The organism is Candidatus Kaistella beijingensis, assembly GCF_020084865.1.
In the GTDB taxonomy this organism is placed as follows: domain Bacteria; phylum Bacteroidota; class Bacteroidia; order Flavobacteriales; family Weeksellaceae; genus Kaistella; species Kaistella beijingensis.
In genome coordinates this window covers 2,133,843-2,249,185 of record NZ_CP071953.1, presented here as the reverse complement: position 1 = coordinate 2,249,185, position 115,343 = coordinate 2,133,843, and the positions used below count along the sequence as shown (strand labels likewise).

At 36.1% G+C, this 115,343-nt stretch carries 96 protein-coding genes, 1 other RNA gene and 2 pseudogenes (2 of these 99 cut by a window edge); 46 read left to right on the top strand and 53 right to left on the bottom strand.

The genetic code is table 11. The features are described from left to right. From tilS to J4771_RS10455, 4 genes are all read left to right on the top strand, one after another. Positions 1-860: the 3' portion of a tRNA lysidine(34) synthetase TilS gene (tilS, locus tag J4771_RS10470; protein WP_224134953.1), read on the top strand. It extends 73 nt beyond the left edge of the window; the window shows 860 of its 933 coding nt (coding positions 74-933); the start codon falls outside the window, past its left edge; its stop codon occupies positions 858-860. Between the two features lie 69 nt (positions 861-929). After that, on the top strand, positions 930-1,334 hold the full coding sequence (locus J4771_RS10465; RefSeq protein WP_224134952.1) for a GxxExxY protein: 405 nt from the start codon (positions 930-932) through the stop codon (positions 1,332-1,334). Positions 1,335-1,955: 621 nt separating this feature from the next. Continuing rightward, complete coding sequence (locus tag J4771_RS10460; protein ID WP_224134951.1) at positions 1,956-4,025, top strand: protein-disulfide reductase DsbD family protein; 2,070 nt, start codon at positions 1,956-1,958, stop codon at positions 4,023-4,025. 193 nt (positions 4,026-4,218) lie between these two features. Further along, entirely contained in the window at positions 4,219-4,743 is a 525-nt protein-coding gene (locus J4771_RS10455) for a biopolymer transporter ExbD (protein ID WP_224134950.1), read from the top strand. Positions 4,744-4,819: 76 nt separating this feature from the next. Here the strand turns inward: J4771_RS10455 and J4771_RS10450 are convergent, their stop codons facing one another. The 6 genes from J4771_RS10450 to J4771_RS10425 all read right to left on the bottom strand — a co-directional run bounded on the left by J4771_RS10450 (position 4,820) and on the right by J4771_RS10425 (position 8,878). Continuing rightward, positions 4,820-5,329, bottom strand: coding sequence for a hypothetical protein (locus J4771_RS10450; protein ID WP_224134949.1), 510 nt, complete (start codon positions 5,327-5,329; stop codon positions 4,820-4,822). 105 nt (positions 5,330-5,434) lie between these two features. Continuing rightward, positions 5,435-5,965 (bottom strand): hypothetical protein, encoded by a 531-nt coding sequence (locus J4771_RS10445; RefSeq protein ID WP_224134948.1) that lies wholly within the window; start codon positions 5,963-5,965, stop codon positions 5,435-5,437. Between the two features lies 1 nt (position 5,966). Then, positions 5,967-7,325, bottom strand: a complete 1,359-nt coding sequence (locus J4771_RS10440) for a DUF4153 domain-containing protein (RefSeq protein WP_224137827.1) — start codon at positions 7,323-7,325, stop codon at positions 5,967-5,969. A gap of 82 nt (positions 7,326-7,407) precedes the next feature. Continuing rightward, positions 7,408-7,698, bottom strand: a complete 291-nt coding sequence (locus J4771_RS10435) for a hypothetical protein (protein WP_224134947.1) — start codon at positions 7,696-7,698, stop codon at positions 7,408-7,410. A gap of 213 nt (positions 7,699-7,911) precedes the next feature. Beyond that, positions 7,912-8,196, bottom strand: a complete 285-nt coding sequence (locus tag J4771_RS10430; RefSeq protein WP_224134946.1) for a winged helix-turn-helix domain-containing protein — start codon at positions 8,194-8,196, stop codon at positions 7,912-7,914. 64 nt (positions 8,197-8,260) lie between these two features. After that, complete coding sequence (locus tag J4771_RS10425) at positions 8,261-8,878, bottom strand: hypothetical protein (protein WP_224134945.1); 618 nt, start codon at positions 8,876-8,878, stop codon at positions 8,261-8,263. 127 nt (positions 8,879-9,005) lie between these two features. On the opposite strand from J4771_RS10425, the gene J4771_RS10420 reads away from it, so the two are divergent. The 4 genes from J4771_RS10420 to J4771_RS10405 all read left to right on the top strand — a co-directional run bounded on the left by J4771_RS10420 (position 9,006) and on the right by J4771_RS10405 (position 14,144). Further along, positions 9,006-10,610, top strand: a complete 1,605-nt coding sequence (locus J4771_RS10420) for a class I SAM-dependent methyltransferase (protein ID WP_224137826.1) — start codon at positions 9,006-9,008, stop codon at positions 10,608-10,610. Positions 10,611-10,809: 199 nt separating this feature from the next. Further along, positions 10,810-13,083 (top strand): GH92 family glycosyl hydrolase, encoded by a 2,274-nt coding sequence (locus tag J4771_RS10415; RefSeq protein ID WP_224134944.1) that lies wholly within the window; start codon positions 10,810-10,812, stop codon positions 13,081-13,083. A 256-nt stretch (positions 13,084-13,339) separates the two neighbouring features. After that, the gene (locus J4771_RS10410; RefSeq protein ID WP_224134943.1) at positions 13,340-13,561 is read left to right on the top strand and encodes a PspC family transcriptional regulator; all 222 of its coding nucleotides are present in this window, start codon (positions 13,340-13,342) and stop codon (positions 13,559-13,561) included. A 70-nt stretch (positions 13,562-13,631) separates the two neighbouring features. Next, entirely contained in the window at positions 13,632-14,144 is a 513-nt protein-coding gene (locus tag J4771_RS10405) for a GNAT family N-acetyltransferase (protein ID WP_224134942.1), read from the top strand. A 44-nt stretch (positions 14,145-14,188) separates the two neighbouring features. On the opposite strand, the gene J4771_RS10400 is transcribed toward J4771_RS10405, so the two are convergent. The 3 genes from J4771_RS10400 to J4771_RS10390 all read right to left on the bottom strand — a co-directional run bounded on the left by J4771_RS10400 (position 14,189) and on the right by J4771_RS10390 (position 16,606). Beyond that, complete coding sequence (locus J4771_RS10400) at positions 14,189-14,920, bottom strand: SIMPL domain-containing protein (RefSeq protein WP_224134941.1); 732 nt, start codon at positions 14,918-14,920, stop codon at positions 14,189-14,191. 100 nt (positions 14,921-15,020) lie between these two features. After that, positions 15,021-15,797 (bottom strand): carboxypeptidase-like regulatory domain-containing protein, encoded by a 777-nt coding sequence (locus J4771_RS10395; RefSeq protein ID WP_224134940.1) that lies wholly within the window; start codon positions 15,795-15,797, stop codon positions 15,021-15,023. Further along, complete coding sequence (locus J4771_RS10390; protein WP_224134939.1) at positions 15,797-16,606, bottom strand: peptidase associated/transthyretin-like domain-containing protein; 810 nt, start codon at positions 16,604-16,606, stop codon at positions 15,797-15,799. Before J4771_RS10390 ends, J4771_RS10395 begins: the two co-directional genes overlap by 1 nt. Before the next feature lie 309 nt (positions 16,607-16,915). On the opposite strand from J4771_RS10390, the gene ssrA reads away from it, so the two are divergent. After that, positions 16,916-17,315, top strand: a transfer-messenger RNA (tmRNA) gene (gene ssrA / locus J4771_RS10385). A 129-nt stretch (positions 17,316-17,444) separates the two neighbouring features. On the opposite strand, the gene J4771_RS10380 is transcribed toward ssrA, so the two are convergent. The 14 genes from J4771_RS10380 to J4771_RS10315 all read right to left on the bottom strand — a co-directional run bounded on the left by J4771_RS10380 (position 17,445) and on the right by J4771_RS10315 (position 33,163). Beyond that, positions 17,445-17,867 carry an EamA family transporter gene (locus J4771_RS10380; RefSeq protein WP_213190489.1) on the bottom strand — a complete coding sequence of 141 codons (423 nt, stop codon included), beginning with the start codon at positions 17,865-17,867 and terminating at the stop codon, positions 17,445-17,447. A gap of 18 nt (positions 17,868-17,885) precedes the next feature. Next, complete coding sequence (locus J4771_RS10375) at positions 17,886-18,674, bottom strand: phosphatase PAP2 family protein (RefSeq protein ID WP_213190490.1); 789 nt, start codon at positions 18,672-18,674, stop codon at positions 17,886-17,888. Between the two features lie 50 nt (positions 18,675-18,724). Next, complete coding sequence (locus tag J4771_RS10370) at positions 18,725-19,558, bottom strand: hypothetical protein (RefSeq protein WP_213190491.1); 834 nt, start codon at positions 19,556-19,558, stop codon at positions 18,725-18,727. Continuing rightward, a complete protein-coding gene (locus J4771_RS10365; RefSeq protein ID WP_224134938.1) occupies positions 19,527-22,589 on the bottom strand; it encodes an efflux RND transporter permease subunit in 3,063 nt (1,020 codons plus the stop codon). The genes J4771_RS10370 and J4771_RS10365 overlap by 32 nt, the downstream gene beginning before the upstream one ends. A gap of 7 nt (positions 22,590-22,596) precedes the next feature. Further along, positions 22,597-23,523 (bottom strand): efflux RND transporter periplasmic adaptor subunit, encoded by a 927-nt coding sequence (locus J4771_RS10360; RefSeq protein ID WP_224134937.1) that lies wholly within the window; start codon positions 23,521-23,523, stop codon positions 22,597-22,599. Beyond that, on the bottom strand, positions 23,520-24,752 hold the full coding sequence (locus J4771_RS10355) for a TolC family protein (protein WP_224134936.1): 1,233 nt from the start codon (positions 24,750-24,752) through the stop codon (positions 23,520-23,522). The genes J4771_RS10360 and J4771_RS10355 overlap by 4 nt, the downstream gene beginning before the upstream one ends. An 83-nt stretch (positions 24,753-24,835) precedes the next feature. Then, positions 24,836-26,122 carry a sensor histidine kinase gene (locus tag J4771_RS10350; protein ID WP_224134935.1) on the bottom strand — a complete coding sequence of 429 codons (1,287 nt, stop codon included), beginning with the start codon at positions 26,120-26,122 and terminating at the stop codon, positions 24,836-24,838. Positions 26,123-26,132: 10 nt separating this feature from the next. Further along, complete coding sequence (locus J4771_RS10345; protein ID WP_213190495.1) at positions 26,133-26,810, bottom strand: response regulator transcription factor; 678 nt, start codon at positions 26,808-26,810, stop codon at positions 26,133-26,135. 223 nt (positions 26,811-27,033) lie between these two features. Further along, positions 27,034-28,203, bottom strand: coding sequence for a hypothetical protein (locus J4771_RS10340; protein ID WP_213190496.1), 1,170 nt, complete (start codon positions 28,201-28,203; stop codon positions 27,034-27,036). Between the two features lie 192 nt (positions 28,204-28,395). Continuing rightward, a complete protein-coding gene (locus J4771_RS10335) occupies positions 28,396-29,340 on the bottom strand; it encodes a toprim domain-containing protein (RefSeq protein WP_213190497.1) in 945 nt (314 codons plus the stop codon). A 222-nt stretch (positions 29,341-29,562) separates the two neighbouring features. Continuing rightward, positions 29,563-30,801, bottom strand: coding sequence for a primase-helicase family protein (locus J4771_RS10330; protein ID WP_213190498.1), 1,239 nt, complete (start codon positions 30,799-30,801; stop codon positions 29,563-29,565). Positions 30,802-30,831: 30 nt separating this feature from the next. Next, entirely contained in the window at positions 30,832-31,110 is a 279-nt protein-coding gene (locus J4771_RS10325; RefSeq protein ID WP_213190499.1) for a helix-turn-helix domain-containing protein, read from the bottom strand. A gap of 80 nt (positions 31,111-31,190) precedes the next feature. Next, on the bottom strand, positions 31,191-31,919 hold the full coding sequence (locus J4771_RS10320) for a hypothetical protein (RefSeq protein ID WP_213190500.1): 729 nt from the start codon (positions 31,917-31,919) through the stop codon (positions 31,191-31,193). Between the two features lie 2 nt (positions 31,920-31,921). After that, on the bottom strand, positions 31,922-33,163 hold the full coding sequence (locus tag J4771_RS10315; protein ID WP_213190501.1) for a tyrosine-type recombinase/integrase: 1,242 nt from the start codon (positions 33,161-33,163) through the stop codon (positions 31,922-31,924). A 367-nt stretch (positions 33,164-33,530) separates the two neighbouring features. Here J4771_RS10315 and J4771_RS10310 point away from each other — a divergent pair, with 367 nt between their 5' ends. Further along, entirely contained in the window at positions 33,531-35,075 is a 1,545-nt protein-coding gene (locus tag J4771_RS10310) for an IS1182 family transposase (RefSeq protein WP_224134934.1), read from the top strand. Between the two features lie 122 nt (positions 35,076-35,197). On the opposite strand, the gene pckA is transcribed toward J4771_RS10310, so the two are convergent. The 12 genes and pseudogenes from pckA to rimP all read right to left on the bottom strand — a co-directional run bounded on the left by pckA (position 35,198) and on the right by rimP (position 54,734). Beyond that, positions 35,198-36,799, bottom strand: a complete 1,602-nt coding sequence (gene pckA / locus J4771_RS10305; protein WP_224134933.1) for a phosphoenolpyruvate carboxykinase (ATP) — start codon at positions 36,797-36,799, stop codon at positions 35,198-35,200. Positions 36,800-36,925: 126 nt separating this feature from the next. Beyond that, on the bottom strand, positions 36,926-37,846 hold the full coding sequence (locus J4771_RS10300) for a GYDIA family GHMP kinase (RefSeq protein WP_224134932.1): 921 nt from the start codon (positions 37,844-37,846) through the stop codon (positions 36,926-36,928). Positions 37,847-37,982: 136 nt separating this feature from the next. Beyond that, the gene (gene fabD / locus J4771_RS10295; RefSeq protein ID WP_224134931.1) at positions 37,983-38,858 is read right to left on the bottom strand and encodes an ACP S-malonyltransferase; all 876 of its coding nucleotides are present in this window, start codon (positions 38,856-38,858) and stop codon (positions 37,983-37,985) included. Between the two features lie 137 nt (positions 38,859-38,995). Beyond that, positions 38,996-40,963 carry a LysM peptidoglycan-binding domain-containing protein gene (locus tag J4771_RS10290; RefSeq protein ID WP_224134930.1) on the bottom strand — a complete coding sequence of 656 codons (1,968 nt, stop codon included), beginning with the start codon at positions 40,961-40,963 and terminating at the stop codon, positions 38,996-38,998. A gap of 37 nt (positions 40,964-41,000) precedes the next feature. Further along, positions 41,001-42,587, bottom strand: coding sequence for a bacillithiol biosynthesis cysteine-adding enzyme BshC (gene bshC, locus J4771_RS10285; protein ID WP_224134929.1), 1,587 nt, complete (start codon positions 42,585-42,587; stop codon positions 41,001-41,003). Between the two features lie 33 nt (positions 42,588-42,620). Next, positions 42,621-42,842 (bottom strand): annotated as a pseudogene (locus tag J4771_RS13325) (endonuclease domain-containing protein). A 130-nt stretch (positions 42,843-42,972) separates the two neighbouring features. Continuing rightward, positions 42,973-44,772, bottom strand: coding sequence for a putative porin (locus J4771_RS10275; RefSeq protein WP_317196337.1), 1,800 nt, complete (start codon positions 44,770-44,772; stop codon positions 42,973-42,975). 227 nt (positions 44,773-44,999) lie between these two features. Continuing rightward, positions 45,000-46,532, bottom strand: coding sequence for a RagB/SusD family nutrient uptake outer membrane protein (locus tag J4771_RS10270; RefSeq protein WP_224134927.1), 1,533 nt, complete (start codon positions 46,530-46,532; stop codon positions 45,000-45,002). 18 nt (positions 46,533-46,550) lie between these two features. Beyond that, entirely contained in the window at positions 46,551-49,490 is a 2,940-nt protein-coding gene (locus J4771_RS10265) for a SusC/RagA family TonB-linked outer membrane protein (protein WP_224134926.1), read from the bottom strand. A gap of 269 nt (positions 49,491-49,759) precedes the next feature. Beyond that, entirely contained in the window at positions 49,760-52,570 is a 2,811-nt protein-coding gene (infB, locus tag J4771_RS10260) for a translation initiation factor IF-2 (RefSeq protein WP_224134925.1), read from the bottom strand. Positions 52,571-52,811: 241 nt separating this feature from the next. After that, a complete protein-coding gene (gene nusA / locus J4771_RS10255; RefSeq protein ID WP_224134924.1) occupies positions 52,812-54,059 on the bottom strand; it encodes a transcription termination factor NusA in 1,248 nt (415 codons plus the stop codon). 207 nt (positions 54,060-54,266) lie between these two features. Next, entirely contained in the window at positions 54,267-54,734 is a 468-nt protein-coding gene (gene rimP, locus J4771_RS10250) for a ribosome assembly cofactor RimP (RefSeq protein WP_224134923.1), read from the bottom strand. Between the two features lie 366 nt (positions 54,735-55,100). Here rimP and J4771_RS10245 point away from each other — a divergent pair, with 366 nt between their 5' ends. The 18 genes from J4771_RS10245 to trpS all read left to right on the top strand — a co-directional run bounded on the left by J4771_RS10245 (position 55,101) and on the right by trpS (position 73,692). Continuing rightward, a complete protein-coding gene (locus tag J4771_RS10245; protein WP_224134922.1) occupies positions 55,101-56,411 on the top strand; it encodes a UDP-glucose dehydrogenase family protein in 1,311 nt (436 codons plus the stop codon). Positions 56,412-56,431: 20 nt separating this feature from the next. Continuing rightward, entirely contained in the window at positions 56,432-57,400 is a 969-nt protein-coding gene (locus J4771_RS10240; RefSeq protein WP_224134921.1) for a hypothetical protein, read from the top strand. A gap of 44 nt (positions 57,401-57,444) precedes the next feature. Next, entirely contained in the window at positions 57,445-58,293 is an 849-nt protein-coding gene (locus J4771_RS10235) for an ABC transporter permease (RefSeq protein WP_224134920.1), read from the top strand. A gap of 73 nt (positions 58,294-58,366) precedes the next feature. Further along, positions 58,367-59,155, top strand: a complete 789-nt coding sequence (locus J4771_RS10230) for an FkbM family methyltransferase (RefSeq protein ID WP_224134919.1) — start codon at positions 58,367-58,369, stop codon at positions 59,153-59,155. Beyond that, entirely contained in the window at positions 59,155-60,384 is a 1,230-nt protein-coding gene (locus tag J4771_RS10225; protein WP_224134918.1) for a class I SAM-dependent methyltransferase, read from the top strand. Before J4771_RS10230 ends, J4771_RS10225 begins: the two co-directional genes overlap by 1 nt. A gap of 3 nt (positions 60,385-60,387) precedes the next feature. Then, a complete protein-coding gene (locus J4771_RS10220; RefSeq protein WP_224134917.1) occupies positions 60,388-61,119 on the top strand; it encodes an FkbM family methyltransferase in 732 nt (243 codons plus the stop codon). Next, the gene (locus J4771_RS10215) at positions 61,119-61,997 is read left to right on the top strand and encodes a GDP-mannose 4,6-dehydratase (RefSeq protein WP_224134916.1); all 879 of its coding nucleotides are present in this window, start codon (positions 61,119-61,121) and stop codon (positions 61,995-61,997) included. The genes J4771_RS10220 and J4771_RS10215 overlap by 1 nt, the downstream gene beginning before the upstream one ends. A gap of 3 nt (positions 61,998-62,000) precedes the next feature. Beyond that, positions 62,001-62,447 carry a hypothetical protein gene (locus J4771_RS10210; RefSeq protein ID WP_224134915.1) on the top strand — a complete coding sequence of 149 codons (447 nt, stop codon included), beginning with the start codon at positions 62,001-62,003 and terminating at the stop codon, positions 62,445-62,447. Next, positions 62,440-63,567: a glycosyltransferase family 9 protein gene (locus J4771_RS10205; RefSeq protein WP_224134914.1), complete on the top strand. Its 1,128-nt coding sequence runs from the start codon at positions 62,440-62,442 to the stop codon at positions 63,565-63,567. The genes J4771_RS10210 and J4771_RS10205 overlap by 8 nt, the downstream gene beginning before the upstream one ends. Beyond that, positions 63,557-64,633, top strand: a complete 1,077-nt coding sequence (gene gmd / locus J4771_RS10200; RefSeq protein ID WP_224137824.1) for a GDP-mannose 4,6-dehydratase — start codon at positions 63,557-63,559, stop codon at positions 64,631-64,633. The genes J4771_RS10205 and gmd overlap by 11 nt, the downstream gene beginning before the upstream one ends. A gap of 18 nt (positions 64,634-64,651) precedes the next feature. After that, a complete protein-coding gene (locus J4771_RS10195; protein WP_224134913.1) occupies positions 64,652-65,734 on the top strand; it encodes a glycosyltransferase WbsX family protein in 1,083 nt (360 codons plus the stop codon). A 68-nt stretch (positions 65,735-65,802) separates the two neighbouring features. Continuing rightward, a complete protein-coding gene (locus J4771_RS10190) occupies positions 65,803-67,017 on the top strand; it encodes an ABC transporter ATP-binding protein (RefSeq protein WP_224134912.1) in 1,215 nt (404 codons plus the stop codon). 54 nt (positions 67,018-67,071) lie between these two features. Continuing rightward, on the top strand, positions 67,072-67,656 hold the full coding sequence (locus tag J4771_RS10185; RefSeq protein WP_224134911.1) for an acyltransferase: 585 nt from the start codon (positions 67,072-67,074) through the stop codon (positions 67,654-67,656). A gap of 10 nt (positions 67,657-67,666) precedes the next feature. Beyond that, on the top strand, positions 67,667-68,587 hold the full coding sequence (locus J4771_RS10180; RefSeq protein WP_224134910.1) for a glycosyltransferase family 2 protein: 921 nt from the start codon (positions 67,667-67,669) through the stop codon (positions 68,585-68,587). Positions 68,588-68,785: 198 nt separating this feature from the next. Continuing rightward, entirely contained in the window at positions 68,786-70,573 is a 1,788-nt protein-coding gene (gene asnB / locus J4771_RS10175; RefSeq protein WP_224134909.1) for an asparagine synthase (glutamine-hydrolyzing), read from the top strand. Continuing rightward, positions 70,573-71,541 carry a glycosyltransferase family 2 protein gene (locus J4771_RS10170; RefSeq protein WP_224134908.1) on the top strand — a complete coding sequence of 323 codons (969 nt, stop codon included), beginning with the start codon at positions 70,573-70,575 and terminating at the stop codon, positions 71,539-71,541. Before asnB ends, J4771_RS10170 begins: the two co-directional genes overlap by 1 nt. Before the next feature lie 2 nt (positions 71,542-71,543). Further along, positions 71,544-72,548: an acyltransferase family protein gene (locus J4771_RS10165; protein WP_224134907.1), complete on the top strand. Its 1,005-nt coding sequence runs from the start codon at positions 71,544-71,546 to the stop codon at positions 72,546-72,548. A 175-nt stretch (positions 72,549-72,723) separates the two neighbouring features. Next, a complete protein-coding gene (trpS, locus tag J4771_RS10160) occupies positions 72,724-73,692 on the top strand; it encodes a tryptophan--tRNA ligase (protein ID WP_224134906.1) in 969 nt (322 codons plus the stop codon). A 96-nt stretch (positions 73,693-73,788) separates the two neighbouring features. Here the strand turns inward: trpS and J4771_RS10155 are convergent, their stop codons facing one another. The 5 genes from J4771_RS10155 to J4771_RS10135 all read right to left on the bottom strand — a co-directional run bounded on the left by J4771_RS10155 (position 73,789) and on the right by J4771_RS10135 (position 78,450). Beyond that, positions 73,789-74,487, bottom strand: coding sequence for a YjjG family noncanonical pyrimidine nucleotidase (locus J4771_RS10155; RefSeq protein WP_224134905.1), 699 nt, complete (start codon positions 74,485-74,487; stop codon positions 73,789-73,791). Between the two features lie 207 nt (positions 74,488-74,694). After that, the gene (locus J4771_RS10150) at positions 74,695-75,285 is read right to left on the bottom strand and encodes an RNA polymerase sigma factor (RefSeq protein WP_224134904.1); all 591 of its coding nucleotides are present in this window, start codon (positions 75,283-75,285) and stop codon (positions 74,695-74,697) included. Between the two features lie 176 nt (positions 75,286-75,461). Continuing rightward, positions 75,462-75,950 carry a hypothetical protein gene (locus tag J4771_RS10145; RefSeq protein ID WP_224134903.1) on the bottom strand — a complete coding sequence of 163 codons (489 nt, stop codon included), beginning with the start codon at positions 75,948-75,950 and terminating at the stop codon, positions 75,462-75,464. Between the two features lie 83 nt (positions 75,951-76,033). Further along, entirely contained in the window at positions 76,034-77,314 is a 1,281-nt protein-coding gene (gene metK, locus J4771_RS10140; protein WP_224134902.1) for a methionine adenosyltransferase, read from the bottom strand. Between the two features lie 185 nt (positions 77,315-77,499). Beyond that, complete coding sequence (locus J4771_RS10135; RefSeq protein ID WP_224134901.1) at positions 77,500-78,450, bottom strand: hydrogen peroxide-inducible genes activator; 951 nt, start codon at positions 78,448-78,450, stop codon at positions 77,500-77,502. A gap of 90 nt (positions 78,451-78,540) precedes the next feature. Here J4771_RS10135 and J4771_RS10130 point away from each other — a divergent pair, with 90 nt between their 5' ends. From J4771_RS10130 to J4771_RS10105, 6 genes are all read left to right on the top strand, one after another. Then, entirely contained in the window at positions 78,541-80,031 is a 1,491-nt protein-coding gene (locus tag J4771_RS10130) for a catalase (protein ID WP_224134900.1), read from the top strand. A gap of 114 nt (positions 80,032-80,145) precedes the next feature. Beyond that, entirely contained in the window at positions 80,146-80,913 is a 768-nt protein-coding gene (locus J4771_RS10125; RefSeq protein ID WP_224134899.1) for an enoyl-CoA hydratase-related protein, read from the top strand. Positions 80,914-81,008: 95 nt separating this feature from the next. Further along, positions 81,009-81,398 (top strand): deoxycytidylate deaminase, encoded by a 390-nt coding sequence (locus J4771_RS10120; protein WP_262900198.1) that lies wholly within the window; start codon positions 81,009-81,011, stop codon positions 81,396-81,398. 22 nt (positions 81,399-81,420) lie between these two features. After that, entirely contained in the window at positions 81,421-82,326 is a 906-nt protein-coding gene (gene xerD / locus J4771_RS10115; RefSeq protein ID WP_224134897.1) for a site-specific tyrosine recombinase XerD, read from the top strand. Then, positions 82,327-82,833: an NUDIX hydrolase gene (locus J4771_RS10110; RefSeq protein WP_224134896.1), complete on the top strand. Its 507-nt coding sequence runs from the start codon at positions 82,327-82,329 to the stop codon at positions 82,831-82,833. It abuts the gene before it with no gap. Between the two features lie 198 nt (positions 82,834-83,031). After that, entirely contained in the window at positions 83,032-83,727 is a 696-nt protein-coding gene (locus tag J4771_RS10105) for an RluA family pseudouridine synthase (RefSeq protein WP_224134895.1), read from the top strand. Positions 83,728-83,776: 49 nt separating this feature from the next. Here the strand turns inward: J4771_RS10105 and thrC are convergent, their stop codons facing one another. The 6 genes from thrC to J4771_RS10075 all read right to left on the bottom strand — a co-directional run bounded on the left by thrC (position 83,777) and on the right by J4771_RS10075 (position 94,639). Continuing rightward, complete coding sequence (thrC, locus tag J4771_RS10100; RefSeq protein ID WP_224134894.1) at positions 83,777-85,072, bottom strand: threonine synthase; 1,296 nt, start codon at positions 85,070-85,072, stop codon at positions 83,777-83,779. 77 nt (positions 85,073-85,149) lie between these two features. Further along, the gene (locus J4771_RS10095; protein ID WP_224134893.1) at positions 85,150-86,076 is read right to left on the bottom strand and encodes a homoserine kinase; all 927 of its coding nucleotides are present in this window, start codon (positions 86,074-86,076) and stop codon (positions 85,150-85,152) included. Positions 86,077-86,158: 82 nt separating this feature from the next. Then, positions 86,159-88,603: a bifunctional aspartate kinase/homoserine dehydrogenase I gene (gene thrA / locus J4771_RS10090; RefSeq protein ID WP_224134892.1), complete on the bottom strand. Its 2,445-nt coding sequence runs from the start codon at positions 88,601-88,603 to the stop codon at positions 86,159-86,161. A 129-nt stretch (positions 88,604-88,732) separates the two neighbouring features. Then, positions 88,733-89,964, bottom strand: a protein-coding gene (locus J4771_RS10085; protein WP_224134891.1) for an IS3 family transposase whose coding sequence is annotated in 2 segments (ribosomal slippage) — positions 88,733-89,616 and positions 89,616-89,964 — 1,233 coding nt in all. Because the reading frame shifts where the segments join, the coding sequence is not laid out codon by codon here. A gap of 111 nt (positions 89,965-90,075) precedes the next feature. After that, positions 90,076-92,238, bottom strand: a complete 2,163-nt coding sequence (locus J4771_RS10080; protein ID WP_224134890.1) for an outer membrane beta-barrel protein — start codon at positions 92,236-92,238, stop codon at positions 90,076-90,078. Between the two features lie 130 nt (positions 92,239-92,368). After that, a complete protein-coding gene (locus tag J4771_RS10075; RefSeq protein WP_224134889.1) occupies positions 92,369-94,639 on the bottom strand; it encodes an aconitate hydratase in 2,271 nt (756 codons plus the stop codon). Positions 94,640-94,741: 102 nt separating this feature from the next. Between J4771_RS10075 and J4771_RS13320 the strand changes: the two are divergent. Continuing rightward, positions 94,742-94,999 (top strand): annotated as a pseudogene (locus tag J4771_RS13320) (DUF2752 domain-containing protein); the annotation flags it as partial. Positions 95,000-95,043: 44 nt separating this feature from the next. Here the strand turns inward: J4771_RS13320 and J4771_RS13205 are convergent. Next, a complete protein-coding gene (locus J4771_RS13205) occupies positions 95,044-95,169 on the bottom strand; it encodes a hypothetical protein (protein ID WP_262900164.1) in 126 nt (41 codons plus the stop codon). A 55-nt stretch (positions 95,170-95,224) separates the two neighbouring features. On the opposite strand from J4771_RS13205, the gene J4771_RS10065 reads away from it, so the two are divergent. From J4771_RS10065 to J4771_RS10030, 8 genes are all read left to right on the top strand, one after another. After that, the gene (locus J4771_RS10065; RefSeq protein ID WP_224134888.1) at positions 95,225-95,968 is read left to right on the top strand and encodes a WG repeat-containing protein; all 744 of its coding nucleotides are present in this window, start codon (positions 95,225-95,227) and stop codon (positions 95,966-95,968) included. A gap of 206 nt (positions 95,969-96,174) precedes the next feature. Next, complete coding sequence (locus J4771_RS10060) at positions 96,175-98,274, top strand: TonB-dependent receptor (RefSeq protein ID WP_224134887.1); 2,100 nt, start codon at positions 96,175-96,177, stop codon at positions 98,272-98,274. Positions 98,275-98,643: 369 nt separating this feature from the next. Then, entirely contained in the window at positions 98,644-99,417 is a 774-nt protein-coding gene (locus J4771_RS10055; RefSeq protein ID WP_224134886.1) for an HU domain-containing protein, read from the top strand. Continuing rightward, positions 99,384-99,899, top strand: a complete 516-nt coding sequence (locus J4771_RS10050; protein ID WP_224134885.1) for an acyl-CoA thioesterase — start codon at positions 99,384-99,386, stop codon at positions 99,897-99,899. Before J4771_RS10055 ends, J4771_RS10050 begins: the two co-directional genes overlap by 34 nt. Before the next feature lie 71 nt (positions 99,900-99,970). After that, a complete protein-coding gene (locus tag J4771_RS10045) occupies positions 99,971-100,927 on the top strand; it encodes a 2-hydroxyacid dehydrogenase (RefSeq protein ID WP_224134884.1) in 957 nt (318 codons plus the stop codon). Between the two features lie 80 nt (positions 100,928-101,007). Then, entirely contained in the window at positions 101,008-102,279 is a 1,272-nt protein-coding gene (locus J4771_RS10040) for a serine hydrolase domain-containing protein (RefSeq protein ID WP_224134883.1), read from the top strand. Between the two features lie 27 nt (positions 102,280-102,306). Beyond that, entirely contained in the window at positions 102,307-103,992 is a 1,686-nt protein-coding gene (locus tag J4771_RS10035) for an Ig-like domain-containing domain (RefSeq protein WP_224134882.1), read from the top strand. Next, positions 103,989-104,447: a heme-binding domain-containing protein gene (locus J4771_RS10030; RefSeq protein ID WP_224134881.1), complete on the top strand. Its 459-nt coding sequence runs from the start codon at positions 103,989-103,991 to the stop codon at positions 104,445-104,447. The genes J4771_RS10035 and J4771_RS10030 overlap by 4 nt, the downstream gene beginning before the upstream one ends. Before the next feature lie 7 nt (positions 104,448-104,454). Here J4771_RS10030 and mutS read toward each other — a convergent pair whose 3' ends face one another. Both mutS and J4771_RS10020 read right to left on the bottom strand, forming a co-directional pair. After that, entirely contained in the window at positions 104,455-107,034 is a 2,580-nt protein-coding gene (gene mutS / locus J4771_RS10025) for a DNA mismatch repair protein MutS (RefSeq protein WP_224134880.1), read from the bottom strand. 85 nt (positions 107,035-107,119) lie between these two features. After that, the gene (locus tag J4771_RS10020; RefSeq protein ID WP_224134879.1) at positions 107,120-107,269 is read right to left on the bottom strand and encodes a hypothetical protein; all 150 of its coding nucleotides are present in this window, start codon (positions 107,267-107,269) and stop codon (positions 107,120-107,122) included. Positions 107,270-107,348: 79 nt separating this feature from the next. On the opposite strand from J4771_RS10020, the gene J4771_RS10015 reads away from it, so the two are divergent. Beyond that, a complete protein-coding gene (locus J4771_RS10015) occupies positions 107,349-107,891 on the top strand; it encodes an RNA methyltransferase (protein WP_224134878.1) in 543 nt (180 codons plus the stop codon). A 131-nt stretch (positions 107,892-108,022) separates the two neighbouring features. On the opposite strand, the gene J4771_RS10010 is transcribed toward J4771_RS10015, so the two are convergent. The 4 genes from J4771_RS10010 to J4771_RS09995 form a co-directional block, all read right to left on the bottom strand. Continuing rightward, positions 108,023-109,426, bottom strand: coding sequence for an efflux transporter outer membrane subunit (locus tag J4771_RS10010; RefSeq protein WP_224134877.1), 1,404 nt, complete (start codon positions 109,424-109,426; stop codon positions 108,023-108,025). A gap of 80 nt (positions 109,427-109,506) precedes the next feature. Continuing rightward, complete coding sequence (locus J4771_RS10005; protein ID WP_224134876.1) at positions 109,507-112,656, bottom strand: efflux RND transporter permease subunit; 3,150 nt, start codon at positions 112,654-112,656, stop codon at positions 109,507-109,509. After that, entirely contained in the window at positions 112,656-113,885 is a 1,230-nt protein-coding gene (locus J4771_RS10000; RefSeq protein ID WP_224134875.1) for an efflux RND transporter periplasmic adaptor subunit, read from the bottom strand. The genes J4771_RS10005 and J4771_RS10000 overlap by 1 nt, the downstream gene beginning before the upstream one ends. Next, positions 113,882-114,331 (bottom strand): GbsR/MarR family transcriptional regulator, encoded by a 450-nt coding sequence (locus tag J4771_RS09995; RefSeq protein ID WP_224134874.1) that lies wholly within the window; start codon positions 114,329-114,331, stop codon positions 113,882-113,884. Before J4771_RS09995 ends, J4771_RS10000 begins: the two co-directional genes overlap by 4 nt. 149 nt (positions 114,332-114,480) lie before the next feature. Between J4771_RS09995 and J4771_RS09990 the strand changes: the two genes are divergently transcribed. Next, positions 114,481-114,804 carry a translation initiation factor gene (locus J4771_RS09990; RefSeq protein ID WP_224134873.1) on the top strand — a complete coding sequence of 108 codons (324 nt, stop codon included), beginning with the start codon at positions 114,481-114,483 and terminating at the stop codon, positions 114,802-114,804. A 126-nt stretch (positions 114,805-114,930) separates the two neighbouring features. Further along, on the top strand, positions 114,931-115,343 hold the beginning of the coding sequence (locus J4771_RS09985) for a nucleoside phosphorylase (protein WP_224134872.1). Its footprint extends 442 nt past the window's final position; the window shows 413 of its 855 coding nt (coding positions 1-413); its start codon is at positions 114,931-114,933; its stop codon lies beyond the right edge, outside the window.

Below are 115,343 nucleotides of genomic sequence, written 5' to 3'. Positions count from 1 at the left end.
TGGCAGCAAGTGGCGGAGTTGATTCGATGGTACTTGCATCGCTATTTGAGATTTGTAATTTGAAATTTGAAATAGCCCACATTAACTATAAACTTCGTGGTGAAGATTCAGATTCAGACCAAAAATTGGTTGAAGATTTTTGCTTTAAAAACAATATTAAATTCCATTTATACCCAGTTTCGGAAAAGGATAAAAAGCCTGAAAACTCCATCCAACTTTGGGCGAGAAATTTGCGGTATGATTTCTTTTTTAAGATTTTAAAGGAAGAAAATTTAGATTATATCGTCACTGCACATCATTTGAATGACGAGTTGGAAACTTTTCTCATCAATCTTTCACGGGGTTCAGGAATTAAGGGTTTGAGCGGAATTCCATCCAACGATAATAAAATCATTCGACCGCTTCTGAATTTTTCCAAAGAGGAAATTTATGCTTTTGCAAAGGAAAACAAGATTGAATTTCAGGAGGATTTATCGAATCAAAAAAATGATTACTTGAGAAATGAAATTAGGAACAAAATCATTCCCGAAATCACTGCAGTTTCTACAAATTTTTTAAATGGATTTAAAGATTCTCTTTCCTATTTAAATGATGCTAACAATTTTATTCAAAGTTCCATTGAAAATGCTTTTAGCGACATTATACTTAAAGAAGATAAAGTCGAAACACTTTTAAATCGAAAGAAATTATTGTCAAAAGAACCGTTCATCATCACCGAAATCATCAGAAAATTTGGATTTTCGGGTGATGAAATTGGCAAGGTAATTTCTGCTGAAAACGGAAAGTTTTTCAGAAGCAAAACCCACGAAATCAAAATCACACGCGACGAAATTTTATGCTCGAAAAGAAAGGAAAAGTAAATGAGAATCCTTATTTTAGCGATTCTAAAAATAAAAGTAAAATAGAAATACTTTGCTGACTTAAACATTATGACTCAAAAATATATCACAGATCTTACCTATAAAATAATTGGTTGCTGTATTGAAGTTCATAGAATTTTGGGACCGGGATTATTAGAGAAAATTTATATAAAAGCACTGCAAGAAGAATTTAAAATTCAAGAGATTAATTACGAATCTGAATTCAATATTCATGTTGATTATAAAGGTAAAGACTTGGATTGCGATTTAAGATGTGATTTTTTGATAGAAGGATGCATTGTTCTGGAAGTGAAGTCGGTTGCTGATTTACATGATATTCACACCGCACAAACCTTGAATTATATGAATCTGTTGAAGACACCAAAAGCAATTCTTGTCAATTTTAATGTAACTAATATTTTCAAGGAAGGTCAAAAAACATTTTTAAGCAAATATTATCAGCAATTGTTGTGAAAAAATTTAAAAATAATTAAATATTTTGTTTGATTAGAATGAAGATTTAAAGCCACATAGTCACATAGAATTGCTCATAAAACTATGTTTTCTATGTGCCTATGTGGCAAAAAATATAAAATACAAATCTTAATCAAACTAAAATATTAAGCCACATAGTCACATAGAATTGCTCATAAAACTATCTTTTCTATGTTTATATTGCAAAAATAAATGTATAAATCTTAATCAAACTAAAATATTAAGCCACATAGGCACGTAGAATTGCGCATAAAACTATGTTTCCTATGTGCCTATGTGGCAAAAAATAAAAAATAAAAATCTTAATCAAACTGAAATATTAAAGACATATAAGCACATAAAACTGCGCATAACACTTTCTTTTCTATGTTTCTATATGGCAAAAATAAATGTATAAATCTTAATCAAACTAAAATATTAAGCCACATAGGCACGTAGAATTGCGCATAAAACTATGTTTCATATGTGCCTATGTGGCAAAAAATAAAAAATACAAATCTTAATCAAACTGAAATATTAAGCCACATAGGCACATAGAATTGCGCATAAAACTATGTTTCCTATGTGCCTATGTGGCAGAAAAAATAAATAAAGTAAAAAATGAAATTCAAAAGTTTTCTAATTCTTATTCTGCTGTTTCTTTTTCAAGGAATTTCGGCGCAGATCAAGGACCCCGTAAAATTCAAATACAACATCAATTCGCTTCCTAATAACGAATACGAAGCAGTTCTCACGGCAACCATCGATAAAAATTGGCATATTTACTCGAAAGATTTGCCGCCTGATTCGGGAATTCCTACCGAAATGAAATTAAAATCAAAAGATGGAATCGACCTCATCGGAAAAGTGGTGGAAGTCGGAAAAAAACATGACGAATTTTCTGAAGCTTTCGGTGCACAAATCGTGTATTATTCTGATTTGGTTTTATTTAAACAAAAATTCAAACTTAAAAACAATTCCAAACCTGCAAATGTTGTTGCAGAAATCACCTATCAAACTTGTGACGACCGAGTTTGTCTAGCTCCCAATACTTTAGAATTTGAGCAAAAAGTGGTTCCAACTTCTGCAGGAACTGCTGTTGTGACAAAAGATGATACTCCTACACAAACCATTGCAACAAATGATTCTGTCATAACAAATCCAACTGAAACCATTGCGGCAACAGCTACTCCGACGATTCAAGCAAAACAAGAAGGATTAAAAATTTCTTCCATCGACCATGAAAATCCGTTGACGGATTGCGGTGTCGCCAAACAAAAAAACAATGAAAATTTTTGGACGTATCTACTTCTCGGATTTTTCGGCGGATTAATCGCATTGCTTACTCCATGCGTTTTCCCGATGATTCCTTTGACGGTTTCGTTCTTTACAAAAGGATCGAAAGACAAAGCAAAAGGAAAACGTGACGCCATTATTTATGGATTTTTCATCCTGATTATTTTCGTTTTGCTTTCCGTTCCGTTTCATATTATTGATGGAATTGCGGGAAATATTTTCAACCAAATCTCCACTTCAGTTTGGCTAAATATTTTCTTCTTTGTGATATTTCTATTTTTTGCGGGAAGTTTCTTCGGATATTACGACATCACTTTACCGAGTTCCATTGCCAACAAATCTTCAAAAGCCGAAGAAGCAGGCGGAATAATCGGAATATTTTTCATGGCGTTGACTTTGGTCATCGTTTCATTTTCCTGTACAGGACCAATTTTGGGAAGTTTGTTGGGAAGCGCCGTTACGGGTTCTGCAAACGTTCCGATGTTGCTCACTTTTGCTTTGGCAGGATTTGGCTTGAGTTGGGCGATTGTTTTCGGACTTTTAGCGTTATTTCCACAAGCTTTACAAAGTTTGCCAAAATCTGGAGGCTGGATGAACACCGTGAAAGTGGTTTTAGGTTTCATCGAATTGGGACTGGCTTTGAAATTCTTATCAAAAGCTGACTTGGTTTCCAAAACATTTTTCTTGAAAAGAGAATTATTCATCGTTTTGTGGATTTTAATTACGATTGGTTTAGTCCTTTATTTATTCGGGAAAATCAGATTTCCGCATGATGACAAAAACCCGAAAATTTCGCTGACAAGAAAACTTTTCGGAGTACTAGGAATTGGATTTATCATTTATTTAATTCAAGGATTATTTCCCGCAGAAAGACCAAAACTTCAGCATTTAAGCGGAATTTTGCCACCGATCAACGTGAGTTATCTCCACAACGAAAAAGACGGAATTCTCGGAATGCATCCTTCTCACGATTATTTTGAAGCGATAGAAATTGCCAAAAAGGAAAACAAACCTTTACTCATCGATTTCACAGGTTATGGTTGTGAAAACTGCCGTAAAATGGAAGAATTCGTATGGAGCGAACCCGATATTTTGCCCATGCTTCAAAACGACGTGGTTCTCGCCTCACTTTATGTTGATGATAAGGAGGAACTGCCTGAAAACGAGCAGACTTCTGTGGATATGGGAAATGGACAGAAGAAAAAAATCAAAACTATTGGCGACAAATGGTCCTTGTTTCAACAAGTCAACTTTAATAATAACTCTCAACCGCATTACGTTTTGGTAACGCCTGATGGAAAAGTGATTAATCATCCTGTTTCTGGTTATATGCCGAAAGAGGAATTTAAAAATTTCTTGAAATGCGGAATTGACTTTTTTAAGAATAAGCAATGAGCAATCAGTAATGAATAATACAAATCCCGATGGTTGAAAGACTTTCGGGATTTTTTTGTGTGCAGCATTTAAAAAAATTATCAAATCCATAATAATTTTAAAAACAAGGTATAAATATTGATGATAAAATTTTAATTGTTTAATAAGTTTTAAATAATTTTTCAATTTTGTTCAATTCCCTAAAATTTTAATTATGGAAAATCTTGCTCTAAAAGATTCGAAAGGCGAAAAGAAATCGCTTTCAAAGAAAAGTCAAATCCGAGTAGATATGACACCGATGGTTGATTTGGGATTTTTGTTGATTACCTTTTTTATGTTCACCACAAATTTTACCAAACCGAATGTGATGGATTTAAGTTATCCACCAAAACCTCCCATTATCAATGAAAATGTAGTGGATTTTAGAAATCAGATTACGTTGATCATGGGTAAAGAAAACCGAGTTTTCTATTATCAAGCCGAAGCAAAAGATTTAAATAAAGACGTCTTAAGAGAAACCACTTTCAAAGGTTCTGAAATTGCAAAACTTATTTCAGAAGCGAAAAAGAAAGCTCCAAAACCTGAAATTTTCACCGTTATCATCAAACCAGCCGAAGATTCAAATTATAAAAATTTCGTCGATATGCTTGATAACATGACGATTACAAAAAGTGAACTTTATGGAATCGGAGAAATAAAACCCTTGGAAAAAGAAGTTTATGAAGAAAAAGTTCAGTAAAAAATAAACGAAAAAAAAATTAAAAAAAATCGCCAAAACTAATTTGACGATTTTTTTTCTATTCTAAACTCCTCCACTATGGATTCGTATTTGGCACACTGCTAAAATTCAATGAAGTTCTCACAGAAATATCAGAAGTTGGAGATTGTTTCAACACATACACCAATCTTTGCTGAACCGCACCCGATTTCATAATATTATCCAAAGTTGATGAAGTGTTCAAATCCAAGGCAAGTGAAGTTCCCACGTTATCAGGAATATTTTCTCGTGAAGCCACTAAAACTTCGTTGCTTCCGTTGTTTGACAAATACACTTTCACAGATTTGAAAATCCCGACGCTGCTTCCTGAACCAACGGAAATCGTTGCATTAGAAACTCGTATGTCGCGAACATTTGCTCCCGCTCCTGTTAACTGATTGATGCTTTGCGCCGCCGAAACATTCGACAATGTGGTGTTTGCAGGTGAGCCCGATGTTACCAAAATGTTTGCGTTATACGGAAAAGTATTCTGTAAAATCGATGAAACTGTAGAACAGCTCGCCAAAGTTGCCGTGGCAACTACTGCAGATAAAAATAAATTTTTCATAGTAAATATTTTAATTGCAATCGTTTATTCAGAAATTGTACCAACTCTTCAATTAAGAATGAAAAATTAATAACCAATAATTCTGGGAGCGAGCCAAATCACGCTCTATTTCAACGATACGGTGAATTTACCCGTTGCTTTTTCGGACGCCATATTGCTTTTAGAAATCAAGAGCCAAATTTTACCTGATTTTTTGATGACGTAGGAAATATCTCTTCCGAAAGGTCCATCGAATGCGCCGTCGGCAAGTTTTATTTGGTTGAAACGGATGTTCATCATCTCATTTTGGGGCACTATATTTCCTGTAATTTTTGAACCTTTAAAATTTTCGACTTTAATGATGAGTTGTTGGTCATCATTTGTGAATTCCTCATTAATTGAAATTGGAATTTTTGATGCATCGATTGTTTGAATGATTTTGTTACCTTCCAAAACTCTAGATTCAGAATTAGCTTTTGCAGCTTCAACTTTAGGTTTTTCTAAAGAATTGGAATCGTTTAGAGCTAAAGTATCTTTTTTGTTTACCACTGTATTTTGGTCAGTGGAAATCAAGGAATCGGAGTTTAAAATTTCAACGGCTGCTTCTTTTTTGCATGAAAATAGAAGCAATGGAATGAGGAACAATAACTTTTTCATTTTATTTAAGCGTTTGATAATAAATGATTTTGGAGAGGAATGGCTTATCTTGTTCTCTTCTTAAATTTTCAAAATCCGTCGTCATGTTCATTTCATTTGGAAATTTCTGATAAAGAAGTTCATCATTAAAGTTTAAAGAACGCAAATACTCAAAGTTTCCTTTGCTGTTTTTGATATTATAACTGGTCGCCAAACTTCCCCAATTAATAAAACTGCAAACCAAGATTGTTCCATAAAAATACCAAACCATGTGATTGAAAAGAAAGGCATTGGTCTTTTCTTTTTGAATTTTTAGGAAGGTTAAAATGAGTCCAATTATTGACAAAATCAAGAAAGCGTAAACTCCCAGTCGTTTGTAAGTCAGACCATAACTGATAATGTATTCAGAGTTTTTTGCAAAGGCGGAAATCACCAAAACTGCATTTAAAACCATCCAGGTTTTTGCTAAAAATTTCAGCGATTTTGCATTTTTATCAAAGTTGAAACTTCCTTTAAAATAGAACATGATGACTCCAATCGCCATTACAATAGATATAATCACCGCATTTACTCGGTCATGAGTTTCGGTGGAAAGCTGGTTCGGCGTTTTCGGAATTTCGATGAACTGTTCATAATTAAACGTAACAATGAAAATCAGCAGCAAAATATTTAATGCCAACAATGAAACCACTCCACTCTTTCGCTCTGAATCCAAATCCAAAAAAGAATAGGTCGGTTTCTGAATTTTATCTTCGTTCAGGAAATCGTTTTTCAAATCATGATTCCAACCGAAAACAAAATGGTCAATTTTGAAATTCCAATAATTAAAGGCGATAAAAAATCCTAAACAACCCAACACAAAAAATTCCCAAAAATTAAACTCAAAATGGAAATCGATAAAAAGCTTGGAAAAATGTTCGCTCCCCGCAGAATAAACCGCGAAGAAAATGATGATAAAAAATGCGGGAATTAAGATCACAGAAATCAGTTTTTGTAAAGTTCCTGATGTGTTTCTTTTCGGCAACCACTCATCAAATTTGAAAAAGCGATAAGGAAAAGTGATGAAGTTCACCACAAAAACGGGTATGACAAAAATTGATTTCAAATCGCGATTTTTCGATTTAAACGCCAATAAAAACGCAGAAGTAAAAACCGCTAGAAACGACACAAAATCGCCGTACCAACCAAAAGCAATGCTCGACAAAACGGTGGTTACAAAAAGAATAAGAAAGGTTCTAGTTCTATTTCCTTCAGGAGTTTTGAAAAGCGTAATTAAAGCATACGCAATTCCTAAAATTCCGAAATTGAGTCCCATCGTTTCGCCATAAAAAAGCGTGATGAAAAGGACAGTTGTGAGGAGGATGAGTTGATGATTTTTCATGATTTTATCTGAGTTTGATATGATTTGAATTTGTTTCATTTTGCTTGATGATTAATACCTTGTCAAGGTTGCTCATAAAAAACTAATTCCCCGAAAAAACTGTCCCGAAAATTCCAACCGCAAGTTCCGCCCAAATCAGAAACAAAACGATGAGAATCAACGCCGCATACATGATTCGGAATTTTATTCTTTTCTCCATTCTTAATACGAGCTCAACCGCAAATGCTGCAGAAAAAAGCAAAAATCCCATGATGAGAAAATCAAAAAGTGACCAATTTACTTCGTCTGTAAACCTCATTGCCACAAATGGAATGGAGAGTAACACCAATGGAACTGAGAAAATCGCGATTGTTCTTTGTGTTTGTGTAATCATTGTATTTAAATTTAATTATTATAAAGTTCTTTGAGTTTCAAAGTTAATTTTCAAAAAATTAAAGGAGTGCACCTTTTCTAAGTTTTGGCTAAAGCCAGTTTGTTTAATCTGGTTTTTTGAACGGGTTAAAACCCGCTCCTGATAATTCTTCTTTCATTTTTATTAAGACATTCCGAGGAAACAACTAATTCCACTTGGCTCTTGGCTCTTTTTTTATTTTCCAATCAATTTTTCCAAAGCCGACAAATGTTCTTCAAAAGCTTTTCTTCCAATCTGAGTTACACGATAAGAAGTTTTCGGTTTTTTTCCAACAAATTCTTTTTTCACTTCAATGAAATTCGATTTTTCCAAAGCCGAACTGTGACTCGCCAAATTGCCGTCGGTGATTTCCAACAGGTTTTTCATCTCCGTGAAATCAACCCAATCATTTACCATCAGAACAGACATGATGCCCAATCTTACACGGCTTTCGAATTCTTTGTTGAGTTGAGATATCATAATTTTTTGTTTCAGGTTTCAGGTTTCAAGTTTAGAATTCCTGCTTCCAGCATCCAGCTTCCAGCTATTTATACTTTCTATGCATCACTAATCCATACACCACGTGCAAAACTCCAAATCCAACCGCCCAGAAAATCAATCCCCATCCAAGAAAAAAGAAGGAGAGCAATCCTAAAACAATTTCACAATAGCCCAAATATTTTACATCGGTTAAAGTATATTTTTCCGCATTCACCAAAGCCAACCCGTAAAAAATTAAAGTTGATGGTGCAATCATGACGAAAAGTTGATGGTAAAGCAAACCGAGACAAAATAATCCACCTGTAACTAAAGGAATTGAGAAGTTGAAAAGTAATCTTTTTGTGGTTTTATCCCAAACTTTCAGGTTTTTCTCTTTGCTCTTTTTTGCGGTGAAAAAATATCCAGAAAGTATGGCGAGAATCAATATTACCGTTCCAATCAAGATGAGTTCTTTCACCAAATCTTGGTTAAAAACATTTCGGTCGCCATCAAAATAATTTATACCCTCTCTTTGAAACACATAATAAACATAGATTGCTCCAACTAAAGCAACCAATCCTGCAAATACTCCTGAAAGTCCGCTCAAAGAAATAAATCGGGAACTTTTTTCCATCATTTGCCGAATGTGCGACAAGTCTTCGTGATAATTTTTTGATTCCATAAAAGTACTTTGAACTGCAAAGTTATGATTTATTTTTTAACAGCAAATTATTTTCAAGAAAATTTACATGGAAAAACGCTTTTCCAAAATTTACTATATTTATCAAGACAACCAACCTAAAATTTTCATGGATAAAAAAGAACTTCGAAGTTCAATTTTCCGCCACCTCGACGGAATTGTAACGGCACCTGTTGCAGCATCTTTACACCATAAAGGAATCACGCAGCTTATTTTTGAGTCGGAAGAAATTACCTTAAACCAAATTTCAGAGAAGGTAGAAAGCAATCAAGGTTACCTCAACGTTGCACTTCGAATGCTCGCCTCACAAGGTTTTTTAGAATATGAAATTAATGATGACATCGACGAGGTTTCTTTAAAATCAAATTCTAAAACAGAATTTTTACTGAAATACATTTCGCTTTACGACAAAGTAATTCCTTATTTAAAGGAATCCACGAATCCCATTTTTCAGAAGTTTGAACACGGTTCATTCGAAAATTTCCTTCATTTGTTCGATGATTTTAAAAATAATTTTGGTTTTGAAATTCCTTCCGATGATACTGAAAAGGAAGTTTTTCTTCAAATTTTAAAACATATTGAAGGTTGTTTGGTTTCGCCCGTCATCGTTCAGTTGGGAATGCGCGGAATGTTCCACAAATATTTCATGGAGACTTCTTTCCAGGCAGCGGAATTCCATAAAAATCCTGAAAATTTTGAAAAGATTTTAGACTTTCTCACCGACTTAGGTTGGTTCAGCAAAAACGGGAAAAACTTCAAATTTACGGAAAACGGACTGTATTTCGCGAGACGAGCCGCTTCGTACGGAGTTACCGTTTCTTATCTTCCCATGTTTAATAGAATGGACGATTTACTTTTCGGAAATCCGACAAAACTTCGACAAATCAGCGAAAGTGAAGACGAAATTCATGTGGACAGAAAAATGAACGTTTGGGGAAGTGGCGGTGCACATTCTACTTATTTTAAAGTGGTTACTGATTTTATTATTTCAATTTTCAATCAGCCGATTCATCTTCAGCCAAAAGGAATTCTAGACATGGGTTGTGGAAACGGCGCATTTATTCAGCATATTTTTGAAACTGTTGAGCGACACACTTTAAGAGGAAAAATGCTTGAAGATTATCCGCTGTTTTTAGTTGGTGCAGATTTTAACCAAGCCGCGCTGAACGTTACTCGAGCAAACCTCATCAACAACGATATTTGGGCGAAAGTAATTTGGGGCGACATCGGAAATCCTGAACTTCTTGCGAAAGACTTAAAGGAAAATTACGACATTAATTTAGGAGATTTGGTAAACATCAGAACTTTCCTCGACCACAACCGAATCTGGAAAAACCCTGAAAACATGAATCCTGAGAGAGTTTCGTCTTCAACAGGAGCTTTCGCTTTTCGTGGAGAAAGAATTCCCAACAAACTGGTGGAAGAAAACTTGAAAGAACATCTTCAACTTTGGCTTCCTTACATCAAAAAGAACGGACTTTTAGTCATCGAACTTCACACTTTAAAACCCGAAATCACCGCGAAACATTTGGGCGAAACTCCCGCAACTGCTTATGATGCAACGCACGGATTTTCAGACCAATACATTGTTGAAGTAGAGGTATTCCATAAAATATGCAATGAAGTGGGACTAGAAGTGGATAAAGAACTGTTCAAAAAATACCCGAACTCTGAATTGGCAACGGTTTCTATTAATTTGTTGAAGGCGAAATAAAAACTTTTACCGCAAAAGTCACAAAAGAATAAAAACGTGTCAGATTTACAAAGTCTGCAAAACTTTGAAATGGAAGAAGTCATTTTGCGAATTTAATTTGAGCATAATTATTCATCTCTAAAGATAAAACTTTTGAGACTTTTACGGTAAAACAAAAAATTTAACAATCTGTTTTCCTAATTTTGATTAAATTTTCACCATGAAAAATTTCTTTTCACTTCTCTCCTTGTTCCTTTTTCTAATGTCTAATTCACAAAAACTTACTTCCTACGTGAATCCTTTCGTGGGAACAAAAAACATGGGGCACACTTTTCCTGGAGCTACTGCACCCTTTGGAATGGTGCAACTTTCACCCGAAACCAACCAGGTTCCATATGCAATTGACGGAAAATACAATCCTGAAACCTACCGATATTGTTCTGGTTATCAATATGATGACAAAACAATTTTTGGATTTTCTCACACGCATTTCAGCGGAGTTGGTCATTCGGATTTGGGAGATTTTTTGATGATGCCGACCAACGGAAAACTAAATTTAGAACCTGGAAAAGCAGAAGTTCCAAAAAGCGGATATCACTCTCAATTTTCAAAAAATACAGAAAAAGCAAGTCCGGGATTTTATGAGGTGATGCTTGATGATTATGGAATTAAAGCCGAACTCACTGCTTCAGACAGGGTTGGTTTTCATCGTTATACCTTTCCAAAATCTTCAGAATCGCACATCATTTTGGATTTAATGTCGAATATTTACAATTATGATTCTAAAAATGTGTGGACTTTTGTTCGAGTTGAGGATAACCAAACCGTGACTGGATATCGAGAAACCACAGGTTGGGCGAGAACGAAGAAAGTATTTTTCGCGATGAAATTTTCCAAACCTTTTAAAAATTATGGCAGAAAACGTTACGAAAAAGTAGAATACAACGGGTTTTACAGAAAATTCAACGAAAATGAAAATTTTCCTGAATTCGCGGGAAGACAAATCCGCGCTTATTTTGATTTTGACACGAATGAGAATGAACAGATTTTGGTGAAGTTCGCTTTATCAAATACTTCGACAAATGGTGCTTTAAAAAATTTAGAAGCAGAAATTCCGCATTGGGATTTCGACAAAACCAAAAGAGAAAGCGAAGCAAAATGGGAAAAAGAACTTTCCAAAATCGAGGTGGAAACTTTAACTGAAAATGACAAAAGAACTTTCTACACTTCGCTTTACCACACGATGATGTCGCCGATTCTTTACCAAGATGTGGATGGAAAATACCTCGACATCGACCAAAACATCCACAACGCAAAAGATTATACCAACTACACGATTTTTTCACTTTGGGACACTTATCGAGCGTTGCACCCTTTGTACAACATCATTCAGCCAAAGAGAAATAATGATTTCATCAAATCAATGCTTTCTCATGCGCGACACAGCGTACATAAAGCTTTGCCAATTTGGTCGCATTACGCCAATGAAAATTGGTGTATGATTGGTTATCACTCGGTTTCCGTTCTTGCAGATGCCGTCGCAAAAAATAGTACAGACGCTGATTTAAAAACCATGCTGAATGCAAGCATTACTTCATCCAACCTGAAATATTACGACGGAATCGGTGATTATTTAAAATATGGTTACGTTCCTGAAGATAAAAGCGGTTCTTCCGTTTCAAAAACTTTGGAATATGCTTATGACGACTGGTGTATCGCGCAAATTGCAAAAAAATCTGGCGATAAAAATGTGGAAAATGAGTATTTGAAACGAAGCGAGAATTATAAAAATGTCTATAATTCCAGATCAGGATTTATGCATCCGAAACTTTCTGATGGAACTTTCAAAACTGAATTTGATCCGATGGATACGCACGGACAAGGATTTATTGAGGGAAATGCTTTTAATTACGGGCTTTACGTTCCACAAAATGTTCCCGAAATGATCAAAATGATGGGCGGAAAAAACAAGTTTTCAAAACATCTCGATGAAATTTTCACCACAGAAATAGCCGATAAATACATTGAAAAAAACGAAGATATCACGCGAGACGGAATCATCGGAAATTATGTTCACGGAAACGAACCTGGACATCACATTCCGTATCTGTACAATTGGACGAATGATGCCTGGAAAACTCAAGAAAGAGTTCGAATGATTATGCGGAAAATGTATTCCGACGGTGAAGACGGACTTTGCGGAAATGACGATGCAGGACAAATGTCGGCTTGGTATATTTTTTCAGCAATGGGATTTTATCCTGTTTTGCCCGGTTCAGATGAATATCAATTCGGTTCGCCGATCGTGAAATCAGCAAAAATCAATTTGGAAAACGGAAAAGTTTTAAACATTAAAACTGAAAATCAGTCGGAGAAAAATGTGTATGTATCCAAAATTTTGGTAAATGGGAAAGAAGTTAAGAATCATGTTTTGAAACATTCTGATATTGCGAATGGCGGTGAAGTTGTGTTTTATATGTCAGCAAAACGGTAGGGACAAATCGTGATTTGTCCTGAACTCGAAGAATTTTAATTATTTAAGATTCCTCGCTTCGCTCGGAATGACATCCTTCCCCTTTTTTTGGGACGTTTAGGAATTGGCGCGGCTTCGCCGCGCCAATTCCCAAACGTTTTTGTAGAAAAGCCTGTGTTTTCGAGCCATCGAAGATGGCGAGAAATCGATCTTCGACTTCAAACTTTAAAATTATACAATTTCCTTATCTTTGAACTTCCAAAAAAAAAACAAAAAAATGCTCAACAATTTACGGCACAAAATGGAAAGACAATGGTTCGGCGTTCTCACAAGAATGGGCGCAAAACTTGGAATTCCCGTGTCGAAACTTCGCGTATTTTTCATCTACTCTACTTTTGCGACGGTAGGAGTTTTCTTTCTGATTTATCTCGGACTCGCTTTTACGCTTTGGATTAAGGATATGTTTATCACGAGAAGACCAAGTGTTTTCGACCTGTAAAATGTTACGGCGTAATAATTGATTGAGCAAGAAAAATTACTTATTGCTCATTACTTATTACTCATGAATTATGGAATATTTACAGGTTACTTCTTACGACGATTTTCGTGCAAAGGAAATTTTCGATTCTTATTGTCAAACTTTCCCTGAAGATGAAAGACGAAGCGAAAATCAGTTTCGTCAACTTTTTTCAAACCCAAAAGTGAAGGTATTTTCAATCCTGCATGAGTTGAAAAACATTGGTTACATCATTTCTTGGGAACTCACTAACTTTGTATTCGTCGAACATTTCGAGGTTTTTTCTGAGTTCAGAAGTTTAAAGTTCGGTTCGGAAATTATTACACATCTATTCAAAAATTATTCTCATATCGTTTTAGAAGCTGAACCTGAAAATTTGGATGAAAATGCCAAAAGAAGAATTGCTTTCTACCAAAAAAATGGTTTCGCCATTATTGACGAAACCTATGTGCAGCCTTGTTATGAAGAAGGTAAAAATTCCTTAAATCTATGGCTTCTTGCCAATTGGAATCCCGAAAAAACGGACTGGATTAAGGAAGAAATTTATGATGTGGTGTATTGTTAATGAGTAATCAGCAATATAATATTATTGATTGCCAATTGCTTATGTTAATCCACTTGATATTCCAACTTAATCGTAATACTCGCTTCTTTGTCTTTGGAAGAAGTATTGAAAGTTCCGCCGTAAGAATATTCTTCCGTTGAATTCGGCGCGGTGATTTGGGTGATTCCCATTGTTGCTTTTTTCAATTTCCCGAGTGAACTTCCTGCATTTTCGGCAATTTTTTCTGCTCTTTGTTTGGCATCTTTCGTCGCATCTGCAATCATTTGGTGTTTCACATCCGCCAATTTGGAGTAAAAATAACTTGGTGGCGAAGAAGTGAATTCAATACCCAAATTAATGATTTCGGTGATATTTCTTGATAAATTCTCAATCTTTGCGACATCTTTACTGTCGATGGAAATGGTTTGTGAAAGTTGATAACCCGAGAAAGTTTGGATGCTTCTTCCGTTTGCATCACTTCCATAATTGAATTGCTTCTGAATATCTACGGCGGAAAACACGATTTCATTTTTTGGAATTCCTTTGGAAGTCAAGTAATTTTCAATGATTTTTTTGTCGTTTGCAAGTTGGTCATAAGCAGATTTTAGTTCGAAACTGTTTCGGGAGAAAGTTCCGCTCCAATTGATTAAATCTGAAGTAAATTTTTTCGTTCCCAATCCTGTTACCGAAATGGTGTTTTCGGATTTGTTACGGTTTTTGATGGAGTTTCCTAAGAAAGCTAAACCGATGATAAAACCAAGGGCAGCAATCGCAATCGCGATAATGTTTTTGTTCATAAGAAGATGAGTGTGTTTTAATTAATAACTTTTTGTTACCGAAATTATTGTATCAAATCCTGTTCCAAATTTTATGATTTTATTAACGTTTTGTTATGATTTATTTAACTTTTAGTCTTTCCAAATAAATTGGCATCTTTTCTTCCATCAAGAACATTGCTTTAGTTAAGTTTTTAGCTTTTATCGCGGTCACAATTTGTGGGTTTTCATGAAAAGAGAAAGCTATAAATTCCGAAATTTTCTTTTCTGGAATTCCAGCATCGGTGAAATAATCATCGTCTAAACGCTTTCTAATCCAAAGAATATTGTTTTGCAAATCTTCGTAACGGTATTGAGTTCGCATTCTTCGGGCGTCTCCAGAAATATTTTTATACAAATTATTAAAATTCATCACATTGCTTAAAGCATATCGCAAAACGCCAACTTCTTTAACCGTTGGTGGTGGAGTTTCACGAGGTTTTTCGGGAGGTTTCGGAACTCCGATTTCGGCATTTAGAATTTCAGCTTTGTCGATTTTTGTTAAATTTCTTGAATCGGTTTCTAAATTTCCAGTTAATTTCACTTGCTCAATTTTCACTTCCTCAATGGCAACAGCAAATCGATAAAGTGTAATGGAAACATAGCGCTGATTTTCATTATTGAACAAAAGCGAAACTCTTTCGTAGCCTTTTCTCACAAATCTTATTTCGTCTCCAAAATTTCCATTGATGGAAAAATTTCCTTCCAAATCAGAATAGGCTTGAAAACCAGTTTTCATGTTCATCACCAAAGTTGCAGGAATTGGATGTTGTTCTTCGTCGGTGATTTTCCCATAAACCGTTTGCTGTGCGGAAATTGAGATTCCAACAAAGGCAACAATAAAAAGCAACCGAATCATTAAGATCTCACTTTTCTGGTTTTGATGTATTCTTTATAAGCCAATTTCATATCCAAACTTATAGCGGAAATGTTGAAATTGTTTCGGTACTTCTTCGCCAAAGAATAAGTTTGGTCTGCATAAATCAGGAACCGGTCGATTTCTTCCTCGTCCCAACCTTGCGAAGTGTAGAAACTTAGATCCACCGTGCTTTTTATTCTACGATAAAATTCTTGCGTTTCGGCGTAATTGGCGGTTGTTAATTGTTCTCTATTCTTTCCAAATAATTTTGAAACTGTTGAAACAATACTTTCCGTATTTATTCCAATCAAAGTCATTTGTCCGCTTCTTAAATCTCTTGGCGCAAATGCAGATGGTGTGGAAAGTTTTGGGGCAACTTCCGTTAAAGGAGTCATCATATATGAGTTTAATGATGAATTCAGCGCAACTACTTTTTTTGGTTGATCCAATGCTCTCGAATCCTTTTTTAAATTTCCTGTAGGATGAAATGCAATTTCCACTTCGGGAATAATGAAAGGAGATTTGCTTAATGAAACATTTAATGGTGATGAATAATTTTGGATGGTGATTTTAACATCGGTTCGTTCGTAGCCACCTTTTACAAAGCGAAGCTGATCGGTTGGTTTTGCATAAATCATGTAATTCCCATCTTTGTCGGTAAGGACTTTTTCATCAGTTCTTGTATTGATGACAACGGTTTCGAAGAGTTCGTTACCAAATTCTGATTTTACCTTTCCGAAAATATATTCTTGGGAAAATACTGAAAAAGAGCACACCAAAAGAGCTATAAAAAGTAATTTTCTTTTCACGGGCAATATTTTTTGTTAAAAGTAGAGTTCTTTTGGATTGGTTTTCAAAGTTTAACCGGAGTTAACGTGTTTTAAGAGATTTTTAGAAATTGCTTTTTTGAGTTTGTTAATTTTTTTGGGAAGGATTTGTTCTTTTGCGAGTTCGAGGGTTTGTGTGAAAGGGTTGTGCTTATAATTCTTTCCACGAAATATTCTGCAACAAATTTTTACCAATGTACCAATTGCAGCCATCTGTAACAATTGCACCTCTGCAGCAATCTGCATCAGATTGGAATAAATTTTTCATATCTTTGCACCCTTACAAAATCCGGGGCAGACTGGTTTCGACAGCAAGACCAATGGGTAAGTAAGCATGCAGAGAACCGTGGCGCGATCTCTTTAATCCCTTGCTACACAATTTTAACTGGCGACCAAGAGTTTGCTCTTGCAGCTTAATCTGAATTATAGTAGGATTCAGCGTTTTCCCGAAGTATAGTAAGGAAGCAAGATATCCCGCAGAAGTTCTGTTTCGCGACGTCTGATTCCGGGGTATAGCAATGCGGAAATAAGGGTTTGGAAACTTCGGCCAAATCACGAAAATTTTAGAAGTTAAGCGCAAAGTTGGCTGTCTGTTGTCTGCTTTGCGACGAAAACCAAGAACAGAATAAGCATGTAGAAATCTTATGTGTTGCTTGTTTGGACGAGGGTTCGAATCCCTCCTGCTCCACAAAAAATCCTGTAAATTATTGATTTGCAGGGTTTTGTATTTATAGGCGCTAATTTAGGTGCTAATTTAAATTATTCACATTAGGTTATAAAAATTTATTTAGAAATTATTTTTGATTATTTTTTTTGCTTCTTATTTCAAGGTTAGCACCAACAAGCCCCCAATAATTAAGCAAGAACCCAATGCCATCTTCCAAGTAAACTGCTCGTTTAAGAAGATAACGGATAAAATAATTGTCATTAGAATACTTGCTTTATCAATCAGTGCTACTTCTGAAACATTGCCAACTTTTATGGCTTTGTAATAGAATATCCAAGAAAGCGAAGTAGTTAGAGCGGAAATACCCAACAACAAAACATCTTTTTTAGTTAAGTTTGAAAAGTCTTTCATATTGTTGGACAAAAAAATATTGAGCCACACAAAGACAAACACAAAAATTGTTCTAACTGCAAGACCTGTATCGCTACTCACATTTTTTAAACCCGCTTTTGCAATAACAGAGGTTAGTCCTGCAAATACCATCGATATAATGGCAAATATTTGATATTGTTTCATTGAAGCACAAAAGAGTTTTTAAAAATTCAACACCAAACCAACACCTGCTTGTTTTCCGTTGTAAAATGGCATTGCCATTCCGCTGTACTTTTCGCTTTTATCTTTAAAGATTTTTTCTTTCATCCAAGGATAAATCCAATAGGCAACTTTTGTACTCAAAATGCCGAAACCTGCACCTGCAACTACATCTGAAAACCAATGTCGATTATTGTACATCCTGAATAAACCCGTTCCTGTCGCTACTACATATCCTGCAATGCCATACCAAGGCGAAACATCTTTGTACTCTTGATACAAAAATTCAGCTCCCATAAAAGCATTTGCGGTATGTCCTGAAGGAAAGGAATTATTGGAAGAACCATCAGGTCTTTCCACTTTTGTCCATTTTTTCAAACCGAAAACAGTTCCGCTCATAATCACATAAGCTGTTCCTAAAATTATGGTTCGGTCTTTAAAGTTATGTTTCCCTTTTACACCCAAAGCATTCAAGGCATATACTGAAATAACCGGTGTATATTGCGAAATATCATCAATGGTAAACTTTTCATCAATATGCTCGTTGACTTCTTCTCTAATCTCGAGATTAAGCGATTTTAGGTCATCACTTTCTAATGCAATTAGACCATAGCCAATCAACGCAGAAGGAATGATTAATTGCTTGTAAGAAAATTTCAACTCTTTTGATACATCGAATGAACCCTTCTTAATGCTATCGTTAGTGTACTGATTAATACTGTCTGCAACTTGCTGAGCGAAAGCGAAACGAGAAATAAAAACTAAAAAAATAACGACAAATAAATTCTTCATAATCTACAAAACGGGAAATTAATAATTTTAGGATACGGTGGATTCAACTTTTATTTGCTAACACAAACTACTTTTCCTTGATCGTCAAAAATGACTTCTTTCGAAGTTTTACCTTTTGTAACATCCACTAAAAAATGGGTGCTTTTATCTGCCATTGTTAGTTTTTCGATTTGTTTGGATGCGGTGTAATCTGCGAAATCCTTTTTCAAAACATCATTGATTATTGCAGGTGCTACTGAGAAATCTACATCTTCTTCTAATTGAATAAATTTCCAATCGGGCGAAAAAATCAGGGCGTAGTCAGTTGCATTTGCTTTTTTTATCACAACTTCTATCGCATCTTCTCCTGTACACATTGGGTCGTGGTCTGCGGAACCAATCGTATATCCGCCAAAATTAGTATTGACATAATCTCGCACGCTTTGAGGCAATGACGCAACATCAACATTTTTACTATTTTCAGTTTCGTTCTCGTTGTCTTCGTTCGATGTTTCCGCCTTTTCGTGACGTTCGTCCTTTTGTTCTGTTTTTTCGTCTTGGTCTTCGTTGTGTTTTTTGTTTTCTACACAAGAAGTAATTGTCAATAATCCTGCTACCATCATTAATGATAGACATTTTGTGGCTGTGATTTTTAAATTCATTTTGTTGGTATTTAAAATTAATAATATCAAAGTTGCAATCTGATTTTGTAGAAAATTAGAATTTTCGGAATGCTGATGACGCTGATTGTGCAGATTGGACTCTCCCGCAGAACTCGCTGATTTTCGCAGAAGTTTATTTGCATTTTCTGCATATCTCTGCGTACTCTGCGGGATATTTTCCTCCGCTGAACTCGCCGATTTTCGCAGAATTTTAAATATCTTTTTCTGCGAGTTTCTGCGCATTCAGCGGGATATTTTCATCAAAATTGATTTGATTGAGTAAGGTCGGTAAAACAATCAACAAGAGCGGAATTGCGACTATAAAACCACCGATAACTGCAATGGCTAAAGGTTGGTGCATTTGTGCTCCCGTTCCAATTCCTAAAGCTAATGGCATTAACGCTATTATTGCTCCAATTGCGGTCATTAATTTAGGACGTAATCTTGTACTGATGGCATAAATAATGGCGTTTTGTTTTCCTTTTTCTTTGATGCTTTCGTGAAATTGCAAGTAGGTAAAAATGGCGTTCTCACCGATAATTCCGACCATCATAATCAGTCCTGTATAACTGCCCACATTTAAAGGAGTATTGGTTAAGAATAGTAATAAATAACTACCCGAAATTCCCAAAATAGAAACCAACAGAATAACCAACGCTACTTTTATATTTCGGAACAAAAACAGCATTACACTAAATACCAATAATGAGGAAATGCAGAGTATCATCAATAATTCTTTAAAGGATTGTTGTTGCTCTGCATACGCACCGCCATAGACAATACTGTAACCTTGCGGTAATTTTATTTGAGCTTCAATTTTCTTTTGAATTTCTTGAATTGTTCCACCTAAATTACCATTATCCAAACGTGCGGTTACAATGCCCAAAGTCTGTAAATCTTCCCGATTTATCTCTGCACTACCGCCTGCAACTTGTACTGTCGCAAATTCCTTCAAAGGCTTTCGCATACCGCTTGGCAAAGCAATCATCGAATTTTCGATTTCATTTAACGAAGCATTGGAATTGTTGCTGTACAAAATTCGGATGGGTGTGTATTGGACATTATCGAAAATATTCCCCACCACATTTCCTTCCAATAAAGTTTGCACCTGATATTGAAAATCGGTTGGCGTAATATTGTATTGCCCCAAAGTAGAAAGATTAGGTGTAATTTGTATGGATGGTCCTGCAATAACAATCCCGTCAAACACATCGGCAGTACCATTCACTTTACTTACCACGTCTGCCACTTTTTTGGAATAATCCTCAATGGTTTTTTGGTCAGTACCGAATATTTTTATTTCAATCGGTTGTACACTACTCATTAAATCGCCCAACATATCGCCAATGACCTGACCAAAATCGACCGTTAAAGGCAATCCTGTTTTTTCAATTTTAGCTCTGATGTCATCGGTCACTTCATCAGTAGTTTTATTTCTACTTTTCTTTAACTGAATTAAATAATCGCCACGATTGGGTTCGGTAATAAAAAATCCCATTTGTGTACCTGTTCTTCGGCTATACGTTTCCACTTCAGGAACTGTTTTCAATATTTTTTCAACTTCCCGAAGCTCACGGTCGGTTTCCTCCAAAGAAGTTCCGGGTGGCGAATTGTAATCTAAAACAATACTGCCTTCATCCATTTCGGGTAAAAAACCGGTGCTGATTTTCGGAATAATTAAGGCAGAAGCCACAATCAAAACAAGAATAAAAACATAAGACAAAATCGGTTTTCGGATAAAGAAGCCCACCCATTTTCTTTCTTTCACATCGTGATGAGAAAACTTATTTTGCTTTATGATTTTCGTAAGAGCGAGATAAACAACAGGCAACAAAATCCAAGTAGCGAAGAAAGAACAGATTAAAGTAATAATCATTGTGTCAGTCATCACTTTAAAATAAGCACCTGCAACACCTGTCATCAACATAAAGGGAAGAAAAATAACAATAGTGCTGAGTGAAGAACCGACTATTGCTTTCAACAAATAATTGATTGCCTTTTGCACCAATTCCTTACTCGAAACTTCGGGATGTTCTTCGTGTGTTCTGTGGATTTGTTCAACGATAACAATAGCATCATCAATAATCAATCCGATGGCTGCTGCAATCGCTCCCAAAGTCATAATATTGAAGGTTTGACCTGTAGCATACAACACCAATAGCGTTAAACTCAATGTAATCGGAATGGTGAGTAAAATAGTGACACTCGCAATCCAAGAACGTAAGAAAATAATGGCAACAATAATCGCTAACAAAAGCCCAATCCAAAGGGCATCGGTTACACTTTTTACGGAATCGTTTACAAAATCTGCCTGATTATAGTAAGGCTTGATTTCAACATCTTTGGGTAAAGATTTTTTTAAATCATCTATCTTCAACAACATTGCTTGAGAAAGGTCAACTACGTTGGCATCGGGTTGTTCCACCACTGCAATCAAAATACTTTCTTGACCATTGGCGTTGACTTTTATGTATTGTTTGGCTTCGTGAATATTAATATCGGCAATGTCCCTAAAATAAATAATACGGTTGCCATCGTTCTGAATGACTAAATTTTGAAGTTGGTCGAGATTTTTTAGTTGGGTATTCGTTAGGGTTAAATACAAGTAGCGATAGTCGGAAGAATAGCCGTTGGATTTGATGAAATTAGTGCCGTTCAATGCTTGCGAAACTTTATCAGGTGACAAGCCTAAACTCGACATCATATCGGGCTTTAACACCGCCCAAAACTCTTTGTCTTTACCGCCAATCACACGAATATCACTAACGCCTTTTACTTGCGAAAGAAAAGGTTTTATTGTGTATAAAGCCATTTGCTTTAGTTCAATATCAGAAATGGAAGACGAAGTGAGCGTAAATCCCATCACAGGCAATATAGAAGGATTCATTTTTTCAACCGTGATATTAATATCAGCAGGAAGTTGATTCTTGATTTGATTGATTTTGCCTTCAATTTGTTGCTGACTAATATCAATATTCGACTTCCAATTCATAAATGCAGAAATCTCACAACTGCCACGGCTTGTCGTGCTTTTAATCACTTCCAGATCGGGAACTTGTTTAATGACATTTTCCAAAGGGCGTGTAACCATAACCGTCATTTGGTCAACAGGTTGCTGACCTGCATCGGCTATAACTTTTATTTTAGGAAAAGTAATTTGCGGAAATAATGCAGATTTGATTTTTGTGTACGAAAAAACGCCGCCCATAATAGTTAGTAAAACCAATACCAATAACGGATTTTTGTATTTTAGATAAAAGGGGTTCTTATCCATTGCAGAGTTATTTTTCAATTTTAACATAAGCGGTATCTGACAAACCAAAATTTCCTGAAGTCAACAATCTGTCTTTCAGACTGATATTGTTTGATTTTAATTCTACCCATTTATCATTCTCCAAACCTTTTTCAATGACGGTTTTTATGGCAGTAGTATCGTTAATTAATTTCATCACCCAAAATTCCGATTGAACATCATCCGTCAAAACAGATGATTTGGGAACAGCAATACCGCTCTTTCGGTCTTTGGTCAAAGCTATTTTTGCGATAAGATTTTCTGGAATCTTACCACCATTATTTACTTTCACTAATACTTTTTCGGTTTGAGAAACTGGGTCAACATTGGGCATTATCTTCGCCACATATCCTGATAAAATTCTGTTATCAGGAAGCAAAACATCCAAACGATTACCAAGATTGACTAACTGATTATATTCGTAAGGAACGTTCATTACAAAACCGAAGCTGCTTTGGTCGGTAACACTTGCCAAGACTTCGCCATCCTGCACGTAATCGCCAATCTGGTGATTCAGCATATCAACATAGCCACTACTCGGACTTTGTACGCTGCTTGTACCCGAAAACCGAAAACTTTTGTCCAACTTATTGATGGTATTTCCCAAAGCTCGGGCTTCTTTTGTCTGTAACATAAACAAGGTTTGACCACGCCCAACTTGGTCGGCTAATTTGATGTTGACTTGCGTGATATAGCCCGTTGTATTGGCTTTGACATCGGATTTTAAAAGATAAGCTGCCGTTGCATTCAGCGTAATACTTTGGTCTAAAGAAACGGTATCTGTGGCATAACCAATTTTTACAGGTGTTTTTGAAGCAACTTCAGGTTCTTGAACAGTTTCCGTTGCTGCTTTATCGTTTTTACACGAAATAAAACCAATAAAAAACAGAATGGAAATTATAGGGACTATTTTCATAGAATTAAGTTTTGAAGATTGTTGAGTAAAATATTTCTTTGTAATTCGTTTTGGATAATACCTGTTTTTAAAATCAAATAATTATTGATAGAAAGAATGAAATCCGTTACTTTTACATCGCCTGTTGGCACTTGTTTCAAGTTGGCTTCAATTAATGTTTTTGAATATGAGAGCTGTTCTTTTGCCATTGTAATCATCTTGTCATAATTGGCAATTTGCTTTTCTATCATTGCTTTTTTCTGTTGGTATTGCGTTTTGTTAAACTTATAAAATTGCTTTTGGTTGTCCAATTGAATTTCGTTTTGTTGCAGTAACATTTTTTTCTTCTTGCCATCATAAATAGGCACTTTCAAACTCAAACCTACACTATACCCAAAGTTTTTGTAAGGTGTAACCATAAGTGAAGATGAATAACCACCGTCAGCATAAGCCGAAAGTTTGGGTTTGTAATCTAACTCGATAATTTTTTTGTCGTTGACTAATTTCAGACTGTCAGTTTTGTAAGTGTCTGCGTAAATACTATTATCATAATCAGGCGGGAAAAGCGTTGTGAAATCGGGTGCTTCCAAATTTTTTGTCTGAACATCCTGAATACCTGCCAAATAATTCAGCTGACTGTAATTGCCGTTCCATTCATTTAACTTTTGTTGTAAAGCCAACTTGTTTTGCTGATAATTCACTTTGAAATTCAGATAGTCCGTTTGTTTAAAAACAGATGCTTGCGTTAGCTTTTTCAGAATAATATCTTCCTGCTCAAAAAGATGAATAATTTCCTTCAGGACTTCATATTCCTTTTGATTGCTGTATGCAAATAAATACTGTTCTGTTATTAATCTTTTCAGCGTTAAGGCATCCAATTTTCTTTGATTTTTCAATTGCTCAATTGCGATGGAATAAATCTGAGTACGGGTTTTAAGATTGTCTTTTCCGATAATATCTTTTGTAACCTGCACAATCCCCGAAAGACTTTGCCCATTTCTAATTGCATTATCATAACCCCATCCTTTAATAACAGGTGTGTACGAAGCATCGCCCAAAACATTAACATTGAAACCATAATTTGCTTTCAGCATCAAACTGTCTAAAGCTGCAATTTTGATATTGTTTTGGGAAGTTTTGAGAAGCGGACTGTTTTGCTCCGCAATTTGCTGATAATCTTGAAGCGTGTTTTGGCTGAAAACACTACTATTTATAAGCATTAGCCAAAGTATGAATACGATTCTTTGCATAATCCTTTGTTTAAATGAAATGCAAAATTTTTTTACATTTCACGGACAAAAGTGCAACTGAACTTTGAAAACTTTTTGAATTTTTAGAATGCTATAGAAAAAATATGGCGATTATTTTCAAATTGATATGAAATATTCCAGTGATGGAATTGAGTAATTTTTTCAACGATTGACAAACCTAAACCACTTCCGCTTTTCTCCTGTGAAAGCTGGATAAAACGTTTGAAAACCAAATCAGAGTTTAAAGATTTATGACCTGAATTGGATATTTGTAATGAATTTTTGGAAAGCTCGATATTAATATTTCCTTTTGATTCAGTATAACGAATGGCGTTTAAAAGTAAATTATTAATCAAAACTTCTACTAAACCATTATTGCCTTTTATTGTAATATTTTGGTCAATTTGAGTGTCAATTTTCATTTCTTTTTTCTCAAAATATTCTTCAAATATCAAGATACTTTGATTCATTAATTCTGTTAGATTAATAATTTCGGTATCATCAAATTGATGGCTTTCAATTTTTGTTAAAAGTAAAAGATTTTTATTAATTCTGGAACTTCTGTTGAGGGCAGTATGCATTTCTTCTGCAATATGATATTGCTTTTCCGTTAATCCTTCGCTTTGCAATAGAATATCCAATTTGTTTTTTAGAATCGCTAAAGGTGTTTGCAATTCGTGTGAGGCATTTTCTGTAAACTCTTTTTGAGATTTGAATACATTAACGTTTTGAGCAATCAGTTTTTGAAGTGAATCATTTAGTTCTGTAAACTCTAAAGTATCGGTTGGTTCAAATATTAATTCAGTCTGCTTTGTGAGGTTAAATTTCTTTAATTGAGCTAAAGTATTTTGAAATGGTTTCCAAATAGAGTTGGATAATTTTTTGGTCAATAACAACAATCCAACAACGATTAAAATAAAGAAAAAAACCGTCATAATGATAATAACACCAATGGTTTCACCCGATTCTTCGATATTGGTTTGTGTGGTAAGACGGTACGGCTTTTTGTTAATGTAAACAACTGTTGAAAGGATGCGGAAACGGTCAGGTTCTTGGGATTGGATAAAAATATTTTTATTGGTTTCGGTATATATTCTATTTTTCAAATCATCGTCTGAACCAACTTTTTGCAATTTTGAGTTGGGTTGAACTTGATTCCATAGTTCAATGTTCTTTTCAAGCTCAACATCAGATAATTTTAAGCGGTTAAAATTATATTGTACGGCAAAGGCAGCCATTTTATTATGTTCGTCTAATTCACTTTTCCAAATATTATCAATCACAAAATAATAAACCGGAACACTTACCATAAAAATGATAAGTACATAAATAAGAAACGGCTTTATGGTTTTATTTAGTAAAGGCTTCATAAAACATATTTTAAACAACCTCCCATTTATAGCCTGTTCCGTAAACTGTTTTCAAGTAAGTTTCGCACCCTGCTTCGGACAGTTTCTTTTTTAGATTTTTTACGTGGGCATATACAAAATCGTGGTTATCCAACATATCCGCAAAATCCCCTGAAAGATGTTCTGCTAAAGTACTTTTTGAAAGCACACGATTTTTATTTCCAATAAAATAAAGCAATAAATCAAATTCCTTTTTTGTGAGAATAATAGGCTTATTGTTTGCTGAAGCTGTTTTTGCTAATAGGTCAATCGTTAGTTCATTTTGCTGAATGATATTGGTATTGTCAAATTGCTTTCTTCTGATGATAGAGTACACTCGGGCTGCCAATTCTGATAAATGGAAGGGTTTTGTGAGGTAATCATCCGCACCAATTTGCAAACCTTTTATTTTATCTTCTAAAGAATTTTTGGCAGAAATGATAATAACACCATCCTGTTTTTGTTGTTTTTTGAGTTCTTCTAAAATTTTAAGACCATTACCGTCTGGCAAAGTAATGTCCAACAAAATGCAATCGTAATTAAAAATTTCGATTTTATACATCGCTTCGTGAAATGTCGCAGCCTTTTCGCACAAATAATTTTCTGTAGAAAGATATTCGGCAATGCTTTTAGCCAATTCTTTTTCGTCTTCAATAATGAGAATCTTCATAGTACAAATTTATTAATCAATTTTGAAGGAAATTAGAAGCTGAATATCAATAGCAATATAGATTGATTAATTCAATATTAACAGCTTTTACCGCATTGTTTTGGGATTGTTGTATGAGATGAAGAATGTCTAAAAATTTTGAATCCATGCTTAATTCTATGTTTTACAAATTTAGAAATAATTTTGCTGAAGTTTTATTTCAATTGATTGTACAATATTTATTCTATCTCCTACTTCCAAAGTTCTGTTTCTCTTGGTTTTTCTTTTCATTTTCAAGTTTTTGAGTTTGCTTTTCGATGATGTTTTTACTCAGTAGAGAATATAGTATTTTGTTGCGTTGAGCATCCTTAAAAACCTCTTCCAAAGCCGAATCTGGGATTTGATTTTCTTTCGCACATTTCTCCACAATTTCTATCAACTTGTCTTGTATTTCGTCTTTAGAAAACGTGTGAATATTCGGAATTTTTATACTTTCTTGCAAAATGTTTTTTTTAAGCGTATTCTCAATCGATTCCAAATATTTTTTCTTTTCAACAGCAAAAACAGTTTCACTGGTTAAGAGCGCAGAGTTTTTGCTTTTGAAAAAGGAAACTTCTTTTTTTAGACTTTCAATTTTGGTATTGAGTTCTGCAATTTGTTTCTCTTTGAATTCCAGTTCTGTTTTATTTTTGAGAAGTTGAATGTTATTTGTTTTGATTGCCTTTTTGTAGTTTTCAATGGTTTTGTCTGTTTTTATTTTCTGAAAACCGAGAAAATCGGATTCTTTTACAATTAAATCTTCAGATTTTTTAGATTCCATCTCTTGATGCATTTGGCTGTATCGTTCTTCCAAAATTTTCAAATCTTCTTCTTTTTTTCTGATTTTAAATTCAACTGCTTCTAATCTTGCTAACGAACCTGAAATACCTCTTTCCATTTCCAAACATTCCGCCGCTAAATCCTGCATTTTGGAATAATGAAAAGATTGATGTTTCAGCGTTTTGCCTGTATCCAAATCCTGCCAATCTGCCACCAAATGAGCGTGGTAATTAGATTTCCATTCTTTGGTGTCTTTATCATAATGTCCTTCATCTTTGTGAATGGCAATCTGAAAAATTCGGATTTTAAGTTCTTCTTCCAATCTTTTTGAAAGGTTGTGCAAATCCTGCATTGTGTTATTTTCTTTAATCACAACCACAGCTTCCCGAATTGGCATTGCATTTTTTTGTAATTTTCTGCCTGATTTTTCTTTACAGTAGGCTTCTATTTTTAACAGTCGGTCTGCAATTTTTTGTTCCATCCAATATTCATTTTTAGGAGTTAAATCTTTGCGGATATAATCAAATGATTTTTTTCTAAAATTATGAATTTCGGAATCAGATTTTGACGCTTTGAAATTGATTGATGTCTTCATTTTTATTAAATTTGATAATGATGTAACCTGTGTCTTTTTTACTCATGTTACCTAATAACCTGTATCTATTTTATACAGGTTAAAGCCTCGCAGAGCGAAGAAGAAACTTTGTTGGGAGAGAATCGACCTTCAAAGTTGCGAATGAGCTCCTAACTTTTGCCGATAGTTGGTGAAAAATAACCGCACGCAGTATCAGCGTTTTCTTTTGTAAGTTTGATATATTTCACTTTCTTCTTGTTCTTGTTTTGATTTCAAGTCTATCTGCTGTTTTTTTTCGATTTCAGTGTTGTTTTTGAATTGTAAATAGTCGTTCAAATCTTTATGAAGAGCATAAATTTCAGAATGATTTTTGGCTTCGGGAAATGATTTCAGAATTTCATTTTTACAAGTTTCGCCTGCTTTATCATTGTCTAAAAACAAATGGATTTCGGAATAAATTTTTAAATGTTCTTTGGTTCTATTCAACAATGAAATAGAATTCATTACCAACAAATCGCCAATGAAGAATGGTTTCATCTCCACAAAAGACAAAGCATCCATAAATCCTTCAAAAACGACAATTCTTTTCCCTGTTTCATTTTGATTTTCATTATTGAGATTTACAATTGAAATATCTTTCTTCTGTAATGAACCTTTGTAAAATGAATTTCTAAGTTCCCAACCTCCAGAAAAATTTTCAAAACCTATAGCGTAGAGTTTCTTTTCTCCAATGGTAAAATGAATTTCTTTAACTAACGGATATACTACTTTTGAAAGTCCTCTTTGATGAAGATAGCTTTTAAGATGTTCGTTTTGGAGTTTTTTGATTTCGGTGATTTGATAATTTGGTTTTGAATTTATTGAATGAATAACATTCTGCTGTTGAAAAGAAGAAAAATTTTGCTTTTCTGCCCATTCTAAAACTTCTTTTACTGATTCGTTTAGATATTTTTTCATAAAATCGACATTGTTTCCGCCAATTCCTTCGGAGTGTAAATACCAATAATTCAGATTTTTATTAATTTTAAAAGAGGCTTGTGTTTCTGTGTAAAAAGGATTGAGAAACCAAGCTTCTTTTTCATTTTGTTTTGTTGGATGGTGTCCGAGTGAAACAAGGATTTCTTCCAACTTTACAGAGTTGAATTGTTTGCAGTTCATAGATGAAAAATGTTAGGGTTTAATTTTCGCAAATATTTTGATGAATTGATGAGACAGCCGTATATGTTGCTGTATTTTAAAAGATTACATTCTCATCAAAGACTCATCATCTCATCAAACTTCAAATTTTTTGCTCATCAGTTTCTCATCAAAAATCAAGTTTTTATATTTTGATGAGAGTTTTGATGAGATATAAACCATTGATTTTGTTTTCATTATCAATTAATTCATCATTTCATCAAATTTTTGAAGAATGAAATCTTTTTTAATAGTGAAATAGCGTCCAGTTTTATTATTTTGATAAAAACTTCCTGAATAATCAATGTCGTATTTGATGTATGCCAAAGAATTATTTTGTGGTTCAAGTTTCCATGTTTCTTTTAGAAGCTTTCGGATGTCGTTTACAGTCCAATAATGGTTTCTGAACATTCTTCCGAGCATATTGAAAATATCCTGCGGAATGACTTGGATTTCATTTTCTTCGGTACTCTCAAAAAACTCATACAAGAGCTCAATAATTTTTGATTCAAGTTTGTTATTGTTTTTCCAAACCAATTTTTGTAACGCCTTTGTTCTTATCTCAGAATCAGTAAACCACATTCGGGTTTGTTTCTGGCTACAGAACGATCTTTGAATCAGATAGCGAAGGAAATAGGGAATTTCTTTAATTAGGTTTTGAAGGAATTCAGTATTCTCTGTTTTTATAGATTTAACTTTGATAATCCAGAACCGAATTTCTTCTTCATCAATCTGAATAAAATTGTCTTCATTGTTGGAACAAAGAATGAATTTTCCAAAAAATTCAACTTCCTCACGATCTTTTCCTTTCGCTTCTTTCTTATCTTTATCTGTTGTGGAAAGGTACTTAAGGCGCTCAGTAATCTCTTTTTTGTCGAAAAATACCTCATCAATAGCTACAATGAGCATTGAGGCCCAATCTGAATTAAATTGACTGTTAAAGGAATCTCCTTTAATGTAAGTCATATTCAACCCGAAAATGGATTTGAGCCATTTGATAAAAGTGGATTTTCCCGTAGAACGCTCTTTGCTTACCAAACATAATATTGGAAGCATTTGGGTAGGTTTTTCAAGCAAGATTTTGATGTAATCCAAACCCAGCTCAAACTGTTCTCCAAAAATATGTTCCATAAAGTTCAGCGAAAACTGAATTTTTTCTTTGAGAGCATAAGAATTCAAACTTTCTTCAATCGGTTGATAAGGAATTTTATTGTACATGTTGTAAAATCCTTCGATTATTTTTTCATAATTCAAATGACTGGGGATACAGCAAAAACCGTCATATTTCGGAATTTGTGAAAGATAGGTTTTTCCGTAGTCGCTGATAATGGTTTCTCGATTCCAGCGAACCAAGATGGAAATTTTATCGCCTGAAATCAAAGGTTTTTCTATGGTTTTATAGTAGGTAGTGCCTACTCTTAGGTAAGGAATTTCTGAGGTCATTTTTTTTTGTTTTAGTTAAAACTTATTCGCCTATCTTTTATATTTAAGCGATTTGACCTCGTTTAAAGCATTCATCAAATCCAAATGGTTGACTCTGTAAAATCTTCCTATTTGTTCTGCTTTGATATTGCCTTTTAAAATGTGTGAGCGTACCGTCTGGTAATCGAGTTTTAAAATATCAGAACATTCTTTTATGGAATAGAATTTCTTTTTTAACTCGATTTCAGGTTCTTTCTTTAGGGAATAGAGTAAGTCTTTTACTTCTCCTAATTCATCCAAAATGGTTTGGAATGGATTGGTTGTTTGCATAGAATTGATTTTTAAAATTTCTATGCAAATATGAACGGATTGTGTTTTTAATCTATGAATTATAGTAAATTCAATGAAATTTAATATTTTACCATAAGTTCTTTTGATAAATCATCAAATAATTTTTTCTCTTCGTCTTTAGTAGGATATGGCATTCCGCTTGAAAAGGAAGATGGGGAAATTTCAAAATCAAAATCGTCTTTTAATAATTTTATAATGTTAATATTTTTTACATTTTTTATTACCCCCTTTTTTTTGAGAAACGTCAGTACTCCAGAAAAGAAAATAACGGATATGTCAAATTTGTTATTTTCGTCTAAATAAGAATTATTTTTCATTACGAAAATGAATTTGTTATAATTTTCCTCACTTGAAAATATCGACACAAAAGAATTGTTGGGTTTTCTTTCCCTGTATAAAAGGAAATAAAGGAATAGCGTTTTCTCTGCTCCTGCCAAAAAGTTGCCCTGCAATTTCATTAGATTTGAGGAAGTCAATTTTTGTGATGATTCCTTCCTGTATTGTTTCAAACAATAGTTAATCTTATCCTGAAAATTATGACTGTTGAATTTATCAATTTCCTTGAAATGGTAGCTGAAAAAATTATCCAGTTTTTCATATTCGATAAGAAACTCGTTTTTATTCTTTTCTGTCAGTGTCATTTGCTCGGCTTTCCGTCTTGCTTTTTCTATTCTTTCAGAAAGCATCTTTTGAATTTTATCTCCTTTGATCCAATAATAAAGCATCATTGGATAACTAACAAGTTCTTCCCATATATACCAGTGTCCGTATAATTTCTTTTTATCCATAGTTATTTGAAAACTTCATTCATATAATTCACTTTATCTTCTTCGCTAGGACGATAATAATTATTGAAAACTTCTAAGCTTCTATGCCCTGTATAACTCATAATCACTTTGTCTGGAACTCTTTTGTTTTTCATTATTGTAATAAAACTTCTTCTGGCGGTATGGCTGGATATTCTTTCCCAAAACTCAGATTTTTTATCTATCAATTCATCGCCATATCTCATTGTCTTTTTTATTTCATCCGTAAACGCCATTTCCTGAAAAACTTCCTTTATAAATTTGTTCATTTTTTGATTGGAAATACTTGGAAGTGCATAATCATACTTTTCTAAAATCGCTCGTGAGATACTGTTCAATGGAATTGAGAGATTTTTAGTTTTGCTTTTCAAATCGACTACACGAATAAAATCTCCTTGAATATCTTCTTTTGAAATACTACTGTAATTTCCAAAACGCATCCCTGTAACACAACCCAAAACAAATAAATCTCTTACTCTTTCTAATCGTTTATTTTTGTTGAAATCGTAATTGTAAATCTCTTCCACTTGCTGATAGTTTAATGCAATTTCATCTGTCCTGAATTTTGATGGCTTTTTGAAATTGAGAAAACTATTATTGTATGTATATTTCTTTTCAAAAGACCATCCTAAAAAGGTTTTTAACAGTCCAACATTACGATGAACAGTATTTGCCGAATGCTTCTTTTCTTCAATACAGTATTTAAGAAATTTGTTATAAAGTTTTTCATCAAAATTTCCGAGTGTAATTTTAACTTTATAATCTTTTTGGAAATCTTCAAGCAAAGTCTTGTTACATTTATACCTTTTTAGTGTCGAAATAGAGATTGCATTTCCTGTATAATCGTTTTCTTTTTCATTTAAAAAATCCTGATAAACTCTAAAAAAATCACTTTTGACAGTTACCTTCTTAAAATGTTCATCAAATCTTTGTTTAATTACGTCCGTGGTCAGTTCTTCATTAATATTCTTATAACGATTAACTATCTCAGTGAAAAAACCACTATATCTATCTAATTGCTTTTTAATACTTCTGTGATTTTCTGCTTTTTGAGTTCTTCCATTCAAATCATTTGGCTGTCTATTTTCAAAATCCCATTCAGATGGTTTTATTTTTTCTCCAGTAGAGTAGATGAAATTCTTATTTTCATTCCCAAAATAAGAGCGGAAATAAATAAGGGTTTGCTTTTCGCTGTTAGGTTCTTTGAGTTTAAACGTTGAATTCATTAGGTGCTAAAATAGGTGCTAATATTTATATAATTAAGCATAAAAACAATATATTTTTATTTATACAAATATATATAAAATATTGGTAAATAGCATATTTACATAAAATTAGATATAATGAATTTAATAAGGTTCATTTTCCTCCTGCTCCACAACAATTTAAATAATCTTCCGTAAATCAGGAGATTATTTTTTTTGCGCAAAATTTCGCTCCTTTTCCGTGAGATTCATTTACGGCAGTGCAAATTGAATTCTTAGGATTCTCCCAAACTCACAAAAAAGAATCCGTCTCACAACTGAGGCGGATTTTTTTTGGTTATTATTTAGGATTTTTGTATATTTATCATTGATAATCAGATAGTTGTTTATGAATTTCAAGCATTATAACCAAAATCAGCTGGTGCTGTTTCCTTATAGTTTTGAGGAATTGATTCCCGAAAATCACCCTGTTCGGATTGTCAATGATATTTTGGAGAGAATTAATATAGATCCGCTTCTAAAAGCCTACAGCAGAGAAGGAAATCCCAGTTATCATCCCGGGATGATGCTCAAAGTGATGGTTTTTGCGTACATGAATAATATTTATTCCTCCCGGAAGATAGAAAAAGCGCTTCGGGAAAATATCAATTTTATGTGGCTTTCCAACATGAGCATTGTGGATCACAATACCGTGAACCGCTTCCGGAGCAATAAGCTGGAAGCGGCTTTCAAGGATATTTTCTCGCAAGTAGTTTTGCTTTTGGCAGATGAAGGCTTGGTGAGTTTGAAACAGGTTTTTGTGGATGGAACGAAAATCGAAGCACAGGCAAACCGCTACACTTTTGTTTGGGCAAATGCCATTAAAACCAATAAAGAAAAAATGCTCCGCCAATTGGAAGATCTTTGGAAATACGCTCAAAACGTGGCAAGAGAGGAAGACAAAGACCCTGAACCGCCTGAGTTTAAAGAAATCAGCAAAGAAAAGATCCAGCAAACCGTAGAAAATATCAATGCCAAATTGAAAGGCAGCGACCGCAAGACCGATTCCGACAAAAAAGCTAAAGCCAAGCTGAATTACATTAAAAATAATTTTGAGAAAAACCTCGATAAATACGAAGCTCAGGAAGCGATTTTAAAAGAAAGGAACTCTTACAGCAAGACGGATGAAGACGCCACTTTTATGAGAATGAAGGATGATCACATGCAGAACGGACAGCTTAAACCCGCCTACAATGCACAAATTTCTACGGAGAATCAAATCATCGTCAATTATACCATTCACCAGCAGACCAATGACTTCAATACCCTAGAGCATCATCTTAAAAATTTTGAGAAACTCTATGGGGAAAAAAGATTGGCGGAATTAGAAGAACTCACTGCCGATGCAGGTTATGGGAGCGAGCAGAACTATGAATTGCTGGAACAGAACAATATTACACCTTATGTAAAATACAACACCTTCGACAAAGAGCAGGATGCCCATTATCAGGCGAAACACAAAACATTCAGCAAAGAAAATCTGCACTACAATCAGGAAAAAGATTATTACGTCTGTGCGATGGGTCAAAAGATGGAAAAAACACACGAAAGCACTCGGAAAACCAAGACCGGTTACCCTCAAAAACTCTCGCATTATCAGGCTAAAAACTGTGATGGATGCCCAATCAGAGGCGTTTGTCACAGTTCCAAAGAAAATCGCAGTGTAGAGCGAAACCATCATCTGGAACAGTACAAAGAGAAAATCAGGGAACTATTAAACAGCCAAGAAGGCATTAAAAAACGCAGACAACGCTCGGTTGAAGTAGAACCTGTGTTTGCACATCTGAAACATTGCAACAATTTTAAGCGGTTTACCCTGAAAGGTCTGAAAAAAGTAGAATTGGAGTTCGGATTGCACGCATTAGCACACAATTTAAGAAAGAAAGTTGCCTAAAGAAGACAACTTTTTCTTTTTCCAAAACATTGAAGATTGGAACTGCAATAAAAAATCCGCCTCAATTTTTATTGTGAGACAGATTCTTATAGTATAACAAATTTCGTAATTCGTATTTCGTCTTACAATTGAGGTCCTGCTGCAACCAATCTCTTACCTTCTTCTGTATCGCAATATTGCTTAAAGTTTTCTACATATCTTGCTCCCAAATCTCTTGCTTTTGTCTCCCATTCTGAAGCGTCTTTGTAAGTTTGACGTGGGTCAAGAATTCCTTCGGAAACATTTGGCAATACAGTTGGAACTTCCAAATTCAAGATTGGGATGGTTGTTCTTTCAGCGGTATCGATTGAACCATCAATAATAGCATCGATGATTGCACGAGTATCTTTCAAAGAGATTCTTTTTCCAGTTCCATTCCATCCAGTGTTTACCAAATAAGCTTTTGCACCGTGTTCTTTCATTTTTCCAATCAAAGTTTTAGAGTACATGGTTGGATGCAGAGTTAAGAACGCTTCACCAAAAGCCGGTGAGAATGATGGTTGTGGTTCTGTAATTCCTCTTTCAGTTCCTGCTAATTTTGAAGTATATCCGCAAAGGAAGTGATATTGTGCTTGATCTTCATTTAAGATTGAAACCGGTGGCAAAACTCCGAATGCATCTGCGGAAAGATAAACGATTTTTTTCGCGTGTCCTGCTTTTGAAGGCAACACAATTTTGCTGATATGATAAATAGGATAAGAAACTCTAGTGTTCTCTGTGATGGAATTGTCTTTGTAATCAGCTTCTCCGTATTCGTTTACAACAACATTTTCAAGAAGTGAATCTCTACGGATTGCTCTGTAAATATCCGGTTCTTTTTCTTCCGTCAAGTCGATTACTTTTGCGTAACATCCACCTTCATAATTGAAAACTCCGTGTTCGTCCCATCCGTGTTCGTCGTCGCCGATTAAGTATCTTTTTGGATCGGCTGAAAGTGTTGTCTTGCCCGTTCCTGAAAGTCCGAAAAATAACGCAACGTCACCGTCTTCACCTACGTTTGCAGAACAGTGCATCGAAGCCATTCCTTTCAACGGAAGATAATAATTCATCATGGCAAACATTCCTTTCTTCATTTCTCCACCGTACCAAGTTCCGCCAATAATCTGCATTTTTTCGGTAAGGTTGAACATCACAAAGTTTTCAGAATTGAGACCTTGCTCCTTCCAATCAGGATTTGTGGTTTTTGAACCGTTCATCACGATGAAATCAGGCTCTCCAAAATGCTCTAATTCATAAATTGATGGACGAATGAACATGTTCGTTACAAAATGTGCTTGCCACGCAACTTCCATCACGAATCTCACTTTCAATCTTGTATCCGGATTGGTTCCACAAAACGCATCAACAACATATAACTTTTTTGATGAAGAAAGTTGTTTCAAAACCAATTTTTTACAGCTTTCAAAAATTTCAGGAGTTGTCGGCAAGTTCACGCTTCCCCAATCGATAGTATCTTTGGTGATGTCATCTTTTACAATGAATCTGTCTTTTGGCGAACGACCTGTAAAAATCCCTGTTTTTACGGCAACTGCACCCGATTCGGTAACAGCACCTTTTTCGAAACCTTGATTTTTGGTGGACATTTCCGCTTTGTAAAGTTCTTCGTAAGTAGGATTGTAAACCACTTCCTGATAACCGGTTATTCCTAAATCATGTAACTGCTGAATGATTTTGATGTTCTTCATAACGACTATTTTATTTCTGATTTTTAAAAAACAAATTTAAGCAATAATGGTCATTAAAGCAGTCTTAAAATTACTGATATTGGTCAGAATTTGCAAGAAAAAAGAAAAGTTGTTAATGATTGAAAATCAATCAATTAAATCACTCCATTCAAAAACCGTGGAGAAACCTTTCCCCAAAAAATACTCTTGAAAACCGGCAAATTTACGGCTCATCACAAAATCTCCGCCCCACGCTCCAAGACTTTTGATGAAAACAGGACATTCTTCAAAACATTTTTCTTTGGAAGTTTGAATTCCAAGAAAATGGGAAAGTTTTTGTTCGTGAATTTGGATTAATTCTGAAAATTTTTCTAATTCATTACATTGAATAACTTCTTTTGTCAGTTCAGAGAAATCACTAATTAATTCAGGTGATTTTGTTTTGGAGCGATAAAGGTTTATTCCTTCACGGCTGTCTTGTTTTTGGTTCAAATGAATGAAAATCAGTTCGTTTTTGAAAACAGGATTAAAGTAAATTTTCTCAATCTTTCTTTTGGAGTTTGAATTTTGGTAAAGAATTGCCGCCTTTTCTTTAGCAACCGCAATGTCATAACCACTTCCGCCGAGACAAAGTTCGTTGAGTTGAAAAGCGTCAATTTCTGCCCATTCTGCAAGATTCGTCATTAAAGTGGAGCTGCTTCCCAAACCAAAATTGGACGGAAACTGAAGATTTGTTCTTAAATAATAAGAATGATTTTCCTTAAACTTTATTGAAGACAATTGCTGAATTTGCTTAAAAACTTTGAGAATAAATTCCGCCGCATCGGGAATGTTGGCATCTAAAATTCGCCAATTTTGATAATCAATTTCAGCATTCAACCAAGGTTTTTCCTGATGAAATGCGTACCAGGAAATTAATGATTTTTCATCCTCAATTTCCTCGAAAAAAAATTCCTGCCCCAATTTTGTTGGTACAGCGAAAGCTAAAGCTCCATCAAGAACAACATATTCTGACGTGAGCAATAATTTTCCTGGCGAAAAGATTTTATTTGAAGATTCGAAATCCATGGCAACAAGGTTTGAATGGAATATATTTATTTCAAAAGTATTAAAATAAATTTTGGCTAAAACCAAATGAATGGTTGATTCAAAAAAAACGGACTAAAGTCCGTTCCTATTGATATTATAAATTTCAAGCAAAAATTTAAACCGCAGAAGAAACCGCCACTTCCGCATCGATTTTCTTAATCAATCCCTGCAAAGTTTTTCCGGGACCAACTTCCACGAAGGTTGTCGCCCCTTTTTTAATCATGTTTTGAACGGATTGAGTCCATTTTACAGGACCTGTCAATTGCGCAATCAGATTCTTTTTGATTTCTTCGGGATCAGAAACCGCAACAGTGGTAATGTTTTGATAAACATCCATAGTTGGTTTATAGAATTTGGTTTTGTTGATGGCTTCCGCTAATTTTTCTTGCGCAGGCTGCATTAAAGGCGAGTGAAAAGCACCATTTACGGGAAGAATCAGTGCACGTTTTGCTCCCGCTTCCTTCATTTTCTCACAAGCCGTTTGAACAGCTTCAGTTTCACCTGAAATCACCAATTGACCGGGACAATTGTAATTTGCAGGAACTACAATTCCGGGAGTTTCTGCACAAATTTGCTCAACCACTTCATCGGGAAGATTCAAAATTGCCGCCATGGAACTTGGATTGGCGTCACAAGCTTCCTGCATTGCTTTTGCGCGCGCGGAAACCAGTTTTAAACCATCCTCGAAAGTAAGAACTCCGTTTGCAACCAAAGCTGAAAATTCTCCGAGAGAATGTCCTGCAACCATTCCTGCTCCGAATCCGTTCACTGCCTTCAAAGCCGCTACAGAATGGATGAAGATGGCAGGTTGAGTCACCTCTGTTTTTTTTAGGTCTTCATCAGTTCCTTTGAACATGATGGAAAGGATGTCGAAACCTAAAATTTCATTGGCAGATTCCATTAAATCTTTGATATCTTTCCGGGAATCAAACAATTCTTTTCCCATCCCGACAAATTGGGAACCCTGCCCAGGAAATACAAGTGCTTTCATATTTATGTTTGATGATTGATAATTGATAAACGACAGTTAAAGCGACTTTTCCAAATTCACTTCCTCCTCAGATCGATACTTGATAATTGACAAGTTTCGGCTAATCAATCATCATTGATCACTCCTCATTTATGTTTTTAGTTTGGTACCAAACGTACAACGCGGTAACCTTTGTTGACGTATGCGCCGGTTTTGGTTTTTTCAAATTCAAATTTCGTGGCGAGTTGCGTCTGAACTTTGTTCATTTGCTTGAACAGCTCACCTTTTTTATTCTCACGGCTCAACATATCGTTTACCACATCGAAACCAATTACCGAATATTTTGATGGCGTTTTACAATATTTTTGTCGGTAATCTGATAGAATTTCTTTCTCGAAATCACCATCGGTATTGATTTTTCTATCCATTAGATAAACCAAATTCGCTTGGCTTAACTCATCCACTTTTTTCTCAAAAACAGGTGAATAATACAAACTAAACGATTTGATTCCGGAAACTTCCTTACTTAAGGCAATCATTCTTGTTGCGAAAGAATCACCAACAGCATCAGAATTATTGGCCAAAATTCCAATAACAGGTGCTGATTGACCAGTCATCATATTTTTATCCTCCTGAATATCCAATGGTGAATTTACAATAATTACATTGGCATTTTTCAACTCTTTTTCAAGATTGGTCTTCAAATAGTTTGCTTTCGATTTGTCGGCATCTGCAACGATGTAGATTTTTTGGTCGGAGTAAGCGTCTTTTACTTCCTTCACAATTCGGTCTGCATAAACCATATCATTCGTCTCGACAATCACCAAATTGCTATAACCCAACAAATCTTCAGAATTTGCAAATGGCGAAACAACCGGAATTTTTTGGTCTTTCACAAAATTCAAAACTTCCAAAACGTTTGATTTGAAGAAGGGGCCAATGATTAAATCCGTATTGTCTTTATTAATTTGAGTTAAAGAGTTTCTGAAACTCTCTTCGTTTCCTGCATCAACAACTTTTACATCTAATTTCTGTCCGCTTTTTGCACTTCTTTCAATTGCCAATTTTGCTCCGGAAAGAAAATCTAAAGCAAGGGTTCTGTATTTGGAATCATTACTGTCAAAACCAAAAGGAAGCATCAAAACCACATTCAGCGCATCTCCTGATTTTTTTACATAAGCTGAATCCAATTTTTTGATTTTCAAAACCATTCCGGTTTTTAATCCGTTGGAAAGATTTGGATTTAAACTTAATAATTCATCCAACGTAATTCCGAATTTATTTAAAAGACCAAAAACAGTGTCACCATCTTGAACTGTGTAAGTAACGTAATCATCGGATGTTGAAGCAGATGAATATGTATTTGTGGATGTGTTTTGGGAAGAAGTTTGAGAAACAGGTGTCGGTTTCGGTTCTTCATTTTTTACAATAACTGAACCGTCATTTTTCACCTTAATTACATCACCCGGTTGCAAACCTTTCGCTTCCAATCCCGGATTCATCGCGAAAAGCTCTTTTTGGGTAAGGTTGAATTTTCTCGTGAGTTTGTAGTAATTATCCTTTGCTTCAACTACATACGAATTTTCATCTGCTGATTTACTAGAAACAACCGCAGTTTCGGTTTTGGTTTCTGCTTTTATTTCGTTAACCGTTTCTTTTACAACGACTTGAGTTCCTCCAAATTTTTTGATATTTTCTAAAGGCAAAACGATTTCTTCACCAATTTTCATGTGTGAATCCAAATCAGGATTAAGCCTCCTTAATTCGGTTTCAGAAATTTGATATTGTTTGGTAATGCCATAAATCGTTTGCTTTGGCTGCAAAACTATTTTACCTAAAGTTCCCGTTGCAGTAACAACAGGTTTTGTAGAAACTTCTTTTGGTTTTTGAGTAGCTGCAGTTTTTATTGCCGACGTTTTTACAGATTTGTTAACCGTAAGAACATCGCCAATCGCCAATTTTCCGTCTTTGAATTTGGGGTTAAGTTTAAACAACTCGTCCAAACTCATCCCGTATTTTTTGGAAATATTGTATGGATTGTCGCCTTTTACAACCGTATGGGTTTTCTGTGCAAAAACTGCAGAGAACGTGATTAAACTTGATAAAATGAAGATTTTCCTAATCATCTTTTGTATAATAATTTACAAAAATAGTGCTTTAAAATTAAATCGAAAGAATTATTAATTCCGATCTTTCCACATCCATTTCCTCGTAACAATATTGAAGCCATTCTCGTCCTAATTCCGAATAAAACACCGCGAAATTAAAGACTCTTTCCTGCCAATTTTTTCCGGGATGAATTTTTAGAAATAAATTTTCCAGACGCTCCAGTTTTTCTTTCTGTTTGATTCTTTCTGCACGAAGAAGTCGCTTTTTCATTCGTTCAAACGATTTCAACTGTCGAGTTTTTTCAGCATTCACAAGGTTTCCGAAAGTTTTATCGGTGAGTTCTGCTTTCGCTGAAATTTCATCAAAGTGAGTTTTCAATGTTTTTTCTTTCGCCTCTAAAAGAGGAAGAATTTCATTGTTTTCCATTAAAACTTCTTTGGTCACTGAAGCGAAGTTTCTGAAAAAGTCCGTTAATTTTAAACTTAAATTTTTAGTTTTATCGAGTGTTTTTTCTGAAATGAATAACATCGAATTTCTAGGAATTAAAATCGGAAAGGGAAGATTTATTGATTCGAAATAATTTTTCAATTCCAACCAATACATGATTTCCGCATTTCCACCAATGTAGGCAAGATTGGGCAAAACCGTTTCCTGATATACGGGACGCATCAACGCGTTTGGACTAAACTTTTCAGGGTGATTTTCAAGTTCTTTTAAAATTTCGTCTTTAGAAAAGGAAATAACGGTGTCTATAACGTGGAATTTATCGTTTTTAAATTCAATTCGATTTCGGGTCTCGGTTAAATAAAACAAGTTGATTTCACGTGGATTGACCTGGACTTTTCCGTATTTTTCGGTTAGAAAATCTACCGTCTCTTTCGTGGTTTCGAATAATTCATGGTGGAGAAGTTCGTTTTTGAAAACTTTTTTCATTTCACTTTTTAAATAAACGTCATCACCATCAATCACGATTAAACCGTAATCGGCAAAAAGTTCTTGAACCAGAATTCTTGTCGCTTCTGATAAAGAATTTCCTTTTTTGTAGGCTTTCCTCATCAACAAAATCAATTCGGTACCGAAAACAGAATCTTTAAATTCATTCTCAAATTCGGAAATGAAAAAATCATCTTCCACCAAAATTTTTCCTACCACTCCACCTGATTTCGCCTTGGTTTCGTAGTAATGATTTTCGGTTTTAAAGTGGTTGATTTCGGCAAAATCGTGGTCTTCTGAAGCCATCCAAAAAATAGGAACTACATTCTTTTCGGGAAACTTTTGGTTTAGATAAGCTGAAAATTTTATGGTCTGTAAGATTTTGTAAACGAAAAAAACGGGACCTGTGAAGAGGTTTAATTGATGCCCGGTCGTTACGGTAAAGGTGTTTTCGTTTTCTAAAAACTTCAAATTTTCCTGTTGTTTCACAGATAATTGAAAACCGGAATATTGTTGAACTAAAACTTTAGTTAAAATTTTTCTTTCTTCCTGGCTGAATGAATTTCTCTTTAATTGAAATTGTTTTTCAATATTTTCTTCATTAAAAACATTGTTCTCAAAACCAATAATTCTTTTTTCTAAAAAATCTTTGATTAAAAGCGGAATGCTTTCAATTTCTGTAAATGGTATGTTGAGGAGTTTTTTCAATTTAAAATATATTTTTTTTAAACCTATTTCGTCTCAAAAATTTCTTTCTTCATTTTTAAATCTAATTATTTCAAGTGCATTTGAGTTCAGAATTTCTGTTCTTTCCTCATCTTTGATAATTTGTTTTTTTGTAAAATGATAGCCGCCGTCAATTTCGATAATAAGTTTTAATTTATGGCAATAAAAATCTGCAATTTAAAGGCTTATTGGATCTTGTCTTCTAAATTTCAAACCTAAAATTCTGTTTCCCCGCACATTTTCCCACTTTAATTTTTCTGCTACTGTTTCCCTGTTTCACAAGTCCCACGCTTTTCCGAAAGAATTTCGGGAGCTCCTTTCCAGATTCCGTCATCATAATTCGGCTTGAATTTTTTCATGTAAAATTCTAACTGAAAAGATACCAAACAATGCCCAAATTCAACCTAAAATCGGATATCGGATAATTGGGAGCGGTGAAAGATTTGTTTTTCATGAAGGTTTGGTTCAGGTGTTGTCCTTCAATGAAGAAGAACATTCTTTTCACCTTCAAGTTAAAATAAACGTCGCCAATTGGTTGTCCGCCGATGGAATAGGAACTCGGGTTTGATGAGATAAACTCGTTCAAAATCGGGAAATATTCGTTGGATGGATATTTTGTGAAATAATAAACTTTGATTCCTGCCTGAATTTCTGCTGCATCTTTAAAGGCTTTCGATTGCCAAAAAAAGTTGACTCGTCCTACAAAATTCGGCATCGGATATAAATCTTTGTTGCTTAAAGCACTTTGAAAAAGCACTCTGGGATTCAGATGAAATTTGCCGTAAGAAAATGTGGCTTCACCGCCGATTTGAGAAATATTTAATGACGAACTGCTTTGTTGTGGAAGGGCATTTGAATCTAAATAAGTATAATTATCGATTCTAAAATAGTTTGCAAAAACAGAACTTTTAAACCATTTTAGATTGACATCCCCGCCAATTTCGGTAATGGTTTCGTTCTTTGGATTTTCCAAATAATAATTGAATTTCTTGTAAACGGAAGGATTAATTAACAAATTAAAAGTGGGTGAAGCGGTTTGGAAATTCACCTTCGCATTGACGAAATAGTCTTTAATAGGCTCAAACTTTAGTAAGTTTTGAGAACGTAGAAAACTTCCAAATTCATTCCCGTTTGAAAATTCGAGGTTGGAATTGACTTCTACTTTGTCCCAAAGTTTTACTAAAAGATTTCCAACTGCGCCAATTCTGTTTTCAGACAATTCTTGTGGAATGTTGAACGATGTTGGAAGTGCGGTTCCAATTCCAAACTTAATTAATTGATGGCGAACTCCTGCATCGAGTTTGAAGTTCTCCTTATCGAAAAGTACACTTACCGTGTTGCTTAAATTTTCTGAATATTTCTTCGAGGAAAGCGGATAATCAATTAAATCAGATTGTTGCGTTAAATAATACGGCTCCAATTGTGATTGGTTGTAGTAATATTTATTTCCCTGATGAAAAATCGTGTGGCGAATTTTGAACGGAAATTTTTCGGAAGCAAAAGGACGGAACTCGTGACTGAAATAATACCTCCTGTAAGAAAAACGGGAATCTGAATGAGAAAGATTTACGGGAAGGTTGAGTCGGTTATTGAAATTGGTGTTATCGCTAAGAAATAAGCTGATGTCTGCAACACCGCCATTTTCCTGATTGTTTACGTTTTGGTGAAGGTAATGAGCAAACACTTCGTACTTGTTATTTTTTGAAGTAAAATGTCCCGAAAAAATGATATTGTTGTTGGAAGCCAAATCGTACTGATATTTTCCAAGCGAGCGAAGCCCCATATACTCAACCGCAAAGTTGAAATTTTTCCCAATGTTTTGGGTGTAAGTGGATTGCAAAGCTGCACCACTGCTCACAGAATTATGATAAATGAAGGCGGTTGTGGGAGTTTTCACATCATAATATTTGATGTCATTAATCCCGAGGATAAAGAACGATTTCCTTTTAGGAAGAAGTGATAAATTTTTTTCTGTATTTACGCTATAAACCAACGGATTAAATCCTGAACCAATATTCTCAAACTGAATATTCCCGAAATTGTCCCGATTGTTATATTGCGTAAAAATGAAGGTTTTGTCTTGAGTGAAGACTGTGTCGAAAATTTTCTTTCCTGAAAATCTTGTTTGATATTTATAGTCGTAAATAGTCGGCTTAAAGATTTTCAATGAATCTTTACGTCCGGAATCAATGACCAGTGTATCTTGAGGTTTGACTCGGTTTGAGTCGGTTTTGTTGACCACTTGCGACCTTGCGCAAAAGCTGAAAAACATAAAACAGAGCAGCAAATACTTCATTATTTTTCTTTGGTGTACAAATGTAAGAAATCTGAATAAATAAAAAAGAGCCGGATTTTTTATAAATCCCGCTCTTAAAATTTCCAAGAAAATAAGTATTAATTGTAACCTGGATATTGAGTCAAGTTAGCATTTGCATTTAATACAGTTTGGTCGATCGGCAATACGAACAGTTTGTCATTTGCCGGAATGTTACAGTTCACTGTACAGTTGGATGTTTTAACAACAGGCAAATTGTAACGTTTTAAATCTAAAAATCTTTGTCCTTCACCATAAAATTCTTTTGCCTTTTCAGTGAGGATATCGTTCAGGAGATTTGTTCCCGTATACGTGGAACCACCTCTGGATGCGGCAAACGCATTTAATTCGGTTAAAGCAAGTGCGTTTTGACCTGTTAAGTGAAGCGCTTCAATTCTGTTTAGCTGAGCCTCAGCAAATCTTAATACCTTAATATTTCTGAAATAGTTTCCTTCTTGCGTGAATCTTGGATACTTGTTGGTCCAATAACCACGTGGGTTATCCTGTACCGGAACTCCCAAGCTCGTCAACAAGCCAGTTGTGGAACTTCCTCTTCTAACATCCGTTGCTGGAAAACTTTGATAAAAAGCTTGGTTAAACAACAAACATTTTCTAGAATCTGTTCTGTTATAATAACATGGGAGCGAAATATTAGATCCGATTCCAGTTACTAAATTGGTATTATTATTTAGATCAAGCTCCCAAATCGTTTCAGGCTGTCCTTCAGCGAATTCCTCTTTTGCACCTGAAAAATAGCTTACATATTTTGGAGTGAGATCAAAAGGAGCATCAGGATTATTAAGATCCTTTGGAATAGTTGGGGCAAGTGCGTCAATCTTAGCAAATGATGCATTGGAATTGTTTACAATTTCTGTTGCATACTGCAAAGCTAACTCAGCGTCTCCGGGAGCTCTTCTTGTCAAATAAACCCTTGAAAGTAGAAGTTTTGCAGCAGTTTGCGTAAAACGAACTTTACTACTGGCATTAGTTGCAGGATTGAGCGCCGAAGCATCGGCCTGCACTGCACCATCTTTCAAATCTTTAATAATTTGGTCGTAAACCTGTGCAACTGTTGCTCTTGCAGGCTGAATATTTACTTCATAATCATCCAAAACCAAAGGAACTCCGTACTCCTGGTTGATTCCAGAAGTTGGCGTTGGTGAGTAATAGTTTACCAAAGTAAAGTACGCAAAAGCTCTAAGAATTTTTGCCTCTCCTTTAATTCTTGTCAAGTTTGAACTAGCAGGAACTTTTGTGCTGTTAATAACGATGTTACATTTCATGATGGCATCGTACAAACTTCCGTAAAAGCCGAAATCGTTCTGGCCTCCATTATAGTTGAAGTTATACGTATTCAAATAAGAGGAGTTGGAGTTGGAAACGAAAAGCTTATCACCCATAAGGTCACCAAATAGCATAACCTCTGTGCCAAATACGTTAGATGAGGCCATAGTTAAATAAGAACCGTTAAGAAGTTGTTGAAGCTTTGCTTCTGTGTTTACTGCATCGATCTCATCTTTATCCGGCGGAAATAAGTCCAAATCTCTTTCGCTGCAGGAATTATGCACAAAAAGAAAGAGCAGTGTTGATAATATTAAAAAATATTTTTTCATTTTAAATTAAATTTTTTGTTAGAAACCGAGTTGAATACCCATTGATATCGTTCTGATTACCGGTGATGCGTACCAATATCTACCTTTGCCCAACCAAGACCATGAATTGGATGTTGACTCTGGGTCGTAATTCAGATCTTTATCAAACACATAAGTCAAAAGGTTTGTACCTCTTGCGTAAATTGTTAAATTATTAATACCTGTAGAGTTTTTAAACATTTCACCGAAGGAATAGGAAACTTTCATTTCTTTTAATCTGATATGATCTCCTTTGTTCAAAAATCTGCTGGATTCAAGTCTAGAGTTAGATGGGTTACCAACAATTGCTTTTGGATTAGTAGTACTGTAGTTTTCAGCACCAGGAGCATCTGTCCAACTGTCATACAATGCATCTACGATCTGATTTCTTGATGGGAATCTACCATCATGGATGGTGTATGAATGCACTCCGTTTTGAACAAGAAAATCGAACTGACCCGAAAGCATGAAACTTAACGAGAAGTTTTTATACTTAAATTCATTGGTGAGCCCTACGTTATAGGTCGGGAATGCGTTTTTACCTATCCATGCTTCTTTAGCATCTGTTTTTTTGTTTGTCACATCCGTTTGAGTTCCATCGGTGTACCAAAGCGCGTCACCAGCTTTAATTCCTTTAGACGGATCGTCCTGTTGTGCAACACCTGCCCATAACCAAGTGTAATATTCGCCTAAAAGATGTCCTGGAGCCAAGGCAACAAGTTCGTTGCTACCGTCGGAAGTATCTCCTTTAAACTGCTTTAAATCAACGTTTAAATCAGTTACAATTGATTTACCATATGATCCGTTTGCATTAATATTCCAGCTAAAGTTTTCATTTCTTACTGGAGATGCGTCAATCACCATTTCAAAACCTCTGTTACGGATGGTTCCAACATTTGCATAAAATGAGTCGGGACCACCTGCTTCAAGTGCCGGATTTGCGAAGAAAATTGCTTTATCTGTAATTTTATTGTAGTAATCTAGATTAAATTTCAAACGGTCGTTAAAGAATCCGATATCTGCACCAACATCAAAATGTCCTGATTCTTCCCAAACCAAATTTTTATTACCTGGTGTTGAAATACCTCCGTAACCACCATAACCACCCCAACCAATGGTTGAGTTATAACCTAATGTTGCAAATTGGTTGTATTGGCTTCCCCATTGATCTGCATAAGGAATGTTCCCCAAAATACCGTAACTTGCCCTTAAAGTAAGAGAAGAAAATAAATCCGGCAGAAAAGGCTCGTTATGAACCGCCCATGAACCACCTACAGACCAGAAGTTACCAAATTTCTTGTCTCCCAAAGTTGAATTACCGTCTCTTCGGAACTGTCCGGAAAGGGTGTATTTATTATTAAGGGTATAATTTAAACGGCTAAAATAAGAAATCTGTCTCCATCTTAAATCAGTGTTATCTCCCAATACTTCATCTGAAAAAATGAAATAAGGACGCGGATCATTCATGGAAAAAGTTTGCAAACTTAGGTTGTTATAGGTATGATCCTGATATTCTGTTCCTACATAAACCTGAAGATTATGTTTTCCAGCAAAAATGTTACGATAGCTGAAAGTATTCACCCAGTTCCAATCAAGCATAGTGCTTCGGAAATCACCTAAGAAACCCTGAGTTGTAGACATGATTGTGTATACAGGGTGACCAGCAAGAACCACTTGCATCTCTTTCATAAACTGCGCCTGCGCACCAAAGAGAGAATTAAAATAGAAATTTTTAGCAAACTGATAATCAGCATTTGCCGATGCAATGATGGTATTAATGGTGGAATTCTGACTGGTCTCATTAAGGATTGACACTGGGTTAAAACCTGGCGTTGGTGAGCCCTCTCCCAAATTTTGGTTATAGCTTCCATCTTCATTATAAACTGTTCTTAAAGGAGAAATCATAATAGAGGAAGTTACAGGGTTTGCTGAAGCTCTTCCTCCGAAATAGGTACTCCTCTTAATATTTGAATAATTCAAATTCAAACCAAATTTTAACTTATCCGAAGCTTTATGATCAATAGCTGCATTAACACTTAGTCTATCAAATTCTGAAGTTTTAATTAGTGGTAGGTTTTCATAATAAGATCCCCCAATTCTAAATGATGTATTTTCACCACCTCCCGAAACTCCAAAGTTGTAAGTGTTAACAACGGATGAAGTTCTGTTCACGGCTTTTACCCAATCTGTTGTACCCTGATTTTTGTATCCAGGCTCATAACTGTTAAGGAAATAATTGGTGGCCTGCTCAAGATTGCTGAAAGTAGTTCCTAACTGAGTCTGGCTGTTCCACATCAAGATTCCTCCGTACTTGATATATTCATCGGCGGTCATAAGCTGCATCTTATCGAAAGCTCTATCCTGAACACCGGTTTCTGTAGAAAACTCGAATCGGGTCTTTTGGTTATATTTACCTTTCTTCGTAGTAATCAAGATTACGCCGTTTGCTCCTCTGGATCCGTACAATGCGGTAGCGGATGCATCCTTCAAAACGTCAACTTTTTCGATTGCATTTGGATCGATCGATGACAATGGATTCCATGATTCCATCAATGAAGCGTTATCTGAACCTTTTCCTACCACTACACCGTCAATAACATACAGGGGGTTTGGTGTACCAAGCAACGAACTTACACCACGTACGGTCACCATACTTGAAGATCCCGGATCACCGCTGGCTGCGGAGAAATTCAATCCTGCAACTCTACCATTTAATACTTCATCAACGGTAGAAAACGGCGTAGATTCAAAATTCGCTTTTGAAACGGTATTATATGCCCCCACCTTTTGAGCGGGATCAAGTTTGATACCCCCAATCAAAACAACTTCTGCGATGTCTTTTGTTTTAGTTGTGGTATCAGCTTTTGCTTTTTGAGCAACAAGTGAATGCCCTGCAAAGAACAAAACACCGATACTTAAAACTCGTAATTTTACATTCATATTAACACTATTTAATATTTTAGAGGACAAATATGTTAAAAAAATTTAACATATACAAATTAATATTTTGAATTAATTTCAAATTTCATAAAATAGTTGCGACTTCGTCACAAATATTAGATATTGCTTAATGAATCAAAATTCACAAAAGTTAATGAATCAAAAAACCAGAATAGATAGCTATTCTGGTTTGAAAAAATTATTGATTAAGAAGTTATAAAATAGAAAACCTGCTTTAAAAGCAGGTTTAGCATAATAATTTTGAGATATTATTTCAACTTCTTCTTCACCGCAACCTCTTCATAAACCTCAAGAATATCACCAACTTCAATGTCGTTGTATCCTTTGATGTTCAAACCACATTCATAACCTTTGGTTACTTCTTTCACATCGTCTTTGAAACGTTTTAAACTTTCAAGTTCACCATCGAATTTTACGATTCCGTCTCGAAGTAATCTGATTTTAGAGTTTCTCGTCACTTTTCCGGTAAGAACCATACATCCTGCAATGGAACCAACTTTAGAAATTTTAAACACTTCACGGATTTCAACATTACCGATTACCTGCTCTTTAATTTCCGGTGAAAGCATTCCTTCCATCGCCTCTTTTACCTCATCAATTGCTGCATAAATTACAGAATATGTTCTGATGTCGATTTCTTCTTTATCTGCTAAATCTCTTGCCATTACTCCTGCACGAACATTAAATCCAATAATGATCGCGTCTGAAGCTGCAGCCAATAAAACGTCGGATTCTGTAATTTGTCCAACTCCTTGGTGAATAATATTTACGCTGATTTCTTCCGTTGACAAACCTTGCAACTGATCGGAAAGCGCTTCCACAGAACCATCCACGTCTCCTTTAAGGATAATATTGAGTTCTTTGAAATCTCCAAGTGCGATACGTCTTCCAAGTTCGTCCAAAGTAAGGTGTTTCTTCGTTCTGATGGATTGTTCACGCTGCAATTGCTCTCTTTTTGTCGCAATAGTTTTCGCTTCTCTTTCGTCATCAAAAACTCTGAATTTGTCACCCGCAGTTGGCGCTCCATCTAAACCTAAAATCGTTACCGGAATTGAAGGACCCGCTTTTTGCATCGGTTTTCCTCTTTCATCGAGCATCGCTTTCACTTTACCGTGATTTTTCCCTGCAAGAAGGTAATCTCCAACTTTCAAAGTTCCGGTTTGTACAAGAAGTGTGGTTACATAACCTCTACCTTTATCTAAAGATGCCTCGATGACAACCCCGTTTGCATTTTTATCTGGATTCGCCTTCAGCTCAAGCATTTCTGCCTGAAGAAGAACTTTTTCTAAAAGCTGATCCATATTGTTACCAAACTTTGCAGAAACTTCCTGTGACTGAACATTTCCGCCCCATTCTTCCACCAAAATATTCATGGATGAAAGTTGCTGACGAATATTATCAGGATTGGAATTCGGCTTATCCACTTTATTTAAAGCAATAATCATCGGAACTCCCGCTGCTTGTGCGTGAGAAATCGCCTCCTTCGTTTGTGGCATCACATCATCATCCGCTGCAATTACGATAATTGCGATGTCGGTGATTTGCGCACCTCTCGCTCTCATCGCCGTAAACGCTTCGTGACCAGGAGTATCAAGGAAAGTAATTCTTTGACCATTCTCCAATTTCACGTTATATGCACCGATGTGCTGCGTAATTCCTCCGGATTCACCGGCGATTACGTTGGTTTTTCTAATATAGTCGAGCAAAGAAGTTTTACCGTGGTCAACGTGTCCCATTACGGTAACAATCGGTGCTCTTGGTAATAGATCCTCTTCGGTATCGGTATCCTCTTCAAGTACAGATTCTTCCAAATCGGCATCAGAAAATTCAATTTTATACCCGAACTCATCTGCTACAAGTAACAGTGTATCAGCTTCTAAACGTTGATTCATCGTCACCATCACACCCAATGAGAAACATGCAGAAATTACTTCGGTTGGACTCACGTTCATCAAACTTGCCAATTCACCTACGGTAATAAATTCGGTTACTTTTAAAGTTCTGTCCGCTGCATCGAGTTCCTGTTGAAGTTCGTCTTGCTCTCTTCGGAAAATCCTCTTTTCCTTTCTATGTTTTGCACCCTTGTTTCTTCCGCCTTTGCTTGTTAGTTTTTCAAGGGTTTCTTTAATTTGGTTTTTAACCTGTTCGTCGGTCAATTCTACAGGCATTGTTGGAGCTCCTCTTCTGCTTCCACCGCGTTTGTTGGCGTTGTTATTTCCACCACCTTGGAAAGGAGGTCGGTTTCCGCCTTGATGTGGAGGTCGGTTTCCGCCTTGTCCTTGAGGACGGTTTCCTTGCGATTGATTTCCGCCTTGACCTTGTTGCGTTCCTGTTCCAGGAGTTCCAGGTTTTTCGATACGTTTTCTTTTCTTCTTTGCTCCCGCTCCTTGTGGTTTTGGTTTGTTAAACTGCGATAAATCAACAGTTTGCTTCAAAATTTTTGGACCGTCGAGTTTCTGATAAACCGTTTCGATTTTTTCAGGCTCTGTGCTTTCAACTTCTGCTGGAGTTTCTGCGACAGGAGCTGCAGCCTTCATTTCAGGAGTTGGAGCCGGCTTTTCAGCGGATTTTTCCTCTTCTTGTTTAGGCTGTTCTTTTTTGGAAGGTTTTGGTTTGTGACCTTCAATTTGGGACAAGTCGATCTTATCCAAAACTTTAAATTCCTGTTTTTCAGGAGTTGCAGGGGTTTCCACTTCCGGTTCTTTTACGGGTCCCGGTTGTTTTACTTCTTCTGCTTCAGGTTTTTTAGGATCCAAGTCGATTTTACCTAAAACTTTTGTTTCAGGTCTCAAACTTGCTTTGGCTCTTATCACCTCAGGTTTTGACGGCTCGATTTCCAATTTTTCTTCCGGAACTTTAGTCATCACCACCTCATGGGAAGCTTTTCTTTGTTCCGAATCTTTACGAAACTCAGCTTCCAATGCAGAATATGCCGATTCTTCCAATTGCGCGTTCGGGTTGCTTTCTACCTCGATTCCTTTAGACTGCAGAAATTCTACAAGTCTCGTCATCGAAATATTAAATTCCTTTACCGCTTTGTTTAATCTAATTTTGGGCATGTATATTTTATACTTTTTTAAAAAATTTTTGGCAAAGTTAACCTATTTTAACTTTACAGCTTTGTTTTTGAAGTTTTAAGGATAATTTAAAATCATTCTAACTTCCATTTTGTTTGATTCTAAACAAAATATTTTGATGTTCTCTTGCAGGTTTTGCTGATTACGCTGCATTATTAATTACTTTACATTCTACTTTATTAAAATCAAAATCTGCGTCATCTGCTTAATCAGCGAGAATAAATTACCCCTCTAATTCCTCCTTCAAAATCTGTTTCACTTCTTCGATGGTTTCTTCTTCCAAATCTACCATTTTCAAAAGTGCGTCGGTGTCTTTATCGAGAATACTTCTCGCCGTATTCAATCCCACTTTTTGGAATTCATCGATGATCCACTGTTCGATATCGCCTTCTTCAGTTCCGGCAAATTCTTTCAATTCTACGTCATCATCTTCGCTTGTTTCTCTGTAAACATCGATTTCGTAACCGCTTAACCAAGAAGCAAGACGAATGTTTTGTCCCTGTTTTCCGATTACTCTGGAAATTTCTTCCACCGGCGTGTAAACCAATGCATACTCGGTTTCAGGATTGATTTCGATTTTGTTGATGGTGATGTTTCCTAAAGCTCTTTTCACCATAATTTCAGGGTTTTTCGACCACTGAATCACGTCAATATTTTCATTCTTCAACTCACGCACAACGCCATGAATTCTAGATCCTTTCACTCCAACACAAGCTCCAACAGGATCGATTCTGTCGTCATAAGCATCCACTGCGATTTTCGCTTTTTCACCAGGAATTCTTACTACTTTTTTAAGAATAATCGTTCCGTCCTGGATTTCAGGAATTTCAAGTTCAAGAAGTTTTTCCAAGAATTTTGGAGCCGTTCTTGAAACGATGATTTGTGGTTTTGCACCTTTAAAATCAACACTTTCTACTATTGCACGAATATTTTCTCCTTTTTTAAAGAAGTCGGAAGGAATTTGATTTTCTTTCGGCAAGATGAATTCATTGTCTTCATCATCCAACAAAATCACGTGTTTGTGACGAATGTGGTGAACCTCTCCCGTTACAATTTCCCCGATTCTGTCACGGAATTGATCGTAAAGAACTGCGTTATTGTGCTCCTGAAGTTTGGTCGCCAAAATTTGCTTCAACGTCAAAATACTTCTTCTTCCCAATTGCTCGATTGGAATTTCCACGGTGAAATCCTCTCCCACCTCAAAAGTTGGGTCAATTTTCTTCGCCTCGGAAATTTCAATTTCTAAATCGTCGTCTTCAGACATCTCGTCTTCCACGATGGTTTTGTTCAAAAATATTTGAAAGTCACCTTTATCAGGGTTTACAATCACGTCAAAATGATCATCAGAATCGAATCTTTTTCTCAACAAAGTCTTCAATGAATCCTCGATAATCGCCATCAAATCGATTTTGCTGATGTTTTTGTCTTCTTTGAAATCGCCAAATGCTTCAATCAATGCTAAACCGTCCATTATATAAATATGTTTGTTTAAATATTTTGCTGGATGTTGGGTGATGGATGCGGGGTGACAACACTTGCCGTATTTACCTTCTATTCTCCGTCTTCCAGTTTTTTCTAAAATGATTAATAATTCTTTTTCTAAATTTCTATAATCTTGATAAGGTTTGAGATGCTTGAAACTGCTTCCTAATAGTCATCCAGCATCCATCATCCCGCATCAAAACTTTATTGCTACTAATGCTTTTTTTATTTCTGAATAAGGGATTTCCTTTTCTTCTTCTACATCTACTTTTCCTTTTCCTACTTCTTTTGGTTTTCGGTATCGGAGAATTAAAGTGATTTTTTCGTCATCCACTTTTGCCAACTCGCCTTCAATTTTTGTGGAATCGTTCATTAAGATATCCAAATCTCGACCGATGTTTTTTCTAAATTGTCTTTCTGAACTTAAAGGTTCGCTTAAACCTGCGCTCATCACCTGTAAAGAAAAATCGTGATCTTCACGGTCCATATTGAACTCAATCGCACGACTTGCATCCAAACAATCCTGAAGCGAAACTCCGTTGTCCCCATCAAGAATTACCGTAATATCATCCCCTGCTGAAAATTTCAGGTCGATGAGAAACAGGTCTTTTCTTTCTTCGAGAAAGTTGTTTAAAAGTTCTTCTATTTTTTTTCTGAATTCCATGTTGATTGTGATTGATTCTAGAAACCACCCCGTCAAAATTTTCTTTCGGAAATTTCGCCCCTAGATTGCTTCGTACCTCGTAATGACAGGGGAATTTCTTCTACGAAAAAAGGCTTTCTTCCGAAGGCCTTTTCATTTTTATTCCGTAAATCCGAGTGCAAAGATACAAAAAACTTGGGAAAATGCAAATTGTTTTGAGCTGGGTGATAGAAGCTGGATGTAAGATATTAAAATTGTACCTTAAAACTTAAAAAACAAAAACTCATTAACTGAAAATTTAACCCTGGAATCAGGCAACTCGTAACTAGAAAAATTTCCACATTTTATAATTATCTTTGCAAAATATTTTTTTAAAAAACCCAAATTTTGAATATCACTATTGTCGGAACAGGTTACGTAGGTTTGGTTACAGGAACAACTTTGGCGGAGTTGGGAAACAACGTTTATTGCGTTGATATCGATGCAAAGAAAGTGGAAGCCATGAAAAACGGCATCGTCCCTATTTACGAACCAGGTCTTGAAGAAATGTTTCTCCGAAATATTCAGGCGCAGCGCTTATTTTTTACCACCGATTTAAAGGAGGCTTTAGATAAAAGCGAAGTCATTTACTTGGCATTACCAACTCCACCCGGAGAAGACGGTTCTGCCGATTTATCCTACGTTTTGAAAGTTGCCAATGATATTGGCGAAATGATGACGGATTACAAAGTGGTAGTAAACAAATCCACCGTTCCTGTTGGAACTGCAGATAAAGTTCGTGAGACCATTTCTTCAAAAACACAAATTCCTTTCGACGTAGTTTCTAATCCTGAATTTCTGCGCGAAGGTTTTGCCGTGGAAGATTCTATGAATCCAGCAAGAGTTGTGGTGGGAACAGAATCTGAAAAAGCGCGTGAAATCATGTCTCAGATTTATCAACCGTTTACCAATACGGGTGTCCCGATTATTTTCATGGATGAAAAATCTTCGGAGTTGACCAAATATGCTGCAAACTCCTTCCTTGCCGTGAAAATTACGTTCATGAACGAAATCGCAAATTATTGCGAAAAAGTGGGTGCAGATGTGGACAAAGTTCGCCTCGGAATGGGAAGTGACGACAGAATTGGTCATCGTTTTCTTTTTCCTGGAATTGGTTATGGCGGAAGCTGTTTCCCGAAAGACGTGAAAGCATTAATTAAATCTGGTAAACAATCAGGCTTTGATTTTCAGATTCTTGAAGCGACTGAAAATGTGAACCAAAACCAAAAAGTGATTCTTGTTTCGGAAATCGAAAAGTATTTTGGCGGAAATCTTCAAGGTAAAAAAATCGCTTTGTGGGGACTTGCTTTCAAAGCGAATACCGATGATATTCGGGAAGCTTCGTCTTTAGACAATATTAAAATTTTATTGGAAAAAGGCGCAGAAATTACTGCGTATGATTCCATTGCAGAAGAAAATGTTCGTAGAATTCTTGGTGATAAAATTTCTTATGCTAAAGACATGTATTCCGCTCTTGAAAACGCTGACTGCCTTTTAATTGCAACGGAATGGAGCGAATTTAAAAATCCTAATTTCAAGATAATGGCTGCAAAAATGAACAACAAAGCCATTTTCGACGGACGAAATATGTTTGCTTTGGAACAGGTGGAGAATTCAGGATTTTATTACAAATCGATAGGAAGAAAAACGGTGAAATAATCCTTTTTTAGTTAATTACCTTGAACTTAAATTTATTTTCCAAACTGATTTTCGTAGCACTTTTGGCTTTTGTCATCAGTAGTTTCGTGTATTTTGCTTTTGGGAATATTTATTCCTCAAAAATCCTGAATGATGAAGATTTTCAGGAGCAGTTTCATTCGGGAATTTATAAGTACCGGATTTTAAGTGGTTATTTTCTAGTATGGATTTATGATTTTATTTCAAATTTAAATATTGATTATCAAATCTTTAAGTTAAAATTTTTCGACAAAGACTCTGAACCGAAAATGTTTATCTCTTTTTACATTTTAAATACCCTTTTTCTGATTTTAAGTTCCACTTTAATGGTTTTAATCACCGAAACGAAAAATTTTGTCGCCACCAGTTCAGAGAAGTTGTTGATGACAGCGGCAGGAATTTTTGTGGTTGGCTTCACGCAATTTGTGATAGTTCCTTACGACGTTTCCAGTTATTTCTTCTTGTTGCTGTTTTTTTATGTTTTAATTCAATATGTCGGAACTCATTCCACCAGAAGCTTGATTTTGCTTAGTTTGATCATCGTGATTTCAACTTTAAACAGGGAGTCTTCCGCACTTTCAATTTCTTTGGCGGCCACTTTGCTGTATGGAAAATTTGGTTTAAAAAAGGAAGCAATTTTACCGGTTGCGGTTTTAGGCATTACCTTTATAGCGGTTTATCTGGGAATGCGATTTTTTACTGAAAGTTTTTCAACCAACGACGGAAATCTCTTTATTCAAAACCTTACGCAGCCAAAAAACATTCTGGGAATTTTGTTCTGGTTGGTATTTTTTCTCTTCACCCTCATTTTGGCTAAAGACCGAACTTCGAAAAAAAATATTTTGATGTTTCATCTTTTTGCGCTCCCCTATATTTTTATGTGTATTTACACTGGAATTTTGTACGAAATTCGACTTTACGTCCCATTATTTATCACTTCTCTGCTTTTAGCGAGAGTACAATTTTCATAGATTGATTAATTTACCTTATTTTTGCTGAAAATTTACACATACAAATGACCGAACCTCAACAGCAGTGGACAGAAACCATCGAATCCAAGCACTCTCTTTTCGACCTAAAACTTGGTGAAGTTTGGCGTTACAAAGATTTGGTGTTTATGTTTGTGAAGCGCGATTTTGTCTCCAGTTTTAAGCAGACTGTTCTTGGTCCCGTTTGGTTTTTCATCAACCCCATTTTAACTACGATTGTTTACCTCGTAATTTTCGGAAATATCGCAGGACTTTCTACGGACGGCGTTCCGAAAGTTCTATTCTATCTTTCCGGAGTAACGTTGTGGAATTATTTTGCGAGCTGTTTAACCGGAGCATCTAATGTTTTTACATCCAATGCAGGAATTTTTGGCAAGGTGTATTTCCCACGTTTGGTGATGCCTTTAACGGTGGTAATTTCAAATTTGATGCGTTTCGGCGTGCAGTTCCTTCTTTTTCTTCTGGTTTTCTTTTTCTACCTTTTTAAGGGAGAAATACAGCCAAATATTTGGATTTTGGCCACGCCGTTTTTAATTATTCTAATGGCTGCTTTTGCATTAGGCGCAGGAATGATTTTCTCGGCGATGACGACAAAATACCGTGACTTACAGATGCTTTTAACATTCGGGGTGAGTTTGTATATGTATGCAACACCGGTGGTTTATCCGCTTTCTGTTTTATCGGGAATTTGGAAGAAGCTTGCTTTTTATAACCCTTTATCGGGAATTTTTGAATGTTTCAAATACGGTTGGATGGGATCCGGAGACTTTTCACCCTTGATGTTGATTGTGAGTTCTGCAATTATTTTTTTCATACTTGCTTTAGGAATACTTATTTTCAATAAAGTGGAAAAAAGTTTTATGGATACAGTTTAGATTTATTTAAAACAATTAAAAAAATCAAATCACCTTACTCTTACATTTATAAACTAATAATACTTAAAACATCATGATTAAAGAAGGTCTACAAAAAATCGTTAACAGTTTGGGATATAAAATTTCAAAGTTTGATAAAAACACTTCGTTAAAGAAATCATTTAAAAGTAATGCCCTCTCTTTATTTGAAACAAAAACTGGGAAATATTTTTTACCGACGCACGCTCATCAAGATGTTATTGCAATCGCCATAAAACAAGATAAAATTTTTGATGAACCTATTTTAGAAATTGCGAAAAAATACATCAAATCTAACACTATTGTTTTGGATGTTGGCTCTAACTTTGGACAGATGGCGATTCTTATGTCGCAGTTTGTAGGAAATGAGGGATATGTTTATGCATTCGAAGCCGATGATTTTGTCTTTGATATTCTTGAAAAGAACGTTGCTGAGAATTCCGCAAAAGTTAAAGCAGTATTTGGAGCGGTTCACGACAAAAGCAATGAAACCCTATATTTTCCCGTTCAGGATTTTGAGAAATTTGGAACTTATGGTTCCTATGGGATCGACTATGTAAATGGTAAAGGACGACCAGTAAAAACCATAAAAATTGATGATATCGAATTTGAAAAGCCAGTGAGTTTTATGAAAATTGATGTGCAGGGAGGTGATTTATTTGCACTTAAAGGAGCCGTTCAAACAATAAAAAAATATAAGATGCCTATCATTTTTGAGTACGAATATTCTTTTGAAGACGATCTAAATTTATGCTTCCAAGATTATGTTGATTTTGTAAACGAAATTGGCTACAAATTCTCAAAAGTTTCAATGGGTCAAAACTATTTAATATTACCTAAATAATGTACAATAAAATTACACAGTGCCGTATTTGCAAAAGCAATAACTTACAACATACCCTGTCTTTAGGCGAACAGCAACTAACTGGTGTTTTTCCAAAAACTAAAGAAGAAAAAATAACCACAGGTCCGGTTGATATGGTTTGGTGTTCTGATTGCGGGCTGCTTCAGTTAGAACAAAGCTACAGTCTGGATGAAATGTATGGTGATAATTACGGCTATAGATCAGGTCTTAACGCGTTCATGGTAAATCACCTAACCCAAAAAATTAAGACACTGGAAACTTTGGCTCAATTAAAAACTGAAGATTTGGTTATTGATATCGGCAGTAACGACGCAACTTCCTTGAAAGCTTATGAAACCGATTGCGAGAAAGTGGGAATTGATCCAACGGGGAAAAAGTTTATCGAATACTATCCAGAAAACATTCGCTTAATTCCAGATTTCTTTACTGCTGAAGCCTTTAAAAACGAATTCGGTGAAAAAAAAGCGAAAATCATTACCTCGATCGCCATGTTCTACGATTTGGAGGATCCGAATGCATTCGTGAAAGACATTCATGAGGTTTTGGATGATGAAGGAATTTGGCATTTTGAGCAAAGCTACATGCCGTCGATGTTGCGTGCAAATTCGTACGACACACTTTGCCACGAACACTTAGAATTTTATTCCCTGAAAGTGGTAAAAAATCTACTTGAAAATAACGAAATGAAGATCGTTGACGTGCAGACCAATGACATCAACGGTGGAAGTTTTGCAATTACGGCAGCAAAAAAGGAATCATCATATACTCCAAATTCCGCTGTAATCAACTGGATGCTGCAACAGGAAAAAAACATGAAACTTGATACTGTTGAACCTTATCTCGCCTTTGCGGAGCGAATGAAAAACCACAAAGAGCAACTGGTTTCTTTGATCAACGCATTAGTTGCCGACGGGAAAAAAGTTTTTGGATATGGTGCTTCAACAAAAGGGAACGTTCTGCTGCAGTATTGCGATTTTACCCCAGAACAAATTACCTGCATTGCAGAAGTAAATGAACAAAAGTTTGGCAGCCTCACTCCTGCAACACATATTCCGATTATTTCTGAAAAAGACGCCAAGGAAATGAACCCAGACTATTTTCTGGTGCTTCCATGGCATTTCCGCCACAGTATTTTGGAACGCGAGAAGGAGTTTCGCAAAAACGGAGGCAAATTTATTTTCCCGTTACCTGAAATTGAAATCATCTAACTTATGAAACGTAAGATTAAAGATTTCGTTGGAAAGATACTTTACAGTATATATCCCCAATTACAGATTACTGTTTTGGAAAGATCGAAGCAAAACTCTTATTCGCAAGCAGGAGAAGATGCGGTCGTGAATTTTCTGTTTTCGGACTATGGAATCAGAAATATAAAATATTTAGATTTAGGAACAAATATACCCAACTTCGGAAACAACACTTATGCTTTTTATAAGCGCGGTTCCACTGGAGTTTGTGTAGAAGCGGATGCCTCGCTGATTGAAAACATCAAAAAAATTCGTTCCAGAGACAAGGTCATCAATGCAGGTGTTGCTCCCGAAAACGGCGAAGCAGATTTTTATGTGTTCAATGAGCCCGCAATTAGCACATTTGATAAAGAAGAAGCACAGTTCCGTGAAGGACAGGGTAATTACAAGATAGAAAGAGTTGTTAAAGTGCCTTTGATTACCATCAACAAGATCATTGAGGATAATTTTGAAACCTATCCCCATTTTCTTTCGGTGGATATTGAAGGTTTGGATCTTATGGTGTTGAAGACCCTTGATTTTGAGAAATATCCGATTCCCGCAATTTGTGTCGAAACCTGCACCTATAGCGAAAATCATATCCGACCGAAGGATTCCTCAATCAAGGATTACATGGAAACAAGAGGTTACGAAGTATATGCAGACACCTATATCAACACGATTTTTGTAAATAAAAATTGGTTTTATAATAAATAATGGCAAGAGCGCTCGTTTTTGGAATTACTGGACAAGACGGTTTTTATCTCACTCAAATACTTGAGAGAGAGCATATCGAAGTTATTGGTGTTTCCAGAAACAATGAAGAATTTATTACGGGCAATCTTTCTGATTTCACATTCGTGGAAAACCTCATCAAAGAAATTCAGCCAGAATATATTTTTCATCTTGCCGCAAATTCGGTAACGCACCACAATGCATTGTTCGAAAATTATGAAAGTATTTCTACGGGAACCTTGAATATTTTAGAATCGGTTTACAGAAACAACTTACACTGCAAAGTTTTTATATCGGGCAGTGCAATTCAGTTTAAAAATGAAGGCGGTCCCATTAATGAAGAAACAGATTTCGAAGCTTCATCTGCTTATTCTCTTGCACGAATTCAGTCGGTTTATACGGCGAGATATTATCGAAAACTCGGCTTACAAGTTTATGTGGGTTATTTCTTCAACCACGACAGTCCCCTGCGAAATGAGCACCATATTAACAAAAAGATTACAAACGCCATCAACAAAATAAAAAGCGGGATTTCTGAAACTGTTGAAATTGGAGACCTTGATGCAGAAAAGGAGTTCAACTTTGCAGGTGATATGATGGAAGCGGTTTGGGTTTTGGTAAATCAAGACAGTGTAACCGAAGCTGTTTTGGGAAGCGGGAAAAGTTATCCTGTTAAAGATTGGATTAAAATCTGTGCAGAAATTACAGGTGTAGAAGATGTTTTCAACTATATCAAAAAAAATGAAAGCTATAAATCTCCCTACAAAAAATTGGTTTCTGATCCTACAAAAATTAAAAACCTAGGTTGGAAACCTAAAGTAAACATGAAGCAATTAGCAGAATTGATGTTAAAAAATTAAGAAATGGCAGAAACATTAGGATCGCTTTGCGATAAACTCACCATCGTAAAATTAAAACAATACCATACGGAAGATCCTGTAAGATTATCTTCTCTAAACGAACAGCAGCTACAACTTCAGGAAGAAATACAGGATTTTGTGAGCGATGCAATTAATGGTTTAATTCCACTGAACAAACTAACTTTCAAAGCTAATAAAGTCTTTAAAAAAGAAGGAAATGAAACTTCAGCAATTTCAGGAAGTATTGGCGAAGTGTTTGCAAAACTGGCGGAAATTAATTGCGAACTGTGGCATGAGCAGGAAAAAGTTTATGATTTTGAAAACGTAAATGCAGATGAAAAAAATCATGTCATCAATAGATTGGCGATTTTAAACTTGGAAAGAAACAACTGTATCGACTTGATTGACAATGGTTTTAAGGAAAGCTTAACCTTAAAAAATAATGGATAAACCAAAAAAGTTTTTAATAGGACAACTCGGTTGTTTTGGCGACTGTCTCTATGCGACGACGATTGCCAAACAAATTAAGCACGACTATCCAAACAGTCATGTAACCTGGGCTGTTCACAAAAAATATAAAAGCATACTTGAACTTAATCCGCACATTGATGAATTTTGGATCATCGAAAATCCAGATTTGTATGACGACGGTTGGTTGGAGTTTGAAAATGAAGCTCTGAGAAGAAAAAAACAGGGAATATTCGATGAAGTTATTTTTTCACAAATTGGTTCTTACAACTTTATAAGGTTTGATGGCACAATTCGCTCAACAATTTTAAATGCTTATAAAAATAAGATTACGGTTGATGCTTCTCCTGTAATAAGGCTGAGCGATAAAGAGGTTGAAACCGTAAAAATTTTTGCCGAAAGAAACAATTTATCTAAATATAAACATGTTGTACTTTTCGAATGCAGCCCCGGAAGCGGACAGTCGAACATGAATTTCGATCTCGCACTAGAAATTTCGAAGGAGATTACCAAGAACAATTCCGATGTATGTTTTGTACTTTCAACGCTTAATGAAATTGAAGAACATAATCCACAAATTATCAGTGCAAAAGCCCTAAGTTTTCGGGAAAATGCAGAGTTAACAAAATATTGCACACTGTTATTAGGTTGCAGCAGTGGAATTACATGGCTTTCAACTTCAGACTGGGCAAAGAAACTACCCACAATACAGGTTCTAAACGATGAGTTTTATATTTTTGCCGGAGTAAGCTATGATTCGGAAAAGTGTGGCAAATCATTAGAGGTCGTTGAGCTTCTAAATCCCAACAAAGAAAAAATTATATCCTGCCTCGAAAATTATTTTTCGTCAGATATCCAGAACGTCAAATCAAAATTTCATGAAATTTACAGACCTTCTCTACAACATTTTTATATGGTTAGAAATGGCTATCTGAAACAAAAGTATGGACCTTTCAAATTATACCGCTTTGCAAAATCTTACCATAAGAGAAATCCGCATTTAGATTTTGCAGAAATACTAAAAATTGCATTTAAAATTACTAATTTGCAAAATAAGAAGAACGACTTCATGAAAAAAATAAACAAAAATGATGGAAAATAAAACAGCGTTAATCACAGGAATTACTGGACAAGACGGCGCTTATCTCACCGATTTCCTTCTCGGAAAAGGGTATACTGTACACGGAATCAAAAGAAGAACATCTCTTATAAACACCGATCGTATCGATCATGTGATTGAAAAACATCACCCAAATTTCCATTTGCATTATGGCGATATGACGGACAGTTCCAACATTATCCGAATCATCCAACAAACACAACCCGACGAAATTTATAACTTAGCAGCACAAAGCCATGTTCAGGTAAGTTTCGAAACTCCGGAATATACTGCAAACGCAGATGCAATAGGTACATTACGATTATTAGAGGCCGTAAGAATATTGGGACTGCAAAATAAAACCAGAATTTATCAGGCCTCAACTTCTGAATTGTACGGAAAAGTTCAGGAAGTTCCACAAACTGAAAAAACACCTTTTTATCCACGTTCACCGTATGGAGTTGCAAAATTGTATGGTTACTGGATTACCGTGAATTATAGGGAAGCTTACAATTTATATGCTTGCAACGGAATTCTCTTTAATCATGAAAGTCCGATGCGTGGTGAAAATTTTGTGACCAGAAAAATCACCTACGGAATCGCAAAAATGGTGAACGGAATAGATTATTGCCTGGAATTAGGAAATTTCGACGCGAAAAGAGATTGGGGACACGCAAAAGATTATGTTGAAGCAATGTGGTTGATGTTGCAACAAGAAGAACCAGAAGATTTTGTAATTGCAACTGGAGTCACCACTTCGATCAGAGATTTTATTGTGTTAGCTTTTAAGGAAGTTGATGTGGAGCTTTCATTTGATGGAAATGGAGAAGATGAGAAAGCGATTGTAACGAAAACGGGAGAAAAAAGCGGCAACATCAAAGTTGGAGACGTGGTGGTGAAGGTTCACCAAAGATATTTCCGCCCCGCAGAAGTAGATTTGCTTGTGGGCGATGCCACCAAAGCAAAAGAAAAATTAGGATGGACGCCAAAATATAATTTAGCTATGCTAGTAAAAGAAATGGTAGCCGAAGATGTGAAATATGTGAAACGAGAAAATATTAAGATTTAAATAAGACGCAGCCCTATCATGTCGCAAAACATAAAATATCTCGCATTTTACCTTCCGCAATACCACCAAATCCCTGAAAATGATGAATGGTGGGGAGAAGGATTTACGGAATGGACGAACGTGAAGAAAGCGAAACCTTTATTTAAAAATCACAACCAGCCTGTAATACCGGGTGAACTGGGATATTATGACTTACTGAAAACTGAAGGAATCCAACAAAAACAGGCAGAATTAGCAAAGGAAAACGGCATTTACGGATTCATCTATTATCAGTATTGGTTTGGTGACGGTAAAATGCTTTTGGAGAAACCTGCGGAAAACATGTTTGAAAATAAAGACATTGATTTACCATTCTGTTTTTGTTGGGCAAACGAAACTTGGCGGGGAATTTGGCACGGAATAGATGATGCAAAAAAAATATTGGCAGAACAAAAATATTTAGGAAAAAGAGATTATACCAACTATTTCAATTATGTACTACCATTCTTTAAAGACGACCGATATATCAAAATTGATAACAAGCCATTTTTCGTAATCTACGATCCGGTTGCAGTTCCGCAAGAGTTTATGGAGATTTTTGAAAAACTGGCAAAAGAGAATGGATTTGATGGAATGTACTTCGTAGCAAGCAACAGATCAGGAAACCACATCGATTATGCCGCAAAGAATTTTGATGCCAAAATTTCGGGCGATTACAATATGTTGTTGAATGAAGAACTCGATGATTCAAGAATAGTAAAATTGAAAAACCTGATCAAGGAAAAGGTGATTGGCAAAAAATCAATCAGGAAAATCGATTACGCAAAATTCTTTAAATCATTGGTTTATACCAACTCGAATGTGGAAACTTATCCTATGTTGTTGCCGAATTGGGACAACAGCCCACGAAGCAAAGAAAAGGGATTCCTCTTTACCAATTCTTCTCCAGAAAATTTTGCTCATGAGGTAAAAAAGGCAGTGACATTTGCTAATAATAACCTCGATAAGAACAAATTTGTAATTATTAAATCATGGAATGAATGGGCGGAAGGAAATCACATTGAACCCTGCCAAAAATGGGGAGATGCCTTCGTGAAAGTAATAAAAGAAAATCAAAAATAAATAGAACATCCTTTTAAAATAAAGACCAAAAAAAATTGCATTTATATTCACTCGCCAAATCTTAAAAAATGCTCGCACTAAAAGCAGAAAACATATCAAAACAATACCGACTCGGACAAGTGGGAACGGGAACGCTTTCGCATGACCTGAACAGATTATGGGCGCAAATCCGCGGAAAAGAAGACCCTTATTTGAGAATTGGGGAAACCAATGACAGAACATCAAAAGGCGAATCTGAATACGTATGGTCTCTGCGGGACATCAATTTTGAAGTAGAACAAGGGGACGCGGTAGGAATTATCGGAAGAAACGGGGCCGGAAAATCAACTTTGCTAAAACTTTTAAGCAAAGTAACAAAACCAACAACCGGAAAAATTTATAGCAACGGAAGAATTGCCTCGCTGCTCGAAGTTGGAACCGGATTTCACCCCGAAATGACAGGCAGAGAAAACATATACCTCAATGGAGCAATCCTTGGAATGACCAGAAAGGAAATCAACCGAAAATTTGATGAGATTGTAGATTTCTCTGGAGTGGAGAGATATATCGATACACCTGTAAAAAGATATTCATCCGGAATGTACGTTCGTCTTGCGTTTGCTGTTGCCGCTCATTTGGAATCTGAGATTTTGATTGTGGATGAAGTTTTGGCTGTGGGAGATGCGGAGTTTCAGAAGAAATGTTTGGGGAAGATGGGAGATGTGAGTAAGGGTGAAGGAAGGACGGTGCTGTTTGTGAGTCATAATATGGCGGCGGTCAACAATTTATGTAAATCTGGAATTTTGTTGGACAAAGGCTTACTCTTGAAAAATGGAAATATAGAAGAGGTGAGTTATGCGTATAAACAATTGCGAATAGACACATACGAAAAATACATCGCAAAAAAACAAAAGGATTTATATGTTTCAGTAGCAGAGATATTAGGCGACAGTGCAGAATTTTACAGCAATGAAAATATTTCATTTCATTTTAAAATTGAAAACCATTTGCCGAAAAACTCACATTTCTTTATCCTAATCCGAATAATGGATGGTGACGAACAACCAATTTTCTCTGCAGAGCAGCCTATTGAAGACAAGAATTCATTCTCGATAACGATTCCTCAAAACACTTTGGTGAAAGGAAATTATTCGTTGAGTATTTATTTATACAAGCCAGGAAGTTCACCATTTGACGTAGTTGAAAAATGCTGTGATTTTTCGGTAATTAACAATAATGACGAATTTGCACATCTGGAAAACTTCAACATTGGAAAGGTTTATTCACCAACTATTTGGCACTAAGCTTACACATTTTCCTAAATTTGTTTCATGTTAAATAGAATCAAAGAAAAAATAGTGGTCAAGTTATTTAGGGTATTGGAAAAATACAGAAGAAAACAGGATTATTTGGCAATGCAGTCAATCGGGTTTAAATCGGTTGGGAAAAACTTCAATATTGGTTCAGATTATCGGATTAGTGGAGAAAAATATATCGAGATTGGAAATGATTTCTTTGCTTTAAACCGGTTGCGCATTGAAGCTATCGACAAGTTCAATGAAGAAAAGTTTTCACCACGACTACAGATTGGAAACAATGTAAAAATCAACAACGATGTGCACATCGGGTGTATAAACCACATTGAAATTGGAGACAATTGTCTTTTGGCAAGTAGAATCTATATCTCTGATCATAATCATGGCGAATTTTCCAAAGAAATGTTGAAGATCGCACCAAACGAAAGACCGTTAATTTCTAAAGGTCCAGTAATTATTAAAAACAATGTTTGGATTGGTGAAGGTGTAGCGATTTTACCCAATATAACCATCGGCGAAAATGCAATCATTGGCGCCAATAGCGTGGTAACAAAGGACATTCCCGCGAACTGTATCGCGGCTGGAGTTCCTGCAAAAATAATCAAGGAATTAGAAGCAAAAATTTGAACACATTGAAATGCCTAGAATCTACTTCATCATCGTCACCTACAACGCCATGAAATGGGCGGAAAGATGTTTTTCCAGTTTGCGAAAATCATCAACTCCTCTTCAGGTAATAGTTGTAGATAACGGTTCTACAGATGGCACACAAGAATTCATCAAAAGCAATTTTCCGGAAGTAGAACTCATTCAGTCACCGGAAAATTTGGGTTTTGGGAAAGCCAATAATTTAGGTATAGAGCTCGCCTACAAAAATGGCGCAGAATTTTTTTATCTGATGAATCAGGATGCGTGGATTTTTGAAGACACCGTTCAGAAACTGATCAATTTCTACGAAAATTATCACAATAAAGTCGAAATCGGCATTTTAAGCCCAATCCATTTAGACGGCTCTGAAAAAAAACTGGAAATTTTTGTCGAAAAATATTTGGGCACAAACGCCTTTAAAGACAGGATTTTCACAGATTTGCTTTTAAACCAAAACCGAAAATACTTCGAACTCGATTTCATTAATGCCGCACACTGGTTTTTGCCTAAAGATACCGTGGAAAAAGTGGGAGGCTTTAATCCTTATTTTTTTCATTATGGCGAGGATAACGAGTATGTAAATCGATTGAGATATAAAGAGAAAAAGACATTTTTAATAAAAGACTGTTTTGCTGTGCACGACGGAAAGCAGGAACTTGGAAAAGTTGACTACTCGAGATATACCGATACATCCATTGACACAAATATTCTGGATCCCAATCACCATTTTACGCCGGAAGAATTTGCAAAATCTTTGAAGAAAGCAATTTTAAAAAACGCTTTGACGGGAAATTTTCAACAAGCAAAAAATCAGCGAACCGCTCTGAAAAGAATACAAAGCAACAGTAATGAACTAAAAAAGCTGAAAAAAATTCTTTCAACAAGCCCGCATCCATTTTTAAATCTGTAAATTTAGTATGACTTAGCTGGTTTTTTTAGGATTTTAATGTTAGACGGAAATCCACATGTGAGTATTTTTCTCCATTAGGATTGTTCTTGCTTCTTAAATCTTGGCAAAAATGAAGTAGAAATGAATTTGTAATTAATAAAGTAAAATAATATTCTGATATCATTAAATTCAAAACACATTTAATAAAAAATATAAACCATGTGCGGAATCGCAGGAATCATATCACCAAAAGCTAGAAATTATTCTGAAAATCTTCAGAAAATGACCCATTCGATTGCGCATCGTGGTCCTGATTCGGAACATCATGAATTCTATGAAAATGCAGCACTTGGTCACAGAAGATTGTCCATTATCGATCTATCTGAAACCGGAAAACAGCCCATGTTTTCGAATACCAAAAATGAATGTATCGTGCTGAACGGCGAAATCTATGGCTATCAGGATTTAAAGAAAAAATATGCCGATTATCCTTATCGTGGAACTTCCGATACCGAAGTAATTTTGGCGATGTATCAGGAGAAAGGCAAAGAGTTGTTGAATGAACTTCCCGGAATGTTTGCCTTCGCAATCTGGAATGAGGAGAAACAGGAACTTTTTTGCGCGAGAGACCGCTTTGGTGAGAAACCATTGTACTACGCCACGGGAAAAAATGGCGAATTTGTTTTTGCTTCTGAAATCAAGGCAATTTTGGCAAGCGGACTGATCGTGCCGAAAATCAATAACGAAGCGCTTTACCACTTCTTGCAGTACGGTTATGTTAGTGCTTATCAAAGTATTTATTCCAATATTTTTGCACTTCCTCCCGCTCATTTTCTAGTATATTCTAATGGAAATATTAGCATTGAAAGATATTATTCGATTCCAAAAAACGACATCCAAATTTCGCTTTCCGATGCGAAGGAAGAATTCGTTCATTTGCTGAAGAATGCGGTTCAGAAACAGTTGATCGCTGATGTTGAGGTGGGAAGTTTTTTAAGCGGCGGTTTAGATTCTTCAACTATTGTTGCGATGGTGAATGAGTTCAAGCCTAAGCAAACCACCATCAGTTTTGGTTATTCCGGCGAACACAGCGAACTGAAATTTGCAGAAAAAATCGCTCAAAAATATGAAACCAATCACATCGAAATTCACGAAAACCGTGGAAATATTGCCGTAGAGCTTTTAAAAGTTTCACCATTTTTTGACGAACCCTTCGCAGATATGAGTTACATCCCGCAGTTTAAAATCTGCGAGGCGGCTGCAAGACATTTAAAGGTGGTTTTGGCGGGCGATGTAGGTGATGAACTTTTTGGCGGATATCAGTTTTACACGATCGAAAACCAAATGAAAAACCATTTCAGTTATAATAATATGCTGTATAAGTTTGGTTTAAAACAATTTGGGAAATTTCGTGAAACTTCCTATATCACCAAAGAAATTATCGGTCATCAAAATATTTTGGATTTTCATCAAAATAAAGTGCGGAATTACTTCCTTCCGAGGGAAATGGCAGAACTGGGAATCTCGTCCAAGTACCACCAGGAATACAGTTTTGCGGCAAATCCTGATTCTTTGAACGATATTATGCGGACCGATTTGGAAAAATACGTCCCAGGAAATATGTTGGTAAAATCGGACCGAATGGCGATGGCAAATTCTCTTGAAGTTCGAACACCATTTCTAGATCAAGATTTCGCAGAGTTTTGCGTACAGTTACCGGAAAACTTAAAGCTGGATTCTGAAAATGATAAAATCATTCTTCGTGAATCGATGCGAAATTATTGGACCGAAACCATCAGAAATCGCCACAAACAGGGATTTGGTTCGTCCGTTGAAAATTGGTTTGAAGAAAAAAGCTTAATGGAATTGTCCGACGACTTACTGAAAAATAAACATTCAAAAATTTTTGAATTCGTTGATTTTCACCAAACACAAAAGTTTTTAGGTAAAGATAAAAAGCATTGGAATTTGTTGCAGCTAGCTTTGTGGGCAAACAATAATTCCTGATGGATAAAATAAAAATTAAACCCGTACAACCACCCTTGAATATTTCCGTTATCATCCCTGTTTATAATGCTTCAGCTTTCCTCAGGAAAGCAGTAGAATCTGCGATCCAGTTTGAGGAAGTAAAAGAGATTATTTTAGTTGAAGATGGTTCCACAGACCATTCATTACAAGTCTGTGAAATTCTGGAAAATGAATTTGGAGCTGTAAAACTATTTCAACATCCCGACAAAGGAAATCATGGAGCAGGAGCCACAAGAAATCTAGGTTTAGAAAAGGCTACAGGAGATTTTATCGCATTTTTAGACGCAGATGACTATTACCTTCCAAACCGTTTTGAGAAGGAAAAAGAACTCTTCAAAAACGACAGCATTGAAGGTGTTTTCGGTGCAATTGGAACAGAATTTCTTTCGGAAAAAGGTAAGAAAGAATTCAAAGAAAAATTTAAAGAAATTGAACTGACTACGGTAAAAAAAACAGCAGAAGGCAAAGATGTTTTTTACGGACTACTTGGTTTGGATCATAGTTTTGGAAGTTTCTTTTCGCTGATTGCTTTAACCGTCAGAACGGAAAGCATCCGCAAAAACAATTTGAAATTCAACGAACATTTACGGGTTCATCAGGATTCAGATTTCATTATCAAACTTTCTTATCACTGCAACCTCGCATCGGGAAATATTGCAGAAGCGGTTTCGATTCGCGGGGTTCACGATGACAACAGGATTACGAAAATTAAACTCTACTCGGAAAAATATAATCAAAGGCAGGCTCTGCTTTGGAATTCCATTTTTGAATGGTCAAGAAACAAATGCATGAGAGAAAATTTTAAGGAACATATTTTTTTGCAGAAAAAGTCTTTTGAATTGGCAACGAAAAAGGGAATGCGGAAATATTTTGGATTGGCAAGAACCGTATTTGCCCATCCCAAAATCTTAAAAACCCGCTACCGATTCAGTTATTTGAACAGGTAATCATGAGACTCAATAATCTTCAAATTCTACGCGGGATTTCAGCACTTTTGGTTTGCTGCTTTCATTTTAGGGGTGACCTCAATTTTGGGGCGCAAAAATGGGGTGATTTACTATTTGGCAAAGGCAGTATAGGAGTTCCAATATTTTTCGTTATCAGCGGATTCATCATGGTTTATACCACCACAAAATTTAAGGGTGAACATTCCGCAAAAAACGTAATTTCCTTCCTGAAAAAAAGAGTGATCAGAATCATTCCACTATATTATCTGCTCACTTTCGCGTGGATGATTTTGGGAGGGAGCTTCCTGCTGTATTTTAAAGCCGAAGGACTGCAAAGAGTAATCAGTTCGCTTCTATTTCTTCCTCAAAAAGACCAATTTCCTGTATTATTTCTTGGTTGGTCACTCAATTACGAGATGCTTTTCTACCTTATTTTTGCAGTTTCTCTGTTCTTCAAAACTAAAAGATATCTCTTCCTGATTCTATTTTTTCTAACTGCAATGGTTTTGGGAAAATGGTATCATTTTGAAAGCAGTTACCTCAATATGGTTACAGATTTCAAGAATATTTACTTTATCATAGGGGTTTTGTTTGGGTTGTATTTATCTAAAATTCGCCTGGATAACAAAATTCTTCAGATCATATCTATTTTATTTATCGTACTTTTTGCGGCCTTCTTTTTTAATTTTTTCAATTTTGAGAATCAATTTATTACGGTCGTTTCTGTATCATTGTTTGTATTGGCATTTCTTATTTTTGATTTTTTTCTAAAGGTAAAATCCAGCAAATTCTTGGTAATGCTTGGTGATATTTCCTATTCCATTTATTTATCACATCCTTTTGTAGAAATAATTTTCAAGCGAATTCATGTCGAATCTCCATTAATGTTGATTTTACTTTTTGTTCTGAAATTGGCAGTCGTCATCATCATTTCTAAAATATTGTATGAAATTTTAGAGAAAAGATTTACCAATTACCTCAAGAAAGAACTCCTGCCCAAATATTGAAATATTTGACTATTCTTTCAGGCGATAAAAGCCAAAAAGGAAATTATTTTTGTTTTCAAAATTAACCTCCTTATTTCGGTAGAGAAGTGGTTTAAATTTTCAGAAACAGACACTTTTCCCTAAATTTGCTCGGCTTTAAAAATCATTAATCACTCATCAATTATCATTTATAAAAATGTCACGAATCCTCACCGGAATACAGGCAACAGGAACGCCGCACCTCGGAAATCTTTTGGGAGCAATCATTCCCGCGATTGAACTTTCCAAAAATCCTGAAAACGAATCGTTTTTGTTTATTGCAAACATGCATTCTTTAACGCAAATTAAAAATGCTGAAGAACTGAAACAAAACACCTACGAAATCGCGGCGGCTTGGTTAGCGTGTGGTTTGGATACCGAAAAAACTTATTTCTACAGGCAAAGCGACATTCCCGAAGTTTGCGAATTGTCGTGGTATTTATCGTGCTTTTTTCCTTACACGAGGTTGCAGTTGGCGCATTCTTTCAAAGATAAAGCCGACCGTTTGGAAGATGTGAACGCAGGACTTTTCACCTATCCAATGTTGATGGCTGCAGATATTTTGCTGTATGATGCAGAAATTGTTCCGGTTGGAAAAGACCAGTTGCAACATTTGGAAATGGCGCGAGATGTGGGTGCGAGATTCAATCACCAAATGGGTGAAGTTTTCGTGCTTCCACAAGCGGAATTGCAACAAGATACGAAATACGTTCCGGGAACCGACGGACAAAAAATGTCGAAATCCCGTGGAAACATCATCAATATTTTTCTTCCTGAAAAGAATTTAAAAAAGCAAGTAATGGGAATTGAAACCGATTCTAAAACTTTGGAAGAACCGAAAGACCCTGAAACCGATAAAGTTTTTGCTTTGTATCAACTGATTGCAACACCTGAACAAACCGAAGTTTTAAGAGAAAAATATCTCGCAGGAAATTTTGGTTACGGACACGCCAAAACCGAATTGTTGAATTTAATTTTAGAAAGATTCAAAACCGAAAGAGAAAAGTTTGATTATTATATGAACAATCTTTCTGAGCTCGACGCGAAATTAGAAGAGGGTGCAGAAAAAACCCGAAAAATTGCGGCAGAAACTTTGAAAAGAGCGAGAGCGAGTTTGGGAATGTAATTTGAAGTACGAATTACGAAATTTGAATTACGAAGTTTGAAATACCTATTTTTTGCCACGAAAACACCAATTTTATTAGTGCATTCGTGGCAATTTTTATAGAAATTTTTGAAGTTCTTTTAGTTCCCGAATCACTTTCACCTCATCATTTCCAAAATTGTCTTTGAAAACATCGAAGAAAACCGCATCAATCCCAAAACTTAAAGCACCTTCTACATCGGCAATCCAATCGTCGCCAATCATGATGGATTCTTCTTTTTTTGCGTTGGCTTTTTTCAAAGCATACTCGTAAATTTCAGGTTGTGGTTTTCTGACATTGAGTTCATCCGCAGAAGTGATGGTCTGAAAATAATTTTGAATTCCCGAAAGTTCACATTTTCTGTAAGTTACCTCTTTGAAACCATTGGAGAGGATATGTAACGTGTAACCTTTTTCAGAAAGATATTCTAAAAGTTCGAAAGCGCCTTCCACCAAATCATTATAATTTAGAATTTCATCCAAAAAATTATGTTCGAAAACTTGCGCGAGGTCAAAATCATCGATCCCGAAAAACAGGAAAGAATCGTAGAAACGATGCTTCCTTAAATAGTCCTTGTCAATTTCTCCATCACGGATTTGTGCCCAAAGTCTTTCGTTGATGGTAAAATATTCGCGGTGAAAATCCTCGAAACCGAGGTTGTATTTTTCTTGTACGTTTTCTCTTTTGTAGATTTCTTTCAGAGTGAGGTACGCATTATTGCGATGATCCCAAAGGGTGTTGTCGAGGTCAAAAAAAATGTGCCTTATGTTTTTCATAAGGCACAAAAATAAGTAATTTAAGATTAGTTCTTCGAAATTACGAGAGTTTTAGTTGGTGTTTTTAAAACTCCTACGCTTCGTGAATAGCTTAATAGAAAATCGATTGTCTGCTTTTTTGGTTTCAAAAGTTTTTCGTTTAAAGTGTCAAATTTTTTCATAGGCGAATGTATTTGACTTAAAAACGAAAGTTTTTTTAAAATATTATTATCTGGTTAAAATAATATGGTGTTCCTCCATAATTTTTCGCAGATTAATCAGCGCATACCGCACTCTACCAAGTGTTGTGTTGATACTGGTGTCGGTTTGATCGGCAATTTCCTTAAAACTTAATCCATCAAAAAATCTTAGCTTGATGACTTCCTGCTGATTTTCGGGCAAAAACTTCAACATTTTCATCAGATCCTCCTGAATTTGACGACTGATTAACTGCTCCTCAATGTTTTCTTCCTGATTTGCCAATAAGTCAAAAATGGAGAATTCGTCGTTATCATAAGAAGAATCAGAAACCTTGTTGTGTTTCGCCCTTAAACGGAAATGATCAATTATTAAATTATGTGCAATTCTTTTCGCCCAAAGAATAAATTTACCTTCTTCATTGTAACGCCCCTCTTTCAAGGTCACAATAATTTTCATAAATGTATCTTGGAAAATGTCGTTTGCCAAATCTTCATCCATCAATTTATAGAAAATGAAGGAGAATAAGTCTTTTTGGTGTCTTTCGATGAGGACGGCAAGTGCGTTTTCGTCGCCGTTTTTGAAGCTTGAAATCAACCAACTATCTGTCTTTGTGTTCATAACTCTTTCTCAGTAATTACCTGCATATTAAGCCCTCTTTTACATAGGGTTTTAATTTTTACAGAATTAAAAATGAGTAGAGTTGTTGATGTCGATAGCTGTTGTTTTATGGAGTGGCTAAAATAGCAAAAAAGTTAATACTTTGTTAAAAATTTTTAAAAAATTTTAAAAAAACTTTATTTCAACAAATCATGCAGCATTGGAATGGGTAAATTCACTGTGAAATTAATATTCAGACCTTTCAATTCCTTACCATTGATGCCGTTTTTGTCGATCGGGAAAGCGTAGCCTCCTGTTAAATCGATGATTCCGAACAGGGTAGCTCCAATCTTGGGCGCAACATATTTCGTTGTAGCTTCTGCTCCTGCCAAAAAATAATAAGCATGATAAATATCTACATTTCTTTGAAAATTCAGTAAAATATCTCCCTGAACTTTCGGCATCACTGCAAATTTAGAATTCACACTTCCCATTAAAGCAGATGCTCCGATTCTGTAAATCATATCGTCATTTTCCAAGAATAACAACCTTCCTCCCAATTCTCCAAAACTCTGATTTTGATATACGTAGCCCACATGAATCATTTTATGCATGGTGATCTGCGATTTACATAAACCACTAAAAATTAATACAATAAGAAGTGAAAGAAACTTTTTCTTGGTCATGGAATAGATTGGTTTGATGCGTTAAAGTTAAATAAAAAACTGCTTCCCATTTCTGAAAAAGCAGTTTTAACTTTGATTTTTGATTAAAGTCCGAACTCTTTTTTGATTTCGTCCACTTTATCTAATTTTTCCCAGGTAAAGAATTCTAGATCTTTAAGGGTGATTTCGTTCTTTGTTCCTTTATTAAAGGTTTTATCAGCAACATAATAATCTCTTCCCATGTGTCCGTAAGAAGCGGTTTCCTGATAGATCGGATTTCTCAGCTTCAAGTTTTGTTCGATGGCAAAAGGTCTCAAATCGAAAATTTTCTGAACTTTTTCTGCGATATCCCCATCATGTAAATCTACTTTTGCAGTTCCGTAAGTGTTGATGTACAAACCACATGGTTCTGCAACACCAATGGCGTAAGAAACCTGAACCAAAACTTCATCCGCAACTCCTGCTGCTACCAAATTTTTTGCAATGTGGCGAACTGCATAAGCTGCACTTCTATCTACTTTTGAAGGATCTTTCCCTGAAAATGCTCCACCTCCATGTGCACCTTTTCCACCGTACGTATCAACAATAATTTTTCTTCCTGTTAAACCTGTATCTCCATGGGGACCGCCGATCACGAATTTCCCTGTCGGATTCACGTGATATTTAATTTGGTCGTTGAAGAGTTCTTGGATTTCTCTTTTCTGTTTTGCCTTCACTTTTGGAATCAAAATTTCCACGATATCTTTTCTGATTTTTGCCAACATCGCTTCCTCACTTCCAAAATCGTCATGCTGCGTAGAAACAACGATAGAATCAATCCTGATTGGTTTGTGATCATCAGAATATTCAATTGTCACCTGTGATTTTGCATCAGGACGGAGATATTGAATCGCGTTATTTTCTCTCCTTAAATCAGAAAGCTCTCTCAAAATCGTGTGCGCCAAATCCAAAGCAAGCGGCATATAATTTTCGGTTTCGTTGGTTGCGTAACCGAACATCATTCCTTGATCTCCCGCTCCTTGTGCGTTTGCACGGGTTTCAAAATCAGCTTCTTCTCCTACTCGATCAACTCCCTGATTGATGTCGGGTGATTGTTCGTGAATGGCAGAAATTACTCCACAAGAATCGCCATTGAACATGTATTCGCCTTTCGTGTAACCAATTCCGTTGATTACTTTTCTTGCAATATCCTGAACATCAAGATAAGCGGTGGATTTCACCTCACCCGCTAAAACAACCTGCCCTGTAGTAACCAAAGTTTCACAAGCTACTTTTGAACTTGGATCTGCCGCTAAAAAGTGGTCGATTAACGCATCGGAAATCTGATCGGCAACTTTGTCCGGATGTCCTTCTGAAACGGATTCGGACGTAAATAAATATGACATATTTCTTTTGTTTTTTAAATTAAAATTTAAAGAAAAAGGGAACGATTACAAAAGAAACTAAAATAGAAAATCTGTTTTAGCATTTTTTATGGAGGTTGCAATCAGTTCAAATTTTTCCTCTTGAAATTATCGGTTGCAAATTTACTGAGTATTTGTGGAATCGCAAAATTTATTTATTAATTAAATTATTGGGGTTTAATGCCCACAAAATTTTCCGGATCTTTATTGTAATTCAGTTTTTTACTCAAAGATTCCTTGATGAAGGCAATGAGTTCGTCTAAAATTTTTTGTTTATAGGTAGGCTTGTAATAAATCACCGAAATCTCACGGTAAGGAAAAGGTTTTCTGAAACGCTTCACCATTTTTTTCTGATTTTCAGCAAGTTGCTCAATCGCCAATTCAGGTAAAATACTGATTCCGCCCAATTTGTCGACCATTTGAACCAAAGTGGAAATATTGGAAGCAAGAAACTCTAAATTTTTAGGCTTCATGGTATTTTCACGGAGTTGGCAAATATTTTCAAACTGTGTTCTCAAACAATTTCCTTCTTCTAAAAGCCAAACTTTCTGCACATCGATTTCTTCCGGAACCACATAACTGTCTTTTTCAGATTCATTTTCATCGGCAGAATAAATCATCAATTCTTCATTAAAGAGAAAATCACTATAAAATTCATTCGCAGCAGAATAAGGGGTGGAAATAATTCCCGCATCAAGTTCGCCGCTTTTCAAAGCTTTGATGATGTTGTCTGTCGTCATTTCCTTTACGTGCAACTCAATTTTTGGATTCAGTTTTAAGAATTCAAAAATTTCCACCGGCAAAATAAATCCGGAAACGGTCGGAATAATCCCAAGGTTTAATTTTCCCGCCAAAACGTTGTTCAGAAGACTCGCCTTGTTCTTGAGCTCATTTATAGTATCTATTACTTTTTTGGCTTCAACGATGATTTGGGAACCTACATCCGTCGTTCGAATAGGGTGCGTTGTACGGTCAAAAATCTTCACATCAAGTTCGTCCTCAAACTTTTGGATCATTGCACTTAAAGTTGGCTGCGTAATAAAACACGCTTGAGCTGCATTACCAAAATGTTTGTATTTATCTACAGCGATCAGATATTCAAGTTGTTGAATGTTCATGTTATTAATAATGTCTATGACAAAGATAATGACTATTTGCGGGATTCTGATAATTTTTGAATAAATTTGATGTTCTAAAAATTAAAAATTATGAGTGATAAAAAACTCACCAATTCAGCCGGAATCCCCTATTTCGACCATCAAGATTCGCAAACTGTTGGAGCGAGAGGTCCGGTTTTGTTGCAGGATTTTATTTTACAGGAAAATCTTGCGCATTTTGTCCGTGAAAGAATTCCGGAAAGAATCGTTCACGCCAAAGGAACCGGCGCTTACGGAACTTTTACCGTAACTCACGATATTTCAAAATACACCAAAGCGAAACTTTTTTCCAAAGTTGGAAATTCCTGTAAAATGTTTGCAAGATTTTCCACCGTTGGCGGCGAAAAAGGAAGTGCCGATACAGAGCGCGATCCACGAGGTTTTGCTCTGAAATTTTACACCGAAGACGGAAATTGGGATTTGGTTGGAAACAACACGCCTGTTTTTTTCATTAAAGACGCCAAAAAATTTCCCGATTTTATCCATACCCAAAAACGTGTTCCAAAAACAAACTTGAAAAGCGCAACCATGATGTGGGATTTTTGGAGTTTGAATCCGGAATCGCTTCATCAGGTTTTAATTCTCATGTCGGATCGCGGAACGCCGCATGGTTACAGACACATGCACGGATTTGGCTCTCATACTTTTTCTATGATTAATGCTGCAAACGAAAGGGTTTGGGTGAAATTCCATTTAAAAACAAAACAGGGAATTAAGAACTTTTCTCACGATGAAGCCGTGAAAATGAAAGGAGAAAATCCCGATTTCGCACAAGAAGATTTAGTTGATGCTATTGAAAATGGAAACTTCCCTAAATGGACAATGTACATTCAAGTGATGACGGAAGAACAGGCAAAAGAATTCCGTTGGAATCCGTTTGATGTGACGAAAGTTTGGTTTCAGGACGAATTCCCTTTAATTGAAGTGGGTGAAATGGAACTGAACGAAATTCCTGTCAATTATTTTGCTCACGTAGAACAATCCACTTTTTCACCCAGTAATTTGGTCAATGGAATCAGTTTTTCGCCCGACAAAATGCTGCAGGGAAGACTTTTCTCTTATCCCGATGCACATCGATACAGGGTTGGCGTGAATTCTCATCTTCTTGAAGTGAACCGATGTCCTTTCGCAACCAACAACTCTCAACGAGACGGATTTATGGCGGATTCTTCTCATTACAAAGACGCTCCGAATTACTTCCCGAACAGTTTTGATGATATTAAAGCTGATGAATCCTACAAAAATTTTGAGTACGATTTAGACAGCACAAGAGTTGGAAATTTCAACCGAAATGAAAATGACGACGACCATTACACACAACCGGGATTGCTTTACACAAAGGCTTTAAATCAAAAAGACCGCGAGAATTTAGTGTACAATATCACTCAATCTATGAAAGGAATTTCAGGGCCGAAAAGGGAGGAAATTATCAACCGACAATTATGTCATTTTTTCCGTGCAAATATAGAATTGGGGATGAAAATTGCGATGTCTTTGCAGATAAACATTGATGCCAATATGATGAACCATTCCAAATCTTAGAGAAAATTTTCAATCAAAAACAACCCAAAACGAAACAATCAACTAGTATTTACCGTAAAGTTCAAAAATTAATGCTATTTTGCAAGTGTAAAAAATTTTTAATCATAAAACAATATGGCCTACGAAAACATAATTCTAGAAAACGACGGAAAAGTCTCATTGATAACGATAAACAGACCTCAAAGTTTAAACGCTTTGAATGCCAAAACCATTTCGGAATTGAGCGGTGTTTTAGATGAAATTACAAAAGACGACAATTTAAGAAGCGTAATCATTACCGGAAGTGGGGAAAAATCATTCGTCGCAGGTGCAGATATTAAAGAATTTTCTGATTTCGGAAGTGCGGCTGCAGAGGAATTGGCAAGAAACGGACAAAACATTTTATTTAATAAAATTGAAAACCTCAACAAACCTGTAATTGCGGCTGTAAACGGTTTTGCTTTAGGTGGCGGTTTAGAATTGGCCATGTCTTGCCACATTCGTTACGCATCGGAAAATGCGAAATTGGGACTTCCGGAAGTAACTTTAGGATTAATTCCCGGTTATGGCGGAACACAACGTTTACCGAAATTAGTTGGTAAAGGCTTAGCGAACGAGTTGATTTTTTCAGCAAAAATGATTTCAGCGCAAAGAGCAAAAGAAATCGGTTTGGTTAACGAAGTTTTTAGTTTAGAGGAACTCTTGCCAAAAGCGAAAGAATTGGCCAACCAAATTGCCAATAATTCTCCGATGGCGATTTCAAAGGCAATTATTGCTGTAAATCAATATGATACAGACAAAGGTTTTGAAACGGAAATAAAATCCTTCGGCGAACTTTTTGAAATGGATGATAAGAAAGAAGGAGTTGCTGCGTTTTTAGAAAAGAGAAAACCCTCTTTTTAAGGGAAGAATTACCAAGTGAGAAGTACAAATTACGAAATTTGAAATACGAAATTTAAGAATTGGTTAAAACTAAATTTGACATAGCCTACCTGAAAATGGCGATGGAATGGGCAAAACTCTCCTACTGTGAACGAAAGAAAGTAGGTTCGCTCATTGTAAAAGACCGAATGATTATTTCTGACGGGTACAACGGAACGCCATCAGGATTTGAAAATTGCTGCGAAGATGAAGCAGGAAAAACGCACTGGTTCGTACTTCATGCAGAAGCGAACGCCATTTTGAAATTAGCGGGTTCTACACAATCGGCGAAAGATTCAACATTATATTTAACCTTGTCGCCATGCAAAGAATGCAGCAAACTCATTTTGCAGGCGGGAATAAAAAAACTAGTCTACATCGATGAATATTCAGATTTTGACGGTGTGGAATTTTTGAAAAATCACGGAATTGAGGTTTTAAAAATCTCAAAGTCCGAGTTGCTATAAAAAATAAAAAACACAAATAATCATGACTTGGGATGAAAAAATAAAAGACTTTGAGCACTTTCTGAAATTTGAGCGGAACTTTTCAGACAATACTTTGGATGCGTATTTAAGAGACATTAGAAAACTCCGCGATTACGCAGAATTCGAGTTGGAAAATGTCGGTCCACTTGAAATTACCTACGAAAATATACAGGAATACCTTTTTCAGCTTTCAAAGAAAAAATTCAGCGAGCGAACGCAGGCGAGATGGATTTCTTCCATAAAGGCGTTCTTCAAATATCTTTTGGATGATGAAGTGCGTTCCGATAATCCAGCAACTTTGCTTGAAGGACCAAAACTCGGACTTTATCTTCCCGACACCCTAAGTTTCGACGATGTGGATAAAATTATCAACGCCATTGATGTTTCCAACGATTTGGGAAAAAGAAACAAATGTATGATTGAGGTTCTTTATGGTTGCGGACTGCGTGTTTCTGAACTCATCGAGTTGAAAATCTCCAACATCAATTTCAAAGAACTTTACTTAAAAGTTGAGGGAAAAGGCGATAAAACACGGTACGTTCCTCTAGCAAAATTTACGGCAAAACTGATTAAGGAGTACATTTCCGAAGTTCGTTCAAAGTACAAAATCAATAAAAAATGTGAGGATATCCTGTTCTTGAACAGTCGCGGTTCTGCGATGTCGAGAGTAATTGTCTTCATCATCATTAAAGAATTAACCGAAAAAGCGGGAATCAACAAGAAGATTTCGCCGCATACTTTCCGACATTCTTTTGCGACGCATCTTTTACAAAACGGTGCAGATTTGCGCTACATTCAGGAAATGTTGGGACATTCGAGTATCACGACGACTGAAATTTACACCCATTTGAAAAACGAAGAACTTCGTGATGTGATCCTCAATTATCATCCAAGAAACAAAGGCTAAATGGAGGAACTGAAATTCTGCCCAAAATGCGGTCACAAAACTTTGCAATGGAACGGTGAAAAAAAATGGAGCTGCAGCGATTGCGATTATGTTTTGTTTCACAACGTTGCAGGTGCGGTTGCAGTTGTAATAAGATGTGGTGATGAAATTCTTTTTACCAAGAGAAATCAGGAACCCAAAAAAGGAAAACTCGATTTAGCGGGCGGATTTGTAGATCCCAAAGAATCTGCGGAACAAACTTGCGTGCGCGAACTTTTCGAGGAAATGAACATTGAAGTCGATATTTCCAAATTAAAATATTTGGCGAGTTTGCCGAATGTTTATGTGTATAAAAACATTCCCTACAATACTTTAGACCTTTTTTACGAATACGAAGTTTCAGAAAAATTTGAGGTAAAACTTGAAATTTCGGAAATCTCGGGAACGTTTTGGCTGAAAAAATCAGAGATTGCTATTGAAGATATTGCATTCGATTCGCAGAAATATTTCTTTGAAAACATTTACTGAGATTTCAGCCACATAGACCCATGGATTTTTAGCAAAAAACATGTTCTATAAAAACAAAAGCTTCGATTCAACTTTAGCTTATGACCTTCAATTTTTCTATGTGCCTACGTGGCTTTAAAAAACAGTAACTTTTGTGTTTACACATTGAAGTCTAAAAATTTTAAATTTTACCGTAATTTTGAGGCGTAAAATCAACTCATGCAGGATCACCAAAACTTCTCTGAATCGCAAATCGTTTTTGAAGACAATCACCTCATCGTCATCAATAAAAAAGTGGGACAATTGGTTCAAGGCGATAAAACAGGAGATTTTTCCCTGCTCGATTTAATTAAAAACTTCATCAAAAAACGCGACCAAAAACCGGGAAACGTCTTCCTTGGCTTGGTTCATCGTATTGATCGACCGACTTCTGGATTGGTGATTTACGCCAAAACTTCCAAAGCACTTTCGCGATTGACGCAAATGGTGAAAAACCGGGAAATCAAAAAAACATATTGGGCGGTTGTTGCGAAGGAAATGATACCGCAAAGGCAGCGACTGATTCATTATCTTCAAAAAAATGAGAAAACGAACAAAGCCACTGTTTTTCCAAAACCCACTCAAGGTGCGAAAGAATCCATCCTTAATTATCAGATTCTTAAATCTTTAGATAATTTTCAATTGTTGGAAGTAGATTTGGAAACCGGTCGTCATCATCAAATTCGGGCGCAACTTTCAAAGATTGGCGTTCCAATAAAGGGCGATTTAAAATATGGTTCTGCGCGTTCCAATCCCGATGGTGGAATTCATCTTCATGCGAGAAAATTGGAATTTGTTCATCCCGTCACCAAAGAAAATTTGGAAATTATTGCGCCTGTTCCGCAGAATGATTCTGTTTGGAAAGCGTGTGAATAAAAGCATTTAAGATTTATTTTCGGATTAGAAACTGTAAATCAAAAAATTATCATTTCTCCTCTATCAGATATTTTTTCACGGATTCAAAATCAACAGAAAACCCTACAGATTTTTTTTCTTTTTTGTTAAATGCTTCTAGTTTTTCCGGAATGACAATTTCTTCTTTAAGAACATCTTCCACCACTTCTACAAACTTCGCTGGATGAGCTGTCTCTAATAAAACACCAATAAAATCTTCATTCGATTTTTCAAAATATTTTTCGAGTCCAAGATAAGCAACTGCGCCGTGTGGATCAAGAGTATAATCAAATTCTTTCTTCACATTTCGCATTGTAGTTTTCGTTTCTTCATCGGAGAAAGAATAAGATTCAATCTCTTTCTTGAATTCTACAACATCATTATTAAACAAACTTTTCATCCTTTCAAAATTACTTGGATTTCCAACATCCATTGCATTGCTAATAGTTTGTTTGGAAGGTTTTGCTTCATAATTTCCAGTTTCTAAAAATTTTGGAATAACATCATTTTCATTAGTGGAAGCAATGAATTGATGAACCGGCAATCCCATTTTCTTGGCAAAAAGTCCGGCTGTTAAGTTTCCAAAATTCCCACTCGGAACAGAAAAAACAATTGGTTTTCCTAATTTTTGTAATTGCGCAAAAGCCCAGAAATAATAAAATGATTGTGGAATCAGTCTCGCAATGTTAATGCTGTTTGCTGATGTCAACGTAAATTTTTGATTCAGTTCCTCGTCGGACAAAATCTGTTTTGCCAAAGCTTGACAATCGTCAAAAGTTCCGTCTATTTCCAAAGCTTTGATATTTCCGCCCCAAGTTGTCAGTTGCTTTTCCTGTAACGGACTTACTTTTCCCTTTGGATAAAGAATATAAACTTCGATCCCTGGAACTCCAAAAAATCCTGAAGCTACAGCACTTCCTGTATCGCCGGAAGTTGCAGCAATTACTTTCATTGGTTTTCCTTCCGAGAAATAAGAGATCATTCTTGCCATAAATCTCGCTCCAACATCTTTGAAAGCCATCGTTGGACCGTGGAATAATTCTAATGAATAAATGTTCTCCGAAATTTTTACAGCTGGAATTTCGAAATTCAAAACCTCATCAATGATTTCTTTTAAATTGTCCGCAGAAATAGATCTGCCAAGAAATTCTTTTGCCACTCGAAAACCAATTTCCTGCAAAGTAAGATTGGGTAGAGTTTCGAAAAATTGAGAATCTAACTGTGGAATGTATTCCGGCATAAAAAGTCCGCCGTCATCTGCCAAAGCTTTTAAAATAGCTGTTTTTATATTGGTTTCTTGTTGTTGTCTTGTTGATATATATTTCATTTTATATTTGTTAGATGATGGGTGTTGGAAGATGGATGTTAAAGAACTTCTGACATCCTGCTTCCAACTTCTGACTTTTAAATAACTCTTGCGCCTTCGTCATTGATTTTCGTGACGAATGCTTCGCTTTCTATGTTTTTTTGATTGAGTAATTCTTTGATTTGAGTTGAAATTTTTTCTGCAACTTCCTTTTTTTCACACAAAGCAAAAACTGACGGACCGGAACCGGAAATCCCGAAACCAATCGCGCCATTGTCCAAAGCCAACTGTTTCATTTCGTAAAAATATGGAATCAACATCGCGCGAACCGGCTCTATGATGACATCTTCCATACTTCGGCGCACCAAATTCAAATCGTTGGTGCAAAATCCGGCGACCAGACCTGCGACATTTCCCCATTGCTGAACAGCTGATTTGAGACTGATTCTTTCTTTGATGATTTTCCTCGCTTCGCCTGTCGGAACATCCACGTGCGGATGAACGGACACCACTGACAAATCTTTCGGATAAGGCAACTTGAGCGCATCCAAAGGTTCATAACTTCTTACCAAAACCAAACCGCCTAAAAGTGCCGGAGCAACATTATCGGCGTGGGCATTTCCACAGGCAATCCTTTCGCCTTCCATTGCGAGAGGCAACAATTCTTGTTTTGAATAAGGATTTCCCATCAATTCATTAATGGCAACCAAAGCCGCAACACTGCTCGCTGCACTGGAACCCATTCCGCTGTTGAGTGGCATTTTTTTATATAATTCGATATCGATTCCTTGATTGGAGTTGATTTTTTCCAGAAATAATCGGATGACGTGTGAAACAACATTTTTCTTTGGGTCTTTTGGAAGTTTTCCGCCGTCACCTTCTATTTTTGTGATGATGATTTGGTGGGAATCATTTTTTTTCAAAATGATTTCATCGCCAGGTTCTTCTATTGCAAAACCGAGAACATCGTAACCGCAGACAACATTGGCAACTGTAGCCGGAGCAAAAACTTTTATAGAATCCATTTTTAATTATTAATTGTTAATGGTAAATTGTTAATTGATTGGTGTTAAAAATTAATCATTGATAATTAATCATTAACAATTATTATTGAGCTGTAACTCTTACTAAATCTGCAAAAACTCCAGCGGCTGTAACTTCTGCACCTGCGCCCGGACCTTTTACAACTAACGGCGTATTTTTGTATCTTGATGTTGTGAACGAAATGATATTATCACTTCCTGACAATCCGAAAAACGGATGATTAGCATCTACAATCTGAAATTCTATGTTGATTTTTCCATCTTCAAGAACACCAATTAATCTCAATTTTCTTCCGGAATTTTCTGCTTCATTTTTGAATGATGAAAAGTAAGGTTCGTGTTTTTCCAGCTCTTCGTAGAAGGCAGGAATTGATTCTGCTTTGAGACAAGCTTCTGGAAGGAAATCTTTGATATTGACATTTGACATTTCCAACGGTAATCCGATTTCTCTTCCAAGAATCAGCATTTTTCTGGAGAAATCCATTGCGTTCAAATCGTCTCTCGGATCTGGTTCTGTGTAACCTAATTCTTGTGCCGTTCTTACAACCTCAGCAAAAGTTTTATCACCGACGTAATTATTGAAAATATAAGAAATTGTTCCTGACAAAATCGCTTCGATTTTCAGAATTTCGTCACCGGAAATCCAAAGGTCATTTAAGGTTTTGATAATTGGAAGACCAGCTCCAACGTTAGTCTCATATAAGAAACTCACATTGTTCTTTTTTGCCAATCTTTTGAACTTACTGTATTGTTCGTAAGACGAAGAATTTCCTTTTTTGTTACAAGTTACAATTGAGATATTATTATTGAATAACAATGAATATTCTGCAACAACATCTTCGCTGGAAGTATTGTCTACAAAAACCAAATTAGGTAAATTTTTATTTGAAATCGAATTTATAAATTCTTTCAAATCTGATTTTTGTAAATTAGTATTAAAAATATTATTTAAATCAAAATCAGATTCAGGATTATCGAAAATTTTCATTTCCCGACTGTTAGTAATTCCTACAACATTGATTTTAATCTGATGATTTTCTTCGAGATTTCTCTGTTCTCTTTCCAATTGTCGGAACAATTCTTTCCCGATATTTCCTGTTCCTGCAAACATCACATTGAAGGTTTTAACCGGTGAAAGTAACAACGAATCGTGAACAACATTCAGTGCTTTTGAAAGTTCATTTCTTTCAATCACAGCAGAAATATTGAGCTCAGATGAACCTTGCGCAATGGCAATAATATTGATTCCGTTCTTGCCCAAAGCACTAAAAAACTTCCCGCTTATTCCTCTCGTTTTTTTCATATTCTCGCCAACGACAGAAAGAATACTTAGCTCATTATCGAACTGCGGTTCATCGATTTTGTTGGAACTGATTTCGAAATCAAATTCTTCATAGATTGCCGTTTTCGCTTTTTTCTCGTCATCAAAAGCAACGACAAACGAAATACTATGTTCAGAACTTGCCTGCGTAATGAGGATTACATTGACCTCATATCTCGCCAAAGCATTGAACAATCTTCCACTGAAACCTTTCATCCCAATCATCCCATTTCCAGTAATATTAATGAGGCAGGTTTTCTCGATAGAAACAATTCCTTTGATAAGACCTTTTGAAATTTCAGATTTCTGATGAATCAAAGTTCCTTGACTTTCCGGCTTAAAAGTATTTTTAATGTAAATCGGAATTTGGCTTTCAATAGCAGGAATCATTGTTGGAGGATAAATCACTTTTGCACCGAAATACGACATTTCCATTGCTTCCTGATAACTCAATTCGGATTGAGAAAATGCATTCTTTACTAATCTTGGGTCAGCGGTTAAGAAACCGTCAACGTCTGTCCAAATTTGGATTTCCTCCGCTTTTAAACCTGAACCGAGAATTGCTGCGGTGTAATCTGAACCTCCTCTACCCAAAGTTGTGGTATCATCATTTTTATCTTTGGCGATAAAACCTGTTACTACATAAATTTGATTTTCCAGTTTCCAGTTTTTAAGGTTTTCATTGGTTTTTCTAGAATCGACATTCGCATTTCCGAAGTGAGAATCTGTTGCAATTAACTTTCTTGAATCTTGGAAAACTGCAGGAAAACCTTCAGATTGAAGAAAAGCAGAAACAATCTTACTCGACATCTGTTCTCCATAAGAAAGCAGTCTATCTTTGATTCTGTCTGATAATTCACCTAGATTTTTAACGCTGAATAAAACATCTTCAATCTCATTGAAACTTACTTTTACCATCATTAATAATGGATTCTGTGCCGTTCTTGGCAACAATTCTGAAATAATCTGATAATGCTTTTCTTCAGCCGCTTTCAAGATTTCAGAAAAATCGTTTTGTTTTAAAGCTTTTTGCGACGCCGATAAAAGCGCATTCGTGATTCCTGACAAAGCGGAACAAACAACGATTAAAGGTTTGTTTTTATTAAATTCTTTCTCAATGATTGATTTTACATTTCTCAATGCTTCTACACTTCCAACCGAAGTTCCCCCAAATTTTAAAATTTTCATTATTTGATATTCTTATTTTTTAAACACTTAGACTCCGCTCAGTGTGACAATTCTAATACTAAATGCTTGTCAGGCTGAGCCTGTCGAAGCCATTATGACTAATCCTAAAATAGGTTTACAAGTTTTACATTAAGATACCAATCCGGAAGATATTGATTTTCCGGATTTTTTGTGGATTGTTTCCGGGGTTTTCATCTTCAGACTAAGATGTGGTCTTTTGTTGTTGTAAATATAAATACTTTCTTTAACCATTTGTTTTAAATCCTGAATGTTTTTGCATTTATGAATTAAAAATTCCTGCTTCAATATTCCGTTTATTCTTTCTGCCAAAGCATTTTGGTAACAATCATAGCCATCTGTCATTGAGGGTTTTATTTTGTTTTCAACAAGTACTTTCTGATACACTTCTGAGCAATATTGCAATCCCCTGTCTGAGTGATGAATAAGCGGAAGATGAGTTGTTCTGTTTTTAACGGCCATTTTCAGAGCTTTGACTACATTTTCAGCATTCATATTTTCACTTAATTCGTAACCCATTATTTTTCTGCTGTAAGCATCCGTAACCAAAGATAAATAATAGACATTCGTTTTGGTTTTTATATAAGTGATATCGCTTACAAATACCTGTTCTTTTCTTTTTAGGCAAGTCGTTTTCAAAAGGTTGGGGTGCTTTCTGAGCCAGTGTTTGGAGAAAGTTGTTCTTGTATATCTTTTCTTAGGATAAATAAGCAGGTTTTCTCTTCGTAAATAATTGAACAGCGCATCTCTGCCTATTTTTATGTTTTCAACCTTGAACTTATTTTTAAGCAAATAATAAAGTTTTCTTGTTCCTATTCTGGGCTGTTCTAAACGAACCTCCTCAACAAATCGTTTAACTTTCTCCAATTCTTTTTCCCGAACACATAATCTTTGGCGCTGCTGGTAAATGGCTTGTCTGCTTATCCCAAACAATCTGCAGATTTTGGATAAACTCAATCCTTTTTCTTGGAGTTGTCTGACTGTTTGGGCGTAAACTTTTTTCGGATCTGTGTGCCGTATTGCTTGTCCGAGATATCAATCATCATATTGAGAACTTTGGTTTTCAGTTTCTCATCAGCTAATTCTTTCTCTAATCTTTTAATCTTTTCGGCGGGTGTTTCTTTGGATTGTAACATGGTATGAATGGTGGGTTTGCTCCAATCTAAATTACCATATTTTCTGAGCCAAACCAAAACGGTGCTTCTTCCTTGGATACCGTAATGTTGTTGTGCCTGTTTGTAAGTGAATTCGCCCTTTTCTACACGACTAACAATACCTAATTTAAAAGCCATTGTGTAATCTTGTTGTGTACGCTTTTCTACTGTCTTCTCTCGATTTTCCATAATAAGTCTATTTGGTGTAAACTTATTTTAGGACGGGTCAATAAAATAAAAAGCCTTCCAAAACTGAAAGGCTTTTTTATTACTCATTTCTTATTGCTCATTTCTCATCAATTATTGTCCCTGATTCATCAATCCGCCATCTTCTTTTTTCTCCTGATTCAGCATGTTTGGAGCTTCTTTCGCCAATTTGTTCTTGGTTGGAATTTTATAGTTCACCGAAATCCCGAAACTTCTGCTGTCGGTTTTATTCGACATGATGACATAAGGAGTTTCTTTCACAGAACGGAAAGAGAATTTTTGACCGTTGAAAACATCATTCGCAAAAACAGAAACTTTAAGTCGGTCCTTCATGAATTTTTTGCTTAAAGTTAAATCTAAATTATTCCCGATTGGTTTCACTGCCTGAAAATAATAGTAATTTCCTCTCGGTGGAATAATGAAGTAATTTGCATTGAAAATCACGTCTTTAGGCAAAATTATTTGTGCATTTAAGTTCAACATCATGTAGCCTTTCGTCTTCATATCGGGAAGTTCGTGCTTCTGATAAGCAGCGTAAACATAAAGGAAATTAATTTTGTCGGGATTGAAATTGAATTTCATAATCTCCTTCAACGGTTTTGAAAAAATCATAAACGGAATTGGCAAACCGATGTTGAAATTATGGATTTTCATCTCCGAAATATTTTGTTGTCGGTTAGAGATGTAATCATTGGTTAAACCCGTGTTGGAATCCACGGCAGTTTCTCTGGTGACGATTTGCATCACCTGATTTTTCGCCACACTCACATTATAACCGATAAACGCATAATCGAAAGCGGAAAGTTTCACCTCGTAATTGTCGAAAATCGTCGGCTGAAGTTCAGGATTTCCCGTGGAAACCGAGTTCCCATTCTGATAAATCGTATTGTTCGGATTTAATGAAGAAATGCTTGGTAAATTGATTTTCTTGTTGTAATTCAAGGCAAGATAAACACGGTTCATGAAACTGTACTGAACACTCGCATTTGGGAAAAGTTTAAATTTCTTGAAAGGAATCAAATCTTTTTCCACCAAATTACCTGCTAAATCGTTACTTCTTGTTATGCCCGAAATATCGTAATCTTCCGCCCTTGTTCCCAAAGTGAAATCAAATTTTTTCAGTTTCGCCTGAAGTTCCAAATAAGTGGACGCGGTTTGTCTTTGGTAATCAAGATTGGTAATTCCACGACTTTGGGTGTCAAAATTTTGAAGTTCGTACAAACCGCCAATGGTGATTTTCCCTTCATCCAAAATCTTCATTGGCTGCGAATAATCCACTTTAAAAGTAGAAACATTCATATTGGAATTGTTTTCCAAAACGTTTTGGTTCAAAAGCCTGTTGTTTTGCGTAAAATCTGACTTCGCATTGCTAAAATTATATTTAAAGTCGAGCTTTTTCGCTTTGTCTGTAAATCTTTTCTGATAAGTGACAACGGCTTCATTTCTCAGGTTTAAAGTTTTGGCGTCATCTTCTGTTTGATAGGGCGTTCCGAAAAAATTTCCTGTACTGTAGGTGTAGTTATCGTTATTGTTGTGGTAAATATCGTAATTCAACAGCAATCGGTCCATTCCGATATCGAAAGTCATGGCTGCTTTTGCAAAATAACCGCGTCTTTGCCCATCTGAATTGGTAAGCGAAAGGTCGTCGATATTTCCACGCATCATTCCTTCGCGGTAATTTTGACCCACATTAAGTTGCCATCCAAAATATTTATTTTTAGCATTTAAACTTAAAGAATTATTGGTTCTGCTTCTCCATTTATCATAGTTCGTGAAACTGTAATTTCCTGAATAGGTTGCAGATAGATAATTTTTCGCCGTTTTAGAAGTGATGATATTCAAAATCGCGCCACCTGAAGTTGCAGGAAATTCTGCGCCTGGTTGTGTAATAATTTCAATTCTTTCCACCGCATTTGCAGGCATTCCGTCTAGAAAAGACTGCAATTCATTTGACGAAATATTCAGCGGGCGACCGTCCATATAAACCGCCAATAACTTTCCCTGATACATCATTCCCGCAATATCGGTCACTACTAAACCTGGAAGTTTTTTCACTCCTTCCATTAAAGTTCCCGAGTTCAAAGCCGGTTGTTCCGAAAAATCGAAAATGGTTCTGTCGGCTTTTTGTTCTACCGCTTTTTTGGTGGCGGTTATTGTTACGCCTTCGATTTGTTTTTCTTTTGTGGTTGCAGGTTTTTCCTGTGAAAAGGATTTTAAAGAATATAATAAAGTTAGGACTACAACGGTCTTTTTCATATATAAAATTTTGGGTGTTCAAAAGTAAACTTAATGATTGGTATTGAAAACATGAGTTTTGTTACTTTTTTGTACTAAAAAAACCACCCAATTTATTGAGTGGTTTCAAAGATTTCAAAAACCATTTTATTTAGTTCGCTTCCATCTGCTTAATCAAATTCAAAGCAGAACCCGCTTTAAACCAATCAATTTGCTGAGCATTGTAAGTGTGGTTTGCCATTACAATATCTTTAGTTCCGTCGTTGTGAACGAATTCCAAAGTCAATTGTTTTCCAGGTGCAAATTGGTCTAAGTCGAGGAAGTTTACCACATCATCCTCACGGATTTTGTCGTAGTCGGCTTTATCTGCGAAAGTCAAAGCAAGCATTCCCTGTTTTTTCAAATTCGTTTCGTGGATACGTGCGAAAGATTTTACCAAAACCGCTTTCACACCTAAATGTCTTGGTTCCATTGCGGCATGTTCTCTTGAAGAACCTTCACCGTAATTTTCGTCTCCAACAACGATTGACGGAACGTTAGCTGCTTTGTACGCTCTTGCAACTGCAGGAACTTCGCCGTATTCTCCAGTCAATAAATTTTTCACTTTATTGGTTTCCATGTTGTAAGCGTTTACTGCGCCAATCAACATGTTGTTTGAAATATTGTCGAGGTGACCTCTGTATTTCAACCAAGGTCCCGCCATAGAAATGTGGTCGGTTGTACATTTTCCGAAAGCTTTAATCAAAACAAAAGCTCCCGTAATGTTCAATCCGTCCCAAGCTGGGAATTCTTCTAAAAGCTGAAGTCTGTCAGAAGTTGGACTTACTACCACTTCCACTTTAGAACCATCTTCCGAAGGCGCTTGATAACCGTTGTCATCCACTGCGAAACCTTTTGCAGGAAGTTCAGAACCGGTTGGCTCGTTCAATTTCACTTGTTCGCCGGCTTCATTGGTTAAAGTATCTGTAATTGGGTTGAAATCTAATCTTCCTGAAATTGCAACTGCTGCAACCATTTCCGGCGATGCTACGAAAGCGTGGGTGTTTGGATTTCCGTCCGCTCTTTTTGCAAAGTTTCTGTTGAAAGAATGAATAATGGAGTTTTTCTCCCCTTTTTCAGAACCTTCTCTGTCCCATTGTCCGATACACGGTCCACAAGCGTTGGTAAAGATTCTTGCGTTTTCAAATTTTCTGAAAGAATCCAAGAAACCGTCTCTTTCCGCAGTGAATTTCACCTGTTCAGAACCTGGGTTGATTCCCAAAATTGCTTTTGGTTTTACTCCTTTTGCGAAAGCATCTTCAACGATGGAAGCTGCTCTCGATAAATCTTCGTACGAAGAGTTCGTACAAGAACCGATTAAAGCCCATTCTACGTCGATTGGCCATCCGTTCGCAACCGCTTTATCATGAAATTCTGAAACTGGGGTTGCCAAATCCGGTGTGAAAGGTCCGTTCAAATGTGGAGCTAACTCATCCAAATTGATTTCAATAACTTGATCGAAATATTGTTCTGGATTTGCGTAAACTTCGTCGTCTCCCGTCAAATGTTCTGCAATTTTATCAGCTGCATCTACCACATCTTGTCTTCCTGTTGCCGCCAAATATCTTCTCATGGAATCATCATAACCGAACGTTGAAGTGGTCGCTCCAATTTCTGCACCCATGTTACAGATTGTTCCTTTTCCTGTGGCAGAAAGTGATTTTGCACCTTCGCCGAAATATTCTACGATGCAACCAGTTCCTCCTTTTACGGTAAGAATTCCGGCAACTTTTAAGATAACATCTTTAGCAGAAGTCCATCCGTTCAGTTTTCCTGTTAATTTAACTCCGATTAATTTTGGCATTTTCAATTCCCACGCCATTCCTGCCATTACATCTACTGCATCTGCACCACCAACTCCGATAGCAACCATTCCTAAACCACCTGCATTTACGGTGTGAGAGTCGGTTCCAATCATCATTCCGCCCGGAAATGCATAATTTTCTAAAACCACTTGGTGAATAATTCCTGCTCCCGGTTTCCAAAAACCAATTCCGTATTTATCGCAAACCGAGCTCAAAAAATTGAAAACTTCAGAATTTTTGTTGATTCCTTCCTGCAAATCCGCTTCTGCACCAACTCTTGCCTGAATCAAGTGATCGGCGTGTGCGGTTGATGGAACGGCGACTTTGGATTTTCCGGCCTGCATAAACTGAAGAAGCGCCATTTGTGCGGTCGCATCCTGCATTGCAACTCTGTCCGGAGCGAAATCCACGTAGGAATTCCCTCTTTCATAAGCTTGTGTTGCGTTTCCTTCCCAAAGGTGCGTGTATAGAATTTTTTCTGCAAGTGTCAAAGGTTTTCCCACCACTTCTCTTGCTTTCGCAATGCGTTCAGGATAGCGTTCGTACACTTTTTTAATCATATCAATGTCAAAAGTCATATCGGTATGTTTTTAGTGAAAATATTTGAAGCCCAAAAATACGAAATTTTTCAGCATCGTACTGACTTAATTCATTTAGATTAAATATAAATTTAATGTGCGGTGTCTATATTTTTTCTAATTTTAAAAATTCGGAAAAAATTTAAAATAAAAATCAATCACAGATACTTGTCAATCTTTAAAAATAAACCCCGATTTTTTATCATTCTCTTAATTATAATTTTAGGGGCGGTTTATTCTGTTTTCGATCCGTTGAAAAGTTCTTATTTTCCTTCATGCCCTTTCAAATCGGTTACCGGATTAGATTGTCCCGGATGTGGCTCTCAAAGAGCGATTCATGAACTGTTGCATTTAAATTTTAGAAAAGCTTTCGAATACAATGCATTACTCGTTCTTTCAATTCCTTATCTTTTATTGTTGATGGTCTTTAATTTTGAAAGTGTGAAACAGAGGTTTCCAAAACTTGAAAGGATTCTTTTGGGCTGGAAATCAGTTTGGATTATAACAATCATTGTAATTGTGTTCTTCATTTTCAGAAATTTTTAAAACCTTATTTTTGGCTGAAATTTTGCAAAAGGAATTTTCATGAAGAAAGTTTTGATGTTATTTTTGTTGAGTTGTACGGTTTTGATTTCGGCGCAGAAAAAGTTTGTGAAGAAAAAAACGATCGTTAAAAAATCTTTTTCTCCAAAAACCAATCCTGATTTAATTAAAATCAATGATTCGATTCCTGCTTTAATACCACAAAAATTGGATGGAAAATTCGGCTTTATCAATCAAAAAGGAAAAGTGGTTATCAAACACGAATACAGTAACGTTGGTTTTTTCACCGAAGATTGCATGCTCTTAAATTCGCCCAACGAAAAAGTTCGAAAATTCGGTTCAAAAGATTATGCTTCTGCTCGTTTGTACGATGTTGATTTCCGAATTGATCAAAGTGGAAAAAGGGTATATAAATTCAAAAATGAAGATTTGGGGAAATGCAAACCTGAATTCAAAACACAACTTTTTCACGCTTATATTCTCATGAACAAGTACGGGATCATCGAAGATTCTAAATTTGAAAATCCCGGAGATTACCGTCAGTATACAATTTATCCTCAATACGATTATCTGCATATTTTAGAAGGTGACGATTTGAAAAACCCCATGATTATCGCATCATACCAAAATAAATTCGGAGTAATTGATGTTCACAACAAAGTCATTATTCCTTTTGAGTACAGCGATATCAAACGAAATTTCAGCTGGAAACTCGCCCGACTTTTCGAAGTGACCAAGGATGGTAAAAATTACTATTACATCGACATCAATAATAAAGGTTATTAATTAAAAATTTTGTATTTTTGCAACCAGAAATTAAAGGGGTGCCGTAAAACGCTGAGATTATACCCAATGAACCTGGAACAGGTAATGCTGTTTAGGGAAATACATAAGCAATGAGTAATAAGCAATCAGCAATATTACTTTTTACCAATTACTTATTGCGCATGATAATCGCCCCTTTTATTCAATTAATCTTAAAAATTAAAAGAATGAAAGGATTTATTTTTTTAGGACTTCTTAGTCCGGCTGTGTTTTATGCACAAATTCAGAAAGATTCCATCAAGGAATCACAAATTGAAGCCATCAACTTCACCCAACGGCTTCCTGTCGCCAAAGAAATCATCAATGTTCAAAAGGTTCTAGACCAAAAAAATCTCGGTCAGGATTTGCCGATTTTGCTGAAAAACCAAATGTCGGTGATCTCAACTTCTGATGCGGGAAATGGCGTTGGTTATACCGGTTTCCGAATTCGCGGAGTGGGAGGAAACGGAATTAATGTGATGATGAACGGTGTTCCGTACAACGATTCCGAAAGTCAGGGAACTTTTTTTGTGGATGTTCCGGATTTGACGAGTTCTGCGTCACAAATCGTGATTCAGCGTGGAGTTGGAACTTCTTCTAATGGTGTTTCCGCATTTGGAGCAAGTGTAAATGTAATTTCAAAAAATCCCGATGAAAAATTCTATCTAAAATCGGATAATTCTTACGGATCTTTCAACACCTATAAATATTCAGGAGAAATCGGAAGCGGAAAATTTTGGAAAAACCGACTGAGTTTAATGGGGCGGTACACGAAAATTCATTCCGATGGATATATCGACCGAGCTTTTTCGGATTTGGACTCTTATAATTTTACAGGTTTGTTTGAACAAAATAAAACCAAAATTCGTTTCATGGCTTTTGGAGGAAAGGAAAAAACCTATCAAGCGTGGAACGGAATTGATAAAGCGACTTGGGAAACCAATCCGAAATTTAATTATTCAGGAGCGATTTATGATTCGAATTGGGAAAATATTGTCGGATTTTATGATAACGAGACCGATAATTACAAGCAGAATCACTACCAATTATTGTGGGAGCAAAATTTCAACGAACATTGGAATTTGGAAACCACTTTCCATTACACCAAAGGAAAAGGTTATTATGAAAATTATAAGCAGGATGAGAAGTTTTCAAAATACAATTTACCCAATCAGGGAACAATTTCACGATCAGATTTTATCAGGAAGAAATGGCTGGATAATGATTTTTATGGCGCAGTTTCTACGTTATACGGTAAATTTGAAAACTTGGATTTGAATTTCGGAATCGTTGCCAATCAATATGATGGAAAACATTTTGGAAATGTAACCGGAGTTTATTTTCCTGAAATTAATGAATTTGAATATTATAGAAACCATTCTATTAAAAATGAAATGGCGGGTTTTGCAAAAGCGATTTTTAAATTAAATGATTTTGAGTTTTTTGGTGATTTACAGCTAAGAAACATTCATTACAACACCAAAATTTTACAGCAAGGCGACGGAGAAGGTGCAGATTTAGATAAAAAATGGTTATTCTTTAATCCAAAGTTTGGCTTGAATTATCGAATTTCACAAGGAAAATTATTCTTTTCTTACGCTCACGCACATCGTGAACCAAATCGCGACGACTTGTTTGCAAATCCGGAAACTCAACCTGAAAAACTCCATGATTTCGAAGCAGGAATTGAGAAAACATTTGATAACATCTCTTTCACCGCCAACTTATATTATATGAATTACGTGAGCCAGTTGGTTTTGAATGGTCAAATCAATAATATTGGTGAATTTATCAGAGTAAATTCCGGTAAAAGTTACAGAACGGGAATCGAGTTAGGAACTTTAGCAAAATTATCAGACAAATGGAATGTTTCGGGAAATTTGACTTTAAGTAAAAATGAAAATATCGATTTTAAAAATGAAAATTCATCAGGAATTGAAAATCTAGGTAATACTCCTATTTCTTTTTCTCCAGAAATCATTGGAAATGTTTTGTTGAATTTCACCCCAACTAAAAATTTTAGTCTCGGAATTCAAAATCAATACATTGGAAGTCAATTTTTAGACAACACGAAAAATGAAAGTCTGAAACTTCCCGATTATTTTCTCACCGATTTAAGTGCAAAATATACTTTAGGTCTAAAAAGAACAGAAGTAGATTTCAAATTTTTATTCAACAATATTTTCAACAAAAAGTATGTGAACAATGGTTATGTTTACGAAGGTCCTATTTATTTTTCCCAGGCAGGAATAAATTTTATGTTTGGAATGGGACTACAGTTTAGATAATATTCAAAACATAACGATTTTTATTGGTTTATTGAAAACAAATTTCGGTAAACCTTTTTTATAATGTAATTTTGCAAACTCAAAAATTAAAAAACATTGTTTTTACACTTCAGCAAAAGGAAACACCTCTCTTTCACTATACGAAATGAGCGGAAAATTAATAAAAACACTGAACACAAAAGCAGACGGAAGCGCCATTGATTTAAACTTTGTAAAAATGGTCTGTACGTCGTAAAAATCACAAACGGTTCTGAAAATGAAGTGGTGAAATTTGCAAAATAATTTGCATTCAGAAATTTAGGGAAGACTGCTTTTAGCGGTCTTTTTTATTTTGATTAAGTCGGTCAAAAAACATAAATTTGCCACAATATGAATTTTTCTTCTGTCATTCTCGATTCTTTGCAAAAAAACGGACCAACTTCCGTTTCGGGATTTGGGACATTTTACCTGAAAAATACGAATGCAGTTGTTGATCAAGACACAAAAAACATTTTACCGCCCGGAAACGAAATCGCTTTTAACGCTGATTTTAAGGGAAATGCCATAAGATTAGCAAATTTCATCTCCAAAGAAAAAAACATTCCTTTAATCGATGCCGAAATTGAAGTTAGAAAGTTAGTCAATTATTGGAACGGAACTTTGGATAAAGAGAAAGAACTCATTGTAGAAAACCTTGGAACATTTTCTTTGGATGACAGCAAGGTTCATTTTTCAGGATTAAGGACGGAAAACCTTTCACCCGATTTTTATGGGTTGGAACAGATTAATATTTCTGAAATCAAAAAACCAAGAATTTATTCAAAGCAAAAATCTAAAGAAAATTCTTATCAATTCAATAACTCAATTTGGTGGGTTTTGCCGATCATCCTTGGAATTGGAGCCATTACTTATTTTGGTATAACACAACCTGAATATATTTTCGGAAAGAAATCTTTCAATAATAAACTTCCTGACGAAAAACCATTTCAGAAAGTGGTGAAAGACAGTTTGAAAGTGGATTCCACCAACATAAAGGAAGATTCCATTCGAACAGATTCCATAGAAGGCGTTGCAATTACTCCGAAAACTTCGGCAAAAAAATGGAGCTCCAAAAATTATTCAAAATCTAAATGGAAAAAATCAAAAAAGCGTCAGAATCGTTAACCGTGATGACCAATATCGTTCTTCCGAACGAAACCAATTCGTTAAGAAACCTTTTCGGCGGCGAACTCTTGGCGAAAATGGACCGTTGCGCGTCAATTTCGGCGGCGAGACATTGTGAAAGACGCGTAGTAACCGCTTCTGTAAATCACGTTTCCTTCAATTACCCTATTCCAGAAGGTGGAATCGTGGTTTTGGAATCCAAAGTTTCACGTGCATTTTCAACTTCAATGGAAATTTATGTGGATGTTTGGTTGGATGACCCGATCAATCAGAAAAAAATTCACACCAACGAAGGAATTTATACTTTCGTTGCGGTAGATGAATTCAACAGACCAATCCCAATTCCGCAAATGGAACCTGAAACAGATTTGGAAAAAGAAAGATTTGCAGCAGCTTTAAGGAGAAAAGAGCTTTCCCTAATCCTATCTGGAAGAATGAAAGCAGCAGATTCTGTGGAACTGAAAAAACTTTTTCAACAATAGATTCGAGATACGAGATTCGGGTTTCGAGTTAAACACGCATCTCGCAACTCGCATCACACAACTCGTATCAAATGAAAATCCTGCTTTTAGATAAAAACCATCCCTTAATCACAGAACAGCTTTCTGCGAAAGGATTTGTGTTTGAGGAAGATTTCACATCTTCTTATGATGAGGTTTTAAAGAAGATTTCAAATTATGACGGAATCATAATCAGAAGCAGAATTCCTGTTGACAAAAATTTTCTGGAGCATGCAAAAAATCTGAAATTCATCGCAAGAGTTGGTGCAGGAATGGAAAACATCGACGTGGAATTTGCGAAAAGTTTAGGCATAAAACTCATCAGTTCTCCTGAAGGAAACAGAGATTCTGTCGCGGAACATGTTGTAGGAATGCTTTTAATTTTAACGAACCGATTGTTCATCGCTTCCAATGAAGTGAAAAACGGAATTTGGAAACGCGAGGAAAACCGCGGCGACGAGCTTCTTGGCAAAACTTTTGGCATCATCGGTTACGGAAACATGGGAAAAGCGGTTGCAAAAAGACTTTCAGGTTTTGGAGTGAAGGTGATTTTTCATGATATTCTACCCAATCTTTCTGATGAATACGGAACTCAAGTTTCTTTGGAAACAATTAAAAATGAAGCCGATATTTTGAGTCTTCACCTTCCAATTACACCTGAAACCCATTATATAATTGATGAAAAATTCATTTCAGAAATGAAAAAGGATTTTTATTTTGTCAATACGGCAAGAGGAAAAAACGTAAAAACCAAAGATTTAGTTGAAGCCATTCAATCAGGAAAAATAAAAGGAGCCGCACTCGACGTTTTGGAATACGAGAAATCTTCTTTTGAAAATTTAGACACTTCCACTTCGCTCAGTGCAAGTGAAAACGAAGATTTAAAATTTCTCCTCAGTTCGGAAAAAGTCATTGTAACTCCACATATCGCAGGTTGGACGATTCAAAGCAAAGAAAAATTGGCGCAGGTAATTGTGGACAAGATTTTGATGGAATTTTCGATTTCTTAACAAATCTTTATGATTTCAGTTCTAAAAAACTTTCTGAAAAACCATTAACTTGCGGGGATTTTTGATTCCAAAATTTTCAGATGAAGTTTATCCAAAACATTCTCATTCTACTTTTTTTAAGTTTTGCAGTTTTATCGTGTAAAAAAGACAACCCAAACAATCCCGAAAACATAAAAACCGATTTACCCAATTATGGCAACATCGATTTGGACGATATTTTCCAGCGAAAAGACAACCGTTTAGAAAATAAAGACTCCATTGTTTCGGTTATCAAAAACTATTACGAAAATGTTTGGGAAAAAGGTGATTTGTGGGGCGGATTTTTAGTGGCAAAAGGCGACAAAATTCTCTATGAAGGTTATCGCGGATTTGCACAGGACAATAATCAGGAACCCATTACAGAAGATGTTCCGCTTCATGTGGCGTCGGTTTCTAAAACACTTACTGCAATGGCGATGCTGAAATTGGTTGAAGGCGGTTTGGCGAAACTCGACGATCCCGTTACCAAGTTTTTTCCAAATTTTCCCTATCCGAAAGTGACGATTTTCACGCTGTTAAGTCAAAGAAGCGGACTGCCTAAATACGAATATTTTATCGAGAAAATTCAGCCGCAACCAGCAGAACTTTCCAAAAAATTCCTTACCAATCAGGATATTTTAAATATGTTGATTCGCTATAAACCTGATCTTTCGCGGGATACCGACACGGGTTTCATGTACTGCAACACGAATTATGCGCTTTTAGCATTAATCATCGAGAAAATTTCAAAAATTCCTTTTCCAGAAGCGATGCAGCAAATTGTTTTCCGCCCTTTAAAAATGAAAAACACCTACATTTTTCAGGTAAAAGATACTGCAACTGCCGCAAAATCTTTTTATCAGCGCGGCCCGAAACTTTATCCTTATGACCGATTAGACGAGATTTATGGCGACAAAAATGTTTACACAACGCCAAGAGATTTGCTGAATTTTTCCAAAGCCATGTTCGCCAAAAATTTTCTGCAGCATGACTTGTATCAAAAGATTTTCGAACCGTACAGCAACGAAAAACCGGGAATCAATAATTACGGTCTTGGTTTTAGGATGAAAATTTTCGACAATAACGAAAAACTCACCTATCATAACGGATGGTGGCACGGAACGAATTCTGTTTTCGGACATTTGCTGAAATCCAATGTCACGATTATCGCCATTGGAAATAAATATTCGCGTAGGATTTATTCGGCTTTGGCGCTTTCGGGGCTTTTTGAAAATTTCCCTTACGAAACAGAAAAATTCAATAAGGAAATGAATCAAACCGATAGCTTGAAAACTTCCACAGGAAAAGATTCCGTGGATTCTTACAGCGAATAATTTCTTACTTTTGTTCAAAATTTTTCAATGAAGAAAATTGTTTTTCTTTTTATTCTCAACCTCATTTTGTTTTCCTGCGCAAGAGTTGGTTCGCCTGTTGGTGGTGATAAAGATACGATTGCACCGCAAGTTGTGGGAAGCAATATCGACACGTCAAGAGTGAATGTTCCCCGAAATATTGGCGAACTTCGCATTGATTTTGATGAATATATTACGTTGAAAGAAATCAATAAAAACCTCATTATTTCGCCGCCCATCAAAAAAATGAAGAAAATTCTTCCCTCGGGAATGGCCAATAAATATTTGTTGATTAAATGGGATGATACGCTTCAAGCCAACACAACATACAGTTTTAATTTTGGAAATGCGATTGTGGATAATAACGAAGGAAACGCCCTTAAATATTACAATTTCGCTTTTTCCACAGGAGATAAAATTGACGATTTGTACATCAGCGGAGAAGTAAAATCTTTGATTGCGAATAAAGAAACCAAAACCGAGGAAAAAAATTTGGTAGTCGGACTTTATCAGGTAAAAGACACGATGAATTACCGCCAAAAACCTTACTACATCACCAAAGCCGATCCAGACGGATATTTTGAACTGAATTATTTGTCGCCCGGAAAATACAGAATCCTCGCTTTTGAAGACACCAATGCCAATTCCGTTTTCGATGCAGGAAAAGAAAATGTGGGATTTTTGAAAGATGAAATCATGCTTGACCAAAGTATTTCGGGGTTAAAAATCAATCTTTATCCTTCGAAGAAAACATTGAAATATGTAGAAATGAAGGAAAATCCGGGTGGAATTCTGATGACTTTTGAAGGAAATCCCGAAATGGTAAAAGTACTTTCCCTGACCGAGAAATTGCAGGATTACAAAGTCACTCACACTGCAAAATCAGATTCCGTGAATATTTGGTTTGATGCAAAAAAACAGAACATCGGAATTGCACAAAGTGAAAACCTCAAATTCAGTTATGACAACGGTGCAAAAAAAGATACGGTTTCGATTTTTTATCGTTACAACACGAAAAACGAGATGACGGTTTCCAACTCAAAAGGAAGTTTACTGCCGCCAAATCAAGGTTTCGCGATTACGTCAAACTATTTCATCGATAAGATTCAACCTGAAAAATGGACTTTAGTTTCAGACAGCATCAAACAGGATTTCACCGCAAAAATTTCTGAAAGCAATCCTTATGAAATTCAGGTAAAATCAGCTTTTAAGGAAGGAAAAAAATATTCTTTGACTGTTCCTAAAGAAACCGTTTCTTCTTTTTATGAATCGATTCAAAAATCATATCGTTTTGATTTTGAGGGAGATAAAACAGAAAATTACGGGAGCCTTACCATTACAATTGAAAATCCACCCACTCACATTTTTTGGCTTCAAATGTTGAACGAAAGTGGCGATGTGATTTATTCAAAATATGGAAAAGAAAGCCAAATCACTTTGAATTCTCTGAAACCGGGAAAATATCTGTTGCGAATTTTAGTCGATAATAACGAGAACGGAATTTGGGACACTGCAGATTTTGCCAATGGCGAGTTTGCGGAAGATGTCTACATTTTGGACAAGAAAATCGATATCCGTCCGTTGTGGGAAATTCGGGAAACCTGGAATCTCGCAGCAAAAACGCCAATACCTTCTTCAACAGAGCCCACAAAGATTTCTGATGTAAAAACTTCCGAACCTAAAAAATCCGAATGAAAACATTTTTGAATATCGTTTATTGGTTTCTGATTGTCATTGCCTTAATTCAGTTCATTCCTGTTGACCGAACCAATAAACCGGTTGACCATAAAGTGAATTTTGTACATGTTTTTCAGACGCCAAAAAATGTGCAGCAAATTTTGAAAAAAGCATGTTACGACTGTCATTCCAACGAAACGGTTTACCCAAATTACGCTTATGTCGCGCCAATTTCATGGTCGATTAAACATCATATCAATGAAGGAAGAGAACATTTTAATTTTTCGGAATGGGGAAATTTTAATCAGGATTTAAAGAAAAATATGTTGGAAAACGCGGCAAAATCGGTAAAAGATTATTCCATGCCGATGACGGCTTATCTTCCGCAACATCCGGAAGCGAATTTGACAAAAGCGGAAAGAGTTTTATTGGTGAATTATTTTGAAGGAATTCTGAAAACGGGAAAATACTAGCTGAAATCTACCTTCCAATCAACTTCTTAATCGAATTCAGTTTCATCAACGCTTCAATCGGAGTCAAAGTATTGATGTCGATTTTCGTCAATTCTTCACGGATATTTTCTAGAACAGGATCGTCTAGTTGAAAGAAAGAAAGTTGCAAATTTTCTTCCGTAATCGCCTTTGTTTTTTCTTTGGAGCCGCTTTGTGAACGGCTTTTTTCTAAAGTCTTTAAAACTTCATTCGCACGATTCACCACTTTTGAAGGCATTCCCGCCAATTTTGCGACGTGGATTCCGAAACTGTGTTCACTTCCGCCCTGTACGAGCTTTCTCATGAAAATAATATTTCCTTTATTTTCCTGAATGGAAACATGGAAATTTTTGATTCGTTCAAAATTTACGGTCATTTCATTGAGTTCGTGATAATGCGTTGCAAATAAAGTTTTGGCTTGTGTCGGATGTTGGTGAAGATATTCCGCAATCGCCCACGCGATGGAAACACCGTCGTAAGTGGACGTTCCACGACCAATTTCGTCCAAAAGAATCAAACTTCTTTCAGAAATATTGTTGAGGATATTGGCCGCTTCGTTCATTTCCACCATGAAAGTGGACTCGCCCGCGGAAATATTGTCGGTTGCTCCAACTCTTGTAAAAATTTTATCAAGAATACCAATTTCAGCATGTTTTGCGGGAACGAAACTTCCGATTTGCGCCATCAGACAAATAATGGCGGTTTGCCGAAGAATGGCTGATTTTCCCGCCATATTCGGACCTGTAACCATAATGATTTGCTGAGAATCTTTATCCAAAAATAAATCATTCGGAATATATTTTTCACCGAGAGGAAGTGCGTTTTCAATAATCGGATGCCGCGCTTCTTTTAGACTTATCTCAAAAGTATCGTTTAGAATGGGTCGCGTATAACTTTCAGAAACAGCAAGTTCCGACAATCCGACACCGCAATCGAGTTCTGCGATAATTTTAGAATTCTCCTGAATTTGGTCGATGTAAATCATCACATTTTCGCAAACTTTTCGGTACAGCTCGTGTTCGATTTTGGAGATTTTTTCTTCTGCACCGAGAATTTGTTCCTCGTATTCTTTCAGTTCTTCGGTGATGTATCTTTCGGCATTGACCAAGGTTTGCTTACGAATCCAATCGGCGGGAACTTTGTCTTTATGCGTGTTTCGCACTTCAATAAAATAGCCAAAAACGTTATTGAAATTAATTTTCAAACTCGAAATTCCTGTACGTTCGATTTCCCTTTCACACATTTCATCGAGGAAATTTTTGCCTTTGCTTTGAAGGTTTCTCAGTCGGTCGAGTTCATCGGAGATTCCGTTTTTGATAACGTTTCCTTTGGAAATATTCACGGGTAGTTCATCATTCAAATAATTTTCTAAATATTTGATGAGTTCCTCCAAATTATTCAAAGGTTGAAGCCAAGCCAAAACCTCATCAAACTGATGAAGCAAACTTTTAATTTTGTGAATGTTCATCAAACTTTGACGTAGATAACCGAGCTCTTTAGGTGAGATTTTTTCCGAAGCTAATTTCCCCATCAAACGGTCGAGGTCGGAAATGGATCTTAATAATTGTAAAATCTCATATTTCAGCGAATCTTCTTTGTTGAAAAACTCAATCAAACTCAATCTTCTGTTAATTTCACCCACAGATTTTAATGGGAGAATCAATCTTCTTCGCAACAATCTTCCACCCATTGGAGTTGAAGTTTTGTCGATAATATCGAGCAACGATTTTCCTTGCGGATTGCTTGGATAAACGATTTCTAAATTTCTTAAAGTGAATTGATCCATCATCAAATAATCGTCCTGAGGAATCAATTGAATTTTTGTAATATGCTGTAATAGAGCGTGATGCGTATCTTCAACCAAATAAGCAAAAATTGCTCCCGCCGAAATAATTCCCAACTTCATTTCCTCCACACCGAAACCTTTCAGTGAATTGGTTTTGAAATGATTGGTCAATTTTTCGTAAGCGTAATTGTATTGAAACGCCCAATCTTCAAGCTTGAAAGAATTTTTATTTTTAAGCTGCGATGGAAGTTCAGTCGTTCTTTGATAAATAATTTCGCTCGGATCAAAAGTAGAAACGAGGTGTAGTAATTTCTCTAAATTTCCTTCAGAAACCAAAAATTCTCCCGTGGAAATATCCACCAATGCCATTCCGAATTTCTCTTTCTCTTTATGAATGGAAAGCAGAAAATTATTTTTCTTAGAAGTTAAAACCTGTTCGTTGAACGTAACTCCGGGTGTCACCAATTCAGTCACGCCACGTTTTACGATACCTTTCACGGATTTCGGGTCTTCCAGTTGGTCGCAAATGGCGACACGAAGTCCGGCTCTCACCAATTTCGGCAAGTAAGAATCGATGGAATGATGCGGAAACCCCGCCAATTCGATATGTCCTTCACCGTTTGCTCTTTTGGTGAGTACAATTCCTAAAATTTGTGCGGTTTTAATGGCATCCGAACCAAAAGTTTCGTAGAAATCTCCCACCCGAAACAGCAAAAGCGCATCAGGATATTTCGCCTTGATGGCGTTGTACTGCATCATTAAAGGGGTTTCTTTTTTTGCCATTTTAGTTTTGGTTCAACTTGAATAAAAAAAATTTTGTCTTCGACAAAATTATCTGATCAATTTAACTTTGAAAAATTATTTTTAATTACTTCAATTTCTTATTGATTGTGATGCTTGATTTCTTGATTTTGGACACTTGGGATTTCATTTCCTCCAAGGTTTTGATAAGGTTTTCACCGCCAATTGGTCCATCTCTTCTAATAATATTTTGTAGTTCATCTTTTAATTTTTTCATTTAGGGCTCAATCTCATGACAAAAATACATAATTTTTAATCTAATGGGAAATGGTTAATTTTGTAGAAATTACTTTTAGATGTCATCCACCAAGAAACTGAAACTCGAAGAATTAGGCCGAATCGATGTAGAAACTTTTAAGCAAACAGAGAAAATTCCGTTGGTTGTGGTTTTGGACAATGTTCGAAGTATGCATAATGTGGGTGCTGTTTTCAGAACGGCGGATGCTTTTTTGGTAGAAAAGATTATTCTTTGTGGAATTACGCCACAGCCACCACATCGCGAAATCCATAAAGCAGCTTTGGGCGCGACTGAAAGTGTGGATTGGATTTACGAGAAAGATATTTCAACAGCACTCGAAAATTTAAAGAAAGAAAACTTCAAAATTTTAGGAATTGAACAGACCACCAATTCAGAGATCATCACTGATTTTGTCATTAAAAAAAATGAAAAATACGCCTTGGTTTTAGGAAACGAAGTGGATGGTTTGAGCGACGAAGCTCTTTCTCTTTATGATAACTTCCTCGAAATTCCACAGTTGGGAACCAAGCATTCACTGAATGTTTCGGTTTGTGGGGGAATTGTGATGTGGGAGTTTTTTAAGAGTTTGAAAACAATTTGATGTTGTTGGATTGAGTTTGAAATTGTTTGATGATGTTCTGTCGCAAAAAAACTTCTATTTTTGAACAATTGACTTCGTTAGTTTTCACGATTTGTCCTTAACATACAGTAGCTTAAACTCTCAAACCCCATTTATCTCCAACCTCCTCCTAAAGCTTGATACAGCTCCACTCCCGCTTTCATTTTCGCATATTCCGCATTGGAAATATTGAGTTCTGCGTTTAAAGAATTTACAGATGCATTCAAAACTTCCAGATAATTTGCCATTCCATAATTCACCAATTCTTGTGAAAACTCGACCGATTTTTGATAAGCGACCAATTCTTTTCTTTTCAAATTGATGAAAGCGTCTTGAGCATCATATACTTTTAACGCATCAGAAACTTCTTTTCCCGCATTCAAAAGTGTTTTACGGAAATTGAGATAGGCTTTTTCCTTGTTCGCCAAACTCACTTCATAGTTGGTTCGGATTTGCCTTTGGTTTAAAATCGGTTGAGTCAAACTTCCAACAAGCGTTGCAAACAGAGAATTTGCACTGAACAATTTATCGATATCCGAGCTTTGAATTCCGCCACTTCCACCAATTCTTAAACTTGGGTAAAATTGTGCTTTTGCTACATTCGTCAATTCAAAAGCGGACATTAAATTGTATTCGGATTGCATCACATCTGCTCTGTTTGAAAGGAGATTTGCAGAAAATCCAAGTTTGTAATTTGTAGGCATTTTCTGTTGGGCCAAAGTTGTTCTTTCAATATTTTGCGACGGAATTCCCATCAACAAACTCATCGTATTTTCCAAAAGTGCAATTTGCGTGTCGATATTGATTAGAAGAGATTCCGCATTGAAAACCAACGCTTCGCTTTGTTGAACGGCAACTTCAGTTAAAGTTCCGGCTTCTTTCAACGCTTTCGTGGTTTCAAGATTTTTCTTTCTTAAACTAATGGTTTCGTTGATGATTCTTTTCTGTTCATCGAAAGTCAACAACTGATAATAAGCCGAAGCAATTGCTGCAACCAAATCCGTCTTCACTGCTTTGTGAGCGGCTGTTGTTCCTAGATATTGAGCGTATTGGGATTTTTCCTGTGCCCTTAATTTTCCCCAAATGTCTGCTTCCCAAGAAATGTCGCCACTTACATCGAAAATATTGTTGTATCTTCTTTCACTTGCATTTCCAACATTTAAAGACGGTGTCTGCAAAGTGTAACCGGGACCAACCGCAATCGTTGGGAGATACGATGCTTTGCTTTGCTTTAAATAGGATTCTGCGGCAACGATATTCTGTAAAGCAATTCTGATATCGAGATTATTTTCCAGACCGTTTTGAATATGTTTTTGAAGAACATTGTCGGTGAAAATCTCACGCCACGAAACTGTAGCGATGCTTGTAGAATCTTGGGGAAGTTTATCGGTCCTGAAAAGATTTTCATTGACGGCTTCTTTTGGCCGCTCGTATTTTTCACGCGTCATACACGATGAAAGAACAAATAAAGCCATTAATGAAAATGCAAAATATTTGATGTTGAAATTATTTTTCATTGAAGTTTTTTTTGATTTTGGTAATTGATTAACCACCCCGTCTTCACCTTCGTTGAAGACACCCCTCCGAAGGAGGGAAATTATTCCGCCACATTGATATCTTTTTCCTTTATCGGTTTAATTTTTTCCTGCAGCCATTGGAAAATCACATACAAAACAGGAATGGCAATCAACCCAAAAAATGTTCCGATCAAAAGTCCCGCTGCAGCACCGGTTCCGATGGATTGGTTTCCAACTTTCCCAATTCCAGAAGCGAAAACTAATGGCACCATTCCGAAAATAAAGGCAAATGAGGTCATCAAAATAGGTCGCAATCTCGCTTTCGCCGCATTGATTGCAGACATTGCCAAAGTTTCGCCATGATGTCTTCTTTGAACCGCAAATTCTACAATCAAAATCGCGTTTTTCGCTAAAAGTCCAACCAACATGATTAATGCGATTTGGAAATAAATATTGTTTTCAAGCCCGGCAATTTTTTGTCCGAAATAAGCTCCTGCAACTCCCAGTGGCAATGAAATAATCACCGATAGCGGAAGTAAGAAACTTTCATACTGTGCCGCCAAAATGAAGTAAACGAACACCAAACTCAACACAAAAATAATTGCGGTTTGCGAGCCGGAGCTCAATTCTTCTTTAGACAATCCCGTAAATTCTACCACATAATCAGCCGGTAATTTATCTGCCGCAACTTCCTGAACTGCTTTAATCGCATCGCCTGTCGAGAATCCTGGATTGTTCGAGCCAGAAATCGAAATCGATGTAAATAGGTTATACCTTTCCACGGATTTTGGACCGAATGTTTTTTCCATCGTAATGAACTGCGAAATCGGCGTCATTTGTCCGGAAGCAGTTTTCACGAAAATTCCGTCCAAATCAGAAGGTTGTCTTCTCGCATCCGGAAACGCTTGAACCATCACCCGAAACTGTTTTCCATATTTGGTGAAATCTGCTGCGTAAACTCCACCCACATAACCCTGCATTGTTGCAAGAATATCCGTAATCGAAACACCGACATCTTTTGCACGCGGAACATCAATTACCATTTCGTACTGTGGATAATTGGTATTAAATGACGTGTTGGCAAACTGAATTTCAGGTCTTTCCATCAAAGCGCCGAGATAATTTTTAGCAACATTGTCCAATTCTCGTAAATTCCCGCCTGACTTATCCAACAAAACCGCGGAAAAACCATCACTTGAACCAAATCCGGGAACACTTGGAGGCGAAAAGAACACGATTTTTGCATCCGGATATTTCGAGGCGACACCAAATAATTTTTTGGTAATGGTTTCCACGGAAAGCTCCTCGTCATGCGCTCTTTCGTCAAAAGGTTTCAACCGTACAAATGCCTGTCCCGTGTTGGAACCACTTCCCGACATAAACGCACGACTCGCCGTGAAAGTCACGTTCGCAACTCCCGGAATTTTTCTGGCATCTTCCTGCAAATTTTTCAAAACATTGTACGTTCTTTCCATCGACGCACCCGGAGGAAGCGAAACGTCGGTAAAGATAATCCCACGGTCTTCTTTTGGGATAAATCCTTTCGGCATCGTGGAATTCGACCACCAGAAAAATAATCCGCCCAATGCGAAAATGATTAAGGTCGCCCATTTATGCCTTAAAAGGAAAACAAAAGACCTTCCGTAACGGTTGGTTACTGTTCTAAATGCGACATTGAATTTATAGAAAAATTTTTGCAGAAAATTCAATTTCGAATATTCTTCGTGATGCGCTGGATTCGGCTTTAAAAATAAGGAACATAAAACTGGACTTAAAGTCAACGCATTCACCGCAGAAATTAAAATCGCCACAATTAAAGTAATTCCAAACTGTTGGTAAAAAACCCCAGTTGGACCCGTAATAAAAGTTACCGGAATGAAAACCGCCGCCATCACCAAAGTAATCGAAATAATTGCTCCCGTAATTTCATCCATTGCGGAAACGGTGGCTTCTTTCACATTGGTATATCCATGTTCCAATTTTGCGTGAACTGCTTCTACGACGACGATTGCGTCATCCACTACAATTCCAATAGCTAGAACCAAAGCGAAAAGTGTCAATAAGTTTAAGGAATATCCAAATAAATTCAGGAAGAAAAACGAACCGATAATCGAAACCGGAACCGCAATCGCCGGAATCAACGTAGAACGGAAATCCTGAAGGAACAAATAAACCACCAAGAACACCAAAATAAAAGCTTCAATTAAAGTCGTAACTACTTTACTAATCGATGCTTCAAGGAAATCATTGGTGTCAAAGTTAATGGTGTATCCAACTCCTTTCGGTAAAGTTTTTGCGTTTTCTTCAAGGAATTTTTTAATGTCGTTGATAATATCTTGCGCATTGGAACCCGGAGTTTGAAAAATCCCCATACTGATTGCGGTTCGCCCATTATTTTCTCCGACTGAAGTATAATTTTGAGCGTCCAATTTGATTTCCGCAACATCTTTCAACCGAAGGAATTGTCCGTCTCCAAGGGATTTTAAGATGATGTCGCCGTAATCTTTTTCCTGGTTGAATTTTCCTTTATATGTAATGACGTATTCAAAAGCATTTCCGCTGTTTTGCCCAAGTTGTCCTGCAGCGGCTTCTCTGGATTGCTCGTTGATTGCCGCAGAAACGTCGCTGGGTTGCAATCCGTACGCAGCCATTTTTGCTGGGTCAATCCAAATCCGCATCGAATAGTTTTTTCCACCAAATGCTTGTGCTTCACCGACACCTCTTACTCTTTTCAGTTCGGGAATCACATTGATATTCAAATAGTTTTGAAGCCAAACTTCATTTAAGTTGGGATTTTCTGTATAAAAAGAAAGGAACATCAATGCACTCGTTCGCTGTTTTTGAACCGTGACTCCGGAACGCGTCACTTCTGCCGGTAAAAGCGGAACAGCACGCTGAACTTTGTTCTGAACTTCAACCGCGGCAATGTCTGGATTAATTCCCTGTTTAAAGAAAACCTGAATATTTGCCGAACCGTTATTACTCGCCGAAGAAGAAATATAATCCATTCCTTCCACACCGTTTACTTGTTCCTCGATTGGAATTACCACACTGTTCATCACGGTTTCGGCACTTGCACCGGTGTAATTCGCATTAATACTTACTGTTGGCGGAGCAATATCAGGATATTGCGTCACCGGAAGTGCTCGAAGTCCCAAAATCCCCAAAATCACAATCAGGATGGAAACTACGCTTGCAAAAACCGGTCTGTTTATGAAATGTTTTACCATTAGAAAATCGGTTTTATGGCGTTTACGATTTCGTCAAAATTGGCTGGTTTGGGTTTCACCGCTGAATTTGGTTTTAACTGTCCGACTCCTTGAGCGACAATTTTTTCCCCTTTCTTAATTCCATCCTTTATCACCACCAAATTATTTACACGGTCTGTAACGCCGATTAATACGTTCTTTGCAGTATCTTTTTCAACACGATAAACATAAACCAAACCTTGCTGTTCGAAAGTTGCGCTTTCGGGAACAACCAACGCTTGGTCATATAATTTTGGAACTTTGATAGTGCCGCTGTTTCCATTGCTCAATAATTTTGCTGCATTTGGAAATGAAACTCTGAATTGAATTGTTCCCGTCTTCTGGTCGATTTGTCCGGTAACGGCTTCAATCTTACCTTTTTCGGAATAGGTGCTTCCGTTTGCCAATTCCAATTCTACCATGGGCATATTTCTCAATTTTTCGGGAACTGTTGCTCCATATGAATCTTCAAGAAAGTTTAGATATTCCTTTTCGTTCATAGAAAAATAAGCAAAAACTCCGCTTGTATCCGAAAATGTTGTTAAAGGAGTGGCATCAGTCGGACCCACCAAACTTCCGACTTTTAAAGGAAGTTTTCCAATCACACCGGAAATCGGGGCACGAATGACGGAATAATCAATGTTTGCTTGAACGCCGCGATAATTTGCAGTAGCTTGAGAAACTCCCGCATTTGCTTGCAATTCCGCAGCTCTCGCTTGTGAAAGTTGCGCTTGAGCACGTGAAAGATTTGCTTTTGCAGTTTCTAATTGAACATTACTAATGATATTTTTTTGAACCAATGGAATTAATTTATTCACTTCAACTTGTGCAGCGTTTACTGCGGCTTGCGCGGCATTCACACTCGCTTTTGCGGCGGCAACTCCAGATTGAGCGGCACCGATTCCGGCTCTTGCAGCATCTGCGGATTGGCTTAATGTATTGGTTTCGAGGCGGAACAGCGGCTGCCCTTTTGATACATATTGTCCTTCATCTACCAAAACCTGAGTAATATATCCTTGGATTTTCGCACGAACGTCGTTATTGACACGACCTTGAATGGATGCCGGAAAACTTTGATAACCCGTTACATTTCGTTGTTCCACAGCAACCACGGGGACCTCTTTTGGTCCGTCTGGTTTTTTTTCTTCTTTTTTCTTGCACGAAACTGCGGAAAGCATCGCCAGTGAAAATATGATGATGGTATTTTTCATTGTTGAATTTTATTTAAAGTTTCCTGAATATTTTCGATGTTTTTATTTAAAAGTGTTTTATATAACTCGAATCTTTGGTTGATGTCTTTGTCTTTCGTCTGTCTGAAATCCATCAATTTTTCCAGGATTTTGATTTCGGCCCTCATCTTCTCCACGATTTCTTCAAATCGAATGACCATATAATTTTCGTTGATCACGAAGAATCTTTTGCGCTCGGTGATTTTCGTAAAATCTTTAATTAAGCCTGAAGTCAGAAGCAGATTAAGGTTGGAGGAAACAGAACTTTTGCTCGCATGTAAAATCTCCACAAAATGGTCAAAACAAACTCCCTTCTTCTCAAAGTCAAAAATCAAGTAAGCGTAAATTTTCGCAGCTAGTGGCGGCAAATGAAATGCTTCCCCATAAAACTTGGCCAAATCCTGAAAAATTTCTTTGTCGATTTCCATTTTTGTAAAAAATATATGCTGCAAATATATAAAACAGGTTCTGAACAAAACGAACCATATTTTAGTTTTAACTTTTTTTAATACTGTTCCCTGCTGTAAATTTGTCCTTATTTTCTACGTTACAAGATTTATTTCCTTAATTTTGTTCAATGGACATCAGAGATCAACTCAAAAATCTTTTCCCCGAACACGAAGAACAGGATTTCGAAATGCCTGAAGAAAAATTCCAGCAGAACGAACCTTTAATCTGCAAATTTGAAAAGAAAGGCAGAAACGGAAAACCCGTGACTTTAATTGAAGGTTTCGAGGGAAGCGAAGAAGATTTAAAGCAAATTTCGAAAAAAATAAAAACCACTCTCGGAATCGGGGGTTCAGAAAAGGATGGAATCATCGTCATTCAAGGCGATAACCGAGACAAAATTATGAAAATCCTGCAGGAAATGGGTTACAAAACGAAAAGAGTTGGAGGATAAATTTCAGGGGGCAAATAAAAAGAGCCAATAAAGAAGTGCTGTAAGATTCCCGTTTTAAGATCGAATTAAAATTTACTGTTTCAAACTATATCAAACAATTTCAAATTACATCAAACAAAAAATAAAATGCTAAACAAACTCGCTGCTTCCGAATTGGTACTCAATCCCGATGGAAGTGTGTATCACCTCAACTTATTGCCGGAAGAAATTGCCGGAAAAATTATTTTGGTAGGTGATCCCGATCGTGTTCCAAAAGTTTCAAAATATTTTGATAATATAGAATTTAAAAAGAACAAACGTGAATTTTACACGCATACCGGAACTTTAAGAGGTGAAAGAATTACCGTAATGTCCACCGGAATCGGGACTGAAAATATCGACATCGTGATGAACGAACTCGATGCTTTGGTAAATATAGATTTAAAGGAAAAAGAATTCAAAAAAGAACACACCGCACTGGAACTTTTCCGTCTCGGAACTTGCGGAAGTGTGAATCCTGATGTGGAGGTTGATAATATGTTGGTGACGCAAAATGTGGT

Coding starts and splice junctions, on each gene's coding strand:
- J4771_RS10465 (WP_224134952.1), top strand. CDS start 930: ATGACTCAAAAATATATCACAGATCTTACCTATAAAATAATTGGTTGC.
- J4771_RS10460 (WP_224134951.1), top strand. CDS start 1,956: ATGAAATTCAAAAGTTTTCTAATTCTTATTCTGCTGTTTCTTTTTCAA.
- J4771_RS10455 (WP_224134950.1), top strand. CDS start 4,219: ATGGAAAATCTTGCTCTAAAAGATTCGAAAGGCGAAAAGAAATCGCTT.
- J4771_RS10450 (WP_224134949.1), bottom strand. CDS start 5,329: ATGAAAAATTTATTTTTATCTGCAGTAGTTGCCACGGCAACTTTGGCG.
- J4771_RS10445 (WP_224134948.1), bottom strand. CDS start 5,965: ATGAAAAAGTTATTGTTCCTCATTCCATTGCTTCTATTTTCATGCAAA.
- J4771_RS10440 (WP_224137827.1), bottom strand. CDS start 7,325: ATGAAAAATCATCAACTCATCCTCCTCACAACTGTCCTTTTCATCACG.
- J4771_RS10435 (WP_224134947.1), bottom strand. CDS start 7,698: ATGATTACACAAACACAAAGAACAATCGCGATTTTCTCAGTTCCATTG.
- J4771_RS10430 (WP_224134946.1), bottom strand. CDS start 8,196: ATGATATCTCAACTCAACAAAGAATTCGAAAGCCGTGTAAGATTGGGC.
- J4771_RS10425 (WP_224134945.1), bottom strand. CDS start 8,878: ATGGAATCAAAAAATTATCACGAAGACTTGTCGCACATTCGGCAAATG.
- J4771_RS10420 (WP_224137826.1), top strand. CDS start 9,006: ATGGATAAAAAAGAACTTCGAAGTTCAATTTTCCGCCACCTCGACGGA.
- J4771_RS10415 (WP_224134944.1), top strand. CDS start 10,810: ATGAAAAATTTCTTTTCACTTCTCTCCTTGTTCCTTTTTCTAATGTCT.
- J4771_RS10410 (WP_224134943.1), top strand. CDS start 13,340: ATGCTCAACAATTTACGGCACAAAATGGAAAGACAATGGTTCGGCGTT.
- J4771_RS10405 (WP_224134942.1), top strand. CDS start 13,632: ATGGAATATTTACAGGTTACTTCTTACGACGATTTTCGTGCAAAGGAA.
- J4771_RS10400 (WP_224134941.1), bottom strand. CDS start 14,920: ATGAACAAAAACATTATCGCGATTGCGATTGCTGCCCTTGGTTTTATC.
- J4771_RS10395 (WP_224134940.1), bottom strand. CDS start 15,797: ATGATTCGGTTGCTTTTTATTGTTGCCTTTGTTGGAATCTCAATTTCC.
- J4771_RS10380 (WP_213190489.1), bottom strand. CDS start 17,867: ATGAAACAATATCAAATATTTGCCATTATATCGATGGTATTTGCAGGA.
- J4771_RS10375 (WP_213190490.1), bottom strand. CDS start 18,674: ATGAAGAATTTATTTGTCGTTATTTTTTTAGTTTTTATTTCTCGTTTC.
- J4771_RS10370 (WP_213190491.1), bottom strand. CDS start 19,558: ATGCGCAGAAACTCGCAGAAAAAGATATTTAAAATTCTGCGAAAATCG.
- J4771_RS10365 (WP_224134938.1), bottom strand. CDS start 22,589: ATGGATAAGAACCCCTTTTATCTAAAATACAAAAATCCGTTATTGGTA.
- J4771_RS10360 (WP_224134937.1), bottom strand. CDS start 23,523: ATGAAAATAGTCCCTATAATTTCCATTCTGTTTTTTATTGGTTTTATT.
- J4771_RS10355 (WP_224134936.1), bottom strand. CDS start 24,752: ATGCAAAGAATCGTATTCATACTTTGGCTAATGCTTATAAATAGTAGT.
- J4771_RS10350 (WP_224134935.1), bottom strand. CDS start 26,122: ATGAAGCCTTTACTAAATAAAACCATAAAGCCGTTTCTTATTTATGTA.
- J4771_RS10345 (WP_213190495.1), bottom strand. CDS start 26,810: ATGAAGATTCTCATTATTGAAGACGAAAAAGAATTGGCTAAAAGCATT.
- J4771_RS10340 (WP_213190496.1), bottom strand. CDS start 28,203: ATGAAGACATCAATCAATTTCAAAGCGTCAAAATCTGATTCCGAAATT.
- J4771_RS10335 (WP_213190497.1), bottom strand. CDS start 29,340: ATGAACTGCAAACAATTCAACTCTGTAAAGTTGGAAGAAATCCTTGTT.
- J4771_RS10330 (WP_213190498.1), bottom strand. CDS start 30,801: ATGACCTCAGAAATTCCTTACCTAAGAGTAGGCACTACCTACTATAAA.
- J4771_RS10325 (WP_213190499.1), bottom strand. CDS start 31,110: ATGCAAACAACCAATCCATTCCAAACCATTTTGGATGAATTAGGAGAA.
- J4771_RS10320 (WP_213190500.1), bottom strand. CDS start 31,919: ATGGATAAAAAGAAATTATACGGACACTGGTATATATGGGAAGAACTT.
- J4771_RS10315 (WP_213190501.1), bottom strand. CDS start 33,163: ATGAATTCAACGTTTAAACTCAAAGAACCTAACAGCGAAAAGCAAACC.
- J4771_RS10310 (WP_224134934.1), top strand. CDS start 33,531: ATGAATTTCAAGCATTATAACCAAAATCAGCTGGTGCTGTTTCCTTAT.
- pckA (WP_224134933.1), bottom strand. CDS start 36,799: ATGAAGAACATCAAAATCATTCAGCAGTTACATGATTTAGGAATAACC.
- J4771_RS10300 (WP_224134932.1), bottom strand. CDS start 37,846: ATGGATTTCGAATCTTCAAATAAAATCTTTTCGCCAGGAAAATTATTG.
- fabD (WP_224134931.1), bottom strand. CDS start 38,858: ATGAAAGCACTTGTATTTCCTGGGCAGGGTTCCCAATTTGTCGGGATG.
- J4771_RS10290 (WP_224134930.1), bottom strand. CDS start 40,963: ATGATTAGGAAAATCTTCATTTTATCAAGTTTAATCACGTTCTCTGCA.
- J4771_RS10270 (WP_224134927.1), bottom strand. CDS start 46,532: ATGAAAAAATATTTTTTAATATTATCAACACTGCTCTTTCTTTTTGTG.
- J4771_RS10265 (WP_224134926.1), bottom strand. CDS start 49,490: ATGAATGTAAAATTACGAGTTTTAAGTATCGGTGTTTTGTTCTTTGCA.
- infB (WP_224134925.1), bottom strand. CDS start 52,570: ATGCCCAAAATTAGATTAAACAAAGCGGTAAAGGAATTTAATATTTCG.
- nusA (WP_224134924.1), bottom strand. CDS start 54,059: ATGGACGGTTTAGCATTGATTGAAGCATTTGGCGATTTCAAAGAAGAC.
- rimP (WP_224134923.1), bottom strand. CDS start 54,734: ATGGAATTCAGAAAAAAAATAGAAGAACTTTTAAACAACTTTCTCGAA.
- J4771_RS10235 (WP_224134920.1), top strand. CDS start 57,445: ATGACCGAACCTCAACAGCAGTGGACAGAAACCATCGAATCCAAGCAC.
- J4771_RS10230 (WP_224134919.1), top strand. CDS start 58,367: ATGATTAAAGAAGGTCTACAAAAAATCGTTAACAGTTTGGGATATAAA.
- J4771_RS10225 (WP_224134918.1), top strand. CDS start 59,155: ATGTACAATAAAATTACACAGTGCCGTATTTGCAAAAGCAATAACTTA.
- J4771_RS10220 (WP_224134917.1), top strand. CDS start 60,388: ATGAAACGTAAGATTAAAGATTTCGTTGGAAAGATACTTTACAGTATA.
- J4771_RS10215 (WP_224134916.1), top strand. CDS start 61,119: ATGGCAAGAGCGCTCGTTTTTGGAATTACTGGACAAGACGGTTTTTAT.
- J4771_RS10210 (WP_224134915.1), top strand. CDS start 62,001: ATGGCAGAAACATTAGGATCGCTTTGCGATAAACTCACCATCGTAAAA.
- J4771_RS10205 (WP_224134914.1), top strand. CDS start 62,440: ATGGATAAACCAAAAAAGTTTTTAATAGGACAACTCGGTTGTTTTGGC.
- gmd (WP_224137824.1), top strand. CDS start 63,557: ATGGAAAATAAAACAGCGTTAATCACAGGAATTACTGGACAAGACGGC.
- J4771_RS10195 (WP_224134913.1), top strand. CDS start 64,652: ATGTCGCAAAACATAAAATATCTCGCATTTTACCTTCCGCAATACCAC.
- J4771_RS10190 (WP_224134912.1), top strand. CDS start 65,803: ATGCTCGCACTAAAAGCAGAAAACATATCAAAACAATACCGACTCGGA.
- J4771_RS10180 (WP_224134910.1), top strand. CDS start 67,667: ATGCCTAGAATCTACTTCATCATCGTCACCTACAACGCCATGAAATGG.
- asnB (WP_224134909.1), top strand. CDS start 68,786: ATGTGCGGAATCGCAGGAATCATATCACCAAAAGCTAGAAATTATTCT.
- J4771_RS10170 (WP_224134908.1), top strand. CDS start 70,573: ATGGATAAAATAAAAATTAAACCCGTACAACCACCCTTGAATATTTCC.
- J4771_RS10165 (WP_224134907.1), top strand. CDS start 71,544: ATGAGACTCAATAATCTTCAAATTCTACGCGGGATTTCAGCACTTTTG.
- trpS (WP_224134906.1), top strand. CDS start 72,724: ATGTCACGAATCCTCACCGGAATACAGGCAACAGGAACGCCGCACCTC.
- J4771_RS10155 (WP_224134905.1), bottom strand. CDS start 74,487: ATGAAAAACATAAGGCACATTTTTTTTGACCTCGACAACACCCTTTGG.
- J4771_RS10150 (WP_224134904.1), bottom strand. CDS start 75,285: ATGAACACAAAGACAGATAGTTGGTTGATTTCAAGCTTCAAAAACGGC.
- J4771_RS10145 (WP_224134903.1), bottom strand. CDS start 75,950: ATGACCAAGAAAAAGTTTCTTTCACTTCTTATTGTATTAATTTTTAGT.
- metK (WP_224134902.1), bottom strand. CDS start 77,314: ATGTCATATTTATTTACGTCCGAATCCGTTTCAGAAGGACATCCGGAC.
- J4771_RS10135 (WP_224134901.1), bottom strand. CDS start 78,450: ATGAACATTCAACAACTTGAATATCTGATCGCTGTAGATAAATACAAA.
- J4771_RS10130 (WP_224134900.1), top strand. CDS start 78,541: ATGAGTGATAAAAAACTCACCAATTCAGCCGGAATCCCCTATTTCGAC.
- J4771_RS10125 (WP_224134899.1), top strand. CDS start 80,146: ATGGCCTACGAAAACATAATTCTAGAAAACGACGGAAAAGTCTCATTG.
- J4771_RS10120 (WP_262900198.1), top strand. CDS start 81,009: ATGGCGATGGAATGGGCAAAACTCTCCTACTGTGAACGAAAGAAAGTA.
- xerD (WP_224134897.1), top strand. CDS start 81,421: ATGACTTGGGATGAAAAAATAAAAGACTTTGAGCACTTTCTGAAATTT.
- J4771_RS10110 (WP_224134896.1), top strand. CDS start 82,327: ATGGAGGAACTGAAATTCTGCCCAAAATGCGGTCACAAAACTTTGCAA.
- J4771_RS10105 (WP_224134895.1), top strand. CDS start 83,032: ATGCAGGATCACCAAAACTTCTCTGAATCGCAAATCGTTTTTGAAGAC.
- thrC (WP_224134894.1), bottom strand. CDS start 85,072: ATGAAATATATATCAACAAGACAACAACAAGAAACCAATATAAAAACA.
- J4771_RS10095 (WP_224134893.1), bottom strand. CDS start 86,076: ATGGATTCTATAAAAGTTTTTGCTCCGGCTACAGTTGCCAATGTTGTC.
- thrA (WP_224134892.1), bottom strand. CDS start 88,603: ATGAAAATTTTAAAATTTGGGGGAACTTCGGTTGGAAGTGTAGAAGCA.
- J4771_RS10080 (WP_224134890.1), bottom strand. CDS start 92,238: ATGAAAAAGACCGTTGTAGTCCTAACTTTATTATATTCTTTAAAATCC.
- J4771_RS10075 (WP_224134889.1), bottom strand. CDS start 94,639: ATGACTTTTGACATTGATATGATTAAAAAAGTGTACGAACGCTATCCT.
- J4771_RS13205 (WP_262900164.1), bottom strand. CDS start 95,169: ATGAAGAACACAATTACAATGATTGTTATAATCCAAACTGATTTCCAG.
- J4771_RS10065 (WP_224134888.1), top strand. CDS start 95,225: ATGAAGAAAGTTTTGATGTTATTTTTGTTGAGTTGTACGGTTTTGATT.
- J4771_RS10060 (WP_224134887.1), top strand. CDS start 96,175: ATGAAAGGATTTATTTTTTTAGGACTTCTTAGTCCGGCTGTGTTTTAT.
- J4771_RS10055 (WP_224134886.1), top strand. CDS start 98,644: ATGAATTTTTCTTCTGTCATTCTCGATTCTTTGCAAAAAAACGGACCA.
- J4771_RS10050 (WP_224134885.1), top strand. CDS start 99,384: ATGGAAAAAATCAAAAAAGCGTCAGAATCGTTAACCGTGATGACCAAT.
- J4771_RS10045 (WP_224134884.1), top strand. CDS start 99,971: ATGAAAATCCTGCTTTTAGATAAAAACCATCCCTTAATCACAGAACAG.
- J4771_RS10040 (WP_224134883.1), top strand. CDS start 101,008: ATGAAGTTTATCCAAAACATTCTCATTCTACTTTTTTTAAGTTTTGCA.
- J4771_RS10035 (WP_224134882.1), top strand. CDS start 102,307: ATGAAGAAAATTGTTTTTCTTTTTATTCTCAACCTCATTTTGTTTTCC.
- J4771_RS10030 (WP_224134881.1), top strand. CDS start 103,989: ATGAAAACATTTTTGAATATCGTTTATTGGTTTCTGATTGTCATTGCC.
- mutS (WP_224134880.1), bottom strand. CDS start 107,034: ATGGCAAAAAAAGAAACCCCTTTAATGATGCAGTACAACGCCATCAAG.
- J4771_RS10020 (WP_224134879.1), bottom strand. CDS start 107,269: ATGAAAAAATTAAAAGATGAACTACAAAATATTATTAGAAGAGATGGA.
- J4771_RS10015 (WP_224134878.1), top strand. CDS start 107,349: ATGTCATCCACCAAGAAACTGAAACTCGAAGAATTAGGCCGAATCGAT.
- J4771_RS10010 (WP_224134877.1), bottom strand. CDS start 109,426: ATGAAAAATAATTTCAACATCAAATATTTTGCATTTTCATTAATGGCT.
- J4771_RS10005 (WP_224134876.1), bottom strand. CDS start 112,656: ATGGTAAAACATTTCATAAACAGACCGGTTTTTGCAAGCGTAGTTTCC.
- J4771_RS10000 (WP_224134875.1), bottom strand. CDS start 113,885: ATGAAAAATACCATCATCATATTTTCACTGGCGATGCTTTCCGCAGTT.
- J4771_RS09995 (WP_224134874.1), bottom strand. CDS start 114,331: ATGGAAATCGACAAAGAAATTTTTCAGGATTTGGCCAAGTTTTATGGG.
- J4771_RS09990 (WP_224134873.1), top strand. CDS start 114,481: ATGGACATCAGAGATCAACTCAAAAATCTTTTCCCCGAACACGAAGAA.